The sequence below is a fragment of the Peribacillus sp. B65 genome (genome assembly GCF_058513295.1).
In genome coordinates this window covers 3,067,532-3,182,874 of sequence record NZ_CP195840.1, presented here as the reverse complement: position 1 = coordinate 3,182,874, position 115,343 = coordinate 3,067,532, and the positions used below count along the sequence as shown (strand labels likewise).

Annotated in this window: 110 protein-coding genes, 6 pseudogenes and 2 riboswitches (2 of these 118 running past the window's edge); of the genes and pseudogenes, 85 read left to right on the top strand and 31 right to left on the bottom strand. The window is 38.4% G+C overall.

Going from position 1 to position 115,343, the window contains the following annotated elements; translation table 11 throughout:
• The 5 genes from ACSR9O_RS15555 to ACSR9O_RS15535 all read left to right on the top strand — a co-directional run.
• Nucleotides 1–1,559: the 3' portion of a xylulokinase gene (locus tag ACSR9O_RS15555; protein ID WP_260357836.1), read on the top strand. It extends 52 nt beyond the left edge of the window; only the last 1,559 of its 1,611 coding nucleotides appear in the window; its start codon lies beyond the left edge, outside the window; it ends in the stop codon at nt 1,557–1,559.
• A gap of 22 nt (nt 1,560–1,581) precedes the next feature.
• Nucleotides 1,582–2,277 carry an L-ribulose-5-phosphate 4-epimerase gene (locus tag ACSR9O_RS15550; protein ID WP_101225142.1) on the top strand — a complete coding sequence of 232 codons (696 nt, stop codon included), beginning with the start codon at nt 1,582–1,584 and terminating at the stop codon, nt 2,275–2,277.
• A gap of 52 nt (nt 2,278–2,329) precedes the next feature.
• On the top strand, nt 2,330–3,754 hold the full coding sequence (gene araA / locus ACSR9O_RS15545) for an L-arabinose isomerase (RefSeq protein ID WP_230175784.1): 1,425 nt from the start codon (nt 2,330–2,332) through the stop codon (nt 3,752–3,754).
• Between the two features lie 306 nt (nt 3,755–4,060).
• Nucleotides 4,061–5,455: a sugar porter family MFS transporter gene (locus tag ACSR9O_RS15540; RefSeq protein ID WP_101225140.1), complete on the top strand. Its 1,395-nt coding sequence runs from the start codon at nt 4,061–4,063 to the stop codon at nt 5,453–5,455.
• A gap of 281 nt (nt 5,456–5,736) precedes the next feature.
• Entirely contained in the window at nt 5,737–6,780 is a 1,044-nt protein-coding gene (locus tag ACSR9O_RS15535; RefSeq protein ID WP_491724660.1) for an aldose epimerase family protein, read from the top strand.
• 460 nt (nt 6,781–7,240) lie between these two features.
• Here the strand turns inward: ACSR9O_RS15535 and ACSR9O_RS15530 are convergent, their stop codons facing one another.
• Both ACSR9O_RS15530 and ACSR9O_RS15525 read right to left on the bottom strand, forming a co-directional pair.
• The gene (locus tag ACSR9O_RS15530) at nt 7,241–7,879 is read right to left on the bottom strand and encodes an HD domain-containing protein (protein WP_491724659.1); all 639 of its coding nucleotides are present in this window, start codon (nt 7,877–7,879) and stop codon (nt 7,241–7,243) included.
• A gap of 116 nt (nt 7,880–7,995) precedes the next feature.
• The gene (locus ACSR9O_RS15525) at nt 7,996–8,919 is read right to left on the bottom strand and encodes a LysR family transcriptional regulator (RefSeq protein ID WP_491725474.1); all 924 of its coding nucleotides are present in this window, start codon (nt 8,917–8,919) and stop codon (nt 7,996–7,998) included.
• Between the two features lie 390 nt (nt 8,920–9,309).
• Here ACSR9O_RS15525 and ACSR9O_RS15520 point away from each other — a divergent pair, with 390 nt between their 5' ends.
• Entirely contained in the window at nt 9,310–9,921 is a 612-nt protein-coding gene (locus ACSR9O_RS15520; RefSeq protein WP_491724658.1) for an FMN-binding negative transcriptional regulator, read from the top strand.
• Between the two features lie 162 nt (nt 9,922–10,083).
• Here the strand turns inward: ACSR9O_RS15520 and ACSR9O_RS15515 are convergent.
• Both ACSR9O_RS15515 and pdxR read right to left on the bottom strand, forming a co-directional pair.
• Nucleotides 10,084–10,285 (bottom strand): annotated as a pseudogene (locus tag ACSR9O_RS15515) (DMT family transporter).
• Nucleotides 10,286–10,329: 44 nt separating this feature from the next.
• Nucleotides 10,330–11,715: a MocR-like pyridoxine biosynthesis transcription factor PdxR gene (gene pdxR / locus ACSR9O_RS15510; protein WP_491724657.1), complete on the bottom strand. Its 1,386-nt coding sequence runs from the start codon at nt 11,713–11,715 to the stop codon at nt 10,330–10,332.
• Between the two features lie 118 nt (nt 11,716–11,833).
• On the opposite strand from pdxR, the gene ACSR9O_RS15505 reads away from it, so the two are divergent.
• From ACSR9O_RS15505 to ACSR9O_RS15480, 6 genes and pseudogenes are all read left to right on the top strand, one after another.
• Nucleotides 11,834–12,466, top strand: a complete 633-nt coding sequence (locus ACSR9O_RS15505; RefSeq protein WP_232783009.1) for an FMN-binding negative transcriptional regulator — start codon at nt 11,834–11,836, stop codon at nt 12,464–12,466.
• Between the two features lie 266 nt (nt 12,467–12,732).
• On the top strand, nt 12,733–13,371 hold the full coding sequence (locus ACSR9O_RS15500) for a LysE family translocator (protein WP_260357828.1): 639 nt from the start codon (nt 12,733–12,735) through the stop codon (nt 13,369–13,371).
• 87 nt (nt 13,372–13,458) lie between these two features.
• Nucleotides 13,459–13,828: pseudogene (locus tag ACSR9O_RS15495) on the top strand (B3/B4 domain-containing protein); the annotation flags it as partial.
• A gap of 657 nt (nt 13,829–14,485) precedes the next feature.
• Complete coding sequence (locus ACSR9O_RS15490) at nt 14,486–14,854, top strand: MerR family transcriptional regulator (protein ID WP_260357827.1); 369 nt, start codon at nt 14,486–14,488, stop codon at nt 14,852–14,854.
• 227 nt (nt 14,855–15,081) lie between these two features.
• Nucleotides 15,082–16,215: an NADH-dependent flavin oxidoreductase gene (locus ACSR9O_RS15485; protein WP_491724656.1), complete on the top strand. Its 1,134-nt coding sequence runs from the start codon at nt 15,082–15,084 to the stop codon at nt 16,213–16,215.
• Nucleotides 16,216–16,348: 133 nt separating this feature from the next.
• Nucleotides 16,349–16,567 (top strand): annotated as a pseudogene (locus ACSR9O_RS15480) (flotillin domain-containing protein); the annotation flags it as partial.
• A gap of 428 nt (nt 16,568–16,995) precedes the next feature.
• Here ACSR9O_RS15480 and ACSR9O_RS15475 read toward each other — a convergent pair.
• Together ACSR9O_RS15475 and ACSR9O_RS15470 are read right to left on the bottom strand one after the other, a co-directional pair.
• Complete coding sequence (locus ACSR9O_RS15475; protein WP_491724655.1) at nt 16,996–17,268, bottom strand: hypothetical protein; 273 nt, start codon at nt 17,266–17,268, stop codon at nt 16,996–16,998.
• Between the two features lie 198 nt (nt 17,269–17,466).
• Complete coding sequence (locus ACSR9O_RS15470; protein WP_101225131.1) at nt 17,467–19,086, bottom strand: ABC-F family ATP-binding cassette domain-containing protein; 1,620 nt, start codon at nt 19,084–19,086, stop codon at nt 17,467–17,469.
• A gap of 343 nt (nt 19,087–19,429) precedes the next feature.
• Between ACSR9O_RS15470 and ACSR9O_RS15465 the strand changes: the two genes are divergently transcribed.
• Nucleotides 19,430–19,831, top strand: a complete 402-nt coding sequence (locus tag ACSR9O_RS15465; protein ID WP_101225130.1) for an RDD family protein — start codon at nt 19,430–19,432, stop codon at nt 19,829–19,831.
• 184 nt (nt 19,832–20,015) lie between these two features.
• Here ACSR9O_RS15465 and ACSR9O_RS15460 read toward each other — a convergent pair whose 3' ends face one another.
• Complete coding sequence (locus tag ACSR9O_RS15460) at nt 20,016–20,255, bottom strand: hypothetical protein (protein WP_101225129.1); 240 nt, start codon at nt 20,253–20,255, stop codon at nt 20,016–20,018.
• 297 nt (nt 20,256–20,552) lie between these two features.
• Here ACSR9O_RS15460 and ACSR9O_RS15455 point away from each other — a divergent pair, with 297 nt between their 5' ends.
• Nucleotides 20,553–22,835 carry a HelD family protein gene (locus ACSR9O_RS15455; protein ID WP_491724654.1) on the top strand — a complete coding sequence of 761 codons (2,283 nt, stop codon included), beginning with the start codon at nt 20,553–20,555 and terminating at the stop codon, nt 22,833–22,835.
• Nucleotides 22,836–22,875: 40 nt separating this feature from the next.
• Here the strand turns inward: ACSR9O_RS15455 and ACSR9O_RS15450 are convergent, their stop codons facing one another.
• Nucleotides 22,876–23,397 (bottom strand): GNAT family N-acetyltransferase, encoded by a 522-nt coding sequence (locus tag ACSR9O_RS15450; RefSeq protein ID WP_260357823.1) that lies wholly within the window; start codon nt 23,395–23,397, stop codon nt 22,876–22,878.
• A gap of 141 nt (nt 23,398–23,538) precedes the next feature.
• Between ACSR9O_RS15450 and ACSR9O_RS15445 the strand changes: the two genes are divergently transcribed.
• A complete protein-coding gene (locus ACSR9O_RS15445) occupies nt 23,539–23,730 on the top strand; it encodes a hypothetical protein (protein ID WP_034307314.1) in 192 nt (63 codons plus the stop codon).
• 77 nt (nt 23,731–23,807) lie between these two features.
• Nucleotides 23,808–24,224 carry a hypothetical protein gene (locus ACSR9O_RS15440; RefSeq protein WP_452445152.1) on the top strand — a complete coding sequence of 139 codons (417 nt, stop codon included), beginning with the start codon at nt 23,808–23,810 and terminating at the stop codon, nt 24,222–24,224.
• A 356-nt stretch (nt 24,225–24,580) separates the two neighbouring features.
• On the opposite strand, the gene ACSR9O_RS15435 is transcribed toward ACSR9O_RS15440, so the two are convergent.
• Nucleotides 24,581–25,771 (bottom strand): alanyl-tRNA editing protein, encoded by a 1,191-nt coding sequence (locus ACSR9O_RS15435; protein ID WP_491724653.1) that lies wholly within the window; start codon nt 25,769–25,771, stop codon nt 24,581–24,583.
• Nucleotides 25,772–25,918: 147 nt separating this feature from the next.
• On the opposite strand from ACSR9O_RS15435, the gene ACSR9O_RS15430 reads away from it, so the two are divergent.
• From ACSR9O_RS15430 to ACSR9O_RS15410, 5 genes are all read left to right on the top strand, one after another.
• The gene (locus ACSR9O_RS15430) at nt 25,919–26,122 is read left to right on the top strand and encodes a response regulator (RefSeq protein WP_101225124.1); all 204 of its coding nucleotides are present in this window, start codon (nt 25,919–25,921) and stop codon (nt 26,120–26,122) included.
• Nucleotides 26,119–26,367, top strand: coding sequence for a PleD family two-component system response regulator (locus ACSR9O_RS15425; RefSeq protein WP_230175797.1), 249 nt, complete (start codon nt 26,119–26,121; stop codon nt 26,365–26,367). Before ACSR9O_RS15430 ends, ACSR9O_RS15425 begins: the two co-directional genes overlap by 4 nt.
• Nucleotides 26,368–26,379: 12 nt before the next feature.
• Complete coding sequence (locus ACSR9O_RS15420) at nt 26,380–26,478, top strand: diguanylate cyclase domain-containing protein (protein ID WP_363320527.1); 99 nt, start codon at nt 26,380–26,382, stop codon at nt 26,476–26,478.
• A gap of 27 nt (nt 26,479–26,505) precedes the next feature.
• The gene (locus tag ACSR9O_RS15415; RefSeq protein ID WP_491724652.1) at nt 26,506–26,730 is read left to right on the top strand and encodes a hypothetical protein; all 225 of its coding nucleotides are present in this window, start codon (nt 26,506–26,508) and stop codon (nt 26,728–26,730) included.
• A gap of 121 nt (nt 26,731–26,851) precedes the next feature.
• A complete protein-coding gene (locus tag ACSR9O_RS15410) occupies nt 26,852–27,724 on the top strand; it encodes a CvfB family protein (protein WP_230175800.1) in 873 nt (290 codons plus the stop codon).
• Between the two features lie 45 nt (nt 27,725–27,769).
• On the opposite strand, the gene cotJC is transcribed toward ACSR9O_RS15410, so the two are convergent.
• The 3 genes from cotJC to ACSR9O_RS15395 are packed head-to-tail and all read right to left on the bottom strand — an operon-like array spanning nt 27,770 to nt 28,852.
• Nucleotides 27,770–28,339, bottom strand: a complete 570-nt coding sequence (gene cotJC, locus ACSR9O_RS15405; RefSeq protein ID WP_101225121.1) for a spore coat protein CotJC — start codon at nt 28,337–28,339, stop codon at nt 27,770–27,772.
• A gap of 12 nt (nt 28,340–28,351) precedes the next feature.
• Nucleotides 28,352–28,618 carry a spore coat protein CotJB gene (locus tag ACSR9O_RS15400; protein ID WP_063234474.1) on the bottom strand — a complete coding sequence of 89 codons (267 nt, stop codon included), beginning with the start codon at nt 28,616–28,618 and terminating at the stop codon, nt 28,352–28,354.
• Nucleotides 28,619–28,852: a spore coat associated protein CotJA gene (locus ACSR9O_RS15395; protein ID WP_063234475.1), complete on the bottom strand. Its 234-nt coding sequence runs from the start codon at nt 28,850–28,852 to the stop codon at nt 28,619–28,621.
• Nucleotides 28,853–29,109: 257 nt separating this feature from the next.
• On the opposite strand from ACSR9O_RS15395, the gene ACSR9O_RS15390 reads away from it, so the two are divergent.
• From ACSR9O_RS15390 to ACSR9O_RS15375, 4 genes are all read left to right on the top strand, one after another.
• Nucleotides 29,110–29,943: a LysM peptidoglycan-binding and 3D domain-containing protein gene (locus ACSR9O_RS15390; protein WP_230175801.1), complete on the top strand. Its 834-nt coding sequence runs from the start codon at nt 29,110–29,112 to the stop codon at nt 29,941–29,943.
• A 156-nt stretch (nt 29,944–30,099) separates the two neighbouring features.
• Nucleotides 30,100–32,226 (top strand): DNA helicase RecQ, encoded by a 2,127-nt coding sequence (gene recQ, locus ACSR9O_RS15385; protein WP_491725473.1) that lies wholly within the window; start codon nt 30,100–30,102, stop codon nt 32,224–32,226.
• Nucleotides 32,227–32,352: 126 nt separating this feature from the next.
• On the top strand, nt 32,353–32,559 hold the full coding sequence (locus tag ACSR9O_RS15380; protein ID WP_061463486.1) for a cold-inducible protein YdjO-related protein: 207 nt from the start codon (nt 32,353–32,355) through the stop codon (nt 32,557–32,559).
• An 843-nt stretch (nt 32,560–33,402) separates the two neighbouring features.
• Nucleotides 33,403–33,597, top strand: coding sequence for a cold-shock protein (locus ACSR9O_RS15375; RefSeq protein WP_491724651.1), 195 nt, complete (start codon nt 33,403–33,405; stop codon nt 33,595–33,597).
• A gap of 85 nt (nt 33,598–33,682) precedes the next feature.
• Here ACSR9O_RS15375 and ACSR9O_RS15370 read toward each other — a convergent pair whose 3' ends face one another.
• On the bottom strand, nt 33,683–34,555 hold the full coding sequence (locus tag ACSR9O_RS15370) for a YitT family protein (RefSeq protein ID WP_397315077.1): 873 nt from the start codon (nt 34,553–34,555) through the stop codon (nt 33,683–33,685).
• A gap of 416 nt (nt 34,556–34,971) precedes the next feature.
• Here ACSR9O_RS15370 and ACSR9O_RS15365 point away from each other — a divergent pair, with 416 nt between their 5' ends.
• The 7 genes from ACSR9O_RS15365 to ACSR9O_RS15335 all read left to right on the top strand — a co-directional run bounded on the left by ACSR9O_RS15365 (nt 34,972) and on the right by ACSR9O_RS15335 (nt 43,416).
• Entirely contained in the window at nt 34,972–37,104 is a 2,133-nt protein-coding gene (locus tag ACSR9O_RS15365; protein WP_491724650.1) for a PAS domain S-box protein, read from the top strand.
• Between the two features lie 68 nt (nt 37,105–37,172).
• Nucleotides 37,173–38,369 (top strand): MFS transporter, encoded by a 1,197-nt coding sequence (locus ACSR9O_RS15360; RefSeq protein WP_434167098.1) that lies wholly within the window; start codon nt 37,173–37,175, stop codon nt 38,367–38,369.
• Between the two features lie 390 nt (nt 38,370–38,759).
• Nucleotides 38,760–39,551, top strand: a complete 792-nt coding sequence (locus ACSR9O_RS15355) for an SGNH/GDSL hydrolase family protein (protein WP_491724649.1) — start codon at nt 38,760–38,762, stop codon at nt 39,549–39,551.
• Entirely contained in the window at nt 39,548–40,462 is a 915-nt protein-coding gene (locus tag ACSR9O_RS15350; protein ID WP_491724648.1) for an ABC transporter ATP-binding protein, read from the top strand. The genes ACSR9O_RS15355 and ACSR9O_RS15350 overlap by 4 nt, the downstream gene beginning before the upstream one ends.
• Nucleotides 40,455–41,435, top strand: coding sequence for an ABC transporter permease (locus tag ACSR9O_RS15345; RefSeq protein WP_402937343.1), 981 nt, complete (start codon nt 40,455–40,457; stop codon nt 41,433–41,435). The genes ACSR9O_RS15350 and ACSR9O_RS15345 overlap by 8 nt, the downstream gene beginning before the upstream one ends.
• Nucleotides 41,436–42,067: 632 nt before the next feature.
• Nucleotides 42,068–42,904 (top strand): MBL fold metallo-hydrolase, encoded by an 837-nt coding sequence (locus ACSR9O_RS15340; RefSeq protein ID WP_491724647.1) that lies wholly within the window; start codon nt 42,068–42,070, stop codon nt 42,902–42,904.
• A gap of 80 nt (nt 42,905–42,984) precedes the next feature.
• Nucleotides 42,985–43,416, top strand: a complete 432-nt coding sequence (locus ACSR9O_RS15335) for a CBS domain-containing protein (RefSeq protein WP_101225112.1) — start codon at nt 42,985–42,987, stop codon at nt 43,414–43,416.
• Between the two features lie 42 nt (nt 43,417–43,458).
• Here ACSR9O_RS15335 and ACSR9O_RS15330 read toward each other — a convergent pair whose 3' ends face one another.
• Together ACSR9O_RS15330 and ACSR9O_RS15325 are read right to left on the bottom strand one after the other, a co-directional pair.
• Entirely contained in the window at nt 43,459–45,432 is a 1,974-nt protein-coding gene (locus ACSR9O_RS15330; RefSeq protein ID WP_491724646.1) for a S9 family peptidase, read from the bottom strand.
• Nucleotides 45,433–45,602: 170 nt separating this feature from the next.
• On the bottom strand, nt 45,603–45,923 hold the full coding sequence (locus ACSR9O_RS15325; protein ID WP_491724645.1) for a DUF2680 domain-containing protein: 321 nt from the start codon (nt 45,921–45,923) through the stop codon (nt 45,603–45,605).
• 238 nt (nt 45,924–46,161) lie between these two features.
• On the opposite strand from ACSR9O_RS15325, the gene ACSR9O_RS15320 reads away from it, so the two are divergent.
• Nucleotides 46,162–46,308: a lmo0937 family membrane protein gene (locus ACSR9O_RS15320; RefSeq protein WP_157831131.1), complete on the top strand. Its 147-nt coding sequence runs from the start codon at nt 46,162–46,164 to the stop codon at nt 46,306–46,308.
• A 91-nt stretch (nt 46,309–46,399) separates the two neighbouring features.
• Here the strand turns inward: ACSR9O_RS15320 and ACSR9O_RS15315 are convergent, their stop codons facing one another.
• Both ACSR9O_RS15315 and catR read right to left on the bottom strand, forming a co-directional pair.
• On the bottom strand, nt 46,400–47,317 hold the full coding sequence (locus ACSR9O_RS15315; protein WP_101225324.1) for an NAD(P)/FAD-dependent oxidoreductase: 918 nt from the start codon (nt 47,315–47,317) through the stop codon (nt 46,400–46,402).
• Nucleotides 47,318–47,457: 140 nt separating this feature from the next.
• Nucleotides 47,458–47,781, bottom strand: coding sequence for a catDE operon transcriptional regulator CatR (gene catR, locus ACSR9O_RS15310; protein ID WP_101225109.1), 324 nt, complete (start codon nt 47,779–47,781; stop codon nt 47,458–47,460).
• A 262-nt stretch (nt 47,782–48,043) separates the two neighbouring features.
• On the opposite strand from catR, the gene ACSR9O_RS15305 reads away from it, so the two are divergent.
• From ACSR9O_RS15305 to ACSR9O_RS15295, 3 genes are all read left to right on the top strand, one after another.
• Nucleotides 48,044–49,123 (top strand): nitric oxide synthase oxygenase, encoded by a 1,080-nt coding sequence (locus ACSR9O_RS15305; RefSeq protein WP_491724644.1) that lies wholly within the window; start codon nt 48,044–48,046, stop codon nt 49,121–49,123.
• A 64-nt stretch (nt 49,124–49,187) separates the two neighbouring features.
• Nucleotides 49,188–49,457, top strand: a complete 270-nt coding sequence (locus tag ACSR9O_RS15300) for a YbyB family protein (protein ID WP_260357810.1) — start codon at nt 49,188–49,190, stop codon at nt 49,455–49,457.
• A 318-nt stretch (nt 49,458–49,775) separates the two neighbouring features.
• On the top strand, nt 49,776–50,714 hold the full coding sequence (locus ACSR9O_RS15295; RefSeq protein WP_101225107.1) for a magnesium transporter CorA family protein: 939 nt from the start codon (nt 49,776–49,778) through the stop codon (nt 50,712–50,714).
• A 246-nt stretch (nt 50,715–50,960) separates the two neighbouring features.
• On the opposite strand, the gene ACSR9O_RS15290 is transcribed toward ACSR9O_RS15295, so the two are convergent.
• Nucleotides 50,961–51,152 carry a hypothetical protein gene (locus tag ACSR9O_RS15290; protein WP_101225106.1) on the bottom strand — a complete coding sequence of 64 codons (192 nt, stop codon included), beginning with the start codon at nt 51,150–51,152 and terminating at the stop codon, nt 50,961–50,963.
• Nucleotides 51,153–51,249: 97 nt separating this feature from the next.
• Here ACSR9O_RS15290 and ACSR9O_RS15285 point away from each other — a divergent pair, with 97 nt between their 5' ends.
• The gene (locus ACSR9O_RS15285) at nt 51,250–51,411 is read left to right on the top strand and encodes a hypothetical protein (RefSeq protein WP_157831130.1); all 162 of its coding nucleotides are present in this window, start codon (nt 51,250–51,252) and stop codon (nt 51,409–51,411) included.
• 89 nt (nt 51,412–51,500) lie between these two features.
• Here ACSR9O_RS15285 and ACSR9O_RS15280 read toward each other — a convergent pair whose 3' ends face one another.
• The gene (locus ACSR9O_RS15280) at nt 51,501–51,635 is read right to left on the bottom strand and encodes a YuzL family protein (protein WP_101225105.1); all 135 of its coding nucleotides are present in this window, start codon (nt 51,633–51,635) and stop codon (nt 51,501–51,503) included.
• A 98-nt stretch (nt 51,636–51,733) separates the two neighbouring features.
• Here ACSR9O_RS15280 and ACSR9O_RS15275 point away from each other — a divergent pair, with 98 nt between their 5' ends.
• On the top strand, nt 51,734–51,985 hold the full coding sequence (locus ACSR9O_RS15275; RefSeq protein ID WP_101225104.1) for a YkuS family protein: 252 nt from the start codon (nt 51,734–51,736) through the stop codon (nt 51,983–51,985).
• A 51-nt stretch (nt 51,986–52,036) separates the two neighbouring features.
• Here the strand turns inward: ACSR9O_RS15275 and ACSR9O_RS15270 are convergent, their stop codons facing one another.
• Nucleotides 52,037–52,486, bottom strand: a complete 450-nt coding sequence (locus tag ACSR9O_RS15270; protein ID WP_101225103.1) for an OsmC family protein — start codon at nt 52,484–52,486, stop codon at nt 52,037–52,039.
• Nucleotides 52,487–52,801: 315 nt separating this feature from the next.
• Here ACSR9O_RS15270 and ACSR9O_RS15265 point away from each other — a divergent pair, with 315 nt between their 5' ends.
• From ACSR9O_RS15265 to ACSR9O_RS15255, 3 genes are read left to right on the top strand one after another with little or no spacing between them, the layout of a single operon-like run.
• Entirely contained in the window at nt 52,802–53,563 is a 762-nt protein-coding gene (locus tag ACSR9O_RS15265) for an SDR family oxidoreductase (protein WP_230176000.1), read from the top strand.
• Between the two features lie 30 nt (nt 53,564–53,593).
• Nucleotides 53,594–54,094 (top strand): hypothetical protein, encoded by a 501-nt coding sequence (locus ACSR9O_RS15260; RefSeq protein ID WP_260357809.1) that lies wholly within the window; start codon nt 53,594–53,596, stop codon nt 54,092–54,094.
• A complete protein-coding gene (locus ACSR9O_RS15255) occupies nt 54,087–55,139 on the top strand; it encodes an alpha/beta fold hydrolase (protein ID WP_491724643.1) in 1,053 nt (350 codons plus the stop codon). The genes ACSR9O_RS15260 and ACSR9O_RS15255 overlap by 8 nt, the downstream gene beginning before the upstream one ends.
• 181 nt (nt 55,140–55,320) lie before the next feature.
• Here ACSR9O_RS15255 and ACSR9O_RS15250 read toward each other — a convergent pair whose 3' ends face one another.
• A complete protein-coding gene (locus ACSR9O_RS15250; protein ID WP_491724642.1) occupies nt 55,321–55,920 on the bottom strand; it encodes a nitroreductase family protein in 600 nt (199 codons plus the stop codon).
• Nucleotides 55,921–56,170: 250 nt separating this feature from the next.
• Here ACSR9O_RS15250 and ACSR9O_RS15245 point away from each other — a divergent pair, with 250 nt between their 5' ends.
• The 7 genes from ACSR9O_RS15245 to ACSR9O_RS15215 all read left to right on the top strand — a co-directional run bounded on the left by ACSR9O_RS15245 (nt 56,171) and on the right by ACSR9O_RS15215 (nt 62,511).
• Entirely contained in the window at nt 56,171–57,148 is a 978-nt protein-coding gene (locus tag ACSR9O_RS15245) for a ring-cleaving dioxygenase (RefSeq protein ID WP_230175817.1), read from the top strand.
• A 24-nt stretch (nt 57,149–57,172) separates the two neighbouring features.
• Nucleotides 57,173–58,120 carry a ring-cleaving dioxygenase gene (locus ACSR9O_RS15240; RefSeq protein ID WP_491724641.1) on the top strand — a complete coding sequence of 316 codons (948 nt, stop codon included), beginning with the start codon at nt 57,173–57,175 and terminating at the stop codon, nt 58,118–58,120.
• Nucleotides 58,120–58,728: an alpha/beta hydrolase gene (locus ACSR9O_RS15235; protein WP_230176001.1), complete on the top strand. Its 609-nt coding sequence runs from the start codon at nt 58,120–58,122 to the stop codon at nt 58,726–58,728. The genes ACSR9O_RS15240 and ACSR9O_RS15235 overlap by 1 nt, the downstream gene beginning before the upstream one ends.
• 17 nt (nt 58,729–58,745) lie before the next feature.
• Entirely contained in the window at nt 58,746–59,354 is a 609-nt protein-coding gene (locus ACSR9O_RS15230; protein WP_260357804.1) for a flavin reductase family protein, read from the top strand.
• A 224-nt stretch (nt 59,355–59,578) separates the two neighbouring features.
• A riboswitch (SAM riboswitch) is annotated at nt 59,579–59,681 on the top strand.
• 83 nt (nt 59,682–59,764) lie between these two features.
• Nucleotides 59,765–61,153, top strand: coding sequence for an S-methylmethionine permease (mmuP, locus tag ACSR9O_RS15225; RefSeq protein WP_101225094.1), 1,389 nt, complete (start codon nt 59,765–59,767; stop codon nt 61,151–61,153).
• The gene (mmuM, locus tag ACSR9O_RS15220) at nt 61,150–62,112 is read left to right on the top strand and encodes a homocysteine S-methyltransferase (RefSeq protein WP_491724640.1); all 963 of its coding nucleotides are present in this window, start codon (nt 61,150–61,152) and stop codon (nt 62,110–62,112) included. The genes mmuP and mmuM overlap by 4 nt, the downstream gene beginning before the upstream one ends.
• A gap of 231 nt (nt 62,113–62,343) precedes the next feature.
• Complete coding sequence (locus ACSR9O_RS15215) at nt 62,344–62,511, top strand: hypothetical protein (RefSeq protein ID WP_162878727.1); 168 nt, start codon at nt 62,344–62,346, stop codon at nt 62,509–62,511.
• A gap of 432 nt (nt 62,512–62,943) precedes the next feature.
• Here ACSR9O_RS15215 and ACSR9O_RS15210 read toward each other — a convergent pair whose 3' ends face one another.
• Complete coding sequence (locus ACSR9O_RS15210; RefSeq protein WP_101225092.1) at nt 62,944–63,318, bottom strand: helix-turn-helix domain-containing protein; 375 nt, start codon at nt 63,316–63,318, stop codon at nt 62,944–62,946.
• Between the two features lie 229 nt (nt 63,319–63,547).
• Between ACSR9O_RS15210 and ACSR9O_RS15205 the strand changes: the two genes are divergently transcribed.
• The 8 genes from ACSR9O_RS15205 to ACSR9O_RS15170 all read left to right on the top strand — a co-directional run bounded on the left by ACSR9O_RS15205 (nt 63,548) and on the right by ACSR9O_RS15170 (nt 72,232).
• On the top strand, nt 63,548–64,537 hold the full coding sequence (locus ACSR9O_RS15205) for an asparaginase (protein ID WP_402940056.1): 990 nt from the start codon (nt 63,548–63,550) through the stop codon (nt 64,535–64,537).
• Between the two features lie 23 nt (nt 64,538–64,560).
• Nucleotides 64,561–65,991 (top strand): aspartate ammonia-lyase, encoded by a 1,431-nt coding sequence (gene aspA, locus ACSR9O_RS15200; protein WP_101225091.1) that lies wholly within the window; start codon nt 64,561–64,563, stop codon nt 65,989–65,991.
• Nucleotides 65,992–66,485: 494 nt separating this feature from the next.
• Nucleotides 66,486–67,013 (top strand): DUF4309 domain-containing protein, encoded by a 528-nt coding sequence (locus tag ACSR9O_RS15195; RefSeq protein ID WP_230176002.1) that lies wholly within the window; start codon nt 66,486–66,488, stop codon nt 67,011–67,013.
• A gap of 154 nt (nt 67,014–67,167) precedes the next feature.
• A complete protein-coding gene (locus ACSR9O_RS15190; protein WP_101225089.1) occupies nt 67,168–67,611 on the top strand; it encodes an SRPBCC family protein in 444 nt (147 codons plus the stop codon).
• A gap of 171 nt (nt 67,612–67,782) precedes the next feature.
• Nucleotides 67,783–68,046, top strand: coding sequence for a metal-sensitive transcriptional regulator (locus ACSR9O_RS15185; RefSeq protein ID WP_054395644.1), 264 nt, complete (start codon nt 67,783–67,785; stop codon nt 68,044–68,046).
• 207 nt (nt 68,047–68,253) lie between these two features.
• Nucleotides 68,254–69,711, top strand: a complete 1,458-nt coding sequence (gene cls / locus ACSR9O_RS15180) for a cardiolipin synthase (protein WP_101225088.1) — start codon at nt 68,254–68,256, stop codon at nt 69,709–69,711.
• A gap of 332 nt (nt 69,712–70,043) precedes the next feature.
• Nucleotides 70,044–70,793, top strand: coding sequence for a (S)-benzoin forming benzil reductase (locus tag ACSR9O_RS15175; protein WP_491724639.1), 750 nt, complete (start codon nt 70,044–70,046; stop codon nt 70,791–70,793).
• Between the two features lie 176 nt (nt 70,794–70,969).
• Entirely contained in the window at nt 70,970–72,232 is a 1,263-nt protein-coding gene (locus ACSR9O_RS15170) for a LysM peptidoglycan-binding domain-containing protein (RefSeq protein WP_230175823.1), read from the top strand.
• 208 nt (nt 72,233–72,440) lie between these two features.
• Here the strand turns inward: ACSR9O_RS15170 and ACSR9O_RS15165 are convergent, their stop codons facing one another.
• On the bottom strand, nt 72,441–73,667 hold the full coding sequence (locus ACSR9O_RS15165) for an MFS transporter (RefSeq protein WP_230175825.1): 1,227 nt from the start codon (nt 73,665–73,667) through the stop codon (nt 72,441–72,443).
• 220 nt (nt 73,668–73,887) lie between these two features.
• Between ACSR9O_RS15165 and ACSR9O_RS15160 the strand changes: the two genes are divergently transcribed.
• The 4 genes from ACSR9O_RS15160 (at nt 73,888) to ACSR9O_RS15145 (ending at nt 78,917) form a co-directional block, all read left to right on the top strand.
• A complete protein-coding gene (locus tag ACSR9O_RS15160; RefSeq protein WP_101225321.1) occupies nt 73,888–75,603 on the top strand; it encodes an ABC transporter ATP-binding protein in 1,716 nt (571 codons plus the stop codon).
• Between the two features lie 393 nt (nt 75,604–75,996).
• On the top strand, nt 75,997–77,088 hold the full coding sequence (wecB, locus tag ACSR9O_RS15155; protein WP_101225083.1) for a non-hydrolyzing UDP-N-acetylglucosamine 2-epimerase: 1,092 nt from the start codon (nt 75,997–75,999) through the stop codon (nt 77,086–77,088).
• Nucleotides 77,081–78,067: a polysaccharide biosynthesis protein gene (locus tag ACSR9O_RS15150; RefSeq protein ID WP_101225082.1), complete on the top strand. Its 987-nt coding sequence runs from the start codon at nt 77,081–77,083 to the stop codon at nt 78,065–78,067. The genes wecB and ACSR9O_RS15150 overlap by 8 nt, the downstream gene beginning before the upstream one ends.
• Before the next feature lies 1 nt (nt 78,068).
• Nucleotides 78,069–78,917, top strand: a complete 849-nt coding sequence (locus ACSR9O_RS15145) for a dTDP-4-dehydrorhamnose reductase family protein (RefSeq protein ID WP_230175829.1) — start codon at nt 78,069–78,071, stop codon at nt 78,915–78,917.
• A gap of 545 nt (nt 78,918–79,462) precedes the next feature.
• On the opposite strand, the gene ACSR9O_RS15140 is transcribed toward ACSR9O_RS15145, so the two are convergent.
• The 3 genes from ACSR9O_RS15140 to ACSR9O_RS15130 all read right to left on the bottom strand — a co-directional run bounded on the left by ACSR9O_RS15140 (nt 79,463) and on the right by ACSR9O_RS15130 (nt 82,417).
• The gene (locus ACSR9O_RS15140) at nt 79,463–80,377 is read right to left on the bottom strand and encodes an NAD-dependent epimerase/dehydratase family protein (RefSeq protein ID WP_491724638.1); all 915 of its coding nucleotides are present in this window, start codon (nt 80,375–80,377) and stop codon (nt 79,463–79,465) included.
• Nucleotides 80,378–80,522: 145 nt separating this feature from the next.
• Nucleotides 80,523–81,743: a glycosyltransferase family 4 protein gene (locus ACSR9O_RS15135; protein WP_491724637.1), complete on the bottom strand. Its 1,221-nt coding sequence runs from the start codon at nt 81,741–81,743 to the stop codon at nt 80,523–80,525.
• 233 nt (nt 81,744–81,976) lie between these two features.
• Nucleotides 81,977–82,417, bottom strand: a complete 441-nt coding sequence (locus ACSR9O_RS15130; protein WP_101225078.1) for a hypothetical protein — start codon at nt 82,415–82,417, stop codon at nt 81,977–81,979.
• A gap of 539 nt (nt 82,418–82,956) precedes the next feature.
• Between ACSR9O_RS15130 and ACSR9O_RS15125 the strand changes: the two genes are divergently transcribed.
• From ACSR9O_RS15125 to ACSR9O_RS15115, 3 genes are read left to right on the top strand one after another with little or no spacing between them, the layout of a single operon-like run.
• Nucleotides 82,957–83,862, top strand: a complete 906-nt coding sequence (locus ACSR9O_RS15125) for an NAD-dependent epimerase/dehydratase family protein (RefSeq protein ID WP_491724636.1) — start codon at nt 82,957–82,959, stop codon at nt 83,860–83,862.
• A 57-nt stretch (nt 83,863–83,919) separates the two neighbouring features.
• Nucleotides 83,920–84,633: a glycosyltransferase family 2 protein gene (locus ACSR9O_RS15120; protein WP_491724635.1), complete on the top strand. Its 714-nt coding sequence runs from the start codon at nt 83,920–83,922 to the stop codon at nt 84,631–84,633.
• Nucleotides 84,634–84,668: 35 nt separating this feature from the next.
• A complete protein-coding gene (locus tag ACSR9O_RS15115; protein WP_434167072.1) occupies nt 84,669–85,394 on the top strand; it encodes a sulfotransferase family 2 domain-containing protein in 726 nt (241 codons plus the stop codon).
• 61 nt (nt 85,395–85,455) lie between these two features.
• On the opposite strand, the gene ACSR9O_RS15110 is transcribed toward ACSR9O_RS15115, so the two are convergent.
• Nucleotides 85,456–86,535, bottom strand: coding sequence for a glycosyltransferase family 4 protein (locus tag ACSR9O_RS15110; protein ID WP_101225074.1), 1,080 nt, complete (start codon nt 86,533–86,535; stop codon nt 85,456–85,458).
• Between the two features lie 300 nt (nt 86,536–86,835).
• On the opposite strand from ACSR9O_RS15110, the gene ACSR9O_RS15105 reads away from it, so the two are divergent.
• The 11 genes and pseudogenes from ACSR9O_RS15105 to sdaAA all read left to right on the top strand — a co-directional run bounded on the left by ACSR9O_RS15105 (nt 86,836) and on the right by sdaAA (nt 99,179).
• A complete protein-coding gene (locus ACSR9O_RS15105) occupies nt 86,836–87,555 on the top strand; it encodes a glycosyltransferase family 2 protein (RefSeq protein ID WP_101225073.1) in 720 nt (239 codons plus the stop codon).
• A gap of 330 nt (nt 87,556–87,885) precedes the next feature.
• Nucleotides 87,886–88,758 (top strand): sulfite exporter TauE/SafE family protein, encoded by an 873-nt coding sequence (locus tag ACSR9O_RS15100; protein ID WP_260357800.1) that lies wholly within the window; start codon nt 87,886–87,888, stop codon nt 88,756–88,758.
• 12 nt (nt 88,759–88,770) lie between these two features.
• Nucleotides 88,771–89,367, top strand: coding sequence for an adenylyl-sulfate kinase (cysC, locus tag ACSR9O_RS15095; protein WP_491724634.1), 597 nt, complete (start codon nt 88,771–88,773; stop codon nt 89,365–89,367).
• A gap of 68 nt (nt 89,368–89,435) precedes the next feature.
• A complete protein-coding gene (sat, locus tag ACSR9O_RS15090; RefSeq protein ID WP_230175846.1) occupies nt 89,436–90,614 on the top strand; it encodes a sulfate adenylyltransferase in 1,179 nt (392 codons plus the stop codon).
• 2 nt (nt 90,615–90,616) lie between these two features.
• A pseudogene (locus tag ACSR9O_RS15085) lies at nt 90,617–90,940 on the top strand (zinc-binding dehydrogenase); the annotation flags it as partial.
• 183 nt (nt 90,941–91,123) lie between these two features.
• Nucleotides 91,124–91,657, top strand: coding sequence for a GNAT family N-acetyltransferase (locus ACSR9O_RS15080; RefSeq protein WP_101225068.1), 534 nt, complete (start codon nt 91,124–91,126; stop codon nt 91,655–91,657).
• 194 nt (nt 91,658–91,851) lie between these two features.
• On the top strand, nt 91,852–92,412 hold the full coding sequence (locus tag ACSR9O_RS15075; protein WP_260357799.1) for an HPP family protein: 561 nt from the start codon (nt 91,852–91,854) through the stop codon (nt 92,410–92,412).
• Between the two features lie 222 nt (nt 92,413–92,634).
• Nucleotides 92,635–94,953, top strand: coding sequence for a helix-turn-helix domain-containing protein (locus ACSR9O_RS15070; RefSeq protein ID WP_491724633.1), 2,319 nt, complete (start codon nt 92,635–92,637; stop codon nt 94,951–94,953).
• 162 nt (nt 94,954–95,115) lie between these two features.
• Nucleotides 95,116–96,351 (top strand): MFS transporter, encoded by a 1,236-nt coding sequence (locus tag ACSR9O_RS15065; RefSeq protein ID WP_491724632.1) that lies wholly within the window; start codon nt 95,116–95,118, stop codon nt 96,349–96,351.
• A gap of 14 nt (nt 96,352–96,365) precedes the next feature.
• A complete protein-coding gene (locus tag ACSR9O_RS15060) occupies nt 96,366–97,547 on the top strand; it encodes an amidohydrolase (RefSeq protein ID WP_491724631.1) in 1,182 nt (393 codons plus the stop codon).
• A gap of 69 nt (nt 97,548–97,616) precedes the next feature.
• On the top strand, nt 97,617–99,179 hold the full coding sequence (sdaAA, locus tag ACSR9O_RS15055; RefSeq protein WP_311735946.1) for an L-serine ammonia-lyase, iron-sulfur-dependent, subunit alpha: 1,563 nt from the start codon (nt 97,617–97,619) through the stop codon (nt 99,177–99,179).
• A 205-nt stretch (nt 99,180–99,384) separates the two neighbouring features.
• Here sdaAA and ACSR9O_RS15050 read toward each other — a convergent pair.
• A pseudogene (locus ACSR9O_RS15050) lies at nt 99,385–99,485 on the bottom strand (DNA alkylation repair protein); the annotation flags it as partial.
• Between the two features lie 45 nt (nt 99,486–99,530).
• Between ACSR9O_RS15050 and ACSR9O_RS15045 the strand changes: the two are divergent.
• A pseudogene (locus ACSR9O_RS15045) lies at nt 99,531–99,808 on the top strand (DNA alkylation repair protein); the annotation flags it as partial.
• A 136-nt stretch (nt 99,809–99,944) separates the two neighbouring features.
• Here the strand turns inward: ACSR9O_RS15045 and ACSR9O_RS15040 are convergent.
• The gene (locus tag ACSR9O_RS15040) at nt 99,945–100,859 is read right to left on the bottom strand and encodes a DMT family transporter (RefSeq protein WP_491725472.1); all 915 of its coding nucleotides are present in this window, start codon (nt 100,857–100,859) and stop codon (nt 99,945–99,947) included.
• A 236-nt stretch (nt 100,860–101,095) separates the two neighbouring features.
• Between ACSR9O_RS15040 and ACSR9O_RS15035 the strand changes: the two genes are divergently transcribed.
• Complete coding sequence (locus ACSR9O_RS15035) at nt 101,096–101,587, top strand: Lrp/AsnC family transcriptional regulator (RefSeq protein WP_230175854.1); 492 nt, start codon at nt 101,096–101,098, stop codon at nt 101,585–101,587.
• A gap of 447 nt (nt 101,588–102,034) precedes the next feature.
• Here the strand turns inward: ACSR9O_RS15035 and dapA are convergent, their stop codons facing one another.
• Entirely contained in the window at nt 102,035–102,931 is an 897-nt protein-coding gene (gene dapA, locus ACSR9O_RS15030) for a 4-hydroxy-tetrahydrodipicolinate synthase (RefSeq protein ID WP_491724630.1), read from the bottom strand.
• A gap of 132 nt (nt 102,932–103,063) precedes the next feature.
• Nucleotides 103,064–103,242, bottom strand: a riboswitch (Lysine riboswitch).
• 701 nt (nt 103,243–103,943) lie between these two features.
• Between dapA and ACSR9O_RS15025 the strand changes: the two genes are divergently transcribed.
• From ACSR9O_RS15025 to ACSR9O_RS15000, 6 genes are all read left to right on the top strand, one after another.
• Nucleotides 103,944–106,202, top strand: a complete 2,259-nt coding sequence (locus ACSR9O_RS15025; protein WP_491724629.1) for a metallophosphoesterase — start codon at nt 103,944–103,946, stop codon at nt 106,200–106,202.
• 270 nt (nt 106,203–106,472) lie between these two features.
• Nucleotides 106,473–106,640, top strand: coding sequence for a hypothetical protein (locus ACSR9O_RS15020; RefSeq protein ID WP_491724628.1), 168 nt, complete (start codon nt 106,473–106,475; stop codon nt 106,638–106,640).
• Between the two features lie 176 nt (nt 106,641–106,816).
• Complete coding sequence (locus tag ACSR9O_RS15015) at nt 106,817–108,265, top strand: sensor histidine kinase (protein ID WP_491724627.1); 1,449 nt, start codon at nt 106,817–106,819, stop codon at nt 108,263–108,265.
• Entirely contained in the window at nt 108,262–108,948 is a 687-nt protein-coding gene (locus ACSR9O_RS15010) for a response regulator transcription factor (RefSeq protein ID WP_101225055.1), read from the top strand. The genes ACSR9O_RS15015 and ACSR9O_RS15010 overlap by 4 nt, the downstream gene beginning before the upstream one ends.
• 270 nt (nt 108,949–109,218) lie before the next feature.
• On the top strand, nt 109,219–109,920 hold the full coding sequence (locus ACSR9O_RS15005; RefSeq protein ID WP_491724626.1) for an ankyrin repeat domain-containing protein: 702 nt from the start codon (nt 109,219–109,221) through the stop codon (nt 109,918–109,920).
• Between the two features lie 75 nt (nt 109,921–109,995).
• Nucleotides 109,996–110,955 carry a DUF4822 domain-containing protein gene (locus ACSR9O_RS15000; protein ID WP_101225053.1) on the top strand — a complete coding sequence of 320 codons (960 nt, stop codon included), beginning with the start codon at nt 109,996–109,998 and terminating at the stop codon, nt 110,953–110,955.
• Nucleotides 110,956–111,026: 71 nt separating this feature from the next.
• Here ACSR9O_RS15000 and ACSR9O_RS14995 read toward each other — a convergent pair whose 3' ends face one another.
• Nucleotides 111,027–112,763: a methyl-accepting chemotaxis protein gene (locus tag ACSR9O_RS14995; RefSeq protein WP_260357788.1), complete on the bottom strand. Its 1,737-nt coding sequence runs from the start codon at nt 112,761–112,763 to the stop codon at nt 111,027–111,029.
• An 858-nt stretch (nt 112,764–113,621) separates the two neighbouring features.
• Between ACSR9O_RS14995 and ACSR9O_RS14990 the strand changes: the two genes are divergently transcribed.
• The 3 genes in view from ACSR9O_RS14990 to ACSR9O_RS14980 are tightly spaced (at most 36 nt apart) and all read left to right on the top strand, a layout consistent with a single transcriptional unit that may run on beyond the window.
• On the top strand, nt 113,622–114,650 hold the full coding sequence (locus ACSR9O_RS14990; RefSeq protein WP_434167059.1) for a TRAP transporter substrate-binding protein: 1,029 nt from the start codon (nt 113,622–113,624) through the stop codon (nt 114,648–114,650).
• 36 nt (nt 114,651–114,686) lie between these two features.
• Complete coding sequence (locus tag ACSR9O_RS14985) at nt 114,687–115,259, top strand: TRAP transporter small permease (RefSeq protein ID WP_397314886.1); 573 nt, start codon at nt 114,687–114,689, stop codon at nt 115,257–115,259.
• Nucleotides 115,256–115,343, top strand: the start of a protein-coding gene (locus ACSR9O_RS14980; protein WP_101225474.1) for a TRAP transporter large permease. The gene runs 1,190 nt beyond the window's last position; only the first 88 of its 1,278 coding nucleotides appear in the window; its start codon is at nt 115,256–115,258; its stop codon lies beyond the right edge, outside the window. Before ACSR9O_RS14985 ends, ACSR9O_RS14980 begins: the two co-directional genes overlap by 4 nt.

Genomic DNA, 115,343 nt, shown 5'->3' with positions numbered 1-115,343 from the left:
CACTTGGAATCGAATTTGGATCCACTCGTATTAAAGCGGTGTTGATTGATAATCATCATGAAACTATCGCATCTGGAAGTTATGAGTGGGAGAACCTATTGGAAGATGGAATTTGGACGTACAACTTAGTGGATATTATCACAGGTCTGCAAACAGCTTATAGTGAAATGAAGCAAGAAGTTGAACGAAATTACGGAATTACCATTCGAAAAATAGGTTCAATTGGATTTTCTGCAATGATGCATGGGTATATGGCTTTTGACAGTACAGGGGAGCTACTTGTTCCGTTTCGAACTTGGCGTAACTCAACAACTGGTGTTGCAGCAAAAGAACTAACTGATCAATTTCAATTTAATATTCCTGAACGATGGAGTATTGCTCACCTTTATCAAGCAATATTAAATGAAGAGAAACATTTGCCTCGCATTGATTGTATTACGACTTTGGCTGGATACATTCACTGGTTATTGACTGGTAATAAAGCAATTGGCATTGGAGATGCTTCAGGCATGTTCCCAATTGATGAATCAACTCAAGATTACAATGAATCAATGGTCAAGCAGTTTAACGATTTAATTGCGACGAAAGGTTATCCTTGGAAGCTAAAAGAGATTCTTCCTAAAGTCTACATTTCAGGCGAGCAGGCGGGTGAATTAACCGAAATTGGAGCGAAAATCCTGGATAGATCAAGAAATTTACAACCAGGCACTCCAATTTGTCCACCGGAAGGCGATGCGGGGACTGGAATGGTTGCTACGAATAGTGTGAGGAAACGTACCGGAAACATCTCAGTAGGAACTTCCGTTTTTGCGATGATTGTACTAGAGAAAGAACTTTCAAAAGTTTATCCAGAAATTGATCTGGTAACTACACCAAACGGAAGTCTCGTTGGAATGGTTCACGCGAATAACTGTTCAAGTGATCTGAATGCTTGGCTGGGATTGTTCAGTGAATTTTCTGAGGCAATGGGACAAAAGGTTGATATAAATAAATTATTTGAAGTAATGTTGAATAAGGCTTTGGAAGCGGATCCAGATGGTGGCGGTTTGCTTAGCTACGGTTATTTCTCTGGTGAAAATATCACAGGATTAGAAAAAGGGCGACCATTATTTGTCCGCTCACCTGAGAGTCAATTCAATTTAGCAAACTTTATGCGGACTCACCTTTTTACTGCTTTCGGTGCTTTGAAAATCGGAATGGGTATTTTGACAAAAGAAGAAAATGTTGCAATTGATCGTATTTTGGCTCACGGTGGTTTATTTAAAACCCCTCTTGTTGGACAAAAAATTGTTGCGGCTGCAATGAATACTCCAGTATCAGTTATGTCAACGGCAGGAGAAGGCGGCGCGTGGGGAATGGCGATTCTTGCATCTTACATGATGAATAAAGATCAAAAAGAAAGTTTAGAAGACTTCCTCGACAAAAAAGTATTCGAAGAGGTTGATGGACAAGAAATTTATCCTGATCAAGTAGATGTTAAAGGATTTGAAGCATTTATTGAAAGATACAGGAAGGGTTTAGTGATTGAGCAGGCCGCTGTAGACAATTTGATGTTATGAGTGGAAAACTGGAGGGATTGACGTGTTAGAACAACTGAAAGAAGAGGTATTTCAAGCAAATTTGGACTTGCCTAAATATGGACTCGTGAAATATACATGGGGAAATGCAAGTGCAATTGATCGTGAAAGCGGTTTATTTGTTATCAAACCTAGTGGTGTTGATTACGAAACGATGAAAGCCAGTGATATGGTCGTTGTTGATTTAGATGGCGATGTTGTTGAAGGAGAGTTGAGGCCTTCATCAGATACAGCGACTCACGCAGTACTTTATAAGTATTACCAAGAAATCGGGGGCATTGTACATACTCATTCAACTTGGGCGACAATCTGGGCTCAAGCAGGCCTTGATGTTCCAGCGATGGGGACCACTCATGCAGACACATTTTACGGATCCGTCCCATGTGCTCGCTACCTAACACAAGAGGAGATTGATCGTGGGTACGAAGTGGAGACTGGGAAGTTAATCATCGAAACATTTGAAGAGCGTGGGTTAGACATTTTAGCCGTTCCTGGTGTCTTACTTCATGGTCATGGTCCGTTTACTTGGGGCAAAGATGCAAAATCCGCCGTAATGAATAGTGTGGTGTTGGATGAAGTTTCGAAAATGAATTTATTTACACGGGATTTAAATCATTTTGCAAAAGAATTACCTCAAAATATTTTGGATAAACACTATTTACGAAAACATGGAAAATATGCTTATTACGGTCAAAAGTAAGATCAACTCTATTAAATTATCAAACCATTAGAATTAAGAAAAGAGGATTATTATGTTAACAACAGAAAAAAAGGAATTTTGGTTCGTCGTAGGATCACAACATCTATATGGGGAAGAAGCGTTAGCAGAGGTCAAGGCGCATGCACAAACGATAACCGACGCATTAAATGAAAGCGGTATTTTACCTTATCCACTTGTATTGCAAGATTTAGCTGTTAGTGCAGAAAGAATCACAAGCATCATGAAAGAAGTCAATTATCGTGACGAAGTTGCCGGTGTCATCACTTGGATGCATACTTTCTCGCCTGCAAAAATGTGGATTCGTGGAACGAAACTATTACAAAAACCATTGCTTCATTTAGCTACACAATTCAATGAAAGCATTCCTTGGGCAACGATTGATATGGACTTTATGAACCTGAACCAATCCGCTCATGGTGACCGTGAATATGGTTTTATCAATGCCCGTTTGAAAAAACAAAATAAAGTTGTTGTAGGTTATTGGGAGCGCCCTGAAGTGCAAAAGCAAATTGCACAATGGATGGACGTAGCGGTTGCTTATAACGAAAGCTTCAACATTAAGGTCGCTCGCTTTGGAGACAACATGCGTAACGTTGGAGTAACTGAAGGGGATAAGGTTGAAGCGCAAATCCAATTTGGGTGGACAGTTGACTATTTTGGAATCGGAGACCTTGTTCAATATGTAAATGCGGTTACTGATGAAGAAATTGATGCTTTATTTTCAGAATACGAAGGCCTTTATGAATTTGATTATGGTACAAACAGTAGGGAAGATTGGGAGAAAAGCGTAAAGGTACAGGTAAGCTATGAAATTGCGATTAAACGTTTCCTTGATGATGGTGGTTACACGGCCTTCACAACGAACTTCGAAGATTTATATGGGATGAAACAACTTCCTGGTCTTGCCGTCCAACGTTTGATGGCACAAGGATATGGCTTTGCGGGTGAAGGAGATTGGAAGACGGCAGCACTTGATCGCTTACTGAAAGTGATGAGCCATAACCAATCAACTGGTTTTATGGAAGATTACACATATGAATTAGCTGCTGGACAAGAATCAATCCTTCAATCACATATGCTTGAAGTCGACCCATCTTTAGCAAGTAACAAACCAAAAATTGTCGTATCTCCATTAGGTATAGGTGATCGTGAAGATCCAGCACGTTTAGTATTCGACGGCAAAGCAGGAGACGGTGTCGTTGTTTCCATGGCTGACTTTGGTACAAACTATAAACTTTTGATTAATGAAGTTTCTGCATTTGAGCCAACTGTTCCAGCACCAAACCTTCCAGTGGCCCGTGTACTTTGGGAAGTGAAGCCAAACTTCCAAGATGGAGTGAAAGCTTGGCTTGAGAATGGTGGCGGTCACCATACAGTTGTTTCATTGAACTTAACAACAGACCAAATCATAACCTATGCAAAACTTGTTGGCTTGGAATACGTAGTTATTAAGTAATGTTTCTTCCCTCCAAGGAGGCTCTGCTTCCTTGGAGGGAAGAAATAGGTACTCCAGAGGTTGTAGTCTGGAAATAGTAACCATTAGTATGATCACTTTTTTTGTAAGCGTGTTCGTAGTTTTCCGGAAAAAGATGAAAGCGTTTTAATAGCACAATAACGACACAGAATTCATCCTAATCAATGATTCTACTAGCATATATTTGTAGCTTGAAAACACTATTATTATTTTCTTTTAAAAGCAATCAATATTTTTAGTGGTGGGATTTTAAAAATATAATTTTAAAACCTTGAGGAGGGAATTTTAATGGTTAATGAAAAGAAAATCTCAAGTGGATTCATTTATTTTTTTGGGGCTTTTGGGGGCATTCTCTTCGGTTATGATATCGGCGTTATGACGGGTGCTTTACCTTTTCTGCAACATGATTGGAACCTTCAAAACAACCCTGGTGCCATTGGCTGGATTACCTCTTCGTTGATGTTTGGAGCTATTTTTGGAGGTGCCCTGGCCGGACAACTTTCCGATCGTTTAGGACGGCGCAAAATGATTTTAATATCTTCTATCATTTTTGCTGTTGGCTCCATTTTGGCAGGAATATCCCCTCATAAAGGGCTCCTTTTTATGATTGTTGCCCGGATTTTATTAGGGTTGGCTGTAGGTGCTGCTTCTGCGTTGGTCCCAGCCTATATGTCGGAAATGGCGCCGGCACGTTTACGTGGACGTCTGTCAGGAATTAATCAAACAATGATTGTCTCTGGTATGTTGCTTTCGTACATTGTCGCTTATTTATTGAAAGACTTACCAGGAACTATGGCATGGCGGTTGATGCTTAGTTTGGCTGCCGTACCTGCTTTGATCTTATTTATTGGAGTGTCAAGGTTACCCGAATCACCACGTTTTTTAATTAAGAACAATAAAATTGATGAAGCTCGTAAGGTGTTGGGCTTTATTCGCTCTAACAAAGAACAAATTGACTCTGAAATAATACAAATTCAAGAAACTGTTAAAGAGGAAGCAAAGGTAAATCAAAAAGCATCTTGGGGTACACTTTTAAGTAATAAATACCGTTATTTAGTAATTGCTGGTGTGGGTGTTGCTGCGTTTCAACAATTTCAAGGTGCAAACGCAATTTTTTATTATATACCTATGATTGTGGAAAAAGCAACAGGGCATGAAGCCAGCTCAGTATTGATGTGGCCAATTATTCAAGGGGTTATTCTCGTACTAGGTTCATTAATATTCCTTATGATTGCTGATAAATTTAATCGCCGTACTTTATTAACAATAGGCGGAACTATTATGGGACTATCCTTTATTTTGCCGGCAATAATGAATATATTAATTCCTAATGCAAATCCGATGATGATGGTTGTTTTTTTAAGTATCTATGTAGCACTTTATTCATTCACGTGGGCTCCGTTAACCTGGGTCATAGTTGGAGAAATTTTCCCGCTGGTAATTCGCGGGCGTGCATCAGGAATAGCTTCATCATTTAACTGGATTGGTTCTTTCTTGGTTGGATTGCTATTTCCAATCATGACCGCTTCGATGTCTCAAGAAGCTGTTTTTGCAATCTTTGGTGCTATTTGTTTACTCGGTGTTTTATTTATCCGGACATGCGTTCCTGAAACTCGAGGTCATACTTTGGAGGAAATTGAAAAAATTGGAGAAAGCAAACAAGCTAAGGGAAAAAGTGCTTAAATTAGACCTATGAGATTTGGAGCAGAATTCAAAGAAGCTATACGCAAATAGGAGAGTTAAGCATGCATTTTAAATCAGGGGGTCATAAGGGAAAATACTTCTGTAATTATGATCTACACACACATCATGAACATGTTGATTCATATGATTCCCTTATCTTAAGGCCGAAGTTGCTACTTCGGCTTTTCACCATTAAAATGTTTGCTGAACTTTTTGTGCAATTCATGGTGTTTTAGCTTTTATTTATATGAAGGAATTTAATAGGGAAGGAGCCGAAAAAAATGAAAACATCACAAAGCTCGTTTGGAAATGAAGTCTTGCTGTTTACAATAGAAAATGAACATGGAGTAAGAATGGAAGTTACAAACTTTGGTGCAAGAATCGTCAATCTGTTCGTCCTAACGGAAACGGGTCGTAATAATATCGTATTGGGATTTGACTCGATTGAGGATTACAAAAAAGAAACATATTATGGAGCAACAATAGGAAGAGTCGCTGGAAGAATAAAAAATGGCCAATTTTCGATTGGTGAATCACGTTACCAAACATCTGTAAATCAATTAGGGAATACATTACACGGTGGCAGCCTTGGATTCGATGGAAAAATCTGGGATTATGAAGTGAAGGAGACGGATGAAAGTGCATCAATCATCTTTTCAACACACTCACCTAATGGCGAGAATGGTTTTCCGGGGAATTTGAAAGTAAGTGTGACTTACACATTAGACAACTTAAATATTTGGTCAGTCAGCTATCAAGCAACTAGTGATAAAGACACAATTTTTAATCCGACCAATCACGTCTATTTTAACTTAACAGGGCATCCCAGCAATCCAATCGATGATCATTTCTTACAAATCTTTTCTGAAGAATTTGCACCAGTAAATGACGATACCACGGTAACTGGGGAAAAGCGAAGCACAATTGGCACGCCTTATGATTTTCGAACCCCAAAGAAATTAAAATCAACCTTTGAAGCAATTGACGCAGAAGTTAAAAAGGTTCAAGGAATCGATCATCCATTTTTCCTAACGTGCTCAGGACTTCATCAAACTGCAGCAAAATTAATTAGTCCTGACCAGAAAATATCAGTCGAGGTATACACAGAAGAGCCTGCGGTTGTCATTTACACTGCAAACTTTGTGGAAGGTGTGCCACTCATGCACGGAGAAAAATTAATTCAACACGGCGGGATAACGTTTGAAACCCAAGCTGCACCAGGAGCAATTGAATTTGAGGATTTTGGAGATATTCTTCTTTTAGCAGGCGAAAATTATACTTCCCAAACAAAATACAAAATTGAGGTCAGGACCCGACTCAGCTGAAGTTTCCAGTTAGTGTGTTAAAGTGTCGGATAGGTGGATTTGGTTTCGATATTTTCACATCGATTCGGCTGCTAGTTAGGGTCGGCATCCGGTGCCTGTCAGAGCGTTCGAGCATAGGTCGTTACATATATAGGGTGGGATTCCCGCCGAATAAGAGTTAACCACTCACTGGAACTGAGTTTTGGAGGAGAGAGGATAACTTATATCTAAGCGTAAACAGTTGGATAGTGGGTCGCAAACTATGGTTAAAGGAAAGCCACCATTTAAACAGCGCATATTAAATACGTAGCACCTCCTGGTACGATACTTGTATCAATAAAAGGAGGTGCTTATCCTATGCCTCTACAAAAATTAACGATTGTCCCCGTTACATTATATGAAGGAATTTAATAACCGTTGAATCTCCTGTTGCTACTAACTTCCTACCACGATTCGCTGTTACGTTGTGCGTTTTTGTACCTTATTCTTTCCATGGTGAATGCAAAATACAATCACAGAAATTTTTATTTTTATATTCAGGTCTAAAATATTCAATAATATCTTCCTTCATATTGCCAAAAGTAGTTTCTGGCTTATGCTTAAAGCCCTCATAAAACGCTGGAATAATGACCTTCTTGAAATTGTTACGTGGGAAGGCTTTTATAATTTCTTCACGCAAGTCGTCAGGGAATTGTTCAAATCCATCTCCCATCACATCTAAACCAACACCTGAAAAGAGTAGTGCCACTTCGGACTCTTTATGTTCTGCAACGCCAGGTGTCGTATGTAACGCAATAGCATCCCATACAAGACGAATCGACTCATCTGGAATTTGATACTGCTGTAAAAAGCTTCTCGCTGCATTTGCACCGTCTACTTCAAATCGTAAATCTGGACTGCTGAATTTTTTTGTTAAGCCTAAATCATGGAATAATGCACTAACATATAGCAACTCTAAATCATAATTATGATTCGTTTTTTTTCCGTTGACTGCACCAAATAAAAATACACGATTTGAATGATTCCACAACAAGTCGTTCCCATGCTCGCGTAAAAGATCTGCTGCTTCTTTAGCCAATCGGGAATCTGGAATTTTAATACCTGCTACTTCTTGAAACATAATTGAAAATCCCCTTTACAATTTGATAGTTCTCATTCTCATGAACTTGTATTCATTGTAAAGAGGAATTTATCATTTATCTATTCATTCATTTCTATGATAATAATAGATAAAAACTATAATATAGAACTTTTCAAAGAAGCTATCTCATCTTTTTCTGTATGAAAACGCAGCCTTTCGATTTCACATAGTAATAACTTAATATACTTACGTGCTGCATAATTGATAAAACGATTCTTTTTCATCACGAGATAAACAGATCTAGTCAAAGTTGGTTTTTCAATACGTTGGAAAAATAAATCCTCTGTATCATAAAATTCATATAATGTCCGCGAAACAAAACTGCGTCCAACCCCATTTCGAACAAGCTTCAAGATAGATTCAATGCTAGACGTTTCGACAATAGGTTCTATCTGCCTGCCAACCTCAAGACTCGTTTTATCAAGTATTTTTCTGCATTGATGGATATTTGGAAATAAAATAAGAGAACTGTCTAAAACATCGGAAAATGAAACCTTCTGCTCTCCATTACTTTGATTACTAATCAGGTAAAATTCTTCATCATACAACTTCGTCGCCATCAACATATCATTCCGATTGAATTCAAAACCAATACCAAAATCAGCTTGATTCTCTAAAATAGCCTTTTCCACTTCATCCGTACTTTGAACAAACACTTTTATGTTCGGATACAATTGGTTAAATTTAATACATAAAGTAGATACCAAATCCGTTATTTCTCCTGGTAACACAGCAATTTTCAATTCCCCGATTTCTACTTTTGTAAGTGCTTTAATTTGAGAAGAAATACTTAGTAGGGAATTTTGAATATTCAATGCTTCTTGTTGTACAATTTCTCCCACCTTAGTAAGTTCAATCTTTTTACCAATACGGTTAAAAAGTGCATAGCCTATATCTTGTTCAAGCATTTTAATTTGATGGCTTAAAGTTGGTTGCGAAATTCCTAATTTTTCAGCTGCTTTTGTAAAATGAAGTTCTTTACTGACCATTAAAAAATATTCTAAATGTCTTAATTCGATACTATTTCAATCCTTTCTAATGAAAATAATTATTGGTTATCTGTATGCTTGCAATATTATAATCTAGTTATTAAGTTACTTTATTTTAAGGGATTATTCCATAATTTGGACTGATTGCTGGATAAAATTAAAAAACACCATTAGCTATCTGTTATTTTGGTTCATAAATAACTCACTATGATGTTGGATAACCTGTCGGGCCCGGTATCTTATACAGGCTATATCCGCGGAGAAGGTCTAAAAGGGTCCTCAGCTATGACATGTACAATTATTAATAATTGTACCTTTTAAGATGTCAGTTTACATAATAAAATATCTCATATAATACTAAGATTTTTAAAAATTGGAGTTAGCCGAAAAACAAAGGCTTAATCAAGGAGGAGGTAAATCATGTATATACCTAAACATTTTCACCTCAAGGATGAAGAAATAATTTATGATTTTATCGAAAAGTACAGCTTTGCGACTTTATTTTCTCAACACAATGGAGAACCGTACGCTACCCATCTTCCACTCATATTAAATAAAGGTGAAAGTGCTTTATATGGTCATTTTGCCCTTCCAAACGAACAATGGAAGGATATGGAATACCAACAAGTTCTTGCGGTTTTCCAAGGTCCTCACTGTTATATATCTCCGTCTTGGTATGAAACAACGATGGCAGTTCCTACTTGGAATTATGTGTCTATCCATTTATATGGAAATATGGAGATTGTCGAAGATCAAAAAGTCATATTCGATTCTCTAAATGATATGGTAAACAAATATGAAAGTCCAGATAGCCTATACAATTTAAACGATGTAGATTCCAGATTTATCGAAGGAATGAGTAAAGGGATTGTAGCATTTAAAATAAAAATCACAAAAATTGAAGCGAAAGCTAAATTAAGTCAAAATCACCCTTTGGAACGTCAAGAATTAATTATTAAGCATCTAGAAAACACTTCTCAACAAGATAATATACAAGTAGCATCTCTTATGAAGAAAAATCTACAAAATTAAAAGATATCCGACTTTGTCTTATTAAATTACTGTGGTAGATTTGTTAAAAAATTAAGCCTAATTTCAGATGGAAATTAGGCTTAAAATTATCCTTCAATTTATCTATTAAGAAACAAGTTTTAGACCTAAAGTAGCACTTAATGTCTTCCTAATAAAAACTAACTATTCGAATATTCGGATTATCCGTATAAAATCATTCCAAATGATGCTCTACCTGACGCACCAATTCCCGTCCATATTCATAAGCTGTCCCCATAGGAAGTGTGTCCATTGCATAGGATAAAAATGTGAAGCTCGCTTCAAATCCAATAACTAATAATGCTAGAAAGGTTCCTATGAAGATTATTTTTGCAACACCAAACATTCAAATAAAATAGCTACAATTCGTTTATTCAAAGAATTATGGAGCTATTCTTTTATCCATGCCTTCTTTAAGAGTTTCACACCCACATCAATTTCATCGTCAGAAAGATTACTGAAACCTAGTTTAACCATTGGTCCGTCGGTGTTATTTTTAATGAAGTAGAGTGACGTAGGATACACCGTAACGCCATGAAAGGAAGCTTGTTGAATTAACCATTCTTCTGAATGCTTCAGATGTACCTTGACTAATACATACAAACCGGATTGTTCACCAATAATTGATATATTTTGAGCGAATTGCTCTTTTAATGCGGATACTAAGTGCTGCATTTTTCTTTTATAAACAAGGCGCATTCGTTTAATATGTCGACTCCATTCTCCCTCTTCCATAAGTTTAGCCATTGTAAGCTGGCTAAGCAGGGAGGTGGTAGCTTCAAAATGAAGAAACTGATTTTTAAAACGATTTAATAATGGCTGTGGCAAGACCATATAACTTAAACGAATTCCTGGAAGAAAGGACTTCGAGAAATTCCCTAAATAAATGACTCTTGCTGAATCAATGGAGGCAAGAGCAGGAAATGGTTTTTGTGTATAGCGAAATTCACTATCATAATCGTCTTCAATAATATATCCACGAATCTTGTTAACCCAATGAATAAGCATTTGCCGTTGTTGAATAGACATGCTTACTCCAATTGGACTTTGATGGGAAGGGGTTACATAGATTAATCGTGATTTCATTTGTTCTAATTGGGAAAGTTCAGCACCTGTTTCATAAACCGGCAAAGTTTCAAGCATAAATCGATGGAATTGAAAAGCTTCCCTAGCACCGTCGTAACCAGGGTCTTCAACTATAATACTCTGGAATTCATCCTTCAATATATGCCCAAGGTATACAAGCATTTGTTGGGTACTGCTTCCGATAATAATTGCATTTGCATTTGTTTTCACTCCGCGTGATTGGAATAAATATGTGGAGATTTGTTCGCGCAGGCATTCTTCCCCAAATGGTTCCCCGTATCGAAAGCTATCCTGTAATGTTAATACTTGGTTAGCAATTCTCCTCCAAATTTTCAGTGGGAAATGTGTTTGATCAACGGCATCTGCCCTGAAATTAACTACCGGAGGTTTCTTGGACTCAGTCTGCTTTTTATTATAAGAGATTAATGGCTCCTGAAATATTAGGGGTTCTAACTCATTTGCAAAATAACCTTTTCTGCCCTCTCCACGAATATACCCTTCAGCAACAAGTTGTTCATATGCCAGTAAAGTTGTATTACGGCTTACATGTAAGGAATCTGCAAGTTGACGAATGGAGGGTAATTGCTCATTCGCCAAAATGTCTCCTTGTTCAATATATGATTTAAATTTCTCGTAGATTTGTTTGTATTTTGGGGAGTTATCATTAAAAGTAAAAATGGTATTATTCATTTGCATTCCCTCTGACATGTATATTTGTTTATTATTGTACCTTTTTACATGTCAATTTGTATAATACTATTTTTTTATCGGATATTCATTTTTAAAAACTCTAATGCAAGTTGAAAGGATGATTAATGTGTACATTCCTAAGCAATATCGTATGAAAAATGAAGAGGCTGTTCAAATTATGAAGTCTAACCCGTTTGCCTTATTGATTACTGTTGATGAACATCGTCCCATGGCTACGCATATTCCTTTGGAAATTCGGGAAGATGGAGGGAAAATCTATGCGACTGGCCACATTGCATACGGAAACATGCAGAAAAAAACTTTAGACAATAATAGTGATGTGTTACTGATTTTTCAAGGGCAGCACGCTTACATTTCATCAAGTTGGTATAAGTGCGAAGAGGTTCCTACATGGGACTATCTAGCTGTACATGCGTATGGATCAGCTCGTGTAATCACTGAAGACGAGCTGATTTCCTCCTTGGATACTATGCTTAATCACTATGAGTCGCATCGAGAAAATGGTCGGACCTGGGAAACGTTTGATCCAGAATTGCTTAAGAGTGAAATGAAAGGAATAGTTGGCTTTGAAATTGAAATCACATCTATTCAAGCTGCAGCCAAAATGAGTCAAAATCGTAATGACACTGATTACAAAGCGATTATTACAGAGCTTGAAAAATCAAATGAACAAGGGGAAATTCAGGTTGCGCAATGGATGCGTGAGCAACGGAAAGGGTTAATTGAATGATTGGCATATTACTAGGGTTTGCTAGTGGCACCCCTAAAAGCAAAAATGGTGTTTATCACTTTTTAAGGGAAAGCAAAGGTAAGTCAAAGCCATTCCTTACAGACAAGAGCTCATTTTAAAACAGTTTGAACAGATTCCTTTTCTAAATGAGCAACAAATTGCCTCCTTGATGAAAGCGAACCTTAAAAAAAGTGTAAACTAGCTTTCACCAATCAAGGAGGAGCCCAATAAAGCGTGTGCAAAAATACAACAAGGAGTTGCTTTTTATGGAGTTTTCAAATATTTGGCTATTTGTAATTACTGCTGCTACATTGTTAATAATACCTGGACCGGCTGTGTTGTATATTATGGCAAGAAGCATTGATCAAGGGAAGAAAGCGGGCATAGTATCAGTTCTGGGTGTATCTCTTGGTGGTTCTGTTCACGTTTTAGCTGGAGCAATAGGAGTTTCGGCAATCCTTATGACATCAGCAACAGCCTTTAATATCGTTAAATACTTAGGTGCTGCATATCTTATCTATCTGGGGTGTAAGACTTTACTTTCTACATCCGATCGAACGACATCAGAAATTCTAAAAGCCCCTCGCAAAAGGTTATTAAAGATATTTTACGAATCAGCGCTCGTAGAAGTAATGAATCCTAAGACAGCACTCTTTTTTTTAGCCTTCTTTCCGCAATTCATATCACCTTCTGCTGGATCAGTCACAATTCAATTTTTGCTTTTAGGAATTATATTTATTATCCTAGCTTTTATTAGTGATGGTCTGTATGCAGTTCTTGCAGCAAGTATTAGAAAGCGGATTCTGGGTAGTGAAGTGAATTCTAAGTTGCAGAATCGGATAACTGGTTATTTATATATAGTTCTAGGGGTATTCTCCGCCTTTGCGAGCCCCTCCAAAACATAAGAGTGGTTGATGAAATGTATCGAGTTGTTTCACAACAAATAGCGATTCTACTAAGAGAATAAGTAAAATGAAATGGAAAGATATTTTATGCCTAGATTTATCATTGAAGATGATTTTTGGTCGTTATTCCCTCATGCAAAAATAGGCACCGTTATTTGCAAGGATATTGATAATTCAATAAAGGACTTTGAATTATACGAGAAGCTTTTCAGAAATTCAAGACAAAGAAAGGGGCAAGGTGTTCCATTGAAGCTTTATTAAAAAGAGTGAAAAATGGCAATCATAGCGGAACAATAAACCTGCTTGTTGACATCAATGATTATGGGCTTCCATGTGGTGGAGAAGATATCTACACTACACTTTTGTAGGCGATATTCGGCTAACGCGGGCAAATTGTAGCGAACCATTTATTCCATTGGGAAATGATGAAAATACTTCACCATATGAAGGAGAAATTGGTTAAACGGTCATTTAATTAACACTCATTTAAAAGTGAAGCACGGATTAGTCGGCAAAGCAAACAACGTGAGGACTTCGTTCCTGTGGGGCAGAATGACCGACATCCAAATCAGAGAAAGGTTGAACGAAGGAATATAGGAGCATCGACTCTGTGAGAAATGGGAGGGTTGATCTTGATGAGACATGTGGATATCCTAAAGTGCAATCATAACATTATTTAAACCAATTTATTTTATAATTGGCTAGTTTTGCATGAACTCCTATGACTTCTAGAGCATTCGTGAGATAGTTTTTAGTTTATTGAGGGAGTTTTATTTGCATAAGGAACCAGATAGCTATAAAAAAGCAAACTTGCCAAAACTGAGCGAGTTTGCTTTTTTATTTGAAAACGAAGTCAAAACATCTGTCATATGGGTTCGTAATTTCGAAAAATCACTTCAAAAATGCACCCTTTATAAGTGACTTTTTTTATTCTACTCATTAAGTCTCCTTTTTTAAAATTTTTCTAAGGAAATAAATCTAAAAGATCTTTAATCTTTATATGTAGAAGAATTACAATTTCTTGACTTAGAGTAAACTCTAAGTATTATCCTTTCTTTATAACACAAGTTAAAAAAGAAGAAATAGACATATCAGTTTTAATGGAGGGGTTATATTGACATATACTATTGGAGAATTTTCTAAAATAGTTGGGCTAAGCGAACATACATTGAGGTTTTATGAAAAAGAAGGGTTAATAAAAGTAAATAGAGACGATAACAATGTCAGAATTTACTCGGATGAAAATAAATTATGGATTGAATCATTGCTCCACCTAAAAAATACAGGGATGTCACTAAAAGACATGAAACGATTTGCCATGTGGGGGCATATGGGGGATAAAACCATGGAAGAAAGATTAGCTCTGCTTAAAAAGCATCGCAAAAAAGTAGTGGAAGAATTGGAGAAAATCCATCAAAGTTTAGAGCATTTGGATAATAAAATACATTTTTATGAAAATGAAGTAGGAGACTGTTTCTCTTAGAAATTAAGCATCTGGTTGGTTTTTCATTTACATCTTTTGGGTAACCCTCGTACAGACAGCTTTCTACATCGTGTTTTTCTCGAAAATAAAAAACACTTGCGTTAGAGTGCTCTCTAGGGAGTAACCTATTCTTACACCATTTAATAAAAGAAGGGTTAATCAACCCTCTACAAAATACGACAAACTAACAATGTTTGATTAATATTATTGGAGAAAGAGGTTAAAGAATGAACGAAAAATATAGAAACGTTTTTAAATCTTTTACATTTAAAAACGGGATTACCCTTAATAATAGAGTGGTTATGGCACCAATGACAACTTGGTCCAGTAATGATGATTACACGGTTTCAGATGAGGAATTAACCTATTACAAAAAAAGAGTAAACGGAGTAGGACTTGTGATTACAGGTTGTACACATGTGACTCGAAACGGAATCGGTTTTACAAATGAATTTGCAGCTTATGACGATAAATTTACGCCGGGCTTACGTAAATTAGCTGAAACCGCGAAAAGTGGCGGAGCTGCTGCTATCCTTCAAATTTTCCATGCAGGTAACAAAGCACTACCGGATTTGACACCAAATGGAGAGGTTGTTAGTTCCAGCGCTTTAGTGACTGAAGCTACTGGATTTGCACCTTCAGTACTACCTAAAGAGCTTTCTCATGTCGAAATAATGGAAGTGATTCATGCATTTGGAGAAACAACTAGAAGAGCAATTGAAGCAGGTTTTGACGGCGTTGAACTTCATGGTGCACATGGTTTTTTAATGCAAAACTTCTTTTCACCTTTCTTCAACAGACGAGAAGATCAATGGGGAGGATCATTGGAAAATCGCATGCGTTTCCCACTGGCAATCGTTCAAGAAGTGAAAAAGGTGATTGAAAAGCATGCAACAAAACCTTTTATTTTAGGATACAGGATATCTCCTGACGAACACCAAGAAGGCGGTTTGAGAATGAAGGATACCTATGTATTGATTGAACGCCTGATTGAAGATGATGTTGATTATGTGCATGCTTCATTGGCTGATGCTCTTTCTTCAAAGCCAGTCGACAGTCAAGATGAAAAGACATATCTTGAGTTGGTTGTTGACCATGTAAACGGACGAGTTCCTGTACTGGCTGCTGGTTCTATGGTAACTCCGGATGATGTTGCTAAAGCATTAGATAAGGGACTTACCCTAGCTGCAATTGGCCACGCGTTAATCATGAATCCAGACTGGCTTGAAAAGGTTCAAAATGGACAAGAGTCTGAGATCCAAACAGTGTTAAAGGCTTCAAAGGTTAATGAGCTTGACCTTCCAGAAAAACTTTGGGGCGTCATTCAAGCTTCAGGCACATGGTTTAAGATTGAGGAATAATCTAGAACAAACGGTTGATTAACTAAAGGGGCAAGGGAGGTTTGCAAGGGAGATGTCTTCAGTTGCAGCATCTCTCGTCAAAAAAGAAGCCTTGGCCCAACTTGACAAAGGCTTACACGTATGGACGGACTTGTTAAAAGGGATAGCAGAGGCAGAAGCCAAGTAGAATATTGCTGAAGCTTTTGAATGGTTTGGGCATGCGGCTGTAATGGACAAGACTTTGAAAATGCTGCCAAAATATGCAAAACAAGTGGCAAGCCCGCTTAGTATTATTGACAAGATCACTATAGTGGATACAGGCAGAAGAGGCGTGAATGGCGAGGCTAATAAAGTGACTGAGTATGCAACGGATTTTAATGGCCCCAATTTTACGAACCAACTGGTTCGCAGGCACAAGTTGATCTAAAGTAATCATTTTAAGTTGATCTCGCTGAATAGAATCATGTTTAGAAAGCATCCTCATTACACAAGTTTTAATAATTCTATTTTAAAACAATAAAGACTTTAGTCAAAAGGTTCTATATAGTAGTTAAACCAATTGATTGGAGCGGGTGTGTGTGACCCCGCAGGCGTAAAGGCGCCGAGGGCGGACCGCCCGTGGAAAGCGAGTTTCTGGAGCGGAAATCAACGTCTAAATTATAACTCATAAAAAACTGTAGGCAAACTCGATTTTCATCGAGTTTGCCTACAGTCCGAGGTAAGAGCTACTTGTATGCTCTTACCTTTTTTGAATGGTTTTCGCTAATAAGAGGCAGGATCAGTTTATCTGGACTTTTATATTTAACAAATATGTTCGTCATCCTCGGTTTTCAAGTAATTCATCATCTTTTGTTTTTGGTGGGAATAATGAAAGCAATTAAAGTAATAGGAAAAGTCATCAAAAAAGAGAGGGTTTTTATCATCGAAGCCATAAGAATTTAAAAAATCCGAGATTACTTTTTCTTGTTCCACTAGATCGAACAATCCGGATATATAAAAATGATAACTGAATTTATCATATAAAAAAAGGTATCCTGTATCATCAAAAATATTTTTCACAGTATGACCATCCAATTCTAACTCACTCCTTCCTTACCAATATACCTTTTTATCGATGAATTTATTCAGTGCTCATCTTTTAGGGAATATTATTATATTTATTGCAGCGTGTTTTTTATACCTTCAATACATTAAAGATATGAAATAAATGCAGGCAGCAAGAATCGGGAACGAAAAAAGCACATCCAATAAGGATGTGCTTTCATAAAGGTATTATTTGTACATTTCAGCCACTTGTTTTTGCAATTCGCCATTTTCAAGGTACTCATCATAACTCATTTGCTTATCGACTGTACCTTTTGGAGTAAGTTCAATGATTCGGTTCGCTATAGTTTGGATGAACTGATGATCATGTGAAGAGAAGATCATAGATCCTTTAAAGCTGATTAAACCGTTGTTTAATGCCGTAATCGACTCTAAGTCCAGATGGTTAGTAGGTTCATCAAGCATCAGGACGTTCGAACCGCTTAACATCATTTTGGAAAGCATACAGCGGACTTTTTCGCCCCCTGAAAGTACACTTGCCTTTTTCGTGACTTCATCGCCAGAGAATAACATTCTACCCAAGAAACCGCGCAGGAAGCTTTCGCTCTGGTCATTAGGAGAATATTGACGGAGCCAATCGACAAGATTTAAATCGACACCTTCAAAGAATTCAGCATTATCCTTAGGGAAGTATGCCTGAGAGGTCGTAACGCCCCATTTGAATGAGCCGCTATCCGGTTCAATTTCACCTGCCAAGATTTTGAACATTGTTGTTTTAGCAATCTCATCTTTACCGACAAATGCAATTTTGTCGCCTTTATTCATCGTGAAGCTGACATTATCCAATATTTTTACGCCATCGACCGTTTTCGAGATTCCATCTACACGAAGCAGGTCGTTCCCGATTTCACGTTCAGGAGTAAAGCCGACATATGGATAGCGGCGTGAAGAAGGCTCGATGTCATCCAAGCTGATTTTGTCCAATAATTTCTTACGGGATGTCGCTTGGCTCGATTTGGATGCATTGGCACTGAAACGCGCGATGAAATTTTGAAGCTCTTTGATTTTTTCTTCTTTTTTCTTATTGGCATCTTGAGTCAGTTTAAGGGCAAGCTGGCTTGATTCATACCAGAAGTCATAGTTACCGATATAAACTTTGATTTTACCGAAATCAAGATCCGCGATATGTGTACAAACTTTGTTAAGGAAGTAACGGTCATGGGAAACTACGATAACAGTGTTTTCAAAGTTGATTAGGAATTCTTCCAGCCATTTGATCGCTTTTAAGTCCAAGTGGTTGGTAGGCTCATCCAATAAAAGAACATCCGGTTTACCGAATAATGCCTGGGCAAGCAATACTTTAACTTTGTCGCCACCGTTTAATTCAGCCATTTTCTTTGTATGCAGGTCTTCCGTGATGCCAAGGCCTTTTAAGAGGATTGAAGCTTCAGGTTCAGCTTCCCAGCCGTTTAATTCGGCAAATTCTCCTTCAAGTTCGGCCGCTTTCATTCCGTCCTCGTCGGTGAAGTTTTCCTTCATATAGATAGCATCTTTTTCTTGCATGACTTCATATAATCTTTCATGTCCCATAATGACAACTTTAAGGACTTCTTCCTCTTCATAAGCGAAGTGATCTTGCTTTAGAACGGCAAGGCGTTCGCCAGGACCCATATGGACATCGCCGGATTGCGCTTCAATTTCACCTGAAAGGATTTTTAAGAAAGTGGATTTACCCGCACCATTCGCACCAATCAGGCCATAGCAGTTACCAGGAGTGAATTTTATATTAACATCTTCAAACAGTTTACGATCGCCATAACGTAAACCAACATTATTTACTGTAATCATTTATTTACATTCCTCCAAAATACTTTTGTTTCAACGTGTCCAACACTTTGTTTCATTAGTTATACGCTGATTCATACAAACAGCAGTTTACGATCTTGTATGTTTTAAACTGTGCATCATTTAAATTGTATCTTATTTCTTAGGAAAATTAAAGGCAGATTAGCAAAAACAAACGTTTATAAGCAAAAATTACACAGAGATTTAATTTTGCTTATAAAATGTCACCAATTATGTAAGTTTTATTTTTTTGTTAAAGAATTAGGTGGGTACAAAGACTTATTACGCACCATCCTTATTATTGGTAATATAGGTAACTGTAACTAACACAACAGGAGGATTTTAAATGAGCGATTCAGTAGGTTTTTGGAAACGTCTTTTTGCAGGATTTTTGGATGGCATAATAGTGTCTTTTCCATTAGCGATTATTTTCGGGTTGATTACCGGTGATTGGGAAAATGAAAACTTTTCAACGTTTTTCAACTTTCTTTACATGCTGATTGTCCCGATATTATGGTATGGCTATACAGTGGGTAAAAGGATTATGGGAATACGCATAGTACGGGTGGACGGAAGGAAATTAGGCATAGGCACAATGCTATTGAGGTATTTAGTTGCTGCTTTGGTTTATGCCATTACATTTGGGATAGGGTTTATTGTCAGTGCGTTCATGGTTGGCATAAGGAAAGATCATAGAGCGATACATGATTTCATAGCAGGTACGTACGTGACATCTATTAAACCATGATTAATTGTTAAGCAGTTTAATAGCTGCTTTTTTTTTATGAAAATCTACAATTCCGAATAAGAAATGATTTTTCGGCGGGGAAATTACAAATTAAGATATAAATATTACATTGGAAACCACGTTAGAATATCTATTCCATTAATACAGTGGCAGTTAGGAACCAAAAAGCACTTAACCTCTATGGTCAAGTGCTTTTGTTATTCAGAACCTCTTTATTTTGATTAATGATGATTTTATTTCTTAAGATCATTTCCTTATTATTAAGTCCAACATTGAGTTCTTTGGTATTATTCACTTTTTCCAGCAATGATACTACAGATATTTCCAATAATTCAGAAACAGGCATATTTGTTTTGGATGATAAAATTTCAAGTTCATGGATTAATTTAGGGGATAGCATTGGTTGTTTTTCATTTATTTCCATGACAGTACCCACTTTCTTAAGAAAATTATGTAATTGTAATTTAAGTATATAATGTGAGTTTCCGATAAAACATTAAGTTAGCATTATTTATGTTAAGAATTGATGACAATAGCAGCAGTTCATAAGTCAACGTATTATTTCTAAATCAACGTAATATATAGTGTATTCTTCGAATTATATGAAATATAAGGGAAGGGGTAAATTTTAACTATATAATTCTATGTCTCCAGATTTGTCAACCATTGGCTTTTCTGATAGTATAAATGTCCATTTCGTATTAGCATCGGCATTTTAAGTTTGATAAATACACAAGGAAGGGGAATGATTTTATTGGGAAATCACCCTGATTTTGAAAAGGAACGACAGCGGCTGGATTTTACGAAACGTTATATCGATGTAGTCATCAAAACATCAGAAACAAGCAAAGATCAATTTCAGAGGAATATGCAAGAAGCTTTTGGCGATGCCGATTGGTCTGAATCAGCCTTATATTCACAGCTGCTGACGACGGCCAACTTTTTTGAGATGTCCAAAACCGAACTTGAAAGTTTACGCAAAGCAAGTAAAAAACCCTACTTTGCTAGAGTGGATTTTGAAAGAAATGACGGTGATAGAGGCGAAGTCCTTTATTTCGGAAAAGCATCGCTTTATCAGAGGGAAAGCCAGGAACAGATTATTGTCGATTGGCGTTCACCGATTGCAAACCTGTATTATGAGGGACGGATTGGTGAAATAGAATATGAAGCGGAAGGGGAGACATTCAGCGGGAACATTACTTTAAAAAGACAGCTAATGATAGAAGAAGGTATCCTGGAGGAGATTAGGGACATTGATTTGACAACAACCGATGAATTGTTGCAGGAATCCCTTTCCAAAAGTTCCAGCAATCGATTGACAGATATCATTACCACGATCCAGGAAGAACAAAATAAAATCATTCGGGCAGATTTGAATAAACCTATCATTGTTCAAGGCGCAGCGGGCAGTGGTAAAACCACAATTGCTTTACATAGGATCTCCTATTTCATTTATCACTATAAAGACTTGTTCGATCCGCGTCAATTGATGATTCTTGCTCCGAGCCGGGTTTTCATTGATTACATATCTGAAGCTTTACCTGAATTGGGAGTCGAAAAGGTAAAACAATTTACATTTTCGGAATATGTTCAGGCAGCGATAGGAAAGCAAGTGAAGCTTATCGCGGATGATAAATTAACTCGATTGCTGGAAAATGATGATGAAGAAATTAATTCAGCCGTCTGGATATCAGGTCTGAAGGGTTCCCCTGCCTTTAAATATATATTGGACGAATATGTAAAGGATATTTTCAGGGGCTTTCATCCAGATGCTGATTTTTATTGTGATAAATATCGCCTCTATTCCGCTAAGAAGTTCATTAGATTATTGGAAGAGGATTATTGGTATTTACCGTTATACAGCAGGCTGGACAAACTGAAGGCCATACTACAAAATGAAGTGAAATTGAAAAAGAAAACAATCCTTGAACGTGTAGTTGATTTTTATGATGCCAAAATTGAGAAAGCTCTTTATAAGAATATCGATCCAGTCATTCGCAAGGACTTTGTTACAAAATGCCTCGATAAGAAAGAGGAAAGGATGGGGCAGGTCCAAAAGGCGATCCGTACTTCGGTAAAAGGGTATTTTAAGCAATTCAAAAGTAAAGATCTCCTGGATTACTATCAGGAATTATACCAAGATCCCGAGCGTCTCGCCTCGTACAGTAACGGTAAACTTACTGTTGAAGATGCCAGTGTTTTATGTGAGTATAATCATAAATTATTCTCTGCTAAAAGTTATGAGATGGAGGACTTAGGAGCATTATTATATCTTCATGAGCGGCTTTTTGGTGTCGATAAAGAAAACAAAGCAAAAAATGTCGTCATTGATGAGGCACAGGATTATAGCTTCATGCAGTTACAGGCATTAAAGACGGCAGTGGATACCGATATGTTCACACTAGTAGGAGATCTCGCGCAAGGCATCCATTCATATCGCGGACTTCAAACGTGGGACGAGGTTCACAGTCATATTTTCCCTCGGGCGACTTATACTGAATTACAAAAAAGCTACAGAACAACTGTTGAAATAATGAAAAGAGCTAATGGAATACTTCAGATGTTAACATACGATTTCCCGGAAGTTGAACCTGTAGTTCGTCATGGCAAGGAACCAGAATTCATTTCAATTGAAAAGGAAGGTTGGGAAGAAGAGCTGATCGATCTTATCGCAAGCCTTAAAGGAGAAGGTTTTAAAACGTTTGCCGTTATTGCCAAAACGATGAAAGATTGCAAACTGGCAAACGAGAAACTAAGTGGATTTCATCAAGGCTTTCATTTAATAGATGAAGCGGGAAACATCCCAAAAGATAAAACGTTGATTGTTCCATCCTATCAAGCCAAAGGTCTCGAATTCGATGTCGTATTTGCAATATCCCTCGAAGAAATGTATTGCCATGGAAATGAACTTGATATCAAATTGCTGTACGTAACAATGACAAGGCCATTGCACCGGCTTTATTTTTTAGGTAATGAGAAAAAAGCCTTCCTTATCGAGACATGAGAGGGGGAGGGTGGAGAGTAACCACCCTCCTCGGGAATGCTTACAAATGCAAAAGGATATCATGAATATCTTCCCACCCGAAACCGACTTCGATAAGCTCGATGCCTGCCATTTTAACGGTTTTTTCAGCTATCACTTGACCGCCAAGTGCTCTGTAAAAACCGCATGAAGGATTATCCTTTAATGCCCATATTATTAAATTCTGATGTTCCATTTTCATAAGCTCATGTATGACCGCTTTTATCATTTTTCGGCCGAGTCCCTGTCGTTGATATTCTTGTAAAAAATAAATGGCATATACTTCACCTTGAATATGCGGATCATTCGTTTGTTCAGGGCCGCCAGCAGCGAAACCGACGATTTCCCCATTGGCGTTTTCCGCTACAAAGGTGGCATTATGCAGCATCTTTAAATTTCTAATCCAGTTTTTCTTTTTGGCTTCCAGATTCATGGAAGACAAATATTGATCTGGGAGGATTCCTTTATAAGTCGTTTTCCAGCTGTTTATATGTACATTTGCTATTCCACGTACATCTTGTTCCATGGCTTTCCTTATCTTCATAAAAACACCTTCTGAATATCGTATTTTCCCCTAGAATATCATGGAAAAAGCGAATAAGCATTTTATTTATGTTTATAAATGCATGAGAAAGGATATGAAATAAAAGAGTGATTCAACCAGACGAAGGGAAGGATGAGAAAGATGAAATTGAAAGTTGGCTTTTATTTTCCGGGCGGCAAAGAACTAGAGCATGAGGTAGAAGGCGATGACTCAACTCAAATGATTTCAAACATTCAAAAGCACCGTTATTATAATCTAGTTAAAGGCGATTGCCATTATGTAGTAGATACGGAAAAAGCAGCTTATTTTTCTGTAACGGAAATATTGGATTGAGATCAACCGCATTGGACTTTTGTTCCATTGCGGTTTATTCTTTTTGTTGTAAGGAAACAGGAAAAGGAGTATCGACAATGAAAATCAATTTTACCAAGAAACAGTATGAAACATTATTCAAAATGGTTCAGTACGGATATTGGGTTGCTTCCGATATTGAAGATAATAAAGAAGAATTTAGTGAGATGGAACAGTATATTAATTCCTTTGCCAAAGATTTCGGCGTGGAAGGAGTACAGTTTGTGAAGGAATATGAAATTTATGATTTGACTCGGGAATTGGAGGATCAACTTCAAACAGTCATAAATGAGTATGAAGAAGGAGTGTTCAGGGATAAGCTTGCCTATCATTTGGCTAGAAAAGAGTTTGCCGAGGAGTCGGAAAACCATGAATATAATCAGGAGGAAGCGTTTATCCGTATCATGGAGCTCGAGGAAAAATACCATCTACATATTGAAGAACGCGGGTTAGGGAAATTGAAAATGGAAGAATAAAAAGAGAGGACTTTATTTGTCCTCTCTTCAGACTGTAGCCAAATTGGATAATTATTATGATTGCCTACATTTTTTTGAGGGAGTGTCAGAATATGAACGTTGATTTCCACTCCAGGCACTCGCTTTCCGCGGGCGGTCCGGGAGCCTCCTCGGCGCTCTTGGCGCCTGTGGGGTCTCCCTTGGTCGCGCTTTTCCCACAGGAGTCTCGTACCTTCCGTTCTAATCAACTTTGTTTAATAATTCAGATGGAAGCCCTTTTGTCTACAAGAGAGAGGAATTAATTTGTCCTCTCTATTCTCAATCCGAGAAGTCATGATTTCCATGTTCACCACGTATGCCATCATTACGGAACGGTTTTATTCACCAGGATTATGGCCTAAATTTTTAACTGTGTATTGGAAAAATGCGATTAAGTCATTTTGTGATGTAAAACCTGCTTGTGCAGTCTGTTCGTTCCCTCCGCCTTTCCCATTATACGAACTGAGTTCAGCTTTAAAATATTGTCCGCAATGAAAGGGGATGTCCCCACTGTGTGAAAGGATGACCTTTTGCTCCTTACGTGATGCTAATAATACGGTAACCTTTTCCTTTTTTACAATCGTACTTGCAAGGTAAAGCAGTTCTTTCATTGAGCTATCTTCGAAAATATGAGAGATGAATCCCCCTCCATTTTCTGCAAGCAGGGAGTCAGCAAGAAAATTTGCATTTTCAAGTTTTAAGTTTTCGTTTGCCGATAGCAGCTGCTTATAGTCATTTTCCAATTTTTCCACCCTATTCAGTATCTCTGTACGTCCGGTATTGAACTTATTCGATAATGCTGAAAGAATTCCTAGGCTTTCGGAATAATCGTTCAATGCCCTGTTGCCGCACTTAAAATAGAGACGGGTATGTTCTTTCTGCTTCTCAGCTTTGAAAATTTTTATTAAGCCAATCTCACCAGTACGCCCTACATGGGTTCCGCCGCAAGGGTTATATTCAATCCCTTCTATCTCAACTATACGGATATTCTCTGAAACTTTAGGCATTTTGACGACAGGAAGTGTCTGTAATTGCTCGTTTGTCACGTAATAGATAAGTATTTCGCGATTCTCGATAATATATTGATTAACTAGCTTTTCAGCAGCAGCCGTATGTACTTCAGTCCATTGAAATCCTGTCATTATATCGATCGTTATATATTCCTTCCCAAGGTGAAAGCTGACTGTATTAGAGTCGAACAGTTCCCTGCAGACGGCAGAGAGTAAATGCTGGCCGCTATGCTGTTGCATATGATCAAAGCGGCGGGACCAATCAAGTTCACAGTGAACGATCTCTGAATCTGGCCGTCTCTCCACCTTATGAAGAATCTTTCCATCATTGTCTTTTATAACGTCAAGAACGGTGATTCCTTCTATTTTACCAGTATCTGCAGGCTGACCGCCCCCTTCGGGATAAAAAGCGGTTTCTTCAAGAGTGATATAGTAAAAGCCATTTTCTTCAATGGTCTCCCGAATTTTGGTATCCCATTGGGAAGTCTTGGTGGACGTGTAATACAATTTTTTTGTCATGTATGATTTCATTTTCCTTTCAGTTGATCCTTAAATTATATCACCGAAATACCAGAGTTTGAAATCGCGGGTTTAGAAGATTAGTTAAAGTAAATAAGTAAACTTTATGACAAATCCTAAATAAATTGTGCAAGATGGCAATTATCCATGTTGATTTTATTGAAAGATTTATTGGAGGATAAGGGGTGGATGGTCATAATGAATGCCGACCCCGTCAAAGCGTCAAATCAATATTCTGAAATGCAGCCGGATTGCCTTATTCTTGATATTCAGTTGCCTGCAAAGGATGGTTTTCAAATCTTCAGGAGATTCATCTTAATAACGAAAAATATGTCATACCGAAGATCATGAACAGTATTCAGAACGATAAACATAAACGGATAAAAGCATTCAGGATGGGTGCGGATGATTTTATTGGTAAGCCGATTGATATCGATGAGTTTATTGTAAAGATAGTAAGGCATATACAGCGGAAGAAAATCTTTGATCAATCGGTCCTTATTGATGAGTTGACACAGGTATATAATAGAAGATTTCTTGAAGATACACTGAAGCGGTCAGGGCGTCATTTTACGATAAGCATCATTGATCTTTAACACTTTAAAAGGGTGAATGATCAATACGGACACTCGGTGGGGGATCTTGTACTGGTTGAGTTTGCACAATTCATTAAAAGCAATATCAGCAGTTCGGACTTAATCAGCTAAAAAGGAGAGCTGGACGGCTGGACGAACTTGAGGGAATTAAAAGGTTCCGCTGATTTGAATGAGATTCCCGTTTTTGTATCGACCGCACTTGACGAAAGGGAGAAGGGAATTTCATTGGGAGCAAAGGATTATTTAGTTAAACCGTATAAACCGAGCCAATTATCCAAAGTGATCATGTATACTTTATTAAGTAACGGTAAACAAGGGCATATTCTGGTTCCGCAGGCATTCCATGAAGAAAGCAAGTGTTAAAAAATAAAAAACCGTAATAGGTATACAGAACAACAAAAAAATGATAAATTCAAATATGTTGGAAATATAAATAATTGGGTACAATTGTAGGTAAAGGTAAGTTACAGGAGGATTTTTATACATGCAAAAAATTCAGGCCGGTATGGCTGTAGAGTTAGAAGTGGAACGTAAGGCTGATTTCGGATGGTTTTTAACAGATGGTTCAGAAGATGTCTTACTTCATCATAATGAAATGAATGAAGGAACGGAACTTGAGATTGGCGATGAAGTAACTGTGTTCATCTACCATGACAAACAAGCAAGGCTAACAGCGACAATGAAGATACCCGAAATCCAGATTGATCAGTATGGCTGGGCGGAAGTTGTCAATGTGAAAAGGAAACTGGGTGTTTTTGTTGACATCGGTCTTTCCAAAGATATTCTTGTATCACTGGACGACCTTCCGAATATTGATCGTTTATGGCCCGAGGTTGGTGATCGTCTATATGTATCCCTGAAGACAGATCGTAATGACCGCCTGTTTGGTAAACTTGCAACGGAAGATGTAATTCAGGAGATTGCAGTGCCAGCTCCTTTAAAAGGAGTACGAAACACCAGTATTAAGGGAAATGTCTATCGTTTGCTTATGGTTGGGTCTTTCTTTATTTCAGAAGAAGGATACCGCTGTTTCATTCACGAAAGTGAACGCAATGAAGAGCCCCGTCTTGGTGAATTAGTTGAAGGGCGCGTCATTGATAGTAAAGAAGATGGAACGCTTAACGTTTCTTTAATCCCCTTTAAACAAGATTTAATGGGGGAAGATGCTGATGTCATTTTCACTTATTTAATGAATCGCGGCGGTGCAATGCCTTATGGCGACAAAACGCCACCTGATGATATCAAGTTTCACTTCGGTTTGAGCAAGGGAGCGTTCAAGCGTGCTCTCGGTAAACTGATGAAAGAAGAAAAGATTTATCAGGAAGATGGTTGGACATATTCTTCAGATCGTAAATGAAAAAGGCAGCGGATTTTCTCCGCTGCTTTTTTTATGTGAATTTCATTAAAAAAACTTCTTTTTACCTTTTTCTTCTTTTAAAATCTCCACAGCTTCTCTGAACCTCATCGAATGGATAATTTCCCTCTCACGCAAAAACCTGAGTGAATCATTGATATCAGGATCATCCGAGATATCGATCAACCACTGATAGGTTGCTCTTGCCTTCTCTTCAGCGGCGATGTCTTCATATAAATCTGCAATGGGGTCGCCTTTGGCTTGGATATAAGTGGCAGTAAATGGATTTCCTGCTGCGTCATGATAAAAAAGGGCACTATCATGATTGGCATAATGGTCACCTAGGCCAGCTGCAGCCATCTGCTGAGGGGTGGCGTCTTTTGTAAGCTTATAAATCATCGTGGCGATCATTTCGAGATGGGCAAATTCTTCCGTTCCGATATCCGTAAGCAGGCCAATCACTTTATCAGGAATTGTATATCGTTGATTTAAGTATCGGAGTGCTGCAGCCAACTCGCCATCAGCACCCCCGTATTGTTCTATTAAATATTTTGCCAATTGAGGATTACAGTCTCTTACTTTAACTGGATATTGCAGCTTCTTTTCATAAACCCACATAGATATCTCTCCTTATACCTGCCATGGCCAAGGGCCTTGGCCCCATTCCCATTTATTTTCACCGCCTGGACTGTTTCCAAAACCCAATAATGGACCATATTTAGGCTCAAAAACTGATTTCAATTGTTTGGAGTATTCATGAAATTGATTGAATTGCTGTAATGCTTGCTGATCGTTAGGATGTGTATCCAAATAAAGAGTCAACTCGACAAGTACGAAATCGGCAGCCTGTATTTGTTCAAGCAACTGATAATATTCATCATCCAGTTTCTTATTCATTTATGTCTCCCTTTCACGATATGGATTATCATAAAAATCATAAAAGAATTTCCAAAGTGTACCGTATTTCAAAGCTTCCTCCGGTGTGAACTGTTCCAAATTCGGCGGTTGGAAATTAATATACAAATTAGGAGGTGTCCTGTAGTACTTTCTCCCAATAGGCGGGCACGGATCGAATTTACTATGGAAAGGTTTATATGACTTAACTAAGGTAAAAGTCTTTTCGCGAGTCAAAAAAATACCTCCTTTGTAAAGATATAGCCTTTAAATTTTTATGCCTGGGTAATGCATAATATGACTTCCCTGGTCTGGAAAGGAAATTATCTGGAAAATGATGTTTTTTCAGAATATTATAAAATCTTGTTATGGTCCCGTTATCTTACTGTGATGTTTGTCATCTATTCTTTATCTGTTTGTTCTTTGTATAGAAAAAAACTATGTTAAGATTTAACTCGTAGCTTATAAAGCAGCTCACAAGGAGGTAACAACATATGAAAAAATCAATCTTATCGTTAGCGGCAGCCGCTGCAATATCCGGTGCATTTACAATTCCGGTACAAGCAGAGGATGTCAAAGTGAAAGATGGAGACACATTATGGGGGATATCTCAAACATATAAAGTATCAATAGAAGATATTAAGTCTTGGAACAATTTGTCTTCTGACGCTATTTATGCCGGAGAAACCATACATATTTCTCAAGAAAAGCATTATAAAGTAAAGTCAGGGGACACATTATCGGGAATTGCACACAAATATGATGTAGCGGTAAATGATATTAAATCTTGGAACGGTTTAAATTCAGATACAATCCATCCTGATCAAGAGCTGGTCATTAAACCAGCAGCTAACAAAGTCGAAGCTGCAAGTGTAGAGCCTGCACAGAAATCAGAGCAAGCTCCACAAGCAGAGCAAGCTGCACCAGCAGAACAATCCAAGCCAGCAGAACAAACGAAGCCGGTTGAACAATCTGAACCAGTTGAACAATCGGAACCAGCAGACACAAACAATGAATCCCAAGATCAAGCAGAAGCTGGAAAAGAGATTACTGTTAGTGCAACAGCCTATACGGCTGATTGTCAAGGCTGCAGCGGAACAACAGCCACAGGAGTGGACTTGAAAGCTAATCCTGATGCAAAGGTAATTGCCGTGGACCCTTCAGTCATTCCACTAGGATCAAAGGTTTATGTTGAAGGTTATGGCTACGCAACGGCAGCCGATACAGGCAGTGCCATCAAAGGGAATAGAGTGGACATATTTGTTCCAAACCAACAGGATGCCGTGAATTGGGGCGTTAAAAACGTTAAAGTGCAAATCCTGAATTAATTTAACCATGCAAAACATGTTTATATATTTAAAAAGCAGACACAGGCATAATGTGTCTGCTTTTTTTGTCCTTTAGGTTGTCGGGAAAAGCAGGTACAATGGAAGAAGTAGATCCTTATAAATCCTTAGAAGGTAAATAGGAGGAATAGTGAATTGATGGAAAAAGCACGTGAATATTTACAAGAATACTTTGGTTATGAGTCATTCCGAAAAGGTCAGGAACAGATTATCGAACAGGTATTGGGAGGAATAAACACGGCGGGAATCATGCCTACCGGCGGAGGTAAATCAATATGTTACCAAATTCCAGCCCTTCTGTTACCAGGTGTAACACTCGTTATATCCCCACTAATTTCCTTGATGAAGGATCAAGTAGATGCCCTCGAACAAACTGGGATTGATGCCACGTTTCTTAATAGCTCCATTTCTGGGTTGGAATCATCCAATAGAATGAACGATATTAAACACGGAAGATATAAGTTGGTTTATTTGGCGCCGGAACGATTGGAAAATCCTGCATTTCAACAGGATTTATTTAATGTGGATATTTCATTGGTAGCCATCGATGAGGCCCACTGTATATCTCAATGGGGTCATGACTTCAGACCAAGCTATTTAAAAATCAAAACCTTATTGAAAAACATGCCATCAGCTCCGACAGTACTGGCATTAACCGCAACAGCCACACCGCATGTGACGGAAGATATATGTCAGTCGCTCGGAATAACAGAGCAGCATACAATATCAACGGGATTTTCCAGAGATAACCTGTTCTTTTCCGTAGTGAAAGAAGAAAATCGCGGCCGGTTTTTAATGCGCTATTTAGAGAAAAACAAAAATGAATCGGGTATCATCTATGCAGCCACTAGGAAAGAAGTCGATTCCTTGTATGCGAAGCTTATAAAAGCGGGATTCAAAACAGGTCGATACCATGCTGGAATGAATGAAAAAGACCGTTCGGAACAGCAAGATCAATTCATTCGTGATGACATACCCTTGATGGTAGCGACATCTGCCTTTGGTATGGGTATCGATAAATCGAATGTTAGATACGTCATCCATTACCAGACTCCAAAGAACATGGAGAGTTATTACCAGGAAGCGGGCCGTGCAGGGAGGGATGGTTTGGATAGTGAATGTATCCTTTTATATTCCCCTCAAGATATGCAGATACAGCGTTTCTTGATTGATCAATCAAATCCCTCGCAGGAGTGGCAAGCCCAGGAATTGAAGAAATTGAACAGAATGAAGGATTATTGTTTTACCGAAGGGTGTTTGCAAGCCTTCATTCTGCGATACTTTGGAGAAGAAAACCCTGAAGATTGCGGTCATTGCGAAAATTGTACAGATAAACGTGACTCTGTTGAAGTAACTATACAGGCACAGATGGTCCTTTCATGCATGTTGAGAATGGGTGAGCGATTCGGTAAAACGATGATTTCCCAAGTTCTTACGGGATCACGCAATAAGAAAATTGAAGAGTTCGGATTCCAGAAGCTCTCAACCTATGGAATCATCAATGATCAATCAGCGAAGGATGTAGGTGATTTCATTGATTTCCTGACAGCAAAACAGTATATCGAAATGACGGGCGGACAGTTTCCGGTTCTTAAAGTTACCAATGCTGGCAGGGAAGTGCTTTTGGGACAGAAAAAAGTACTGCGTAAGGAAATAAAAAAAGTAAGCAGCATCAGTGCTGATCATGGGCTGTTTGAAGAGTTGAGGCAGTTAAGAAAAGAATTGGCAAGTACGGAAAATGTACCTCCATTCATTATTTTTTCCGATGCATCCCTGAAAGATATGGCCGTCAAACTGCCGAGGACGGAAGAGGAATTCCTGGAAGTGAAAGGGGTGGGGGTGCAGAAATTCGAACGCTTCGGAGCTGCGTTTTTACAAGTGATTTCCGAGTATGTACAGGCACATCCTGAATTAGAAACGAATACTATGGTTACAAAGGAAACGGTAAAGAGAGCAACTAAACCATCTCACTTAGAAAGCTATCGCTTATATCAGGAAGGTAAATCAATCAAGGAAATAGGGACATTGAGAGGATTGTCTGCCATTTCAATTGAAAATCATTTATTAAAGTGTGCAGAAGAACACTTGGATATCAATTGGGATGAGATTTTCTTGGAGAAAGATTTTGATCTTGTTTTGGAAACTGCGAAACAATTGGATTCTGACAAATTGAAACCATTAAAAGAAGCCCTGCCTGAGCATATTTCCTACTTTATGATTAAGGCGATCTTGGTTAAAGCAGGACTGGAAAACGAAAGGTGTTAAGGTTTTTTGGATAATTTTTTCATTGAATAAATAAGAATATGGTTTAATGCGTATACTAGGAATGATAAAAAGGTGAAATTTCGCGCCTTTAATCAGATTCTTTATATAAAAAAGAGGAGGTTGCTCATGTATTTTGGTAAAAAGAATTCAGAGGAACCAGAAATCGTTATGGAAGATACGATAGTATATGCGTGCGGATCAGCAGATTGTAATGGTTGGATGAGAAAAGATTTTGCCTCGGAAAACTATGATTGCCCAATGTGTGGAAGTCAATTAGTTGAGGAAGTCAGGGAACTTCCTAAAATTGAAAATGAATATAATGCGTTTAAATAAAAGAGGTGAATCTTAGCCTCTTTATTTTTTATTTTAAAAATGAAGTAGGGCGGAGTGGTTTTATTCTGGATTAATGCTTTACATATAAAAAAATGTGTGGTATCATTAAATTTCAGTGTTATGAAAAGAAAGCACTGGAGGGTAATTTAAAGTAACATTTTTATTAATAAAATAATTTTTCATCATTTTCATGATGAAGTAGAATCAAGTTAAACATATCTAGAAAAAAGAAATACATGTAATCACCAAGTATTTTCCTCGATCCATTTCTGTTCTTCATTAACTTACTTCTATGTACCATTTGTCTTTTGGAATTTAATCTACCCAATTGGAATTACGGACGGTTTTAATTAATAAACATGTACTTACAAGCTTTTATCTGATTCTCGCAGGCACGGTCTAGGAACCGTATGGATGGGAGAGAGGCAGGGCTTTCATTGTTTTAGGTTTTGGCATTAAAAATTACTCTCATGCTCGATGTTCCATCGAACGAGCAGGAAGAACCATATGAAATGGATTCTTAAACAGCGCAGTCTCGATTATCTTGAAGGGTAAGTCAGGGACTGTGTTTCATTTTGGGGACTACTTTCTTTTTTAGAATCTTTCCTCAAATATATAAAGCATATATATGTTATAATGGATATGAGATATGAAAAATTCATGTCGTAATCTCAAGTTCTTACCATTCAAAAAGTTTGGTTGAAAGAACAATGATCATACTTAGATTTGCGAATGGGTATTTACTCACAATTTAGATTAAACGCCATCTATTCTTCTTTTATCTTTATGGCTTGTGATCTGTTATGCAGGACGGAGTCAATTCAATTCTAAGGAGTGAGATATATGTATAGAAGAAATAATACGGAAGAAATCATTCCTGAAGAAACAAAGGTGTGGGAATGTACATCAGAAGATTGCAAAGGTTGGATTCGCGATAACTTTACAAGTAATGATGAACACGCTTGTCCGTTATGTAGCAGCGAGATGAAACCCGGCACCAGAATGCTTCAAGCAATCAACAATCCAAGAAACTATTAAGGTCATAAAAAAAGCTGAAGGGGATTCTCCCTTCAGCTTTTTTTATCTTTTTGCCAATTGGATCAAGCAAAAAGCAGGTGAATGATTAGTGGATATCTTTTTTCTTGAATCGACCGCCTCGAACTTCCGCGATATCCCCAACGGCAAGAAATGCAGATGGATCGAAACTTTTGACTATCTCTTTAAGTTTAGCTTCCTCAAGCCTGTTTATTACACAAAAGATGACTTTTTTATCATCACCAGAATATGCACCTTCACCAGCTAAAAAGGTTACGCCCCGTCCAAGGCGATTCATTATGGCATCACCGATATCATTAAATTCATCACTGATAATCCAAACAAATTTGGATTCGTCCAAACCTGCGATGACGATATCCATCGTTTTATATGCCACGAAGTAAGCAATGATCGAATACATGGCACGATCCCACGAGAATACGAAGCCCGCACTGCCAAGGATGAATAAATTAAAAAACATGACGATCTCCCCAACGGAAAAAGGGAGCTTCTTGCTAGCGAGTATGGCAAGTATTTCTGTACCATCCAATGAGCCGCCATATCGAATGACCATTCCAACACCAATGCCAAGAATCATTCCGCCGAAAGCGGACGCTAGGAGGATATCTTGAGTGAAAGCTGGTACATGATGAAGCAATGTAGTGGTAATGGAAAGGACTAAAATTCCATAAAGGGTAGATAATGCGAAGGTTTTGCCGATTTGTTTATAACCGATAAAAAAGAAAGGAAGATTCAAAATGAATAGAAAGATTCCGAGCTTCCATCCAGTAATGTAAGATAACATAATCGATATTCCCGTTATGCCCCCGTCGATTACGTTATTCGGCACTAAAAAAATCTCGAGGCCGACAGCCATCAAAACTGCACCAATTGTAATTAGTAGACCTCTTTGTAAAACTTGTCTCAGTGTTAATTTTTTATGCTGGGTCTTCTTATGCATAATTTCTGTTGTACTTGCACCTGCCAGGTCTGACATAATCATGCCCCCCACTCCTTCTCTCTATATAGGTTCTATTTAATTATAAACCTATAGGTATAATTAAATAAAGAAATTAACATTCTTGATTAATATATTCTCGAATAATTATTTTTGTTATTGATAATGTCCTGCAATGATGAAACAGGGTTGAAAATGCTTGTCAATACCATGTAATCCTATTCTACTCCTTACAAAACAATAGTATTTCTAATTTTTATGATTTTATGATGGAATCCAGCATTTTCTTGAAATATAAGGAGCGCCGAAATAGTCAGTGTGTAAATATATAGGAGTAAGGAAATAAAAAACCTTTGAGGTACTATGGATTTCCATTACAATATAGGAGAATAGAACGTTTGAGGTGGTCAAGTAAAAAAATGGAACAATCAATTGTGGCATCAAATCCTGTCCTCTTTATGATTGCAGTACTTTTGATAATAATGGCGTGCTATACGGCGTTGGATTTACTGACAACATTACTGACGATAGAGAAATATAAACGCCTGGTGTATATTGGGAGCAGCTGCTCTATGGGAGTGGCTATTTGGACGCTTAATTTTGTGGTCATATTCACCCTTGATAATTCAGGAATGGCAGCATACAACATTGCTACAATAATTTTTTCGTTAGCATTGGCGATAGCTCTCGCAGGAGTTGGGTTATTGGCCATATCGTATAAGACACAAGTGTTGCAAATCGTTTTTTGCGGCTTCATGTTTACGATGGCCATTTTATCCAATTATATAATGGGAACATCTTCTTTAAACCATTCTTTGCACTTTAGTCCATTGTCGGTCTTCAGTACGCTTTTAAGTATCTTTAGTTTATTTGTAGCAGCACTTGCAATATTATTTTATTTTAATAAATTAAGTCAATCCTCGCTAAAGCCAATCAGTACTCTCTTGATGAGCGGGGCAATCATTGAAGGCTATTACCTTTTTTTAAGAGTGTTACCGATGAACACGAAAAATGAAACGGGTGAATTTGTTCCACTCACCCCATTTATGCTTTATCTTACATGCTTCGTTTCATTATTCATCCTTGCCAGCTTGATCGCTTCAAGTACGATAGTTGGCCGGCGGTTGGCAAAAAGCGACAATACTGTGAGCGATATCCGTTCTGCCTTAGATCAATCGGCGATAGTCGCCATCACGGATGCAAAAGGAATCATTACATATGTTAACGAAAAATTCCTGGAAATATCACAATATGAAAAACATGAACTAGTAGGGAAAAATCATTCCATCATCAATTCTGGTTATCATACAAAAGAATTTTTCGCTGACCTATGGCTAACGATCAGCCAAGGGAAAACATGGCATGGTGAAATATGCAACCGGGCTAAAGACGGTAATGTTTATTGGGTGGATACAACTATCGTTCCCTTTATGAAAAAAGGTGAGCCATATCAATATATTTCGATCCGTTCAGATATTTCCAGTCGTAAAAAAACAGAAAATGCACTAAAGGGGTCAATCAAGGAACTGGAGGATATGCAATATGCAATCAACCAATCCTTGATTGTGGCGATTACCGATGTTAAAGGAGTCATTATCGAAGTGAATGATAAGTTCTCCGAGGTTTCCGGTTATGGGAGAGATGAACTGCTAGGCCATACACATAAGATAGTTAATTCTGGATACCATTCAAAGGAATTCTTTGAACATATGTGGAAAACCGTCCATGAACGGAAAGTTTGGCATGGTGAAATTAGAAACAAGGCGAAAGACGGCAGTTTTTATTGGGTCGATACAACAATTGTTCCATTTTTCAGCGAAGAAGGAAAGCCATTTCAGTTTCTGGCACTTAGATATGATATAACTGAGCGTAAACAATCGGAAGAGATGCTCCATCGGCAGGATAAATTAGCCGCTGTCGGTCAGCTTGCTGCTGGAGTGGCACATGAAATACGAAATCCGCTGACCTCCATGAAAGGGTATACGGAATTTTTGCAATTAGATGAAACGGACGAAAATAAACTGGAATATCTGGAAATAATCATGGACGAAATCAATCGTGTGAATGAGATAGTTGAAGAGTTCTTGCAATTGGCCAAACCACAGGCCTTGATATTGGAATCGAAGAATCTTGTGCCGATCATTCAAAACGTCGTATCTTTGACGGATTTTGAAGCCAGGAAGAAGAACATCACGCTAATTTCGGATTTCAATGAAGAAGAGATCCTCGTTCGTTGTGATGAGAATCGATTAAAACAAGTCATTTTGAACTTCATTAAAAATGGTATGGAGGCTATGCCTGACGGTGGGTTCATAAAAGTCATGACTGAACTTAAAGAGGATAAAGTGCATATATCCATTACCGACACAGGAATTGGGATGCCGCCAGAGCAGCTTAAGAGACTGGGAGAACCATTCTTCACAACGAAAAAAACTGGTAATGGGTTAGGTCTCATGATCAGCTTTAAAATCATAGAAAGCCATTTGGGAAATGTCTTTGTCGAGAGTGAGGTCAATAAAGGTACAGTCTTTAATATCGTGCTCCCTATTTAATATCCATAATAGGAAGCAATGATTGAAATCAACAACTTTAAGAAGCTGTCTGCGTGGGGGAACTGGATTTGGATAAACAAAAGCATGTCAATATTATTAGCTTGAAGGTATTTTACTTATTTTCTTTTTTTGCAGTGGGAAGTTTAACACCGCTATTAAGCGTTTATTTGGCCAATGAGGCTGGTTTGTCCGGTATTGAAATAGGTACGATCATGTCTGTTGGACCGATAGTGATGATCGTTTTTCAACCTTTTTGGGGAATTGTCTGTGATTGGAGCGGGAGACCAGCAAAAATACTGGCAATTACATCGTTGCTTGCTGGTGTATTCGGTTTAGGCTACCTACTGTTCGAGCACTATTTACTTATCGTATCCGTCGCAATCGCTTTGGCTATCTTTCAAAGTGCGATAATACCGGTTTCAGATAGCATCACCCTTCAATATACAACAAAAATCAAATCGAATTATGGGAAAATCCGTTTATTCGGTTCACTTGGTTACGGTGTGGCCGTTTTTGTAATGGGAAGGCTATCTGAATCCTTCATGGGTCCTTCAGTGATATTTTATGCCTTTTTCTTCGGTCTTTTGATTGCGGCTAGTCTAGCTCTTCGTTTGCCTGAAGAGCCACCTGGTGAAAAGGTGAAGCTTTTCGGTGGAATGAAAGAATTGATCACCATGAAACGGTTTCTTATCTTTCTTGCCATAACGTTCCTGCTATTTGGTCCTAATCTCGCAAATAATGTATACTATGGTTTGTTTGTAGAGGCAAGGGGAGGTACATATACAGGAATTGGCATTGCTTTCCTTTTAGCTGTATTATCGGAAATCCCCTTTATGAGAATCGCAGGTACCTGGATTCATAAAATAGGCCTGCTGCCAATTACCTTATTGGCTGGAACGGCCTCATTGGTCCGCTGGGTTTTGTACTTCACCGAACCAAGCTTGGCTACCGTATATGTGACTTCGATCATTCAAGGGTTTTCACTTGGCTTATTCATTCCTGCAGCTTTACAATATATCAGGGAAGTTGTCCCTGCACGAATAACAGTAACTGCAATAACGCTTTATTCCGCCATTGGCAATGGATTGGGTAACTGGTTCAGTACCTTCAGCGGCGGGATAATATTGGAGAAATCCGGAATATATGCTGTCTATTTATTTTATGGTTTACTCACGCTGATCGGGATGCTGCTTACAATATGGCTCATGAGGTTAGATATAAAATTAAAAGTATTGGGAAAACCCATAGGTAAAATAGAAAAATGATGGAAAATATATCGAGGGACCTCTTACCTTTCATGGTGAAGAGGTCTTTTTTACTTGTCTCTCAACAAGTTTGAGAGAATGCCTGCTAAATGATCAAGCAGAAAACGCGAATGGGATTCATCCAATCCCTCAGACTGTATACAAACTTGATTAAAAGTTTTTTAAGGATTTTTAACCGTTGATAGGAACCTAGGGCACTCGCTCCAATCAACTTTCTTATAAAATTTAGATAGAATCCCTTTTGTAACCCCTTTCAGCCTTTTTTTACTGGTAATTTTAAAAAGGAAAGGCTTTTATTAATTGGAATTTTTAACCAGAACAATCAGTTTTTTGTTTTTGGAAATAATATGATTTAATGGAAGGTAGAGAATGAATGGAAGGATGAGTGTTTTGAGCAAACCAAAAGTGTTGGCTGCTACCATCGTATCAGCTCTTATCGGCCTGTTTTTTTTATTTTGCCTTGGATGGGCGATTACTGACCATTACGGAAAAGGAACTTCCGATAAAGAAGTAATGGAAGAAACCCCCATTAAAAATGATCTTCCTGATGATTTTACGGTAGTGGCATTAGGCGATTCATTGACACGCGGCACAGGTGATGAAACAGGGAAAGGCTACGTTGGACTTGTTGTTGAAGATTTGAAGAGCGAGTACAATAGAAAACCAATCATTCATAACCTCGGAATTAATGGACAAGTGTCTAAAGAATTGGTGCAGCAAGTGAAACAACCGGAAGTGAAGCGCCAAATCCAGGCAGCTGATGTTATTTTAGTTACAATCGGGGGTAACGATTTATTTCAAAAAGGCCAGACCCTGCTTGAATATGATCGTGAAGCTATATCTTTATCACAAAAGAATTTCTTGGGAAATTTAGATGAAATTTTTAAAGATATCAATAAAGTCAATGATACAGCTACCATTTTATTGCTTGGGCTATATAATCCGTTTATAGATTTGGATGAAGACTTTGATACGAACCGCATTGTTCGTGACTGGAATAATGAAACGGCAGAAGTTGTGGCTCTTTATAAAAATGCAATTTTCGTTCCAACATTTGATTTATTTCAATTGTCGGTAAATGATTATTTGTATTCGGATAAATTTCACCCTAATAAGAAGGGGTACCGTTTAATTGCTGATAGAGTTGCTCCTTTAATAAAATGGGAGGATGTGAAACGATGAAACAGGTGACATTGTCTGTCAGGGACTTGAGAAAAAGGATTGGCAAAAGGGAAATTATTAAAGGAATAGATTTTGAGCTGAATGAAGGTGAGGTTTTCGGCTTTTTAGGACCGAACGGAGCAGGCAAGACGACGACGATCCGCATGTTGGTCGGTTTGATTAAGCCATCCTCAGGTTCCATCCATATATGCGGATATGATGTCCGTCAGGAATTTACGAAGGCTATGAAGCAAATGGGCTGCATCGTTGAAAATCCAGAGTTGTATCCTTTTTTGAGCGGATGGGATAATTTGCTCCACTTTGCAAGAATGTTACCTGAAGTTGATGAAACAAGAATGATCGAGGTTGTTGAACTCGTCGGTCTGCAAGCGAGAATTCACGATAAAGTGAAGACTTATTCGTTAGGTATGAGGCAGCGCTTAGGAATCGCGCAGGCAATGCTGAACAGCCCTAAGCTCTTGATTTTGGATGAACCGACCAACGGTCTAGACCCTGCCGGAATCCGTGAAATGCGGCAATTCATCAGAAAGTTGGCTGAAGAAGAAGGTATGAGCGTTCTGGTTTCTTCACACTTATTAGGTGAAATACAGCAACTTTGTGACCGGGTTGCAATTATTAAAGGGGGGGAAATTATTAAAACGGATACGGTGAAAAGCTTATTATCCACGCAGGAGCGGATATTTTGGCGGGTGGAACCTATACAAAAGGGAGCGGAAATTCTTAGCAACTTCACCGAAATTACCATAGATCAAAAATATATCATTACAGCCTATGATGAACTCAGAACACCCGAATGGAATGCTGCACTTAACCAAGCAGGGGTGAGGGTGCATGAAATGAATCGAAAGCTCCCGGGATTGGAAGAATTGTTTTTGCAAGTTACCGGTGTCGGAGGTGCAGGCATTGAATAACTTGATTCAAAATGAAATGATGAAGTTGTTGGCAAAGAAACGGTTAATCATAATCGGTATCATCGTGGGAATTTTAGTGCTGATGTTTACATATGCCCAATACAAACAAGTGGAAGAGCAGCGGAAGAAGTTGGGAACTGATGATTGGCGTTCAGCTCTTCAGCAGCAAATCATTGATACTCAAAATCGTTTGGGCTCGAATAGGATGCTCGATGAGTGGCGTGAACAGCTGCAAGTTAGTCTGAAGCAGCAGCAATATTATCTAGATCATGATATCAATCCCTCAGAACCAGGCGCAGCCACCTTTACACGCATGTTTTTGGAAAATGCAATCGATTTGTTCATTCCGCTGTTGATCATGATTGTGGCTAGTGATATGGTTTCCTCCGAAAGCAGTCAAGGGACAATCAAGCTTTTGTTGACCAGGCCAGTGGAGCGCTGGAAAATCTTATTGAGCAAATATGTAACATTATTATTATCAGTTTCGATTATCGTCGCGATGACAGCCTTATTATCTTACCTTTTATCAGGTATCGTTTTCGGATATCAAGGATGGGGGGCTCCTGTAATAACCGGATTCGAATTGAATGGGGCTGACGTGGATGTCAGTCAAGTAAGGTTAGTGGAACAATGGAAATTCCTATTGATGGATTTGGGACTTGTCTGGCTGGTGGCGGTTGTTGTAGGAACCCTTTCTTTCATGCTTTCGGTTTTAGTGAGAAGCACCCCTGCAGGCATGGGCATCATGCTGGCTGCATTAATTTCCGGGGCTATATTGAACAATATGGTTTCATCATGGGAATCAGCGAAATACTTTTTTATGGTGAATTTGAAATTGACCGCTTACATCAGCGGTACGGCTCCACCGATTGAAGGGATGACTTTATTATCCTCCGTCATTACTCTGCTCGTTTGGTGGGCGCTTGCTTTAATCGTATCTTTTACAGTATTTACCCGGCGGGATGTATACTGAGAAACAGCCTAACAAATTATAGGCTGTTTCAGTTTGTTGACATAGATGGTTCGGGAGTTTCGCACCCCGAACATGATTATAAAAGAAGACTCGGTTTAACTGGCTAGCCGAGACCCCTATAAATGCTTGGAACACAGTCGGCGGAAAGGGAGCGGATTTAAAGCGGGGATCGCAAAATAACAGCTCCAGAGTCCGAATAATGAAGTGAAGGTCGAAAAAATTCGTGGACGGTCGAATAAAGTGCGGTGAAGGTCGAATAACTTGCGTGGACGGTCGAATAAAGTGCAGGGAAGGTCGAATAACTTGCGTGGACGGTCGAATAAAGTGCGGTGAAGGTTGAATAACTTGCGTGGACGGTCGAATAAAGTGCGGTGAAGGTTGAATAACTGAGTGAACGGTTGAAAAAAAGTGCGGTAAATGCCGAAAAACTGCATGATCGGTCGAAAAAAGGTGCCGTAACTGACGAAAAAAGTCCGGCTGGAATCAACTGTAATTTTTTTAAAGAACTGTAGGCAAACTCGCTTTCGAATCTTTCTTATTGTCTGTAACAGCCTATATAAATTATAGGTTGTTTTTTATTTTCTCGTACAGGGTATCCTTTAAAAAACATGTTCAAATTAGGAGGATTATAAATGGATGATAATCATTTGAATAAAAAATTCATGCCAATGACTTCAGTTTCCAGTGGAGATGTACAGATTATAAATGATGAAATATATTGTCTGTCCGTCCAAATCGTTAATGTAATTTTTATAGGGTCATCCAAAGATGATAAATGGGTATTGATAGATGCAGGGATGCCGCGTTCAGCAGAGGTAATAAAGAAAACTGCTGAAGAAATATACGGACCGCAAAATCCACCTGCCGCGATTATTTTGACACATGGGCATTTCGATCATGTTGGTGCATTGATGGAGTTAATGGAGTATTGGAATGCTCCTGTCTATGCCCACATTAAAGAAATGCCTTATTTAACGGGACAGGAAAATTACCCCGAACCTGATCCTACTGTTGAAGGGGGAATGGTCGCTAAAATTTCATGGGTATTTCCGAATGAGGGAATCAACCTTGATGAAAAAGTTCAGCCATTGCCTGATGATCATAGTGTTCCCGGGCTTCACGATTGGAAATGGGTTCACACCCCTGGCCATTCGAAAGGACATATATCACTTTTCCGTGAAAGTGACCGAAGTTTGATTGCAGGAGATGCTTTTGTGAATGTCAGGCAAGATTCCCTATACAAGGTTATCACTCAGGAGAAAGAAATAGCAGGCCCGCCGCGGTATTTGACAACCGATTGGGAGGCTGCCAAGGAATCGGTAAGGTTATTGGAAAGTCTGAAGCCGACTGTTGCCATAACGGGACATGGTTATCCTGTAGAAGGGAAAGAACTTGAAATGGGTTTAGCGAAGCTTGCAAAGGAATTCGATTCATTAGCTAAACCGGATCACGGGAAATATGTGGAATGAAGCGTGAACGAGTTCCATGAATAATTTCTCTTCAGAAGTCAAAAATAAACAAGCAACTTATGAAAAATGGAGGGATTTCCGTGACTAATTTAAGAGATATCATGACAACAGACGTGGACTGTTGCACTGCGGAAGATAATATATATGAAGCAGCAGTCAAAATGAAGAATGATGATGTTGGTGTCATTCCTGTATTGGAGAATAACCATTTAATTGGTGTTATAACAGACAGGGATATTGTCATTCGCTGTGTTGCCGAGAAAAAGCCGAATTCGACTAGAATTACCGATGTCATTACCACCAATCTTGTAACAGGCACGCCTGATATGTCAGTGGAGGAAGCTGAGGAGTTAATGGCTACCGAACAAATCAGAAGGCTCCCAATCATTGAGAATGACAAGCTGGTCGGAGTCGTGGCATTAGGTGATCTCGCTGTACACCAACAAACAAATTCAATGGCGGGAAATGCTTTAAGTTCAATTTCCGAAGACAGAGACCAAATTCAACACTAAAAACAAAAACTCTGTTAGCTTTTGCTAACAGAGTTTTTATTTTTAAAGATATTTATTGAACCATCCTTTGATTTCCTCAACATGTTGCAAGCGCATTTTTGGAGATCCGCTTCGGGATACTTCATGAGTTTCATCTGGGAAAGAAACAAGTACCGCTTCTTTATTTTGACGTTTTAAGGCGACAAAAAATTGCTCGCTCTGTTCAATGGGACAGCGGAAGTCCTTATCACCGTGAAGTAAAAGTAAAGGGGTATTCACATTGGAGACATATTTTAATGGCGAGTGCTGCCATAATTTTTCAGCAGAGTTAACGATATCGCCGCCAACTTCCCACTCTGTAAAATAATAGCCAATGTCACTGACGCCATAAAAACTTAGCCAGTTACTTATGCAACGCTGAGTCACAGCGGCCTTGAAGCGGTTGGTATGTCCGATGATCCAATTTGTCATGAACCCTCCATAACTTCCTCCGGATACCCCTAAATTTTCATGGTCTATAAAATCATACGTAGCTAAAACGTGATCAACTCCAGCCATTAAGTCTTTATAATCCATGCCTCCATAATCTCCCCGGCAGGCATTTACGAAGTCTTGGCCATATCCTATACTCCCGCGCGGGTTAGTGAACAATACAGTATACCCTTCATTAGCCAAGGTCTGGAATTCATGAACATAGGTATTGGCATACATCATATGCGGTCCGCCGTGGATTTCTAAAATGAGCGGATATTTTTGATTTCCATCAAAATCGGTCGGTCTCATGATCCAGCCGTGGATGGTAAGTCCATCAACGGATTGGAATGTTATTGGTTCAGCCGTGGACAAATGTTTATCCTTCAAAAAATCCTCATTAACAAAACTGATTTGTTCCTTATCACCATTGGTAAGGTTATAGGCAAAGAGATCGCCGGGATGAACAGGTGTGCTGATGGCCACGACGGCACGGTGGCTTTCGGGATCTATAGTCAGGCCGTATATATGCTGCGGGTCAAGGATTGATGGATACATGGCTCCTTCAATCGAACCATAATATACCCCGGTATTTCCATAATCACTTATTAAAAAGTAAAAACCTTGGCTATCGTTTGTCCACAATATACCTGGGTCGACGGCTCCGATTTGGAAATCCCCAATTGCGGAATCGCCTATTTGGACGTCCCATCCATCGGTCAAACATTGAGTCGTTTGATCGAAAATGGAATATAACCAGATATTTGAAAAGGTGGCACCGGCAAATTCTTTATTATGGCCAATGAAAGATAGATGCTCGCCATTTGGAGACCATTTCGGATCTCTAAAGAAACCTGTACTATCCGTTATCTTCTCTAAAGATTTCGTTTCAAGGTCCATGATGAAAATATCGGAAAAAAGTTCATCATCACTTCTTTCTGCATCCCCGCTTATGAATGCAATATGCTGTCCGTCTGGGGACCATGCATTCGGTTGATGATCCACATTGTTTTCCGTTAGCAGTGTGGATTCTCCCTTAAAAATGTCCACTATAACCAGCTGCTGATATAACTGATCAAAATAGCCTCTTCCATCCCATTTATACTTAATCCGGTCATACCTATTAACTTTTTTGGTCAAATCATTTTCCTTATCCGTATTAAGGTTTTCGTCTTCCTTTAACCCGGTAGAAAGCAGTAACTTGGTGGAACAAGGAGACCAAATAGGTTTTGATGCGCCGTTAACGAAATGGGTCAACTGGCGAGCTTCCCCACCAATGCTCCTAATAATGTGGACTTGTTTTTTCCCTGATCTGTCTGAAATAAAGGCGATATGCTTTCCGTCTGGGGACCAGGCTGGTGATGTATCACGATTATCCCCAAACGTCCATTGCTTTGTTTCATTCGTAATCAGGCTGAACATAAACAGATTGGAAATGTATTTTTCCGTTTTTTCATCGATTCTGGTTTGGACATAAACCGCCATACTGCCATCCGGTGATAGCTTTGGATCGGTCACTGATTTCAAGTGAAATAAGTCTCTTGCTGTTATACCTATTTTGTTCATCCTTTTCACCCTTTCATTTCTCATAGTTATGTATTTCGCTAAAGAGAAATATAAATCCTTTAGTAAATGGTAAACGCGTAAGGTTTATTTATCAAGGACGAAAGAAATGAAAAAAATCCGGCCTTTTCGTCAGGTCGGATCATCAGGATATATAGGCGAAAAACTTACAATTACTTATGCATGTGTCGTGTATGTGGGCGGTGCGGCGGTATTTGGAAATTATGTTCTTCCATCAGTTTATAATGTTGTTCAAAATGTGAAACCATTTTATCGGCCTCTTCTTTTGATAGCGCGCCATACTCAACATATTTTTGGATCAATATCTTTTTGTCAGCGAGTATCTGCTTTTGGATCTTGGCGATTTCAGATTTTTGAGCATCAGTGAATTGTACACGTTCCGTTTTTGCTTTATTTTCCTCTGCAGCTGGGTGATTCAGGTTGACTAAGAATAGGGAACAGGCTGTTAAACAGATGACTAAAAACTTTTTCATGAATGAACGACTCCTTCTTTTGTTTTTTTGCCTTATGAAGAATTGAAGAGCATTTAAAACCTGAAAGTCTCTTCCTTGTAAATGTTTTTCTTTATGGAAGATTCCTTATTCTTTTATTATCATTTACAGCATTTACAGTTTTATGTAAAAAAATAGGTAAGGGTTTGTTAAAGAAAGATATGGGTAATTTAAATGTAAGCACAAAATTTTGATGTAACTTCGAAGAAAGGGGGGGATTATGATCTGGACGATTATTGGTGTAATAATATTATTATGGGTTCTTGGTCTGGTTTTTAAAGTGGCTGCAGGCTTTATACATATCTTGCTTATCATCGCGGTCATTCTCATTTTGGTTAAAGTTTTTAAGGGAAGGAATCGAGTGTAATATGTATCAAAGGCTAACGTGGAAAAGTTTAAAACAACAATTTGAAAGGCGGCCTGATGAACAGGCCGCCTTTTAATTTTCCGTTATGCTGTCAATCGTAAGGAAGTGGCTGGCCTAACAGCCTCTTATGAATCCATATCGCTGCTTGGGTGCCATCCCCCATTGAAATGGTGACTTGTTCTGAATGGGCAACGAGGTCACCGCCTGCCCAGACTCCTTTAATATTCGTTTCTTTAGTCCGGGGATGAATCAAGACATGTTTGTTTTCATTGACTTGCACACCTAATTGTAGGGCTAGGTCATTATTTAGTTTGTTCCCTTTAAACGCCGTGAATGCTTTTTCAGCCTCGATTATTTTACCGGAGACCAATTCTATGCCCGTTAGCTGCTGTTTGTCGTCGACATGAACCTCACAAACTTCTTCTTCGATTACGGGAATCTGATTTTCCTTCAATTTTTCCTTATAATCATCATCAATTTTTGATTTCAAATGATTTACGTAAATGATATCCTTTGACCAATATAAAAGTGTAAGGGCCATGCCCGCACCAGTATTTCCGCCTCCAAGAACAACGGTTTGCTTATCCATGATCTCATACCCATCACAGTCAGGGCATATATATGTGGATGTCCCAAGAGTTGGATAGATGTTTTTGATTGGAGGAATGTTATCGGTAATGCCAGTACCGAGAAAAATCATTTTTGCTTGATATTGCCTGTCATTCTTTGTTTGGATAAAAAACTTGTCCTGTTTTTTTTCTAGAGCTGTCACTGTATCATCCAAGAATTCGACACCGAATTTTTCAGCGTGCTGTCTGCCAAGCGTTCTTAATTGTTTACCGCTTACCCCATCCGGCCATCCAAGAATGTTATGGTAAGCCTTGGCAATGGAGGAGCGGCCTTGAGAAGAATCAATGACGATAATATTATGTTTATATCTTCCGAGCTGTATAGCAGCCTGAATACCGGCTATACCTCCACCAATAATAATGCAATCTGCTTGTTTCATGAATTCACCGCCCATAATTTTGGAATAAACCTAGTGTTATTCTATCTGTAAAAAATATACCACTAGTCGCTGGCGCCTAAACAAAAAAGGAGGAAGTCCGCCAGCTGGCGGACCTTCCTCCTTTTCAGTTAATGCCTGTATCATTGTTCCTGTATTGGTTCGAGCCATTCTTGTGCCCAATTTTGAATTTCGTTCATTACCGGTGCAAGAGCCTTGCCTTTTTCAGTTAAAGAATATTCAATCCTGACCGGTGTCTCTGGATATACATCCCTTTTAACAATACCTTCAATTTCCAAGTCCTTTAAACGTTCGGAAAGAATCCTGCCGCTTATCGGGAATGCAGATTCAATATTACAAAACCGTTGAGGGCCATTAAGTAATTGATTGACAATCAATCCAGTCCAGCGTTTACTCAAGATTTGCATTCCTTTTTCAAATCGTGGACAAAGTGTCGTATTATTCATCTTATCACCTCATTATTAATATATTATAATGCATTTACCTCATATGTAACAACTTTACCGATAATTATTTAGTTACTAGAGATGTTAAAGTATAAGAAAATTATGAGCTTACTTTAAGTATCATGAAAAGAAATTCGCCTCATAATTGCCACATTTTAAAAAAATGCGCTTTTAAAAAATGTGTTCTTTAGGGATACCGAGAAAAATATGTTATTTTAATATTGAAGTCAAAGTTTTACAAATGGAAGGGTTCGTGGGAAAGATGAGTGATTTACTGCAAGAGGCCGTATCCTTTATCAGGACAAGTTATCCGGAAATATCGAAAACGGAAGAGGACATGGATGGCAGGATTGAACAAATCAAAAAGGAAATAGATGAAACAGGCAGATATGAACATACATATGAAGAATTGGTTTATGGTGCTAAATTAGCTTGGCGTAATAGCAATCGTTGCATAGGGCGCTTTTTTTGGGAGTCGCTGAGGGTGATTGATAAAAGGATGATTCAAAGCGAAGAAGAAATTGTATCGGCACTCTTTGAGCATATCGAATATGCAACGAATAATGGGAGCATCAGACCTGTGATTACAATTTTCAAACAAAAAGATCATGATCGAAAAGTGGATATTTGGAATCATCAGCTTATTAGATATGCAGGATATGAGACGGAGCATGGCGTAATCGGCGATTCAAGTTCAATAGCATTCACCAAGCAATGTATGGCAATGGGATGGGAAGGGAAATTCGGACGTTTCGATATTTTACCCCTTGTAGTCCAATTGGACGGAAAAACCCCTAGTTTACATGTCATACCTGAAAGCCTCGTTAAAGAAGTTCAAATCACCCACCCTGAACTGACATGGTTCAAAGATCTTCAAATCAAATGGTATGCAGTTCCAATCATATCTGGAATGAGGCTGGAAATTGGCGGTATTACGTATTCAGCTGCACCATTTAATGGGTGGTACATGGGAACGGAAATCGGTGCCAGGAACCTTGCTGATGAAGAACGCTACAATATGCTACCGGTAATCGGGGAGAGGATGGGCTTGGATATTAAACGTGATTCAAGTTTATGGAAAGATCGAGCCCTTATCGAACTGAATGAAGCAGTCCTTTATTCGTATAAAAAACACGGAGTCAGCATTGTTGATCACCATACAGCAGCTAAACAATTCAAGAAATTCGAAGAAAAAGAAACCACTTGTAACCGGAAAGTTACGGGGGACTGGACCTGGTTAATTCCGCCTGTTTCTCCAGCCACAACCCACGTTTTTCATCAGCCATATAATAATGAAATAATGAAACCTAATTTCTTTTATCAAATTCCTCCATATAAATAAAGGTTTACATTTATTGGCGTTGGGTATATATATAGCAAGCCAATAAATAAGGGGGAAGGTAATGATGGCATTAGGAAGAAACGTGGTATTACTAGGAGTCGGAGTTGCCGGAGTCTCATTTTTATCGAATAAAACGAACAGAGGAAAAGTGAAGGACATATGGTCCAATGCAAAAACAAAAACATTAGGCTTTTGGAATAGGACGGCTTCAGAGCTAGATCCTGTAATTGAAAAGGCAGGTCACCCTGATCCATATGATCATGACGATAATAAAATGGTGGATGAAGGCGCCATGTATGGTGTTCACTATTATAATAATGCTAAGCATGGATAAAGTTATCAGACGCTTGGGGAAACCTAAGCGTTTTTTTGTGGTAGTTTTTATTATATTTTCCAACCTTTAAAAACTGATAATTGCGAATTTAAAACAGGGAACCAAGGTATTAAATTCGTTATTGTGCTTTAAAAGAATAAGGATTAAGATTAAAGAATCGAAAGGAAGTGGATACGAGTGAGCAGCAGTTCTTATGATCCTGAACCCAGAAAGCAAGAGGAAGCCAATATGATGCTAGAAGTCGAGACTGTTATTCTCCCTGAGTATCTGCTCGAAGAAGGTAAATAAGGCTTTCTCTATAGAAGAGGAGGTCAAGAAATGATTGAAATCTACAAGACGGATGAAAACCGACACCTAAACAAGATCGAGGAAATGACAAAAGGTTCCTGGGTGAACATTGTCGCGCCCACAGAATCTGAAATAGATTATATATGCACGACTTTGAAGTTACCGATCAATTTCATGAAAGATCCGTTGGATGATGAGGAAAGGCCTCGAATTGAAAAAGAGGATGATAATGTTTTAATTATTGTCGACTTCCCATATTTGACAAGGGACGAAGCCGACTTACCGATTTTTGAAACAATACCTATAGGAATGATTTTTACCAAAGACTGTTTCATTACGGTATCTTTGAAAGAAACACCGATATTGGCGAATTTCAAAAACAATAAGATAAAAGGCTTTTTCACCAATAAGAAAACAAGGTTTGCCTTACAATTACTATTTGAGATTTCATCCTATTATTTACGTTACCTGAAACAGATTAACAAGATGACTAATGAAGCGGAACGTGAATTGCATCAGTCCATGAAAAATAAAGAATTATACACTTTCCTGGCTTTGGAAAAAAGCTTGGTTTATTTTACGACATCATTAAAATCCAATCGGGTAGTACTTGATAAGATCCTCCGTTTTAATTATTTGAAAATGTATGAAGAAGATAAAGAATTGCTTGAGGATGTAATTATCGAAAATGCTCAGGCAATTGAAATGGCAGAAGTGTATCTATCCATTCTTAGCGGTATGATGGATGCATTCGCTTCAATCATTTCCAATAATGTCAATAATGCGATGAAGTTTCTAACCTCCGTGACCATTATTTTGACGCTTCCGACGATGGTGGCAAGTTTTTACGGAATGAATGTGGAACTGCCGTTTGAACATAATCGGTTTGCATTCATATTTACATTATTAATTGCCATAACATTGGCGGGGACGACGGCATTCATTTTTTGGAAGAAAAAATATTTTTAAAATTAACCAGCTTATTAAGCCGGTTTTAGACTGTAGACAAATTCGATGTAAATCGAGATTGTCTACAGTTTTTATTAGGGTTTGTGCAATTTGAGCATGATTTCCACTCCAGGCACTCGCTTTTCCCGCAAGAGTCTCGTACACCCGCTCCAATCAACTTTGTTCTAACTTTTATATAGAACCCTTACGGCCCTTACCTACGAACCATTTAGTTCGTAAAATTGAGGCTGCCAAGCCGGTTTTATCTTATTCCTCAAAAAAATCAGCAAATCCTTCACTGTTAATTCGATCGGAATAAGGGTTCTCATCTTTTACATTCTTTGCGTCCAAATTTGTTTTAATCACTAAACGGGGACTCTGTGATGCTTCTCTGATGATACGGTCGTTCAACTCTTTAAAATCCGGTACATTCTTATTGCCGGGTCTGTTTGGTTCCAATTAAACCACCTCCATTTGTATCTTGGCAATAAAGGATGGGGTGTATTCATGAATATTATTAGGATTGGGAAGGATAAGGACTGAGGAGGAGATCATTATGACCAAATGGAACGAGCAAGCAGCTCGCAATAATAATTTAAGGGCAAGTGATTTAAACCCGGCTGGAGCCGATAAAGCAAAAATGGATCCAAAAACAATTGATGGTGATCGATTGAATGATCTAAAGATTCAACGGGAAATCATAAAGCAAAATATATAAGGGAAGCCCGATTGTCATGGAATTCCGTCTTCATGATACGCAAAAAAAACGCTTGGTTTATCCGCCAAGCGTTTTCCACTGCATTCTTATCAAGAACGCTTTTGCTTTTTAAGTGAAGAGGGTTGAGTGAAGGACCCGGTTTCTTTCGTAGTGGTGCCTTGCCCCTCTACCTGAGAAGACCCTAAACGGGTTTGAGAAGCATCTTTTTTGTTTTTTCCATTCATGTTTATCACCTCGATATTACTTTCCCTTTTTCCTTTGCATCCTATACATATATTTAAGGTGAAAAGGACAGGTTAGAAGGTAGAGGAGGTGTGTGTTGATGTCAAAAATCGGTGTTGAAGAATCATTAACGAATATTCAGGAAGCACTTCGTGAAAAAGGTTTTGATGTTGTGGAGATTAAACAAGAAGCTGACGCAAATAACGTGGATTGTTGTGTGGTAACAGGTTTGGAAAGTAATGTAATGGGTATAAGCGATACTTCATTTAAAGCGTCTATCATTGAGGCAAATGGTTTAACTGCTGATGAAGTGTGCCGCGAGGTTGAAAATAAAATGAACGCCATTCAATAGTTCAAAAAGTGCCTAAACCGATATAGGGTTAGGCACTTTTTTTGTTCAAGGCTACTGTGCTATGGAAATTGCCGCATTCAATTCCACCGCTACATTCCCTTTGATCGCCCTGGAAATCATACATGAAGCTTCAGCTTTTTCAGCAAGTTTCCTCGCTTTTTCAACCACTTTTTCTGAAGTGCCCGGTACTAATATAAGTTTAGGGCGATGAATGATTTTCTTGTAGGTGAATACTCCATTCGTAACATCCACTAACGCTTCGGATTGCATGGTCAAGCTCACCTTTTCTATATGGGCTCGCTCTAACATGGCAGCATAGGTAATGATATAGCAGGTCGATGCCGCCCCAAGCAGCATTTCATCGGGATTAGTGCCGATACCTGGTCCCTCCATTTCAGTAGGAATACTTATCTGTGTTAGTAGATTCCCTGAATGAATTGTGCCGATATCATTTCTGCCGCCTGGCCACTCTGCAGTTAAATGAAAGTGATGTATCGTCATTTTTTTAACCTCCTTACCATTTCTATAGTGTAAACGATTTAAACAGGTTAAGTATTCGATTTTGCTCACTCGGGGGATTAATCATAACAGCAGTGGGTCGAATTAAGTTTTTCAGTATGCCAATTCAAAGCCGACTGTAGCGGTCGAAAGGATAGGTATTATTGATATAAAGGATACTGTTGATGAAACAAAAGGCAGAGGCATCAGGCTATTTTAAGCACAATATTGGATAGGCTTTTCTATAATGATATAGACGGTTTTATATAAATAATACTTCATTAAGGAAGGGCTGAAAAGTTGACTACATTGAGTAATATGTTCGATTTGACTAATAAAACGGCTATCATTACCGGCGGCGGCAGAGGACTGGGCAAACAGATCGCCATGGCGTTGGGGGAGGCTGGCGCAAATATTGTCATTGCTTCACGAAATCTCCCTGTCTGTAAGGAGGTATGTGAAGACTTGCAACTGATGGGTGTTAATGCCGTTGCCTTTGAATGTGATATCACCGATGAGAGTGCCATCGACCATGTCGTCCAGGAAACGGTTGCCCAATTTGGCACGATTGATATTCTTGTAAATAATAGCGGTACGTCCTGGTCAGGTCCTCTTTTGGATCTTCCTAAGGATAAGTGGGAAAAAGTATTGAATGTCAATGTTACAGGTACTTTCCTGTTTTCACAGGCTGTTGCGAAGGTCATGAAGCAGCAAAATTTCGGAAAAATCATAAATATTGCATCTGTTTCGGGTCTTGGCGGGACGTTTCCCGAGTTATTGGATACGATAGCTTATAACACCAGTAAGGGTGCCATCATTACAATGACGAAGGATTTAGGAGTTAAACTTGCTAGATACGGCATCCAAGTCAATGCAATTGCACCTGGATTTTTCCCGACTAAAATCACAAAGAAAATTCTTGAAAAATCCAACTATGACATATTAGGTAAAACTCCGGCTGGCAGGTTTGGCGATGAAGATGATTTAAAGGGCGCTGCCGTATTTTTAGCCTCACAGGCTTCTGACTATATGGTTGGTCATATTTTGATCATTGACGGTGGAATATCGGCATTAGTGTAAACGGAGGAGAAAGGAAGGAAGAAATATATGGTGGGAAAATCAAATTTTTATAAAGGGCTTAAATTACTAGGCGCACAAAAAGAGGAACAGCTTAATGGGAAAATTAAGGATTTGCTAAATAATCGTGAGTTAATAGAAGCAGTAAGCGACAATGCCCAAATGCAGGTACCAAGAATAAATAGTCTTCAGGAAGCCTCAGAAAGAATGTCCATCATCATGAATTATCCAACAAAAAAAGATGTGGCGAGTTTAGCGAAATTAGTCATCCAACTCGAAGAAAAAATTGATGGGTTGGAAGAATTGGTCTCTATGCTTGTTGAGAATAGGGGCGGGAATGTCGGGGGTAATTCTTCAATTCGCAATAAAGGCAATGCCAATTCATCCCGCAGCATCAAAAAGAAATCAAGATTGGCATCCAATGAAATGGAAGGGAGTAAAAAAAGGTTATCTGATTTTATAAATAACTCCTTATTGTTAAGCTCACAGCTGCCTGAGTTCAATTCAGTTGGTCAGGAGAATTCAAATGGCTAAGCGGAAAGTGCCCAAAAATCAATCTGAACCCAAAACTAAATTGCAACATTTATTGGATATTCCCAATCAGCCAATGCCTGAAATGGGACTGACTCCGAAAATAGCGGTGTGGAAAAAAAACAAATCAACGCTTTGGTTTTATCCCTCAGCACAAAAAAAATATGATGTACCGGTTTTTCTTATATATTCACTAATCAATACTCCTTTGATTCTTGATTTATCTCCGGGGAATAGTTTAATAGAATCTTTTGTAAATGAAGGTTTTGATGTGTATTTGCTTGATTTTGGAAGCCCGGGCTTTGAAGATGGTGACATATCGATCGAAGATTATATCGTCGATTATATTCAAAAAGGAGTGCAGCGTGCATTACGTCACTCTGGAGCATCAGAAATTACAGTCATGGGGTTTTGCCTCGGAGGTACAATAGCCGCAATATATGCTGCCATTGCAGACGAGCCCATCAAGAATTTGATACTTTCCGTGACCCCGGTGGATTTCAGTGCCTCGGAATTTTTTGATCAATGGCAGGAAGCGTTAAAAGAAGGAACAGCGGATTTTGACGAGACAATAGATATTTATCAAACGATTCCAGCCAGTGCTGTTAAATATGGAATTCGTTTAATTACATCACCTATCTATATATCACCGTATTTATCGTTATTGAATCAAGCGGATGATGAGGAATACGTTAAGAATTGGCGCCGCTTCAATGCGTGGGTAAATGGGCATGTGCCTCTATCCGGCGCAGTTGCCAAACAAATAACCAAAGACCTCTTGATAAAAAATCGCTTGGTTAATGGTGGTTTTAAGGTAAGGGGGAAAAAAGCGAAGCTATCGAAAATTAATGCTAGTGTTTTGGTCATTGCAAGTAAGTATGATCGATTGGTCCCACAGGAAATGATTTATCCGGTAATGGAGCATTTAACATGTAAGGATAAGACATATAGCCTACTGAAAAGTGGACATGCTGCTAAACAATATTCCGGTGGACTTCCATATTATTTGAAGGAATGGCTACCTGGGCGTTCTTCACCAATTCAATAGGTTAGTGGGGGGAAGTGAAATGTACATGTTTAACGCCAGTGAGGAAATCAAAATCATGCCGGTTGTAGAATATATAGGCTTTGCGGCATTTATATTTTCAAGATTTTTTGCAACATTTCCGGATTACTAAAGTGAAATAAAGAAAGGGCTGGTTTGGTATTTAGAGCCAGCCCCTATTGTCTCATTCATAATATTTCACTCGTTCTTCTAGTGGTGAGAAGTCTTTATCGCCAGGCTCTGCAGTGGGTTTTCCAAAGGGCATCTGAGCGATGAGTTTCCAATCGCGTGATATATCCCATGTCTTTCTCACTTCGTCATCGATTAAAGGATTATAATGCTGAAGGCTTGCACCAAACCCCTCAATTTCCAAGGAAGTCCATACGACAAATTGTAAAATGGCAGACGATTGGTTCGACCAAATCGGAAAGTTTTCGGCATACGTTTTGAATTGTTCTTGAAGCCTTGTTATAATGGCCTGGTCTTCAAAGAATAAAACCGTACCATAAGCATTTATAAATGACTTCATTTTTTCTTCCGTTTTTTTGAAATCTTTGTCACCGACAGCTTTTCTTAATGTGTTTTTCGTGATATCCCATAATTGGTCGTGGCTTTGACCAGTTAAAACAATCACTCTTGCACTTTGGGAATTGAAAGCGGAAGGGGAATATTGAACGGCATGATCGATAACTTCTTTAATCCTTTTATTAGGGACAACATGTTCCTTGCTAAGGGAATAATAAGAGCGTCTATCTTCAATTGCGCTAAAAAAGTCTTTAGCCATACATCATACCTCCATTCATTATACCGACTTATTTTGACCTGATTTTATTATTTTATGAAAAGTGAATACGGGTGAAATTATTTGTCTGAAAATGGTTGACAAATTTATCGTTATCATTTATCTTTAAATCAAAATATTTGTATTAAAAGTATTATATGTTTAGTTAAATATCTCGATTTCGAGATATTGTTTACGGATTAATTCCTCTCCTTAAGGGGAGATTTATAAAGAAAAGATAGGAGTGGTACGGATGGAATTAAAAGGATTACATCATGTTTCGGCGATTACAGCTAAAGCGGGAAATAACTTTGATTTCTACACAAAAGTCTTAGGGATGCGATTAATCAAAAAAACGGTGAATCAAGATGATGTTCGTGTGTATCACTTATTTTATGGAGATCAAATTGGTTCTCCGGGTACGGAATTGACGTTTTTTGAAATTCCCAATGCTGCCCGCACTCATGAGGGAAACAATAGCATTTCTGAAATTTCTTTAAGGGTGAGAGATGATGAAGCTCTAGGATATTGGAAAAAACGGTTTGTGGAATTCAATGTTGAGCATGATGAAATATCGAACCGTTTTGAAAGGAAGGTGCTTTCTTTTAAAGATCCTGAAGGGCAGAGGCTACTTCTGGTTTCCGATCAGGATAATAACGGTGTTCAAGGGGGATCACCATGGGATGGAAGCCCGGTACCGCAAGAGTTTTCCATCCTTGGATTAGGACCGGTAAAACTTACTGTACCTAATATTGAACTAACAGAAAGTGTTCTCTCCGAGGTATTGGGGTTCAGGAAAACAGGCACATACCCATCTGCAATTAGGGGGCAAAATCCAATTGTCGTTTATGAGACAGGTGAGGGAGGAACAGGAGCGGAACTTCATATTGAAGAAAGGAATGACATTCCTCGGGAAAGGTTGGGGAGGGGTGGAGTACACCATGTTGCCTTTCGGGTGGATAATGAAGAAGAACTTAGAAAATGGATAGAAAAAATTAGTGAATCAAAATTCGTGAACTCTGGATATGTGGACCGCTTTTATTTTCGTTCACTTTATTTTAGGGAGCCGAATGGAATATTATTTGAACTAGCTACTGATGGACCTGGATTTGCAGTTGATGAAGCAGAGCAGCACCTAGGTGAGAACCTTGCCCTGCCGCCATTTTTAGAATCAAAAAGAAAAGATATTGAATCGAATTTAAAACCACTGAATACAAAATCAACTAATTAATCAAGGGGAAAGGAAGGAATCGGCATGCAAAAGCAAAATGCAGGAATACATCATATAACCGCAATTGTAGGCAATCCTCAAGAGAATGTGGATTTTTATGCTGGAGTGCTGGGAATGCGTATGGTGAAGAAAACCGTTAATTTTGATGATCCAGGCACCTATCACTTATATTTCGGAGATGAATCAGGTTCACCGGGCACTATCATCACTTTCTTTCCTTGGCCTGGGGCATACCGAGGGACAATTGGCTCCGGACAAGTGGGGATAACAACATATGCCATTCCGGAAGGTTCATTGGGCTTCTGGGAAACGCGCTTGGGTAAATTTAATATTGACTTTGAAAAGATCTCACGCTTCGGCGAGGATTATCTGGGATTTCAGGACCCACATGGATTGCAACTTGAACTGGTTGAGCGTAAAGAAGGTAAAAATAGCGAGTGGTCATTCGGCGGTGTACCAGCTGATAAGGCAATCAAGGGATTCGGCGGTGCTGTATTATTGACGTCTAAACCGATCAAAACGATGGAACTTTTAGAGGAAGTGATGGGTTTGCAAAAGATGGGGGAAGAGGGCGATTTCATTCGCTTCAAATCCACATCGGATATCGGAAATTTGATAGATGTTAAAAAAACGGTTTTGCCAAATGGGAAAATCGGAGTGGGAACTGTTCATCATCTTGCATGGCGTGCAAGCGATAATGAAGATCATAAAGAATGGAGGGAACATATCGCAAACCATGGCTATGGCGTGACACCCTTTAAAGACCGCCAATACTTCGATGCCATTTATTTCAGGGAAGATGGAGGCATACTCTTTGAAGTTGCCACAGATCCACCTGGCTTTGCTCATGATGAAACGAAGGAAACGATGGGTAGTAAATTAATGCTGCCGCCATGGCTTGAAGAAAAAAGGAAAATTATGGAGAAAACGTTACTGCCGGCAGTGCCGAGGGTACTAGAGGAGGATAAATGATGAAGCATATTTTTCAAAAAGGAAGTAATCCAGATGCACCGTTGCTTTTGCTTTTACATGGCACTGGAGGAACGGAAACGGATCTTTTGCCATTATCGGAGATGGTTTCACCGGGATCATCCGTACTCAGTGTACGGGGAAATGTACTTGAAAACGGAATGCCCCGTTATTTCCGCCGGCTGGCTGAAGGAGTTTTTGATGAAGAAGATTTGATTTTCCGTACGAAGGAGCTTTATGACTTCTTGGAATCAGCGTCCGGACAATATGACTTCGATCGTGACAGAGTGGTGGCATTAGGTTATTCTAATGGTGCAAACATAGCAGCAAGTTTGATGTTCCATTTCGAAGGGGCATTAAAAGGAGCGATTCTTCATCATCCAATGGTGCCTAGACGCGGGATTGCTTTGCCGTCCCTATCGGATATACCTGTATTCATTGCTGCAGGTAAAAACGATCCGATTTGCCCCGCAGCAGAAACTGATGAACTTAATCGGATTTTACTGCAAGCGGGTGCTGCGGTGGACGTTCACTGGGAAAATTACGGTCATCAGTTAACACGTTCAGAGGTTGATGCAGCAAGTTCATGGTTTCAAAAGAACTTTTTATAAGAATGAGAGGGATGAAGATGATTTCAGTAAATCCTGAAAGTCTTACAGAACGGGAAAATTATAAGTTTTTGACTGGAAGCATCATACCGAGACCAATAGCCCTGGTCACGACACAATCCGAAACCGGTACAATCAATATAGCGCCGTTCAGTTTTTTTAACATAGTCAGTTCCAATCCTCCGATGATTTCCATTTCTGTTCAACGGAAAGAAGGAGTTTTGAAGGACACGGCCCGAAATGCAATTCAAACAGGTGAATTCGTTGTTCATATCACTGATGAAGACAATGTTGCTGATGCAAATCGAACGGCCAAGGAACTCCCGTCTGACGAAAGTGAATTGGGTCTTACCAATTTCACTCAGGCTGTTAGTGATAAGGTGTCGGTACCAGGATTGCAAGAAGCGAAGGTACGCTTTGAATGCACATTGGAGCATGCGATACCTTTGGCAGGTTCCAAGAATAAACCTGGTTGTGATTTATTGATAGGGAAAATAGTCTGCTATCATATAGAGCAGGAGATTTACCATAATGGCCGAATTGACCAGAATGGGCTAAAACCTGTAGCAAGATTAGCGGGTCATACTTATACAAAACTAGGAGAATTATTTGAAATTGAAAGACCTTAAGGAATATAAGAAAAATGGCGTCATCTTTTAAGGTGTCGTCATTTTTTAAAAATTATTCCCGGTTAGCATTATTTACAATTCTATAATGTAAGCGACTGTTCCAAAAACAAGTTCATATCTATGCCAAAGGTGCGTTGATCGTTTGGATTTTAAAGGAAGTCTTTACAAACCGAAACAAAACTTGACAATTTTTTCATAGATTGATAAAGTTATAAAAAAATAATTTCTTATCCAGAGAGGTGGAGGGACTGGCCCTATGAAACCTCAGCAACAGGTCTGCAATGACACTGTGCTAATTCCAGGGGGTGAAACCTTGATAGATAAGACCGTATGTGTTTATTTGTCAGTAACGCACTCTTTTTTAGAGTGCGTTTTCGTTTTTTCTGGATGCAAGATAAAGGAGAGTAAGAATGGAGAACAAAAGGAAGCATGATTTTCAAAGGAAAATGCAGGCACGGCATATAATAATGCTATCGCTTGGCGGGGTGATTGGAACAGGTTTATTCTTAAGTTCGGGTTATACGATTCAACAGGCAGGCCCGTTTGGCACCATCCTTTCCTATCTGATTGGGGCATTAGTGGTTTATCTAGTCATGCTATGTCTAGGGGAACTGGCAGTACATATGCCCGAGACAGGTGCGTTTCATAGCTACTCAGCTAAATACATAGGTCCTGGGACAGGGTATACAGTAGCCTGGTTGTATTGGCTAACTTGGACAGTTGCACTTGGTTCGGAATTCACGGCTGCAGGATTGTTGATGCAGAGATGGTTTCCATCAATCAATGTCTGGATATGGAGTGCACTATTTGCCATATTGGTTTTGGCATTAAATGCGTGGACCGTTAAATTTTTCGCTGAATCCGAATTCTGGTTTGCGTCTATAAAGGTATTTGCCATTGTGATTTTCATTATTTTGGGAGCAGCGGCAATGCTAGGTTTCATTCCAATAATTCATTCACAATCCGCTCCGTTATTCTCCAATTTTACAAGTGAAGGTTTATTTCCGAATGGTGCTTTTGCCATTATAATGACGATGCTTGCGGTGAATTTCGCATTCTCTGGAACTGAATTAATTGGAATTGCAGCTGGAGAAACTGTGAATCCAGAAAAAACGATACCAAAGGCAATCCGTATGACATTATGGAGATTGATTATCTTTTTTGTAGGAACCATCGTTGTATTATCCGCATTATTGCCTATTTCGGATGCAAGCGTATTAGAAAGCCCCTTTGTGGCAGTTCTTGAACGGATTGGTGTGCCATATGCAGCGGATATTATGAACTTTGTTATATTAACTGCCATTTTGTCTGCTGCAAACTCAGGACTGTATGCGGCATCCAGAATGCTTTGGTCACTTGCAGATAAGGAAACTATATCACCAATATTTGCAAAATTGACAAAACGGGGAGTTCCGATAAATGCAGTCCTTTTCAGTATGTTGGGCGGCTGCTTAGCCCTGTTTTCGAGTATTATTGCACCGGATACTGTTTACATAGTGCTTGTATCCATTTCTGGACTAGCCGTTGTTGTAGTTTGGATGAGTATTAGCATGTCGCAATTTCTATTTCGCAGACGATATATAAACGAAGGAAATTCAGTAAATGACTTAGCTTATCGAACGCCATTATATCCACTCGTACCAATCGTTTCTTTTATGCTATGCCTAGCTTCTTGCATAGGAATTGCATTTGATCCTACACAACGAATTGCACTATATTGTGGCATTCCATTTATTTTGATTTGCTATGGAAGTTATTATCTGACACAAAACCATAAAGAAAAGAGGAGTAAATCATGAACATTAAAACTAACCCAATTGACGCTATTTTACGAGATCATTCAGTCATGATTTTAGACGGAGCTTTAGCTACAGAGCTAGAGAGGCATGGATGTGATTTGGACGACCCGCTCTGGTCTGCACGTGTATTACTTGAAAATCCAGAAGTGATTTATCAAGTGCATTCTGACTATTTTCGTGCTGGAGCGGATTGTGCGATTACGGCTAGCTACCAAGCCACTGTTGAAGGTTTCGCACTCCGCGGAATACAAGAAAAAGAGGCTTTGGAGCTAATCAGGAAAACGGTTTTACTCGCAAGAAAAGCAAGAGATGATTTTTGGAAGGAAGAAAATCAAACGCTTAGGCCTAAGCCATTGGTTGCTGCATCTGTTGGGCCTTATGGGGCTTATCTTGCAGATGGTTCAGAATATGTAGGAAACTATGGTGTTTCGGATGAAACTTTAATTGCATTCCATAGCTCACGAATATCAGCGTTGATTGAAGCTGGAGCTGACCTTTTAGCATTTGAAACGATTCCTTCCCTGCAAGAAGCAAAAGTATTATATTCATTATTGAAGGATTATCCAGAAGTGTATGCTTGGCTATCCTTTTCATTGAAAAATGAAAAAGCGATAAGTGACGGTACTTCACTCGAGGAGTGTACAAGATTGTTTGGGGACAGTGAGCAAATTGCAGCAATCGGCATCAACTGTGCGCCAGTTTCATGTATCACGGAAGCCATCAAGGTGCTGCGTGCAAACACGGATAAACCAATCATTGTTTATCCGAATTCAGGTGAAACATATAATCCGGAAACTAAAACATGGCATGGTCAAGAATCATGTAACAGGCTCGACCTGAAATCTGAAGAATGGCAACATGCAGGTGCGCGTTTAATTGGAGGATGCTGTAGAACGGCACCACATCATATTGAAGACATTTCAAGAAAGTGGCGACCTTACGTGGTGGTATCCTCCTAGCCCTTGTACTGTTTTAAAGTATGTATGATATAGACCCTAACTAAAGGAACAGGAAGCGTCATAATCAGGCGGTTCCTGTTCTTTTTGAATTCATTATTCAAATTCGAGTTATCATATCTCTTAGGCTGAAAAAGAAACCGCTTCAAAAACAGGAATGGGAGAAATTAAATCATAATATTTGTGTGCTTGGGAAAACTAAACAAACAATGAATAGAAAGGAGAGAAATGAGTATGAGCCGTGGTAAAAATTTTAATCACAAAGAAAAAGGCCATCCGGGAAATTTACCTAATAATAGAATTAGCGAAGAGAAGGAACACAGCCGGCAGTATGAACAAATCGAGGATATTGTCACACATGAAGCTTTTAAAAATCGGGAAAAAGAAGACGAGATGCCTTAATATATTTCATGTATATACGGGGGGAAAACCATGAGCTTTTGCTATGGTTTTTTCTTTCATTACTAATAAATCAGGAGGGGAACAGATATCTATCATACCTTGTTGGAAAAGGAAGTAAGCTAAATAATAAGCCGACTTTCTTCTATATAAATAATAAAACTCAAATTTCTCAGCTTGGCGCATCACGCATCATTAGCATTAGTCATAAGTCACTAAGAAGGAAGTATAACCTGCATTGTCATCCAGAAAAAATTAAGGGTAACGTCTAAAAAGGGCGAACTTAATTAATCGGAACCGGCTTACCCTAACTGGTTAAAACCCTGGAATTTTTACAGTTTTAGATATAAATCATGACAGGTACATCGTGAATATTATAAGTACCTGATGAAGTACGGTTCGTTCCCCATATACAAGTCTTAAGCCCAATTTCTGCTATGTTTCATTTTGTTTATCGCGATTTATTTCCACTTCTCGTTTAGCTCTAATAAAAGCGATAAATTGAATCGTCTCCTCTTCAGAAAGAGAGATTCCATCAACGGCTAGCTCCATATTTGGTAAATCCGTTAATTCCATGACTTGAGGTGACTCTGTGGTAATATCTTTAGCAGGATGATCTACCCGACCTAGAATGTAATCAGTGGATGTATCATATAGGCCTGCCAATAAATTAATCGTTTCTAATGAAGGGCGGCGGTGGCCCGATTCATAACCTGCATAGGTACTCTTGGCGATTCCAAGTCTGTCAGCGGTATATTGTAAAGACCATCTTTTGGCCTTCCTTAATGAAGTCAATCTATTTAAAATCATTCTTATTACTCTCCTTTTATATAAATCCATTATAACATCAAATTGAAATAAGTGTACGCGTAATGAATAATTTTAGCTTGATTTCACTATGAAACATGACTATAATAACATGTGGTGTACGCGTAACATGTACATTTGCAGCGAAACATCCTTTTCTGAAATGATAAGAATGATTGTGAAACAGGGAGGCTATATAGGGGGTAGTATATTGGAGAAGTTGAAGTCAAAAATCAAGAAGTTGATGTTGATTACTACAGGTGGTACAATTGCATCGTTAGAAGGAAAAAATGGACTTGTTCCAGAGATGAAAGCTGACGACATTTTAGGTCACCTACCGGGATTGGATTTACTATGCAAGATTGATAGTAAGCCTTTGATGAATATTGATAGTACAAATATGCAGCCGGAAGATTGGACAGAAATGGCACAATCCATCCATGAGCACTACCATGATTACGATGGCTTTGTGATTACCCATGGAACAGATACAATGGCTTACACTTCAGCTGCGCTCTCATATATGTTACAAGATTTAGGGAAACCAATCGTCATTACAGGTTCTCAGATCCCAATTGCCTTTAAAAAGACAGATGCCAAAAGAAATATCTCTGATGCAATTCGGTTTGCTTGTGAAGATATTGGAGGAGTATATGTTGTTTTTGATGGTAGAGTCATCCAGGGTACGAGAGCCATTAAATTGAGAACGAAAAGCTATGATTCATTTGAAAGTATTAACTATCCTTATATTGCTACCATATTCAAAGATAAAATTGAGTATCTAAAGCCAGTTCATTCACCAAAGAATAAGGAAGCTAAGTTAGATGCTTCCCTATGTACTGATGTTGCTTTGGTTAAGCTGCATCCCGGTATTAAGCCTGAATTCTTTGATTTCCTGAAAAATCAATGTCGGGGAATCGTAATTGAAAGTTATGGAAGCGGTGGTATTCCCTTTCAAGGAAGAAATATTTTAGAAAAATTGAATGAGTTAGTACAATGCGGAATATCCGTAGTCATTACTACCCAATGTTTAGAAGAAGGGGAAGATATGGATATTTACGAAGTTGGACGAAAAGTGAACAAGAATGTCATCATTCGTTCCAGAAATATGAATACAGAAGCCATCATTCCGAAGTTGATGTGGATTTTAGCCAAGACACGGGATCCTAAAAAAGTGAAGGAAATGATGGAAACACCGATTGCAGAGGACATCACATTCTAGAACAAACAAAGGGGCAAGAGGAAATGTTGATAGAAGAGAGAACATACCGAATCGAGAAAGACTTTCTAGGGGAAAAGGAAATTCCGGCAGATGTTTATTATGGAATACAAACTCTACGCGCTGTAGAGAATTTTCCGATTACCGGTTACAAAGTCAATGAAGAAATGATTCGTGCACTAGCGATGATTAAAAAAGCAGCCGCTTTAGCAAATATGGATACCAAAAGGTTATATGATGGTATTGGAAGCGCTATCGTCAAAGCTTCTGAAGAAGTGATTGATGGAAAGTGGCATGAATATTTCATCGTTGACCCAATTCAAGGCGGCGCAGGGACATCGATGAATATGAACATTAATGAAATCGTTGCCAACCGTGCGTTAGAACTTATGGGACACAATAAAGGTGATTATGCACATGTTAGTCCAAATAGCCATGTTAACATGTCGCAATCAACCAATGACGTATTCCCTACTGCCATTCATTTATCAACACTACGACTTTTAGAGCAATTGTTGCAAACAATGACCAAGATGAGTACGGTCTTAAAGAATAAAGCAAAACAATTTGATCATGTTATCAAAATGGGACGCACACATCTTCAGGACGCAGTGCCAATTCGCCTTGGTCAAGAATTTGAGGCTTACAGTCGTGTGTTGGATCGCGATATAAAACGAATCAGTCAATCACGTCAACATTTATATGAAGTGAATATGGGAGCAACAGCAGTGGGAACGGGATTGAACGCAGATCCGCGTTACATTGAAAATGTTGTTACATATTTAGCTGAGATCAGTAACTTGCCGCTTGTAGGAGCAGAACATTTAGTAGATGCAACTCAAAATACGGATGCTTATACTGAAGTGTCAGCTTCATTGAAAGTATGTATGATGAATATGTCTAAAATTGCTAATGATTTACGTTTGATGGCTTCAGGACCAAGAGCGGGATTAGGGGAAATCACACTTCCAGCTCGTCAACCAGGTTCATCCATCATGCCAGGAAAAGTAAATCCAGTAATGCCAGAATTGATTAACCAAGTCGCTTTCCAAGTGATCGGGAACGATAATACGATTTGCTTAGCATCAGAAGCAGGACAACTCGAGTTGAATGTAATGGAGCCAGTGCTTGTATTCAACTTATTGCAGTCAATCAGCATTATGAACAATGCTTTCAATGTCTTTACAGATTATTGTTTAGAAGGCATTGAAGCAAATGAGCAACATTTAAAAGATTATGTCGAACAAAGTGTTGGAGTGATTACAGCAGTCAATCCGCACCTTGGATACGAAGTGGTTTCACGTATTGCGCGGGAAGCGATATTAAAAGGCAAATCAGTTCGCGAACTTTGTTTACAATATGATGTACTGACAGAGGAAGAATTGGATCTGATTCTAAATCCTTATGAGATGACAAAGCCCGGCATAGCGGGAGCTTCTCTTTTTGATCGGCAATAACCAGTATATTAGTAGAATGCATTAATCTATCTTATTTTTGATGTAATGACTATGCCTTTAGGACCGTTGGTTTTAAGGCATAGTCATTAATTACATACATATGAAATGTTACCTAACAGTTTGTCAACTCTGCTTGCGAGTATTGAAAACTGAATATTCGGTTATTTTTTTTGATCGTCGATCTAAATCTTGTAGGTGTTTAACTATTCATAAAAAATCCATCTCCCTTAGAATACCTATGGAAGATGGGGAAGTTTTAAATCAGGAGAATTTATTTTAAAAAATGTGGCTCACTTGAAATGGCTTAATCGGTTTTAATATTTCATTTAAAGATTTTTTTTGAACGAAGGGCATGTGTCCAAAGTTCCGATGAATATTAATCGTAAGTGTAAAACCAAATGAAATGACATACGTAACTTTTCATTTTTTTCAAGATATTTAATATAATGTAATCAGTCATTTCCAGGTGAAAAAGGAGGGTAACTTTGAAACAAGTGAATCGTTTTATCCGAAGCGTTACATTTCTAATGCTCGCATTTCTCATGTTTAGTGGGCAGGCTGCATTTGCTTCATCAGATTCAATTTCATCGCAATCCACGCCAGACCTTTTGATTAGGCAGATCATGGGTTTAGCCTACGAATCCCAACAATCCATTAGCAGTGGACCATTTTCTGTAGGTGATTCGTTGAAGAAAGTGGAAAAAGCCTGGGGGGCACCGGAAGATTTAAGTACCGTTGCAGCCAATTATTGGAGCCGTAATGTTCGATTCCTCTATGACGGTTCAACAGGTAGAAAGACGATTACAGCCATTGATGATTTTGATCCGAAATTGCAAACCATCCATTTATCCATGCTGAAGGAATTGATTGGTGAACCTGTAAGTGAAGTGGAGCAAGAAGGGATGTACTATGTCACTTATACCGATTCCGCAAATTATAAAGTGGTCTTCGTGTTTGAAAGCGCCTGGATTAACCCAGATCCAAGCTTGAATATGTATACGGTTGAATTCGCGTCAGATTAATAAGTAAAAAAAGGATCGTCCCTTTATTGCAGAGGGGCGATTCTTTGCTACCACCGGGAGAATTTTGTTTAAGAATCTAAACTTACCGTTCTATTCAATATTGTTCAGCCATACATTAAAAAGATGTAAGTAGAATGATTAAGGGGGATTTGCTTTGTCAGAAGGTGTGCATAGTATCATTTTACCTGTTTCAATAAAAACAGTATGGGGATTTGTAAGTAGCATTGACCGTTGGGCACCTCTTGTCCCAGGATATATCAATCATGAGATGATAAGTGAGGAGACACTTATTTGGGAGTTTAAAAGCGATTTGGGATTAATGAAGAAGAAAATTAAACTTGAAGTGAATATATTGGAATGGATTGAACCTGATAAGGTAACATTTAATCTTAAGGGATTAAATGAAAAATTTGAGGGGCACGGTTATTTTTTAGCGGAACAGTGCGGAATTGGACAGACTAAAATGACAGGCTGCCTTGCGATTACGGCAAAAGGGGCCAAAGCCCCCATCGTCAATGCTTTGTTAAAAACCTACGTTCCCCAAATGACGATCGAGTTTTCTGAGGCAGTTGCACAAAGTCTCCTTGTACAAAAATAGAAATTACATATTGCAGCTGTCATTATTGGATATTGGCACTTGACAATTATACCTTAGTGATATGTATTATAAATTGTAATATTCTTTATAAAGCCTTTGATCAATTGAATGGTTTTTATAATGGATGTTTGGATACGATTCATAAGTAATAGGCGGGGCAGGAGGCATCACATGGAGTATGATAAGCAGGTTAAAAATAGAGTGAAGCGAATTGAAGGACAGCTTCGTGGGATATTGAAGATGATGGAGGAAAACAAAGATTGCAGAGATGTAGTAACGCAGTTATCTGCCACTAGATCGGCAATCGATAGGACAATTGGGGTAATAGTAAGTTCCAATCTTGTAGAATGCGTCCGGGAGGCTAATGAATCCGGAGAAAAGAATCCCGAAGAGCTAGTTAAAGAAGCAGTGAATTTATTAGTGAAAAGCCGGTAGTGTAATTTTTAGGACGATGATGATAAGACAACCTGACCAATCTGAGAAATTTAAGTGTCCGGGGTGGATGTATTTTTTAAAATGGGCCTCTACAAGAAGAGGTCCATTTTTGTGAATTCTCTGTTTTCATTTCTGATAAGCAAATCCTTTGATATAAAGAATTTGCATGGTATCCTTAAAGGGATAAAAATTGAGTGAGGGTATGCTATGGAATTTACGCATGTTACATCGGTTTTGCTCGGCCTCGTCATCATTCTAAATATTTTATTTGCCACGATTGTCATATTTTTTGAAAGAAGGGAAGCGAGCACGACCTGGGCTTGGTTATTGGTGTTATATTTTCTGCCTGTAGTCGGTTTTATTTTATATCTCCTTTTTGGAACAAGTTTAAGGCACGCCCACTTATTCCAATGGGAGGACAAGAAGAAGATCGGGATTGAAGAAATCCTTGATAAACAGATGGAAGAGCTTTCAACGGATCATTTCCCATTTCGAAATGCTTCTTCAAGTAATTATCGTGATTTGATTTATATGCATCTCCGGAATAATGATGCCGTGCTTACTGAAGATAATCAAGTCGATATTTTTACGGAAGGGAAAAATAAGTTTGACCAGCTTTTTAAAGATATTGAAGCGGCCGAAAACCATATACATATACAATATTACATCATTCAAAGGGACGGCTTGGGTAAACGATTCATTGAAGCATTGACTAAAAAAGCGAATGAAGGCGTCAAAGTTCGGCTGCTTTATGACGAGCTGGGTTCCAGAGGGATGACTAAACGTTTCTTCAAGGAATTTAGGCAGGCTGGAGGACGAGTGGAGGCATTCTTTCCATCCAAATTAAAATTTATAAATTTACGCCTGAATTTCCGTAACCATCGAAAGCTCGTCATCATAGATGGGAAAATTGGGTATGTTGGAGGCTTTAATGTTGGAGATGAGTATTTAGGGCTTAATCCGAAATTTGGTTTTTGGCGTGATACACACCTTCGAATAAAGGGGTCGGCTGTCAAAGCCATTCAAACCCGTTTCATCTTGGATTGGAATCAGGCATCAAAGCACCATGATATAACGTATCAACCTCATTATTTCCCTATTGTAAAGCCTCAAGGAAATATAGATTTGCAAATAGTGACAAGTGGGCCGGATTCTGAATGGGAACAAATTAAAAATGGCTATATTAAATTAATTTCTTCAGCAAAAAAATCGATTCTCATTCAAACACCCTACTTCATACCGGATGCAAGTTTATTGGATGCACTCAGGATTGCCAGCTTATCAGGATTAGATGTGAAAATCATGATTCCGAATAAACCTGATCACCTTTTCGTTTATTGGGCAACAACTTTCAATGCAGGGCAGTTATTAAGAGCGGGAGCTAAGATATACATCTATGATAACGGCTTTATTCATGCGAAGATGATCGTGGTGGACGAAGAGGTCTCCTCGGTGGGGACAGCTAACATTGATGTCCGTAGTTTTAAATTGAACTTTGAAGTCAATGCCTTCATTTATGATGAAGGAATGGCAGAAACACTGACAAGGATTTTTTATAAGGATGTCGAAGTTTGCAGGCAGCTTACAATTGAAGAGTTTGAAAAGCGTTCCAAGTGGATTCGTTTTAAAGAGTCCATTGCAAGGCTAGTATCACCGATATTATAATTTTTAAACTAAACGGACCATTAGTCTGCTCAGACTGTAGACAAATTCGAAGAAAAGCGAGTTTGCCTGCAGTTTTTTTCTTTATGAAATGTTCCAGTTGTTCAGAAATCCGCTCCCTTTCAGCCGACTGTCAGCTATGCATCATCAAAGCAAGCGCCTGTGGCGTCTCGGCTAGCCATTGTTTAGGAGGAATGTAATTTCTTCAATCCATTCATAAAACCAGAAAAAACATTAAGAATCACAAGTCTTGCCTTAATGTCATGGTTCGGGATGAGCCCCTTCCGAACTCTATTTTGGTACAATAGTTTATATCCATAAAAGGGGGAAAAGTCATGAAAACGTTTATAATCACAGGAGCTTCAAAAGGTTTAGGTGCTGCCATCGCCAAAGGATGTTTGCAAACGAGTGATCATTGCATTTTAGTTTCCCGTACAGCCAATCCTGAAATGCAGCGGCTGGCTGACCGATCAGGGAAGAAACTTACATTTATTTCGATGGACTTGAAAGAAACTGAAAAGTTACCTTCCTTAGTCAATGAGATTCTTGCTGCTGTCGATGATACAAGTGACATTTACTTCATTAATAATGCAGGCGTTATTGAACCGATAAAGCCGGTAGGAGAGCTTGGTATGGTAAATTTGGAAACAAGCATGCGGGTGAATTTCATGGCACCCATCGTATTGTCTGATGAATTCATTAAACAGACAAAGGACTGGAACAGAAAGAAGGTAATGGTGAACATATCATCAGGTGCAGCAAAAAATCCTTATCATGGCTGGGCAGCCTATTGCAGTACTAAGGCGGGGCTAGAAATGTTTACACGGGTTGCAGGGGTGGAGCAGGATAAAGCGTCTTTCCCTACGTCCCTCATATCTTTTTCACCTGGAGTAATGGATACGGCGATGCAAGGGACAATCCGGTCAGCAGACGAACGGGACTTTTCCGATCGAGACAAATTTCATGAATATAAAGAGAAGGGCATGTTAAGAAGCCCCGAATTTGTGGCAGATATACTTTTGCAGCTTCTTGAATCGGAAGATTTGGAGAATGGGAAGTTCTACGATATTAAGAATTTTCTTTAATGAATGGAAGCATGTGAAACGAAAATAGCGTGGGGTTGTCCGTTTGGACAGCCTCTTTTTTAAGTGATCCTTTATTATATAAAAAAGCAGGATATCTTCAAGGAAATATGATAATTCGTTCTATCCAATTACCTGAATAACATAAACTTTTTTGGAGGGAGTTTGGAGGGTTATGAATGACGATCATTATTGTGAAAAAAGGTGACAGCCTTTGGGAAATTGCCAGAAAAAATAAAATTGAACCATCGAGGTTAATTGAAGTCAACGGTTTGGAATCAACAGCTTTGGTTCCTGGCCTGGCATTGTATATACCTGAGGAAAAAGCGGTGGGCCGAAGGTATCTAATTAAAAGTCAGGATACCCTTACTAGAATCGGCAGTCGTTTTGGAACGAGTGCAGCGGCAATCATGGAAGCCAATCCAGGAATCGCTGCAAACTCGCTTAAAGTCGGCACGGTAATTTTGATTCCGTCCCCTTACAAAAATCAATTGATTACGCTGGGTTTTGCCTTTCCGAATTCAGGTGGAATAGTATTTGAAACACTTGAGGAGAATGGTGATAAATTATCCTATTTAGCCATTGTAGCTTATTCGTTTACAAGGGAAGGAAATGCATACGTTGATGGTGATGATCTCCCGCTTATCGCGAAATGCGAGCAAACCGGGGTGACACCCCTATTGATGATCCGGAACTTTCAAGATGGTGATTTTGATGCTGATTTGGCGGGTGATGTCCTTGCTAGTACAGTATACAGAGCGAATTTAATCAATAGTATGCTGAAATTCGTTAGGGAGAAAGGGTATGGGGGTGTCAGTATGGACATCGAATTCATACCACCTGCTCGGCGTTCCGATTATGTGCTTTTTTTAAAAGAATTAAAGGAGGGATTGAACGAACTGATCCTTCATGTGAACGTACACGCAAAAACAGCGGATAATCCTGATAATCGAATTGTAGGCGGCCATGATTATCGGGGGATCGGAGAGGTAGCCGATCTTGTTGCCGTGATGACCATTGACTATGGGTATCCTACTGGCCCGCCTGAGCCAATTTCCCCACTTTGGTGGATGGGCGAGGTTCTTCGTTATGCTTTGACGAATATTCCTGAATATAAATTGCAGTCGGCATTTCCTATGTATGGATACGATTGGGTAGTACCAAGCCACGAGACGAAAGCTTTATCAGCTCAAAATGCCCAAAATCTTGCTATTGCAACTGGCGCTGAAATAACTTTTGACACGTCTGCGGCATCACCTAATTATGCTTATCAAAGAGAAAATTCGAATCATGTGGTTTGGTTTGAAGATATTCGATCGATAAGCGCGAAATATGAAATGATTGATGCATATGAACTGATAGGTGCAACTTATTGGCAGATTGGTTTGGAATTCCCTCAGAATTGGGCGTTTATAGAAAAGAATATTTTGATTATTAAATAGATGAATGGGTGCAGGCGGTGAATAGAAGTGTTATATTTTTCCCTTGTTTGGTTGTGCAACTTTTATCAGGCAAAGCCAAACACATCTAGAAGAATTAAAGGGAGCCAATATCGTTCGAATGGCTATGAACCAATAAAAAGGAGCCAGGGAAAACCAAGGCTCCTTTACTTTAACGGTTAACCGAATGGAATGCATCATCCAGGAATATTTATGACTGATTTGGTATCGAATGCTCGTGTTTTTTTCCCTGTAAGTCTTTCTTTTTAAAAATTGCATAAAGAAAGGCAAGGAATATCAGGGTGGAAGAAAATTGGAACGTTGTTTTTACACTGTATGTTTCCGTTATATAGCCTAATAGTAAGACAGAGCCGGCAAAAGTAAGATTGATGACTGCTCCCCAAACTGCATGAATTTTTGCAAGAGTCTTTTCCGAAGCATGGTCTTGGAATAGCTTGGTGTAGATCACTTCCCGGATTTGTTCCGGGAGACCGTACAGGCATGCCAGCAGTAAAGCCAAAGGAGGAATACTGGTAGTTCCAAAAAGCAGGGTTAGCATTGAACTGAGAAATATCCCCAAAGTGATGAAGAATCCTATATATTTTTCTAGTAATTTGGCAAAACGGATGACGATCAATCCACTGAATATCATGCCGACAAAGTAGCTTGTGTTAATATATCCCCACCACTCCTCACCTAGTTCCAGGTTCTGTTCAACATATACATATATAACGGCAGCCATCCACACGCTTGAAGCCAAAGTAGTTATAAAATCAATGGAAATGAGTGTACGGATAGTTGGGATTTGTCGAATCGAAACCCATCCGGATTTAATCGAACCCCAGTTTGACGGAACAACAGAGTCCGTCGTTCGTTCTGAGACTTCTATTTTCATTGTATAGATCGTTGAAACAGCAAAAAGCATTACCGTAAGCCAAATGATGAAACTGCTGTTGGTACTTATCAATAAGACGGAACCTAGTGGCCATCCTGCTACAAAGATGGTCTGGGTGATCATGTTCAAGAAACCATTCGCTTTCATCCGTTCTTCCTTCGGAACTAATTGAGGAACCAAAGCTGCGCTGACCGGGGCAGCGACTCCATCCAATAATGAAATGGAGGCTATGAAGCAAATGACGGCAACAGCAAAACCATGATTGAAATTTGTTATATAGATTCCTAGGCCAACGAGTAAGATGGACTTCCACCATTGAGATTGTACAAGGATCCTTTTTAAAGGAAACCTGTCGATGACAAGGGGGGAGAGTAAACTGCTGATAAATCGAAAAATCGTTGTAGTGAACGGAAGCAAGCTCAAATAAAAGGCAGATCCCGTCAAAGTATATAATAATGAAATCAACCCGACTACATAAAATATATCACCTAGATTTGCAAACGACTGACCGATCCAAAGGTATCGAAAAGATGAGTTTTTCATATATACCATCCTTTTGCGAAAATAAAGTTCATGGATATTTAGAATGGTTATAATTTTTACACTGGATTCACTCCTTAATTTACTAGATTGCATGAGCCGGGTTGGCCTGTTTTATATAGATGATTTTACCATAATATGAACAAGGGGGTTCTCAAATGCTTGCTGAATATTGAATATGGAATTATACTCCTTAATATATGTAAAAAAGGAGAAAAATTTGATGATTCGACGTTTTGCTTCATATTACCTGCCGCATAAGCGGTTATTCATTATTGACTTCTTCAGTGCAGTGGTCGTTGCTGTACTAGAACTTGCATTTCCGCTAGCTGTTCAGTGGTTCATAGATACACTGCTGCCTGGCGACGACTGGTCTGCAATTGTTTCGGTAAGTGCCGGTTTGTTCCTCCTTTATATCATTAGTACCTTCTTACAGTTCATCGTAGGGTATTGGGGGCACAAATTGGGTATCAATATCGAGACTGATATGCGTGAAGAATTATTTGAGCATGTGCAGAAACAATCTTTTCGTTTTTTTGATAACACGAAAACCGGCCATATCATGAGTCGCATAACCAATGACCTTTTCGATATTGGGGAACTTGCTCACCATGGTCCCGAAGATTTATTCATTGCCTTCATGACTTTTATAGGCGCATTTTGGATTATGTTGACAATCAATGTGAAACTTGCACTCGTATCGGTTTGTATTTTACCGTTCCTCGTTTTATTAATTGTCATAAGTAATTTAAAGATGAATAAAGCCTGGAAGAAAATGTATACAGAAGTTGCGGATGTAAATGCCCGTGTAGAAGATAGCGTCTCAGGAGTGAGGGTTGTACAATCCTTTACTAATGAAACATATGAAATGAAAAGATTTGCTACTAATAATCGCCGATTCCGTAAAGCGAAACTTCTTGGATATAAGGTTATGTCCTTTAGCTTATCGGGCATATACATGATGACGAGGTTTATGACCCTTGCCGTGTTGGTGCTTGGTGCTTGGCTAACATTTCATGGGCAGCTCTCTTATGGTGAACTGGTTGCATTCGTCTTATATGTTAACGTATTGTTTAAGCCGATCGACAAAATCAGTGCGTTGATGGAACTCTATCCAAAAGGGATGGCCGGCTTTAAGCGTTTTACGGAACTTCTGGATGTAGCGCCAGATGTCGTCGATAAAAAGGATGCAATAGAGGTAACCACCCTTTTAGGCGATATTTCCTTTAAAGACGTTTCTTTTAACTATGAAGACAAAAAGCCAGTTTTAAAAGGTATTGATCTTACAATTAAGGCTGGTGAGACCATTGCTTTTGTCGGGCCTTCGGGAGCTGGGAAAACGACCATATGTTCATTGATCCCAAGATTTTATGATGTTAAGGCCGGTTCAATATCCATTGATGGAATTGATATTCGTGAGATGACGAAAAAATCATTGCGCTCACAAATTGGCATAGTCCAGCAAGACGTGTTTCTTTTCACAGGAACAGTAAAAGAGAACATTGCGTACGGAATGCTTGGAGCATCGGATGAACAAATTCAAGATGCTGCAAGGAAAGCCCATTTGGAGACTTTCATTGAAGGACTTCCAGAAGGCTATGAAACTCAAATAGGTGAACGTGGCTTGAAATTATCTGGAGGACAAAAACAACGAATTGCAATAGCGAGGATGTTTTTGAAGAATCCGCCAATATTAATTCTCGATGAGGCAACCTCTGCACTCGATACTGAGACGGAAAGAATAATTCAGCAGGCTCTTACAGAACTAGCTGAAAACAGAACTACGTTAATTATCGCACACCGATTGGCAACCATTCGAAATGCTGACAAGATCGTGGTTGTTACGGAAGAAGGAATTGCTGAAGAGGGCGGTCACGATGACTTACTTGAGCAGGGGGGCATTTTTGCCAATCTGCATCAATTACAATTCCAAAAATGATAAAAATGCTATATGTCCCCATAAGGACATATAGCATTTTTAATAGATTGGAGTGGAATTCAATTCAGAATGATTTCCCATAATTCCATAGGGTAACAAACAAGGTTTTTGAAAAATGGATGAAACATTTACCTCATAAGGATGATAATGCTTAGTGTACTAAGGCAGATGTTCTAACAAAAAAGACTTGGAGTCGTTCCATGTCTTTTTTTATTTAAAAAAAGTCTTTAAACGGGTCTTGGCCGGAGTTGGAAGTGCTGTCTATAAACGCGGTTATTTGTTTTATATAGACCGAAATCTAATAGGTTAGCCTATAACAATAGGATTGGCAGTGCATACAATAAAGGGTAGAAGGAGAGGCCATATACCAGAAAAGAGTAAGGAGTGCAAATCGTGAAAGTAATGACCATCTTAGGGACTCGACCTGAAATCATCAGATTAAGTCTCATTATAAAGAAATTGGATCAGTATGCCGATTCACATATACTAGTACACACCGGACAAAATTTCACTACATCCTTAAGCGAAATATTCTTCCAACAGTTACAGGTAAGGAAACCCGATTACGTCTTGCTGAATCAACAGAAAACACTCGGCGAACAGTTATCGGCGATCTTTAAGAATTTAGAGACAATCCTATTAAAAGAAAAGCCAGACAAAGTATTAGTGTTGGGGGATACGAACTCCGGGCTCAGCTCCATCTTAGCAGAAAGACTGGGAATACCCGTCATTCATATGGAAGCAGGAAACCGTTGCTTTGACCTGGAAGTGCCTGAGGAGAAAAATCGAAAGATCATTGATGCTGTATCAAGCTTGAATTTACCTTACACTCCTCAAAGTAAAGAGAATCTTCTGAAAGAAGGTATCCCCAGCAAAAGGATATATTTATCGGGAAACCCTATTTACGAAGTTTTGAATCATTACAACAATGAGATCGAGCAAAGTGGAATTTTGGACAAAATGAATTTGAAAAAGGAGGATTATTTCCTCGTAACTGCCCATCGAGCCGAAAATGTTGATTATGAAGACCGTTTGATGGAAATTATGAAAGGCATTAATTTGGTTGCCGAAACCTATCAAAAAAGAATCATATGCAGCTTACATCCCCGGACAAAATCCCGCATTGAACTCAGTCCCAATTTAGATGTACATCCACTAATTGAATTCCATGAGCCATTTGGTTTCTTCGACTTCGTTAAGCTTGAAAAAAGCGCTTTTTGTGTGCTGACCGATAGCGGAACCGTCCAAGAGGAATGTTGCTTGTTCCATGTTCCTGCGGTTACGATACGAAAAACTACGGAAAGACCTGAAACAATTGAGTCAGGCAGCAATATGTTATCGGGAATTAATGCTGAACAAATCGTCAATTGTGTGAAGATTATGGTTAACCAGCAAAAAGACTGGACCTTTCCAGAAGGCTACGACCATAAAAACGTTTCAGATAAAGTGCTTAAAATAATACTGGGAGGCCATGAAATTGATTAAGAATCGAACAATTTTGGTAACGGGCGGTACAGGCTCATGGGGATATGAATTGGTAAGGCAACTTCTGGATTTTGAACCGCGTGAAATACGAATTTTCTCAAGAAATGAATCCAATCAATTCACAATGAAACAAGAGTTTGATAATAATCCGAAATTGCATTTTATTATCGGAGACATAAAAGAGAAGGAAGCTTTATTGGAAGCCTGCCAAGGTGTTGATTATATTTTCCACTTGGCTGCATTAAAGCATGTTCCTGTTTGTGAAGATCAGCCCATTGAAGCATTAAAGACGAATGTAATCGGAACACAGAATGTAATAGAGGCAGCTATAAGCTGTAATGTGCATTCTGTTGTGAATATATCTACCGACAAGGCTTCGAATCCATCCAATTTTTATGGTCTATCAAAAGCAATGGCGGAAAGACTGATCATACACGCTAATACATTAAACACGAAAACTAGATTCGTATGTATCCGCGGAGGAAATGTCATGGGTACGAATGGAAGCGTCATTCATGTATTCAAAAAGCAAATCAAGGAAAAGGGGAAAATCGGGATAACGGACTTGAATATGACAAGGTTCTTTCTAACCATTCAAGAAGCGATAAAATTGGTATTCAAGGCTACTTTTGAAAGTGTCGGCGGAGAAATATTCGTGATGAAAATGCCTTCCTGTAAAATTATTGACTTAGCTGAAGTGTTGATAGAAGCATCCGGGAAAACAAATGTAGGTGTAGATGTCCTGGGCATCCGTCCTGGTGAAAAACTCCATGAGATCCTGCTTTCAGAATATGAAAGCACAACGGCGATTGCCTATGACGATGAGTATTATGTCATATTGCCGGCCATTCACATAGATGGGATAAAAGAACATTATTCTAAATACCAGCCGGTTAGTTTAGAAGACTATAACTCTGGCACAGGACTTATGGATAAAGCCCAGATCGAGGAAATGTTAAAGAACGGGGGCTTTATTTAACATGAAGGTATTAGTCCTTGGTGGACAAGGGATGGCAGGCCATGTAATAAAGGAGTATTTCACACAGGACCCGAAGTATCAGGTGTCCTATACGTCAAGGGATCCGAATGATAATAAGGGACTATATCTGGATGTAACCGATGTAACGAGTCTAGAGGAAATCATGGATAAAGTTAAACCTGACATTACGATTAATTGTATCGGCATTTTAAATGAGCATGCTAGTGATAATACGAAACTCGCTTTTCAGGTTAATAGTGTTTTTCCCCATCAGCTTGTTAAATTGACTGAACGCAATAATGGAAAATTGATTCATATCAGTACAGATTGTGTATTTTCAGGGTCAAAAGGTGATTATACTGAGAATGATGTACCCGACAGCTCCACAATTTATGGCCAATCAAAACATTTGGGTGAAATCATTAGTGAAAAACATTTGACTATACGAACCTCCATAATCGGCCCGGAGCTAAAAGAAAATGGAATTGGTTTATTTCTTTGGTTCATGAAGCAAAAGGGAGAAATAAAAGGATACGAAAAAGTGCTATGGAATGGTGTAACGACTCTCGAGCTGGCTAAGGCACTGGACACGATGATCCAAAAGAACATTACTGGGTTATATCATCTTGGCTCAGATGAAAAGATCTCAAAAGCGGCCTTATTGACATTGATACAGCAAATCTTCAAGAAAACCGATGTGGAAATCATTCCTGATTCATTTATTAATTTAGATCGAACCATTAAAAATACAAGAAATGATTTTCAATACAAACTGCCTACTTACGAAGAAATGCTGGTGGAATTAAGAGATTGGATGAGGAAAAAGGAAGAAAACAAGTCGATTGGTTGAATGGTTTAATCCATCCGTGACCAAAAAACTAGATTTCGTTCAGGCTGAAAATGGTCATGTTATGTAAAGATCTCTTCGTGTAGGAAACCTCGCATCGCTTTGATGAAAAAGTTAACTATCCGAGGGGTCTTTTTCTTTAAAACAAAAATGTAAAGTTGATATTATATAAACCCGAGGGGAATATAAGTGGCGAAAGTCGTTGAGCTATTGAGTGTAAAGGTGAAATCTTTATGAAAGCGCTGCCATTTTATTAAGAGTTAATAAATAGAGTAATGCTTTAGAAATTGTTCAACTTATGAATACTATACGAAGGATTTTAAAAAAACATCGTTCTCGATGGAATCCTTTTTATAAACGATCCAAAAAATGACCACTGATATTCTCCCGAAAATTTAGGTTTTCGGGAGAAATGATAGATTGAAAACGTAACCATTTTTTAGTGCGTCTTTAATTTTGAATGTAGCAGCGGTATGAGGTGTAAAGGTACCGATCCATACACGATGTGGTAGTGGTCTTAAAGGGGAGAATGGGGGATATCATTGTAACTACTTCTTAGTCGAGAAGGAATAGGTTTCGGATAACCCTTTGAAAATATCAGTCTTTGGATCCCAATTCAGCGATTGCCGTGCTTTCTTGTTATCAAGGCAGCTGTGTTTGATATCTCCTGTTCTTGCGGCTGAATGGAGTGTACTCACTTTTGAACCATGAATTTGAGCTAGCATTTCCAATAGTTGATTTACTGATGTTTTCTGTGCAGTGCTGACCTGGATCGTTTCTTGATTACCACGATTCACCGAAGCGATGTTAGCATGCACTATATCTTTCACATATATAAAATCACGAGTTTGTTCACCATCACCGTGAATGCTTAAAGGCATCCCTTTTTTGAGTTTTTCCAAAAAGACTGCGACGACTCCGCCTTCGCCTTTTGCTGTTTGTCTCGGCCCATAAACGTTTCCATAACGAAGAATCGTATAGGGGAGCCCATATAACTGATGAAACAGGCGGATATATGATTCGGCAGTCAGTTTTGATAATCCATAATAAGAAATGGGGCCTGTCGGGTCGTCTTCGGAAATCAGTTCTTTCTGTAAATTGCCATAAACTCCTGAGGTGGAGGAAAAGATCAGTTTACTTACAGAAGATTCATGACAAGCCCGAAGAATATTAATTGTTCCATTAATGTTCACATCAGCATCATATTGGGGTTCAAGTATGGAACGGCTCACATCAGCTTGTGCAGCCAAATGGAAAACGACATCCGGCTTTTCACTCGCGATGATTTGGACAGCTGCCTCACTGCATATATCTTCAGTATGGATGATGGCATTTGGATGTACATATTCTTTGTGTCCGGATATCATGTTATCCAATACATGTACCTCGGCACCATTTAAGATAAGTTCTTCAACGAGATGGGAACCGATGAACCCAGCCCCTCCTGTCACGATAGCCTTCATGCATCATACTCCTCTTATATGTTTTTAGTATTGTATGTAATACGTTCAAAAATGTCTTAAACAGGTACCTAGCATTGCCAAAAAAGAAAGGAAAAAGGAAAAAAAGTGCTGACGCAATAAGTGGTTAGCACCTTTCTTGTAGACATCATTTATTTCTCTTTTTGCAAAGTGCGTTTTCATATACACCTAGCACCTTTTGGACGGCTTTATCGGGTGACCAATGTTCCAGCCCCCATTTTTGGGCATTTAAACCAAGGGTTTTCATATAGGACTCATTCTCCAATAAATAATTGATATGCATGGTTAACATCTGTTCATCCCCCGCAGGTGATAATACACCTGTAATTCCATGTTCGATGATTTCTGGTACTCCTCCTACATCACTGGCAATGACAGCTTTTCCGGTGATTTGTGCTTCAATTACAGACAACGGCTGATTTTCCATCAATGTTGGAAGAACGAAGATATCCGAAAGAGATAACAAAAAAGGAACATCTTCCCGCCTTCCCATAAAAATCACATCACTTTCCAATCCCTCCGCTTTGCTTTTGTTTTTCAACTCCAATTCTTTGGGACCATCCCCAACAATCCAGCAAACCCAATCACCTCTAGTCTTTTTTAATTCCTTGAGTGCGCTTATCAAATGATGTACACCTTTAAACTCATTCAGGCGACCAGTATAGATAATTACTTTCTTATCAGTTGGGCGTTGGATCTCGGTTTTTTCGTTCGTTCGCTTCAAGAAGGATTCGATATCATATCCATAGTGAAAAACGCTAAGTTGCTCTTTCGGCACTTGAAATTCATCCGTTAAAATATTTCTCATCCATTCATTGGCTACGATCGTATAGTCAGCCGAGGTCGCACCTTCATATTCGAGTCGGTTAAAATAATCACATCCTTGTTTTGCGTAGCTTTTCTTTAGCGTATTGGAGCTGTAGTACGCGCTCCTTAGCTCGTGAGCGACACAACCATGAAGGGTAGCGACCAGAGCAGTTTTTTCGGTTCGTATCCGGTTAATGCAGACGGTCGAAAATATATCTTGTGTATGAATGACATCATATTTTTCCAACCCTAAATTATTAGCTGCAAACTGAAAAAAATCACACTTTGAGGCATAATAAGCAATCACTGGATCACTATGGAGGGATGAATCTTGTTGTTCCATTAATACTTCTGGAGGCAGTGAATCCATATCTATTCTACGATTTTCGTTAATGATATGAACATATTCATGGTTTTCACCATAGCTTAGGAAATCGACCTCATGACCAAGAGTTTCAAGCTTTTCCTTTAATTGCTGCATATAGTTCCATACACCGCCAACATGTGGTGTTACCCAAAAAGTGGCAAGTAATATTTTCACGGTAATCTCCCCTTATCATGCTTTTGATACTCCATTTTAAGTTATCTCTTTATAACTATTCGGGGAAAAAATGATGCTATAGACGAATCACATGGGTTTATGTAGCTTATTTAAGGGGTTCCCATATTTTTGAATATCATTTCATAAAAAAACGAGTACTTGTCCAATCAAGAAGCACTCGCCACCATTATAAACACGGTAAATCTAATATTCTTCATTGCCCTTAGAAGTATTTAGTTGGAAAATGCAGCTGCGAAAAAGCTTTCTGGGCCAGTACGAGTCGGTGCGATGACAATTCCTCCAGGTATACTTATGAACGATTGATATACTAAAAAGTTATTAGGGGATGGTGGATTGAAGTCCGCTCCTGCTAGGGTGATGATCGTTTCGGAGGCAACACCTAAACCTGCAACGGGTAATGTTAGTTGTGCTGAATAAACCAGTACGCGTCCTACGCCTGTCCCTCTATAAATTTCAATGTTGACGGGAGTTAATATGGCAGCTAGAGAGCTAAGAGTTGCGGTGAAAGTGAATTCGACCCTGATATTCGGACCTGCACCAGTAGTGTTTAGGCCCAATGAGCCGAAGAGTGCAGGTGTAGTGGTGACCGGTATCGAGATGGAGTCACGATAACTGGCATTCTGTGAAGTTTGTGCATCTAAAAATTTTCCCAAATTATAACACCTCTTTTATTGGAATACTCTAACATATTAATTTGAGAAGGTTTTTGTATAGACAAGTTATTCATAATATGAATATTTTCAACTAAAAATATGTTTGGCATTTTCCTGTCGCAGCATATTGACCCATTATGTACAACCCTCCTGAAAAATCCACTTCCAAAATATCCTTATATATGGAAACGAATATTCCCACAATTTTCAGCTCAAAAAAAGTCCAGCTTTTAAGATATTGTTCATCCTTAAGTGAAAGCCCTTTTGACGGTAGATGTGAGAACAGCCCATAGCAATAGAGGGGTTTAAACATAGTGTAATAAGAGACTGTGTTTATGATTACTATGGATTTGTATATAGCTGCTAATGGTGATTTATAGAACAATAACGTTTTGATGTGTTACGAGCGATTGTTCATGCTGACCCAGTGTGTCAGGAAAATACCAGTATATCCGGAATCCTTTTATCAATGAATATTTGGATAACCTTGAGTCGATTAAAGCGGTTATTAATATCAATAATGATTGGATGAAAAATCAATGAATCAACAAGGAAAATTAATGATCACAGGGGCTAGTGGGTTTACAGGCAGGCATGCATGCGCACACTTCCTGAAATCAGGATTTGATATTACGGCGGTTTCAAGAAAAAAGGTGAATTTCGAAGGTAGGATACATGCAGAATGCTGTGACCTGACAAATGAAACCGATGTAAAGAACCTCATCAAAAGGACCAAACCTCAGTACCTTCTTCATTTAGCCGGACAAAACCACGTTGGGGAGTCATGGTCGGAACCTGTATCGACTCTGGAGGCAAATACCATGTCCACTGCATATTTAATTGATGCAATTCGCAAAGAAAGTCCAACCTGTAAAATGGTGATAGTTGGCTCAGCTCTTCAAATTGATCCTGGTTCGATCTCTTCCATTCCACATCCTTATAGTTTAAGTAAAACACTTCAAGTACTTATAGCACAATCATGGGCGGTTTTATATGACATGGACATCATCATTGCAAAACCAGCCAATCTAATTGGACCTGGATTTTCAAATGGGGTATGTTCCATATTTGCGAAAAAAATTGCAGATATGGAAAGGAAGGGAATGGAAATGGTCCTTGAAGTCGATAATCCGAATGACCAACGTGATTTTCTGGATGTAAGAGATGCAGTGAGAGCATATGATTTTCTTTTGAGAAAGGGGCAGTCTGGAGAAACGTATGATGTTGCTTCAGGTAATAATCGTTCTTTAGAAGAAATCATAGAAGGCTTTAGGTCGGTAACGACAGGTGATATCAAGGTCAATTCAAAACGAAATGATTTAATCGAAAATAAAGCGGCAATCGATCCTATTAAGCTAGTGAATTTAGGATGGAAGCCTAATATCCCACTTGAATCATCTTTAATGGACATCCTTGCCTTTCATCGTGAATTAAAGGAAAAGTGATAAATCAATTGTAGGCAGTCGAAAAAATACGCTATAAATTCTTCAGGAGGGTAGGCAATGGAGCCGAAAGTATCAATCATTATTCCATTTTATAATTGTCCCTATATAGATCACGCCATTCAAAGTGCGCTTGATCAAACATATAAGAATGTAGAGGTCATTGTCGTCGACGACGGATCGACAATTTATACTGAAAAAATCGAGCCGTTCTTGGAACAAATCCGTTATTTAAGAAAAGAGAACGGGGGAACTGCTACTGCATTGAATCATGGGATACATGCTGCTACGGGAGAATATATCGCATGGTTAAGCTCGGATGATTATTTTCTTCCTGAAAAGGTGTCACTGCAAATTTCGTTTATGCTCGAACATAATGCAAAGGTGAGTTTTACGAATTTTGATAGTATAAACAAAAATGATGAAGTCATTCTATCTTGGACCGGCGAACGCTTTTCAGATATTGAAAACGGAGTGTACCATGCTTTTTTACTTCGTAATGCCGTGAATGGCTGTACTGTCGTTTTGAAGAAAGATGTATTCGAGGCGATTGGTTACTTCAATCCATATCATCGTTATACCCATGATTATGAAATGTGGCTTCGTTTATTGGTAAATGGTTATAAAATGTATTATTTGGATGAAGTCTTAACGAAGTTCAGAATACATGAAGAATCGGGTACAAGCAGATTCCAACCTGAGATGTTAAAAGATATTCTTACGATTGAAACCCATTACCGGCCCATTCTCAAAAAAAATTTAAAGAACTTATAGTGCACGATTTTTATAACTAGAATGGAGGAATCATTATGTCTGAAGGTCTTCTCGATATATTTATGCATATCCCCAAAACTGGTGGAACGACTTTAAATGAAATATTTAAAAAACAATACAAGCTTAACGAAATATTTGATCATGACTCTTTTGAAATGAAGATGATGAAAATGGATGAATTAACGGAAGCGGAAAAGAGGAATATCAAAGCGATTACAGGTCATTATTTCTATGGGATACATCAGGAGTTTTCACGGCCATTCAATTATTTTACGATGTTACGTGACCCGGTAGACCGTGTCATTTCTTCCTATTATTTTTTGAAGGATTATCCTGGCTATGAAATGGTTAAAGACATGACCTTGGAGGAGTTTGTAGTCAAAGGGCCTGAAGCACCCAATTTACAAACATTGATGGTATGCGGCAGCCAGGAGATCCCTGACATTGAAAAAGCCAAGGAAAACCTAAAGTCATTTTCTGTGGTGGGAGTCACTGAGTTGTTCAATGAAACACTTTTTTGCCTGAAAAAGGAATATGCCTGGGGGGATATCCATTATACAAGAAAAAATATTACTAAAAATCGCTTGGCCAAAAAAGAAGTGCCATCGGACTTAATAAACTTGATTAGAAAATATAACGCATTGGATTTGGAATTATATGATTTTGCCAAAAAACTTCTTTACGAAAAACTTCAATCACTTACAGTAGACGAGCAAAAGCAATTGGAAAATTTCAAAATGGAACAAAGCGCCTCAAACTAGTTCCTAATATGATAGTCAATTAAGAAACCGCCGGAATGAAAAAAATTCCGGCGGTTTCTTTTCACTTGGAATCTATTCCTAAGGACTCCAGCATATTGATGAAGTTTTGTGCATACAAATCAGGACTAAAATGAGTTTTGACGTGCTCAAGGGCATTTGACCGGATGCTTTCCCTTAGTGTCTGGTTATTCATTAATTCCTTTGCCTCTCTGACTGCATTATCGATATTTCCTAAAGAGTAAAACTTTCCCGTTCGATTATGAATGATTGAGCTCCTGACCCCATCTGAATCCGTCGTCAGCACAGGGCATCTGCAACTCATCGCTTCAAGGAGTGCGTAAGGGGCACCTTCAACTTTTGAAGTGGAGCATAAAAAGCCTCCGGAATCCCCAATTTCAGAGAAAAAATCAGCCATTTGGGAATTTGGGACATTTGAATGCAAAGTAAGCTTTGAGCTTAAATTTAACCGTTTTATTAATTTATTGAATTTATCTCTTTCGTTAGGGTCACTTAAGGTGGGATCTTCGAACATAAGTAATTGTATTTTCGGATTATGATTGTTAATTAGTTGATAACCGATCTTCAGGAATTCACTCCAATTTTTATTATCTTCGATCCTTCCTATCCAAGCCACTTTTCTATAGCCATCTAAAGGTGTTGGTTTGTAGCAGAATTGACTTGTATCAAAGCAATTATTAAAACTGAACTTTGGGAACGTTGGGTAAAGTTCATCTAATAATTGCATGATATGAGGAGTCTTTGGGTTAAGGAATCCATCTGCATGGGCATTGACATCTGGGATTGCATTTGAAAGAGCCGATCTTGCCACATGTTTTGGACCGTAACCCTGGATTTCGATAATCATTTTTCCTTTATACCCCATGGACCTGAATCTCGGTAAAGTTTTGAAATCTGAAACGACCACGATAGCGGAATAATCTCCCTCTTCCAATATTTTTTGAATTTCAGCATCATCGTTCGTAATAAAAGTTGGGGCACTGTGGTCATTCAAGAAATTCCTTCTGTTATCATAATATAGATAATGAGCATCGATACCGTATTCTTTTAGTGCGGCAAATCGTTGCCGATTTAATGTTTCCACTCCACCACTTGGAACATAAAAAACAAACAATATATTCATTATTCCCCTCCTTAAAATAATGGAGCAACAGGTCTCATATTTAGGTTGGACTTTACCTTTCAAAACAAAAGTTATCACAAATCATCCATTTTGAACGGATGTGACAAAGAGCCATGTAATATACGTATGATTCACAAATTGGATTTATAGCCGTTTTAATTTGGGATGACTCGATTGGGAATGGTTCATATCTTAATTAGTGTGAAATAAATATTAATATGAAAAATGGTTTTTCTTTATAAAACGGATAGCCCTGATGCTCACGAAATACATGGTAATCAATTGAAAGGCGGTTCATAAATGTCTAAAGTATCGATTGTTGTTCCATTCTATAATTGTCCATATATCGATAAAGCTTTGGAGAGCTTGTTCAACCAAACCTACAAAAATATTGAGATTATCGTAGTCAATGATGGCTCTACATTATATTCAGAAAGAATCGATCCGTTTCTAGATAAAATAACATATATCAAAAAGGAAAATGGGGGAACGGCCAGTGCATTGAATACCGGCATCAAAAATGCAACAGGCGATTATGTATGCTGGCTTAGTTCAGATGATATCTTTTACCCTGAGAAGACAGAGATCCAGTTGGAAGCAATGGTAAGGGAAGATGCACGATTTAGTTATACTAGTTATTACTGCATTGATGATAATGGCGATATCATTACTCCGATTATAGGGATATACCCACCTAATCAGCTTGAACTTATTAAAGCAATGATCAGAGGAAATATTATTAATGGCTGCTCGGTCATGATTCACAAGAAGGTATTTGAGCTCATCGGAATATTTGATGAGTCGCTTCTATACACACACGATTATGATTTATGGTTGCGGATCTTGCAAAATTTCAAGTTTCTCTTTGTGCCTCAACCGTTATTACTATATAGGATTCATACAGAAATGGGCTCTAAAAAGCATGAAGGCTGCATCAAAAGGGAAAATAGACTGGTGGTTAATCGACATCATGCCAAAATGAAAAAATTATTGGTAAATGAACTTAGGAAACAACAATAGGTGAGCAAGATGTAAAGGAGGTCCCTGTTTTTATAAACAGGGACCTCCTTTAGTTGTTGAAAGGGCTTGACTTTCATCACGGGTCCTCGAGGGTGGCCAAATGAAATTACCTAATTCTTATATGAGTCTATAACATACATAAAGCTCTTTGCATATCTTATAGAAATCATTCATTTTCCTTAATAATAGGGGACTGTCACGAATTAAAGCTTTTGTCAGGAAGGGCTTCATTGCGTTAATCGACAGTGGACGAGCGTAAGTGCATTGGTTGATACAGTACAAGGGACAACAGGTACGATATAAAAAAGGAATGCTTTGTAGGAGGAGAAAATGAGAAAACTCATTATATTTGCGTTTATCGGATTTCTGGCTCAGCTGATCGATGGTTCATTAGGCATGGCATATGGGGTTACATCCACATCGATGTTGCTGACATTCGGAATCGCACCGGCAGTGGCCTCTGCATCCGTTCATCTATCAGAAGTCGTGACGACCGCCGCATCAGGCATTTCACATATGAAGTTCGGGAATGTCGACCGCCAGGCACTTTACAAATTAATCATACCTGGATCTATCGGGGCATTTGCAGGAGCGTGCTTTTTAAGTAACTTACCTGGTGATCTGATAAAGCCATACATTTCGATATTTCTGCTGATTCTTGGTGTGTATGTCCTTTTCCGCTTTTTAAAAACGTCTAAGACAAAAAGTGAAAAGAAATCAATTAATCTTTCAAGAAAAAAATCGATCACATTGGGATTGATAGCGGGCTTCGCAGATGCAACGGGTGGGGGCGGTTGGGGTCCTATCACAACTCCAGTCCTATTATCCCAAGACGGTGTTCCTGCCAGAAAAGTGGTCGGTACAGTTGACACTAGTGAGTTTGCAATTGCTGTTTCCGCAACCTTAGGGTTTCTCATTGCATTAGGTTGGCAGGAAGTGAACTGGTTTTGGGTAACCTCCCTGATGGTAGGGGGGATTATTGCTGCTCCGATTGCTGCATGGATCGTTACGAAATTGCCATCTTATTTATTGGGAGTCCTTGTCGGGGGTTTTATCATTTTGACGAATGCTCGAACGCTGCTTGCCACATGGTCTCTTCAGGATCATTGGGTCCCCTTCATATATATGCTGATATTGATCGGATGGGCAGGTTCTTTGGTATTTGTCATCCGGAACAACAAAAAGGGGCTCCATAAAAATTAAAGGGGAGATAGTGTGAGTAAACAAGAGAATATCCATCAACATTCTTTTTCCATTACGAAAGAGCTAAGGCAAGCTCAGCACGGACATAAAAGCTATATTCTTTGGTTTACTGGTTTATCAGGGTCAGGTAAGTCCACCATTGCCAACATGGTCGAGGGAAGACTGCATGCGATGGGAATTTCGACATATATTTTAGATGGAGACAATCTACGGAATGGATTAAATGAAGACCTTGGTTTCAGCTCTGGTGACCGTAAAGAGAATATAAGGCGAATCGGAGAAGTCTCCAAACTATTTGTGGATAGCGGAATAGTAGTGTTGGCCACTTTCATTTCGCCTTATGCGAGTGACAGGGAGGAAGTAAGAAAAAAAGTACAACAGGATGAGTTTATTGAGATTTATGTAAAGTGTCCCATCGAAGCCTGCGAAAAACGGGATCCCAAAGGATTGTACAAGAAAGCTAGAAGTGGGGAAATCACCTCATTCACAGGCGTTTCGGCTCCATATGAAGAACCGGAAAATCCGGAGGTACTAATTGAAACCAGTCAATACACCATTGAAGAATGTGTGCAGCAGGTCATGAATTATTTAAAGGACAATAGTCTTTAACATCGACTTGGCCGAATTAGTAAAAGAGAATATGAAACAAACCAAATCAAATGATTGAGGGGTTATAAATGAAGGTTCAAAGAACCAGTATCGATCCACATGGCGGGAAACTGATTCAACGTGAAATATCAAGAAATGACCGTGTGGAATACTTGGAAAAGTGTAAATCCTTATCGTCCCTGACCATCTCGAAATGGAATGTTTCCGATCTGGAAATGATTTCAAACGGAGCGTTCAGCCCGCTTATAGGATTCATGGGAAAAGAAGATTACCGAAGTGTCATTAAAGATATGCATCTGGCAAATGGCTTGCCATGGACGATACCGATCACTCTTCCTGTCACGAAGGAAGAGGCAAACCGGCTGAACATCGGCGATGAGGTCGCTTTATACAGTGATGACGGAGAACTTGCTGGTATCATACAGGTGGAAGAAACGTTTGAATACGATAAACTGGAGGAAGCAAAACTCGTATACAAAACAGACGATCCCAATCACCCTGGGGTTAAAAAGCTGTTTGGACAAGGGGATATCTATGTTGCGGGACCAATTTATTTAATAAATAGGTCATCGCATGAGCCATTCGGGGAATTTCATATGAGCCCTTCCGAAACGAGAAAGATGTTCACGGATTTAGGTTGGAATACTGTTGTCGGTTTTCAAACGAGAAACCCAGTACACCGTGCACATGAATACTTGCAAAAAACTGCATTGGAAACCGTTGATGGACTATTATTGCATCCTCTTGTCGGTGAAACGAAAAAAGATGATATACCTGCGGATGTTCGGATGGAAAGCTATCAAGCCTTACTAAAAGGCTACTATCCAATGGATAGGGTTTTACTTGCCATATACCCAGCAGCAATGCGCTATGCTGGGCCCAGGGAAGCAGTATTTCATGCAATTGTCCGAAAGAATTATGGATGCACGCATTTCATTGTCGGCCGAGATCATGCGGGTGTAGGCAACTATTATGGGACATATGATGCCCAAGAAATTTTTAGCCAGTTTGATCCGCTGAAAATTGGCATTAAACCTCTATTCTTTGAACATAGCTTTTACTGCAAAAAATGTTTGAATATGGCTTCCCTGAAAACATGTCCCCACAAAGATGAAGATAGGTTTATATTAAGTGGCACCAAAGTCAGGGAAATGCTCCGGAACGGCCTTGTCCCGCCACTTGAGTTTACACGTCCTGAAGTGGCTGAAGTTCTTATTAGAGGCATGAAGATAAATGAAGGCGAGTAAGCTATTGTAAACGCGGTGAGACCTATGCTTGTATAAAATCGCTGAAGAAGGACGGAACTTATCTAAATGTTGCCAAGCCGTTACCCGGTGTACGAATGCTATGGACTAAATTGACAACAGGCAAGAAGCTGATATTGAGTCAAAATTCACCTGAAACTCCCGAAGCTCTAAACTTCCTCAAAAAACTTGTTGAAGCGGGGAAGTTAGTAGTGGTCATTGACAGATATTATGAGTTTGAAGAAATAGTTCAAGCCCATAAATATGTAGAGAAAGGACACAAGAAGGGAAATATCGCCATGAAACTGGAACATGGTGGCAAATCCTAATAAATGAAACAGGTAAGTTTTTATAAAGCTAAGGGATGCGTTAATCATAAGGTTAGCCGGTGTATACCTGGCTGACCTTTTTTAAAAATGGAAGTCTGATAAATGTCAGGGTAGTACGTACGGTGTTAACGAGGTGTGCCTCTGGAACGATATAGATCTAGTTTTAGCAAAGGGAGTGGAAAAATGTTTCCAATATTAGAGACAAAACGATTGGTCTTGAGAGAATTGGCTGAAGGGGATGCACTGGATTTATTAAAATGTTTTTCCAATCCAGATGTATTACGATATTATGGGCAACCTCCATTAACAAATATAGATCAGGTGAAGCAAATCCTTACGAATTTTTCAAAGAATTTTGTTGAAAAACGTGGTATTAAATGGGGAATTGAATTGAAAGGAACGGATGGCATTATTGGAACGATTGGATTTCAAGAATGGTTCCATGAACATAAGAGAGCAGAACTGAGCTATGCACTTTTCCCAAATTATTGGGGCAAAGGTTATGCAACAGAAGCTGTCAGTAAAGTGATTTCCTATGGTTTTAAAGAGCTTGACTTAACGCGTATTGGAGCAATTGTTTTTATTGAAAATAAAGCATCCAATAAGTTGCTGACAAATTTAGGCTTCAAAAAAGAAGGGATATTGAGAGATTATATGTACCAAAATGATGTTTCTTTTGATACTAATCTATACTCTTTATTATCGGTAAAGCCTTAATGAATTAACAAAGTACTAGGAACACTCGCGCAATGCTTACAGATATAAGGGAAGTTGTTATCTGTTTTATGGAAAACAAAAAATGAAAATTAAGATATATATTTTAAAGTTCATTGTTTTCCTGTAAGATAACAATATATAAAAACCCTGTCGACTTGTCGACTTACTTAGAAAACGCGAGGAAAACATAAATTATGGAATTAGAAAAAAGTCTTGAAAAAAGTTGGAGCAATCAACAAAACATAGGTTTAACAGCATACTTAAAGAAAATGAAGGGCGAAGCTAGGGAAAAAGACAGAATAGATTATATGGATTCCTTTGTTTCAGCTATAGGTGGACTCATTGCTATTATCATTATTAGTTTTATAGCTTTCCATTTAGGATACCCTATGGCATTAGCTCCTCTTGGGGCGAGCTGTGTTATTGTTTTTGGTGCGCATAAAAGTCTCTTGTCTCAACCACGTAATGTTATTGGAGGACATATTATCTCTACTACATCAGCTCTTATCATTTGGAGCTTCTTTGGTAAAAGCCTGCTCATTATCGGTCTAACATTGGCTATTGTATTGATTATAATGACTTGCACAAAGACTGTTCATCCCCCCGCAGCGGCAAGTGCCCTTGTTTCTATTAATTCTCAAGCTGGTTGGGGATTCCTGATTTCAATTGTAATAGGTACCTTATTATTAGTATTTATATCGATGATCTATAATAACTTATTTCAAACAAGACAATATCCAAAGCACTGGTTTTGAAAAATTAATATATTAACCAAACGGGTGCTTCATTTGTGACTGTATTATAGCTCCTCACTTATTTGATAACTGCTTTACTTCAATAAGCGGGGAGCTGCGCTTTTTCTTACTAATAGAATTAAAAACCTTACTTACCATCACATTACATAAAATAACGTATGATAATGATTTGCTAAAGCTTGATGGGGAGTGGTAAAATCCCATTAAAAAAGGTGAATGTTCATGTCTGAACCTACATTAGGAGATTCTTATCAAATCAGTTTGCAAAATATTCGCCATCACTCACAGCATATCCATTTAGGAATAGAATTTCTTTTCGTAATTCGGGGAGAAGTTGAAGTTATCGTCAATCAAGATTCCTGGCATTTGGCGGAAAATGATCTCCTGCTAATTAATGCTAATGATGTTCATACCGTTAAGGGGCACGAAGATAATGTAGTATTATTGCTGCAAATTCCCCTAAATTCCATCGAGCAGCTTTATCAGGATATTCATGTGTGTTATTTCGACTGCCATTCATCCAAAGAGGATAATGGGCTATATCTTCTGTTTGATCAGATCCGTCAACTCTTGGCTGAAATTTTGATCGCATATTACCAAGAGCAGGATGGAAGTGAACTTGAAATCAACAGCCTGATTTACAAGTTAGTTACACTCCTTATCCGAAATTTCAAAACCACACATCTCGGGCAGAATCGATTTATCGAAATGAAGGATGAAAGAATTAGGGAAATCCTTACTTTTATTGAAAAAAATTATCGTAAACAAGTGTCTTTAGAAGAGATTGCCAAACGGCAATATTTATCTTTATACTATTTGTCCCGTTATTTCAAGCAGGCTGTCGGTGTCAGCTTTTCACAATATATAAAACAAATCCGCTTGAAATCAGCTGTTCATGAGCTGTTATATACCGATCATACCATTATGAAAGTCTCGTTAAATAATGGTTTTCCAAATGTGAAAGCTTTTAACAAGGCTTTTAAGGAAATGTACAATCAAACACCTGCAGAATATCGTGGTCTTCATAAAAAAGAACCTTTCCAGGAAGTAAATAATATAAGCGAACAATATACTCTGGTGAATTCGCCGCACTTTTTAATTGAATTGAGCAAGTATATTTCGCAAAAAGACCAAAATGTTACGGTGAAAGAATCGGGGGTTTCTGCGGTACATATTAATCTTCCGCAAGAGCCTATTCTTGTCCGGGATAAAGCCCAGCGATTACTGGTGATTGGACAGCTGGAATATGCATTAAATGAAGAAGTCCAAGCAGAATTAAAGCTTGTTCAGGAGCAGCTTCATTTTGAATATGCCTATTTCACGAACCTATTATCTCCCGCTTTTACGACAATGGACCCGTTTTTGCAAATAGGAGGGCCTTATTATAAGATTGATGCGTTATTTAACGAATTTCAAAGGCTGGGTTTAATTCCATTCATTAGCGTTGAGATTGAAAAGGAAGTCGTAAGCAGCCCCGATTATATAAGGATGTTAGATGATTTTTTACAGCACGCCGTCAGTTATTTTGGAGATGACTTTGTCGGGAAGTGGCAATTTGAATTGGTGTTCACCGAGTGGGATCAAAAAGCCCGGACTTTTTATCAAGAATACCTTCAAACTGTTAAAAAGAGGGCTTCCACCGCAAAAGTTGGAATCCATGTACCATTTTCCTTAGAAAAAGGATTATCAGTCCCTGTTACTGAATTTTTAAAGCAAATGGATCAAATTGACCTGGTGTGCTTCAGCTGCAATCCAAATGAACAATTGGACTTTACCGATATGGATAACAGTTCCTTCAAGGGAGTAAAAGATTATATAAAAAAGTCGTGTATTGAATTAAAAGCAAACCTTTCTTCAGCTGGCTTGGCTGGCACACCAATTTACTTGACAAACTGGAATACACTTTACGGTAATACAGTAAATTTAAGTGGAACTTTTTTTCGATCAGCTCTCATTTTTAAAGACATGCTTGATGTTATAAAAGAGATTTCCGGTTTGGGATTTTGGATTGATACCCATTCATTAGAAAATAGTAATATGAATAATGATAATATTGCAATGAATGGAATTGCCCTCCTTTATTATTATCAAATAAAACGTCCGGCGTTTTTTAACATGCATTTAATCGCAAAAATTGGGCAAGAAATTTTAGCCGAAGGTGAGGACTTTATACTGACGAAGGGGAAACAAGGGTACCAATTAGCTATATATAACAATTCCTATGTAAATCCCACTTATTCTGTCGAAAGCTTCTTTTTGAGCTCCTTAACAAAGGAAAAGAAAATCATGATTTCAGGGCTGCCTTCTGGCACTTATCAAATTCGCAAATACATTCTCGATAGAAATAACGGTGCATTTTACTTTAATTGGCTCAATCTCAATCAGCAGTATATCTATGATCAAGAGATCATTACGTATCTCAAGCAGCGAGCCTATCCAGATTTGCAAATCTATGAGGAAAACATTGCCTCGGAGCTCTTATTACAATCCACTTTGACGTTAAATGCCATTCATCTCTTTGAAATTAGGCCATTAGGTTAAAACTTAATGGTCTTTTTTTGTTGTTTGGATAAGCCAAGTTATGAAAAAGGGCAAATGATGGAGTGTGTTTTCGGCAATGATTGGAATGTTTTAAAAAGTTAAAAAAATTATAATGAAGATAAGAAAGCGATTACATAAATATTAATTCGGAGGTAGCCTTTTATGTCTGTTTCTCAAGGAACGATTAAGAAGCAAAGCGATGCAAAACTTTCGGTATCAAAGGAAAAGAATACCGGTGGAGTTTTGTTGACTACAGCTTTAATGGCTGGTTATTCCATGATTTACATGGACAAAAACATGATTTCGACTGCAATTATCCCAATTGCAGAACAATTCCATCTAACAACAAGTCAAACCGGTTTGATAATGAGTTTATTTTTCTTGGGTTATTCGTTAATGCAGATACCTGGGGGATGGCTCGCAGATAGGATTGGATATAAAAAGGTACTGATGCTTTCGCTTTCGCTCATTACGATATTTTCATTTGCATTTGGCCTTGCTGGAAGCTTATTGATGTTTATTTTGATTCGTTTCTTGGCTGGTATTGGCCATGCAGGCTATCCTCCAAGCTGTTCAAAAGGAATCGCCGAAAATTTCCCGAAATCAAGACGAACTTTTATTCAATCGCTCATTTTGTCAACGAGTGGAATTGGCGGAATTTTTGCGTTTGTAATCGGGGCACGGCTGATTGACTTAAATTGGCACTATGCCTACTATGCACTGGGGACATTTTTTGCCATTGCGTTACTTATGGTTGCTATATTGGTACCTAATAGCCAACCAACTGCCAAAACGAAGATTGAAAAGAAACAAGTTAGTTTTAAGTCAGTGATTTCTAATCGAAATGTAATTATTTTATTCGTTGCCATGCTTCTGGCGAATGTGGCTTTTTACGGAAATATGTCATGGCTGCCAACTTTCCTAAAGACAAAATTTTCACTATCCATTAGTACGGTAGGGATAATTCTGGCAGTGAACGCTATTGGAGGAACATTAGCCTCCATATTTGCAGGTGTATTGTTGACAAAATATTTCGCTGGCAAGGAAAAGTTACTGTTAATGGTATGTTCAGTCCTTTCATCCTTGTTGTTTCTTGGTTTAGTATTCTCAAATTCCTTGGCCCTTTCCATTGCTTTCTTATATGTGCTCACATTTTTACTAACCACGATTTTTGTGGGAATTTTCTCTTGGCCGCACAAAATTTTGCCTGAGAAAGTAATTGGGTCATCTATTGGGATCGTCAATACGGGTGGAACGCTTGGGGGCTTTATTGCACCAATGGCATTCGGTGCTTTAATTTCCATGGCTGGTGGATCGTTTTCTATCGTTTTTATCACCTTGGCAATAGCCGTAGTAATATGCGGTCTAGTTTTACTTACCGTTAAAACAGAAAAATAATAGGAGGGAAAATGATGTTAGATCAACTAATGCAAAAACTTGAAGAGAAAAAAGAAAGAATGATTGAAATACGCAGATATCTCCATCAACATCCTGAATTATCTTTTAAAGAAGAAAAAACGGCCCAATATATTGCTGATTTTTATAAAGATAAAAATGTAATAATACGGACAAATGTTGGCGGATATGGAGTGGTAGTTAAAATCGAAGGCGGACTGGCAGGTAAAACGGTTGCCCTGCGTGCTGATTTTGATGGACTGCCCATTATGGAAGAGGCAGATGTACCTTTTAAATCGGTTAATCCAGGTGTTATGCATGCATGTGGTCATGATGGACACACTGCCTATTTAATGATATTAGCCGAAGCATTAATCGAAATGAAAGACCAATTAAGAGGAAACGTCGTTATCTTGCATCAGCCTGCGGAAGAAACGCCTCCTGGTGGAGCGATTGCCATGATTGAAGATGGATGTTTGGAAGGTGTGGAAAGTATTTTCGGTATTCACCTAATGTCCCCGTCGGTGACCGGGGAAGTCTACTATCGTTCTGGAGAAATGCAGGCCGGACGCTCATATTTCAAAGTGAAAATCCAAGGAAAAGGCGGACATGGTTCGATGCCGCATACAAGCAATGACAGTATTGTCGCAGCAAGCCATTTTGTTGTAGCAGCCCAGACGATTGTCAGTCGCCGAATCAATCCTTTTGATATGGCGACGGTAACGATTGGCTCGTTTGATGGAAAGGGGTCATTTAATGTCATAAAGGACAGCGTGGAACTTGAAGGAGACGTTAGAACCATGTCCAGTGAAGTTCGTGCTAAAGTGGAAACGGAATTCAAGCGAATCCTAGCGGGGCTTGCTCAAGAATTTGACATTACCTATGACTTAATATATTCGCATGATTACCCTGTTTTGGTGAATGATAATGCCATGACTGAACTGGTTGTAAATGGGATTAAAAAGGCTGGAATTCCTGAAATCAAAGCATTAATGGAAACACCGCCAATGTCCGGTTCAGAGGATTTTGCTTACTATTTGCAAAGAATTCCTGGCAGTATGTTTTATGTTGGAGCAAAGCCGGAGAATGGACCAGTTTATCCTCACCATCATCCTAAATTTGTCATTAATGAGGACAGCCTTATCATCGCGGCAAAAGCAATGGCAGCAGTGGTTGCGGAATATTTTGGACAGAAGTAAAAAAAGGGAAAAAGGGGACGGTTCTTATGCCTGCGGCGTGGGAACCTTCTTCTTTATAGGAGTGATCACATGACATTTACTAATTTAAAAGAGTTAATTGAACAAGCAGAGCAGGAAAACTCAACTATTTCGGAATTGATGATCAAAACAGAGGTACAACAGAAAGGCTGTTCGAGGGAAACGATTATCGAAAAAATGTCAGAACAATTTACTGTAATGGAGGAGGCTGTCCGCAGAGGTACAATGAGTCCAGTCATGTCGCGTACTGGTTTGACTGGTGGGGATGGAAACCGTCTTTATCAGTATGCCCAAAACGGTAATTCATTTGTCAATCCTAAAACATTGAATGCTGCAGCAAATGCGCTCGCGGTATCAGAAGTAAATGCTGCAATGGGGCGGATTGTGGCAACGCCAACAGCTGGTTCAGCGGGAATCTTGCCAGCTGTCCTTGTTCACGCACTTGACAGCGGGAAATTTACCCGAGAGCAGCTTGTACAGACAATATTCACTGCCTCTGCTCTCGGCTTAGTTGTTGCCAATAAAGCTTCGATATCAGGGGCAGCCGGCGGGTGCCAAGCTGAAATAGGATCAGCAACCGCAATGGCAGCCGGCACCCTGGTAGAGCTTGCCGGTGGAACACCAATGCAGGTTGGAAATGCCGTCGGAATTGCTTTAAAAAATTCACTGGGTTTGGTTTGTGACCCGGTTGCTGGGCTGGTGGAAATCCCGTGCATCATCCGCAACGGTTTACATGCAATTACCGCCCAAGCTGCTGCGGATATGGCTTTAGCCGGGATAGCCTCGGTCATCCCGCCGGATGAAGTCATCCATGTGATGCATGAAGTCGGACAGCAAATGCCCGAATCGTTGAGAGAAACCGGGATAGGCGGTCTTGCCGGAACTCCGACCGGGCAAAAATTAAAGAAGCAGATTTTAAATGAAAAAACTAGTGGCTGTGGGCCGGCAAAATACCAAAGTGCGTATGAAATCATCGGTCCCGTAATGGTTGGCCCTTCGAGTTCCCATACAGCAGGGGCTGTCCGGATCGGGAATATTGCCCGCCAGCTACTAAATGAAAATCCAGTATATGCAAAGTTCTCGCTGATGGGCTCTTTCGCAGAAACCTATCAAGGCCATGGAACAGACCTAGCTCTTTTAGCCGGTGTGCTCGGGTTCTCTACCATGGATGACGGCATTCCAAATTCAAAGGAAATTGCTGAGGAAAATGGTTTACAATATGAATTCACGAAACGGGTGCTTGGAAGCTACCATCCAAATACGGTTCTCGTAGAATTGACAGGGTTCACACGTACTGTAAAGGTTTTGGCCAGCTCTTTAGGCGGTGGTAAAGTGGAGGTTCAGGAATTCGATGAGTATCCATTTAAATTTTCAGGTGAAAGGCCAACACTTGTTATTCGTCATTCTGACCAAAAAGGGGTTATTGCTGAATTATCGGAAATTCTATATCAAAAAGGGTTCAATATAGCCCGTATGGCCAATGAACGTTCCAAAATCAATGGTGCTGCAATAACAATTTGTGAAATCGACAATACAATCGAAGACACTCTCTTATCTTTATTAAAAAGAGAGATTCCGACTATTGACGAAATTGTATTGGTTCAAACTAAGTAGTTACCTATAAAATCATCAATTAAGCTCGTAATCGTATTTTCGCTGATGCAAGAAAGCATGATATGCGAATGAAATTCGTAAAAGGCATTCGGAATGAATTCGTTCCGAATGCCGTTTGTCTATAATGTGATGCCAATCTTAAGGGCAAAATTTAATAGGGGAAATTCCAAAAAGACGGAAGTGCAAAATAATAATTCCATATATAAGCAACTACTAAATCTGACAGCATATTAAAATATGAAACCAACGATCATAATCCGACTCAGTCATGGCTTTTAGGGCAACAATAATGCCTGCATAGGACATAGCATCGTAAGTCCTCGTGCAATAAAGCTCTTCAGCTAGACGGTGCTTTCAGGGAATCAACTAGACGTTGAATTTTCAGAAAGAAAGATTTCCAATATGCTTGACCTTGTGAAAAATACAATTCACGATTCGCCAGAACGAAATCAGCTATGAATAATTTTCTATACACCGTGGGGATTTCATATTTGCCGCACCATGAAAAGGCAGTCGAGACCGCAAAGGCTGACAAGAAAAAAAGCAGCTCTCTAAAAGCTTACGAAAGTATTCAAAAAGAAGTCGAAACAGGAAGGATTGGTTTTAAACGCAAGTATGTAAGATGTTAAAATTAGCACTTTTTTATTATTCCTTATCCGTAAAGTTTTTGAACAAATGAGCCTGTATCCACCTTGGATCAGGCTTTCTTGTATATATAGAAAAGTAATCACGAGAGATTTTATGTTTTTAGACTTTGAAAAAATATCATGCTTGAATCTGCGATTGTCTAGAATTCTTTTTGAAAATCACCTTCGCTTTAAAATGTGAGAACAAATAACAGCCTATAATCACAATACCACTACCAATTCCTTGTATCCACGTCATTTTTTCACCTAATAATAGAAAAGCTAAAATTGCAGTAAAAATAGGATTAAAATTCAAGAAAATACCTGATGTAGTTGTACCTAATTTTTGTACACCAATATTCCAAAGTACCATACATGCTACAGTTGAGATAACGCCTGTATATAAAATAGATTGTATGAAGGAAGTATTTATATTAGAAACTGTAAAATTGGAAAAATTAAACGGTAGAAGAACTATAAGTCCAAATATACCAGAATATAATGTAGACATCATGGGTGTTGTCGTTACCATTGCCCATTTGCTACAAACGGAATATATTCCCCAAACGCATACAGCAGCCATCATATATAAATCACCTGTATTAAATCGTAATGAAAGGAAAAGATCAATATTTCCTTTTGAAAGTACAAGTATTACGCCAATAAGCGAAAAAAACACAGAAAACATTTGTAGAATATTAATTCTTTCTTTTAAAAAGAAAAATGAAAAAATAGCAATTGAAATCATGTTTAATGTTGATATTAATCCAACATTAGTCGCTGATGTTTTCTCTAATGCTACAAATTGCAATAGGTTAAATAGAACCACACCTGTAATTCCCATCAAAAATAAAGGAAGGATTGCACTTCGAGGAGGAAATATCTTTTTTTCTTTCCACCATACAATTGGCAAAAGACAACTAACAGCAATGATCCACCTTAAACTCGTCAATGTCATCGGAGAAGCATGTTCGACAAGCGACTTTCCAACGACAAAGTTTCCACCCCATAACAAACTTGTTAAAAGTAATAACGAAAAATAATAATATTGCATTTCATTCTGCTCCTTTACATCTTTCACTGTTTAAGTAAAAGGATCGAAGCCATTGTGCACAATGGCATTTATTTATTAATAATTTTAACATTTTAGATCGTTATTAATATATTATTTTGTATAATAGAAGAAACTTAGAATAATATTAATAAATATTGCCGATAAACAGAATAAAATTTTGTTTTGCTATTGAAGTGATACTATTTTTGGAACATTTGTAAAAGGAGTGACTATAAGTGGAATCTATCGTAAGCAAGGTTCTAGATAATGTTGATATTCAAATTTTAGATTTACTGCAAAAGGATGCACAGTTAAGTAATACTGAGCTTGCAAAGCGTGTCAAGTTATCTCCCCCAGCTATACATTCAAGGATAAAACGTTTGGAAAATGAAGGGTTTATTAATGGACAAGTAGCAATTTTAAACCAGGAGAAGCTAGGTTTTGATTTATTATGTTTCATTTTTATTAGTACAAATATACATCAAGCTGAAGAACTGGAAGTTTTGGAAAAGGCATTAGCTTCTATGTCAGAAGTATTAGAGTGTCATTGTTTAACAGGTGAGTATGATTATCTTCTAAAAGTGGCTAATAAAGATCGGAAGGAATTAGAAATATTTATTAGAAAGTTAAATAAACTAGGCATAACAAAAATTCAAACTAGCCTAGCTCTTAGAGAAATTAAATATTCAACTGTTTTACCTATATGGGAAGAAAAGTCCCGTTCGTAAAAGTACACTTTTACGAACGTGTTTTATAGAACAAGAGAGAGAGAGAAAAGGTAGAAGAAGAAATAAAAAAATGAAGTCCTTTATAGATTGGATCCCAAGGAACGAGTCATTTAAGATTATTCTTATCACTTCAAGAGAATTGGGCAGGTACACTATGTCTTTCAATAATTACATCTCAACATCACTAGAAATACAAGCTTATGATCGATCCCGATAAAATCATTGCGTTAGAAATTTGAAATTTATAATTCCAACTGTATGCCATATATTTTTTCTTGAAAATGGAGTGCTCAACCAGTTTAAGCACTGAGCCGTGGATCGATTAAAAAGCAGTGCACTCTTTATGAGTTGCACTGCTTTTTAAAATTTTATCCCGTTTATTATGGTCTTTAATTAGAAAAACGGTATTAAAGTATGCTGAATGAATCATTATCTTTATTTATTTATTTATTTATTTAACAAAACAGCTTCTTCGTTTCTAGGTTGTAGAGCCATTTGTAGTGCTCTTTTTTCTTCATCGTTTAAAGGGACCAATGGTAACCGGACACCTCCAACATTTAACCCCCGCATATTTAATGCTGATTTTACTGGTGCGGGGCTTGGTGCAGCAAATAATGCTTTCATGATTGGAAGAAGGTTACGATGTGTAGCGGCAGCACCATGGACATCACCATTTTTAAAGCTATTTATCATTTCTTGCATTTCATTACCAATTATGTGTGAAGAAACCGAAACAATTCCTGTTCCACCGATGGCTAAAACCGGTAATGTTAACCCATCATCGCCGCTGTACAATGTAAAATCACCAGTTGTTTTGCTTATGATTTGTGCCATGGCATCTAAGTCACCACTTGCCTCTTTTACTGCCACAATATTGTTGATTCTTGAGATGTTAACAATCGTCTCTACTGACATGTTTACAACACTTCGTCCTGGAATATTATAGAGCATTACCGGTAAAGATGTTGATTGGGCAATAGCCTTAAAGTGCTGAAATAATCCTTCTTGAGACGGCTTGTTATAGTATGGGGTAACGAGCATTATTCCGTCGACTCCTGCTGCCTCAGCTTGCCTTGTTAAGTTGATGGAAGCTTTCGTGTTATTTGAGCCAGTTCCAGCTATGACAGGAACTCTTCCATCAACAACTTCAACAACAATTTTGAATAAATCCAGTTTCTCTTCTGTTGTTAATGTAGGGGACTCTCCAGTTGTACCAGCTATTACTAATCCATCAGAGCCATTAGCAATTAAATAGTTTACTAAAGTTCTCGTAGCATTAAAATCAACCTCATCATTATGATTGAACGGGGTAACCATTGCGGTTAAAACTTGGCCAAAATTCATAACTTCACACCCTTTTGTATGATTTTTTGAAAATATTCAGAGGTGGTGGGCCATTCAGGAGTAAACGCAAAAAAGCAACAACGAGGATTCGCTGCTGCAGTAGAAACAATATTTATCAAAAAATGTTTCCGCGCATAAGATAGCCCTCCATATAGTTTCCTATATGACAGTCCTGTATTTATTCAATAGCAGAACCAGCTTCAAGAACATGAGATTCTTTCCGCTTCGGCAAATTCCCCTTTCCACAATAGTCATAGGATCTCATTCTCCTCAAAATGTGTACTAATGGTTTTTGCTCCTCTATCCTCACTTCAAAAGTATGAAGTAAGAAAATATTTAATTGACTGTAATATAACAAGGAATCCTTTCTAATGCAAGGCAATTTAGAAATATTTTTTTAGAATACATGAATAATCAATGAAAATGGATACGGTATAGGGCTGGATTCATCTTTTTTAGATTATGTAATCTCAACATTAATAGTTTTATATATATATTCTGTTTCATAGGTGATTGGGCTTTTAGAAGCACAACCTGTCGAATAAGGGTTTGTATTATCGTAGGACAATGCTAATGCTTTATTCATCGGTGCAATCGCAAAAAACAGTCCAAAGACAAGAGTTATTACCATCACAATATTTAATAATTTTTTATAATAACCTCTCTCCTTTCCTTCTTCTAGACTTTACCATATGAAAATTGGTATTTCTATGCACTGTGGAATCATTTACCATTTTACGGGTAACTACGTAGTTGAGGGATAGGATTCCATTCCCATTAAGAAATGGAAAATCAATACCAAAAACGAGACAAAAGTGAATGGAACGAATACTGGCCTTAGTCCTTTTTTGATTTATTAATATATAAATTACATTGGTCTTATATTTTATTAATAATGTAAAGTTACTATTTTAATTGGTAAACACCTTAAAAATTTATAAACAAGGAGGATAGTTGTTGATCTGTTTAAAAAATACATAATTAGCTAAACGATAAATAGGAGGTATTGATTTTGAAAGGGAAAAATAAATTTGCAGCAATGCTGACAGTTGTAACGGTAGGATTAACAACTTCTTTATCAAGTGTACAAGCATTCTCGGAATCTTCAAATTCAGATAATAAACGTAAACCTGAGCTCGTTTTTCCAGTAATCAGTGATGTGCATATTGATGATGGATCAACAGCTGATATGAACAAGTTCAGAACAGCCATGGATCAATTAAATAAAGCTGCGCCTAGACAGGATGCTTTTGTTGTCGTTGGGGATTTAACGGACTATGGATACGCTTCTGAATATGATAAGTTCTTCTCCATTTATAATGAGAAGAAACAAGGTGGTGTCCAATCCATGTTTACAATGGGGAACCATGATTATTGGAATGGACTTTCCGTTGAAAAGGCACAAGATCGTTTTCTCGAGAAAACAGGAATGGATTCTCTTTACTATCATAAAAAAGTAAATGGATATGATTTTATTACGTTAAGTCCGGAAAATGGTAATACGCATGGTTTATATTCCGTTAATCAAATTAACTGGCTAGGTGAAAAGTTAGCTGCAGCAGAAAAAGAGAATCCGGACCAACCAATCTTTGTTTTTCTTCATCAACACATTAAAGACACTGTGTATGGAAGTGACTTGTGGGGAACTCAGGAAAATAAAGAACTTTTATATGATACTTTAAAGAAACATCCACAGGTTATTACATTTTCAGGCCATTCTCATTATCCACTCGAAGACCCGAGAACGATTCATCAAAAAGACTTTACGTCAGTTGGCACGTCTTCTGTAAGTTATTTGGAATTGGAGCCAGGTAAACTTCAAGGGTTCCATCCAGAAGGATATCGGGATATTAGTCAAGGAATGATTGTAGAAGTTTATAATAATGAAGTTGTCATTAAAAAACGTGACTTTCATAAAGACGATTGGACAGGAAAACCATGGGTAATAAAAAATCCTTCTAAAAAAAATAAATTTAAATATACAGACGATCGAGATCAGTTACCACCGGTTTTTGCAGTTAAAGATAAGGCTTCGATTGTAGAAGAAAAATCTACACTAAGAAGTTTAAATGTAACATTTCCACAGGCAAAAGATAACGCACTCGTACATTCATATCACATTACAGCCAAAAACAAGGAAACAGGGGAGATGGACGCAGATTTCACCGCATTTTCTGAATTCTATTATGATCCTGTGCCAAAGAATTTAGAGTTCCCTGTTGCTGGACTTAAGCCAGGTACTGATTATGAAATTAAGGTACAAGCACTAGATTCATTTAACAATAGCAGTAAAAAGGTGTTACTGGCTGATGGTCAGACAAAAGCCCTGGAAATGGTCTCGGTACAAGCTTCTCCTTCTTTAGTAACAGAAGGTGAATCGACTGCACTCCAAGTGAAGGTGAAAAATTATGGAAGTAAAAGTATGAACGGGAAAATTAAAGTTGATGCACCTGAAGGTTGGAGTGTAGAGCACAATGAACTTGAGTATGTGCTATCAGGAACAGAAGAAAAAATGTTGACAATAAAAGCTACACCTAGCAAGGAGATATCGGGTTCATCACAATTCAAGATTACTGCTTACGAGGAAGGCCAAATAATTGGCTCCAAGAATATAAATGTATTCGTCAACATGATGCTTGGAGAAAGTTTTGACCAATTAGAGTCTGCATTAAAGCCAGCAGTGAATGAAAACATTCCAAGTTCCATTCTCGGTTGGAGCCATACAGCTCCTAATGGCTGGTCGGTTACGAATAGCTCGAATATGCCAGCTGGTACAGAAGAGTGGCAAGGTTGGAGCTTCACAACAAAGGACTTTTGGACAAAAGCAGAAGACCAGGAGCGTAACAAATTTGAACTTGGTCAAGGTGTTATAGCAGTAGCGGATCCTGATGAATGGGATGATAACGGTTCACCAGCAGCAAAAGGCTTTTTTGATAGTACATTAACTTCACCTACTGTAAAAGTTGATGATGCCAAAGAGCTATACTTAGGATTTGCATCCCACTATAAACAAGAAGGAACGCAAACTGCTGAAGTGACTGCTGTCTTTGATAATGGGGAAAAACAACAAGTTCTCGTTTATGACAATAAAGCTGCTTGGGATAATAAAAATGGACATGTTTTGAATAAGTATGAAGTTAAATCGATTAATGTTCCTGAAGATGCTGCCTCTATGAAATTACAATGGAGAATGCATAATGCTAAAAATAATTGGTTTTGGTCGATTGACGATATTAGATTGGATGACCAAATGATCGTTTCACCAAAGTAAAGAGAAGAACAGATGAACTTTTCTTGAAATTTGTAAAATGCGGACTTTCCTTAAGGGGAAGTTCGCTTTTTCTCTATGTCTCACAAACTCTGGACAAATAAAAAATATTTTAACAAAAAACAAGCTAGCCGGAACCCCGCTGGAAGCTTGATAAACAGTCGGCGGAAAGTGAGCGGATTTCTGAAATCAAGCTGGAACGTTTTTAAATAAAGAAACTGCAGGCAAAACTAAATAAGGACTTGGTTATACTGCATGATTTTTTTGTTTTATATGAACTGCAAACCCAATGGATTGAAGGAATATGCGATACTCCTGCCGAAAAACTGGCTAGCCGAGACCCCACAGACGCTTTCGTCGAGGAAGCTTGGCAGACAGTCGGCGGAAAGTGAGCGGATTCTGAAATCAAGCTGGAACGTTTTTCAAATAAAAAAACTGTAAACCGACAATAGAATAGGATTTTTTCCATGTATTTTAGAAAATTTTAAGATTTGTGTGATATGTTTTTTTTAGTACTAAAAAAAGTTATCGTGGGAAACATCTTTTTATGCAAGAACAGCAGATAAACAACTTTTCTATAAATGAGTAAACGAAAGATCGAAGCGGGGTGAAAATATTTGTCAATAAAAATGAGATTTCTGTTGTCCTACGTTGGCGTAATCCTTATTTCCATCACTTTGTTTTTAACAGCTGGATTTTTACTTATTTTTGCGATAACAGGTGATGTAAAAGCGATAGAACATTTATACAAAAAATCTTATCTCCAAAAACCTTTGACTGCAGTAGAGGAGAGTGTGTTTCTCGATTTAAAGCTTTTGGCAAAAAATAATCCTGAGCAGCTGCTAAATGAAGAACAGCTGAAGAAGATTGAACATGGAGATATTAAGATTGTCGTTAGAAAAGGTAAAAACATTGATTATGCGTCCCAAACACTAGATAAGCCAGGCTTGATACAATCACTTCCCAAGTTCGAAGAAACGAATATCAATACGCGGGACACAATCAAAATGAAAGACTTTTTTTTCACCTATGTGAAGTTTGATTTTTATTTTTCTGATAAAAGTGAAGGAAGTATTTTTGTATTGAGAAAGGCAAGTTCATATGCCGAGCTGACTCGAGAGCTCTTTCCCATTTTATTCGCTCTATTGTTATTACTGTTTGTAATGATTATTGGACTATTAAATTATTTAGTTTCACGTAGCATCATCAAACCGATCTCAATTCTTAAAGAAGGCGCAGAGCGGATAAAATCAGGAGATTTAAACTTTGAAATCAAGGCGACTTCGAATGATGAAATCGGGCAATTGAATAGAGCTTTTGAGGAAATGAGAAAAAAGTTAAAAGAGTCCGTAAACATTCAGCTTCAGTATGAGGAAAATCGCAAAGAGCTTCTCTCTAATATTTCCCATGACTTGAAAACACCGATCACTTCGATTATGGGGTATGTTGAGGGGATTAAAGACGGAGTAGCAAACACCCCACAGAAAATGGACAAGTATTTATCGACTGTATACCTAAAAGCAAGAGATATGGATTCATTGATAGATGAATTATTTTTATTTTCCAAGTTGGATTTGAAAAAAGAACCATTCACTTTTGAAACGGTCAGGTTAGATAAGTATTTAAAAGACTACGTAGAAGAATTTCAACTGGATTTACTTCAACTAGGGATCCAGATTGAACTTCATCAGGTGAATAAACCGATATACGTGACAGCGGATAGAGAGAAACTGAAACGCGTATTGGCCAACCTGATCAGCAATTGTGTAAAGTATATGAATAAAGATGAAAAACACATTTCCATTTCTCTGCATGAAGGACTATATGATGTTGTTGTACAAGTAACGGATAATGGCTATGGAATAGAATCTTCTGCTTTGCCTTATATATTTAACCGCTTTTATCGTGCTGAGGAATCTAGAAATTCCCGGACGGGTGGAAGTGGTTTAGGACTTGCGATTGCAAAAAAAATTATCGGCGAGCATGGTGGAGATATTTGGGCTACTAGCGAGATAGGAAAAGGTACAAGTGTCTTTTTTTCCATAAAGAAAGGTGAGGAAATGTGAAAAAGATATTACTTATTGAAGACGAAGTCAGTATTGCTGAATTGCAAAGGGACTATTTGGAAATTAATGATTTTAGTGTCGATATTCAACATACTGGTGATGCAGGTCTCCAACAGGCCCTTCAAGGAAATTATCATTTAATCATTTTGGATATCATGCTTCCAGGGTTGAATGGATTTGAGATATGCAAACAAATACGTGCTGTCAAGAATATCCCGATTTTGCTTGTATCCGCCAAAAAGGAAGATATCGATAAAATTAGGGGGCTTGGTCTAGGGGCAGATGATTATATTACAAAACCATTTAGTCCAAGTGAACTAGTTGCAAGAGTGAAAGCGCATATAGCGCGGTATGAACGTTTATCAGGAAGTCACCCCAAATCTAATTCAATCTATGTTCATGGGATTTCAATAGATAAGTCAGCGCGCAGAGTTCACATAAACGGAGAAGTGGTGCCGTTTACAACAAAGGAATTCGATACTTTGGTGTTTTTTGTCATGCATCCGAATCAAGTATTAAGCAAAGAGCAGCTTTATGAAAATATTTGGGGATTGGAATCGGCTGCGGATGTTTCGACTGTAACCGTCCATATCAGGAAACTACGTGAAAAAATTGAAAGAAATCCTGCACATCCTAAATTTTTGGAAACCGTTTGGGGAGCAGGGTATCGCTTTAATGTTTAAATAGCATGTTAAGGACCCGTCACGAAGTGGCGGTTTTTTTTATAAACATTAAGAAATTTTATTAATAAGTTAATCATTTTTTAAGAAATTGTTTAGAGGGAGTTTAAGGTTAAGCATTAACATAATGAAGACGGAATAAGTAAGCAACTAAAAATAAAAGGGAGAAAAAAACATCTTGAAACCTAAAGAACATGTCAATTTGCTACATAAGAATGACGGGAAATCCATTTGCGGCTGTGAAGTACAAACAGGGAAAGGATGGTGTGTTTCATGTGGAGACGGCTAACGATTGTCATCGGAAGCCTTTTCATCCTTCAAGGCTGTGTCTTGGATAATGAAGTAGAGCTAAATAAACAAGAAAAGGAGACAGGAAAGGGAATGAATGTACAATTGATTCAAGCCGTAGAACGTAAAGAAACGGAAAGAATAAGAAGCTTGATTGAGCAAGGTGCAGAAATAAATGCACAGGACTCGGAAGGGCGAACCGCCACTATGATTGCGACTTATAACAATGATGTAGAGACGGCAAAAATCCTTATTGAAGCGGGTGCAGACGTCAACATTCAGGATGACATGAAAAATAGCCCCTTCTTGTATGCCGGTGCTGAAGGTTATGTAGATATACTTAAACTTGCGATTGAAGCGGGTGCAGACCCCTCTATAACCAACCGTTATGGTGGAACGGCTTTAATCCCTGCTTCGGAACATGGTTATGTTGAGGTTATTAAAGAACTTCTTACTAAAACTGATATTGATGTGAATCATGTGAATGATCTCGGTTGGACCGCTTTGCTAGAAGCAATCATTTTGAATGATGGTGATGGAAAACAGCAGCAAACAGTTCAATTGCTAATAGATCATGGGGCAGATGTCAACATCCCCGATAATAACAGTATGACACCTTTACAACATGCCCGCGAGAAAGGGTTTAAGGAAATCGAACAAATTTTACTTAATGCAGGAGCAAAATAACCAGATCGCTATACTTTCAATTTGTAATATCAATTACACTACAAAAAAACCACAATATGATGAGGAGACGAAAAAATGAATAAAAAAGCAATAATTTCATCAGCTATACTACTTGGGATAACATTGGCAATAACAGGATGTAACACAAACGCACAAGAAAATAAAAGCGCTCAGAAGCAGGAACAAACTGCAAAACAGAGTAAACAAGAAAAAAAGTTAACCGCAGGAGAGGAAATGACTAAAATTCTTACTAGCACGAATTGGCAAGGAACAAAAGTTTATGATAAAAATAATAATGACTTAACAAAGGAGAATGCAAGCTTCATTGGTCTAGCTAAATATGATGATGAAGCATCGAGATATGAATTTTTTGATAAAAATACTAAAAAAAGTCGAGGTGATAAAGGAACTTTCTTTATCACGAATGGGAAGATTAGAGTGTTAATTTCAGAATCAATGGGTTACCAAGCCGTTGTTGAAATAACTGAACTGAATAAGGATATGTTTACTTATAAAAGAATGGGCAAAGATGCAAAAGGTAACGAAGTAGAAGTGTTTGTCGATCATATTCCCTATACTGAAACAGAACTTTCCTTTACTGATCCAGACAAAAATTTGGAAACTTATACAGGAGATGTAGTTACAGACGTTGATGGAGACAAAGTTTTATCAAGCACCACATGGAAAGGTACAGTGGCATTGGATGAAAAGGGAAATGATGTATCAAGCTATAACTCGAATTATTTAGGTCTGGCAAAATATGATGATAAAACAAATAAGTATGAATTTTTTGATGCTAAAACCGGTGAAAGCCGTGGTGATTACGGCTATTACGATGTTGTTCATGGAAATAAGATTAGAGCCCATGTTTCACAAGGGGAAAATAAGTATGGTGCAGTTCTTGAACTTACGGAGCTTAATGAAAATAAATTCACTTATAAACGAATCGGTAAAGATAAAGAGGGCAAAGATATAACGATAACAGTTGAACATATACCTTATGAAGGTGATTTGAAGCTAAAATCAACTAAGTAAATAAAAAAGGGATTTTGCATTAATAGCAAAATCCCTTTCTTGATATAGTAATAGAATGTAGTTCAATTTTTTTACGCGTTAAACTGTTCAACAGATGTTTCTAGGTCATTAGCGAGCCTTACCATCGAAGAGGTGGAGAAGGAGATGTCCTCCATGGATTTCGCTTGTTGATCGGTTGATTGGGCAACTTGCTTTGAAGCCACTGCCGTTTCCCTTGTTAACCCTGCAAAATCTTCTATCGAAGCATTGATTTCTTGAGAACTTGCTGCCATTTGCTCTGTAATGGCGGATATTTCTTGAATCTGATCACTAACATGCTCAAAGGATTTTATGGTCTGTTTAAATGTTTCTCTTGTATTCAGGACAAATTTTGTCCCTTCCTCTACCTCTTTAGTACCGGTTTCCATCATTTTCACTGATTCATTTATGATGGATTTAAAATGAAGTAGGGACTCTTGTATATTGATTGCAGATTCCTTGGTGCCTACTGCCAATTTCCGTACTTCGTTCGATACCACCGCAAAACCTTTACCCTGTTCACCGGCTCTAGCAGCTTCAATGGCCGCATTTAATGACAGCAGGTTGGTTTGCTCGGCAATTCCCGTAATTAAATGTACAATATTCACAATTTCATTTGCTTGTTCGTCCAATTTCTTTATTTCTGAACTTGTTTGCAGCATAACATCTTTTACTTGCAGAATTTGATTTGAGAGTTCATTTATATCTTTATTTCCGATGGACATTCTAGCTGAAACATGATTTGTCTGTTCGCTGACTTCAGAAGAAGCTTCGGCAATTTTTTGTATCCCTATGGTCATTTCCTCGATGACCCTTGATGATTCTTCACTTCTGTGCAATTGTACTTCCGCAGCCCCTGCAACTTGCTGAATGCCTTTAACGATATGTTGTGTGGAAGTATCCATTTCTTTGATTTTGTGTTCGATATCACTTGATGATTCCAATATCTGGTATGATGAGTTTTTCATGGAGTTGACAATAATGGTTGTATTGGTGATCATTTCTTCAAAGGATTTCACTAAAACCTTTATTTCGTCGTTTCCTTTAACCCTTGTGTTGCTAATCAGTTTATTGGCTAATAATAAATTTCCATTTGAGATTTCCTTTGCAGCCATGCTGACCTTGAGAAGGGGGCTTAACTTTCTAGTCAAGAACCATATTAATGCACCTACAACGATTGCCATTAAGATTACATTGATTATTATCATCAGGGGAAGGATGCCACCCAGTACCTTGCCGGTCGTAGCATCGACTTTACTGGCATCAATATCCACCCCTAGTATTCCAATGACCTCGTCCCCTTTCTTTATGGGAACAAAAACGGATAAATAGTCACCATATTCAGGATCATGAACGATGGAAGTGGTAGAAACCTTTCCCTTCATGACGCTTTCTACATCCTGATATGAAGTTACGGTTGTGGGGGTTGAAATGGGAGATGCTTTTTTATCTTCCTTACCCATTCCATCTATAAGAATATGGACTTTTTCGCTACTTTCGTCAATCCCCAATGTATAGACATATAATGCTCCAGTTTTTTGTTTATAATCGTCTAACTGTTCGCGTATCTCCCAATATGTAGAGGTTTCGGATTGATTACTTAAAAAATCGGCATAATATGTTGGATTTATTCCTTGAGCGATGTTGCTTGCGATGTCTAAGCTGCTCATAGCGATTGTTTTCTCAACCGTATCATTTGTACTTTTATACATCAATAGTAAACTTCCAATTAATGTAATGACCATGCCTGTTAAAAGAACAAAACCTATTTTCGTACTGAGTTTATTCATCTTTGTTTATTCCTTCCCCTTGTTATATATTAACCATGTTTTATATATCGGTAATAATTGAATATATTTAATGAGCCTTTAAAAGCTTCGGGTAGAGTTTTTTCCCTTTAGTCTTTAACCTGTTGGAAAGAGGTTCATAATGAAATGATCTCAATATAAATAATGGATTGTAACTTTTCAAAAGAGAAAAAAGTATAAATCTTTATAAAAGGAAAATAACTTCTGTATGAAAGACACGGGTTAAAATATACAAACGGTTACCACTTTGATGAAGCGCAAGGTCAAACAAGAAAAAATTCTTAAAGACATTTTTTTCAGAAGGAAAAACAAGATTCCAAACTTAAAAGCTCAATTAAAAGGAGAGGAATGTATTTTAAGGGAAACCTTATAGTTATGTTCAATTCTCTATTCTATAAATATTTTAGTATAGAAAAAATTCATCTTTCCCATTCTGATTCTATAAATCTTGACTGAAAAGGATATGATTAATAAATGTTGATTCTCTAAATATTAATTAGTGAAAAATAGAGGATTTGTTAAATTGTTATAAAATTCAAAAAATGGTTTGACATTAGTAAAATTGGAAGCTTATAATCAACGTAAGATTTCAAATTTTAAAACCGAGTTTTATAATGTAGAACAAATTAACATTCTTGTTATTAAAAGTAATTGTTTAAAATGTCATGAATCAACTTGAAACGCAACTAGAAGTGAAGTGTTTTCCTTACTCCGAATAAAACAAAAACGGAGTTTTATAATATAAAACAATTTAACTTTGGCTTATACAAGGGTGAGGAGAAGTTCTTAAAATGAATCATAAATGATAACGCTTACAAAAAACTTTTGGGAGGGTTTTTATTGAAAAAAAGAATGCCTTTTGTATTCTCCACAAGCTTAACTCTTGCGGCAGCTTTACTTTTATCAGGATGTGGTGGAGGTGAGGGAGAAAAAGCCAGTGGATCTGGCGTTGAAAAGAAAACGATAAAAGTGGCGAATTATTTTGCTGAAAATCACCCTCAAAACATTGCCTTGAGAGAAAAATTTGAAAAAATAGTAGAAAAAGAGAGTAATGGTGAACTAGAGGTCCGGATTTATGCGAACAGTACTTTAGGTGCAGAAAAAGAATTTTATGACGGCGTCAGAAACGGAACGATCGAAATGGGTGTTCCAGGACTAATTATGCAGTCGGACATTCCGAAAATGGGTGTTCCGGAATGGCCCTTCCTATTTCGGGATTACGATCATGTAAAGAAGGTATTGAATGGACCTATCGGAGAAGAATTGACAGAAGAGCTTGATCCAAAGCATGGAGTGACACCGCTCGCATGGAGTGCAAATGGATTTAGGATGTTTTCGAGTAATCGTCCAATTAAGAGTATGAAAGATTTTGATGGACTTCGACTCAGAATGCCGAACATTCCGAATTACATAAAACTAGGTGAATCATTGGGGGCAAATGTTAGTCCATTACCAATTTCAGAAGTTTTTACCGCACTTGAACAAAAGGTAGTGGATGCTCAAGATAATCCCATTGCCACGTTGAGATCCTCGGGGTGGAATGAAGTTCAAAGTGATGTACTAGAATCCAAGCATATGTTCAGCCCCAATATTTACATTATCAATAGCAAATTCTATAAAGGGCTGACGAAGGAGCAACAAACCATCATTCAAAAAGCAGCAAAAGAGTCGGCAGCATATGAGTTTGATTTGATGGAAAAAAGTTATGAAGATGACAAAGCATACCTTAAGGATAATGGAATCAAATTCACTAAGCCTGACGAAGATTTTGCACAAAAAATGTTAAAAGCATCTCAACCTGTTTATGATGAAGTTTTTGAGGAAAATGACTGGGCGGAAGAGCTTGTAGGAAAAATAAAAGCAGAATGAAGCAGGCGCTTTAGATAGGAAGGGGGAGATGTATAGGTGAATAAAATTTCCAAAACCCTAGAAAATTCGTTGAACATTATTATGGCAGCAGCTTTAGCAATTATGGTCGTACTCGTGTTTGGTAATGTAGTACTTCGTTATTTCTTTAATTCAGGGATTACTTGGTCAGAAGAAATGTCAAGGTATCTCTTTATTTGGTTGACGTTCCTCGGCGCCATCGGAGCTTTCAAAAACAAAGAACACTTAGGTGTCGACATGGTCATCAAACGGCTCCCGAATAAGATGAAAAAAGTGGTTCTTGTTATTAGTGATTTGATGATGTTATTCGTTCTTCTCCTGATCCTGGATGGCAGCTGGAAAATGACATTGATAAACATAGATAGTACTGCACCAGCCACAGGCATGCCACTGGCATTTGTATATGGGACAGGTATTCTTGTGAGTGTTTCAATGGGCAGCATGATCATTTTCAATTTGTATCGGATTTTCTTCAATAAAATTAAAGACGAAGAATTGGTGATGATAAGTGAGTCAGAAGAGCTAATTTCTCTCCATACTGATGAATTTGCTTCAGATATTAGGATTGTCAAGGAGGAGAAACAGGGATGATAGGTGTATTTGTCGGATCTTTACTGGGAGCCATGGGACTTGGAATACCTATTGCCTTTGCCTTACTTGTGAGTAGTGTAGTGT

Excerpts from the sequence above, each read along its gene's own strand:
- ACSR9O_RS15270 (WP_101225103.1), bottom strand. The coding sequence starts at position 52,486 with ATGACGATACATCACTTTCATTTAACTGCAGAGTGGCCAGGCGGCAGA.
- sat (WP_230175846.1), top strand. The coding sequence starts at position 89,436 with ATGAAGGTTCAAAGAACCAGTATCGATCCACATGGCGGGAAACTGATT.
- araA (WP_230175784.1), top strand. The coding sequence starts at position 2,330 with ATGTTAACAACAGAAAAAAAGGAATTTTGGTTCGTCGTAGGATCACAA.
- ACSR9O_RS15070 (WP_491724633.1), top strand. The coding sequence starts at position 92,635 with ATGTCTGAACCTACATTAGGAGATTCTTATCAAATCAGTTTGCAAAAT.
- ACSR9O_RS15235 (WP_230176001.1), top strand. The coding sequence starts at position 58,120 with ATGAAGCATATTTTTCAAAAAGGAAGTAATCCAGATGCACCGTTGCTT.
- ACSR9O_RS15330 (WP_491724646.1), bottom strand. The coding sequence starts at position 45,432 with ATGAACAAAATAGGTATAACAGCAAGAGACTTATTTCACTTGAAATCA.
- ACSR9O_RS15485 (WP_491724656.1), top strand. The coding sequence starts at position 15,082 with ATGAACGAAAAATATAGAAACGTTTTTAAATCTTTTACATTTAAAAAC.
- ACSR9O_RS15520 (WP_491724658.1), top strand. The coding sequence starts at position 9,310 with ATGTATATACCTAAACATTTTCACCTCAAGGATGAAGAAATAATTTAT.
- ACSR9O_RS15110 (WP_101225074.1), bottom strand. The coding sequence starts at position 86,535 with ATGAATATATTGTTTGTTTTTTATGTTCCAAGTGGTGGAGTGGAAACA.
- ACSR9O_RS15350 (WP_491724648.1), top strand. The coding sequence starts at position 39,548 with ATGAAACAGGTGACATTGTCTGTCAGGGACTTGAGAAAAAGGATTGGC.
- ACSR9O_RS15365 (WP_491724650.1), top strand. The coding sequence starts at position 34,972 with ATGGAACAATCAATTGTGGCATCAAATCCTGTCCTCTTTATGATTGCA.
- mmuP (WP_101225094.1), top strand. The coding sequence starts at position 59,765 with ATGGAGAACAAAAGGAAGCATGATTTTCAAAGGAAAATGCAGGCACGG.
- ACSR9O_RS15245 (WP_230175817.1), top strand. The coding sequence starts at position 56,171 with ATGGAATTAAAAGGATTACATCATGTTTCGGCGATTACAGCTAAAGCG.
- ACSR9O_RS15115 (WP_434167072.1), top strand. The coding sequence starts at position 84,669 with ATGTCTGAAGGTCTTCTCGATATATTTATGCATATCCCCAAAACTGGT.
- ACSR9O_RS15425 (WP_230175797.1), top strand. The coding sequence starts at position 26,119 with ATGAACAGTATTCAGAACGATAAACATAAACGGATAAAAGCATTCAGG.
- cls (WP_101225088.1), top strand. The coding sequence starts at position 68,254 with ATGGAATTTACGCATGTTACATCGGTTTTGCTCGGCCTCGTCATCATT.
- ACSR9O_RS14995 (WP_260357788.1), bottom strand. The coding sequence starts at position 112,763 with ATGAATAAACTCAGTACGAAAATAGGTTTTGTTCTTTTAACAGGCATG.
- ACSR9O_RS15240 (WP_491724641.1), top strand. The coding sequence starts at position 57,173 with ATGCAAAAGCAAAATGCAGGAATACATCATATAACCGCAATTGTAGGC.
- ACSR9O_RS15265 (WP_230176000.1), top strand. The coding sequence starts at position 52,802 with ATGTTCGATTTGACTAATAAAACGGCTATCATTACCGGCGGCGGCAGA.
- ACSR9O_RS15375 (WP_491724651.1), top strand. The coding sequence starts at position 33,403 with ATGTATAGAAGAAATAATACGGAAGAAATCATTCCTGAAGAAACAAAG.
- ACSR9O_RS15215 (WP_162878727.1), top strand. The coding sequence starts at position 62,344 with ATGAGCCGTGGTAAAAATTTTAATCACAAAGAAAAAGGCCATCCGGGA.
- ACSR9O_RS15505 (WP_232783009.1), top strand. The coding sequence starts at position 11,834 with ATGATTAATGTGTACATTCCTAAGCAATATCGTATGAAAAATGAAGAG.
- ACSR9O_RS15380 (WP_061463486.1), top strand. The coding sequence starts at position 32,353 with ATGTATTTTGGTAAAAAGAATTCAGAGGAACCAGAAATCGTTATGGAA.
- dapA (WP_491724630.1), bottom strand. The coding sequence starts at position 102,931 with ATGAATTTTGGCCAAGTTTTAACCGCAATGGTTACCCCGTTCAATCAT.
- ACSR9O_RS15370 (WP_397315077.1), bottom strand. The coding sequence starts at position 34,555 with ATGCATAAGAAGACCCAGCATAAAAAATTAACACTGAGACAAGTTTTA.
- mmuM (WP_491724640.1), top strand. The coding sequence starts at position 61,150 with ATGAACATTAAAACTAACCCAATTGACGCTATTTTACGAGATCATTCA.
- ACSR9O_RS15065 (WP_491724632.1), top strand. The coding sequence starts at position 95,116 with ATGTCTGTTTCTCAAGGAACGATTAAGAAGCAAAGCGATGCAAAACTT.
- ACSR9O_RS15315 (WP_101225324.1), bottom strand. The coding sequence starts at position 47,317 with ATGAAACAAGCAGATTGCATTATTATTGGTGGAGGTATAGCCGGTATT.
- ACSR9O_RS15530 (WP_491724659.1), bottom strand. The coding sequence starts at position 7,879 with ATGTTTCAAGAAGTAGCAGGTATTAAAATTCCAGATTCCCGATTGGCT.
- ACSR9O_RS15535 (WP_491724660.1), top strand. The coding sequence starts at position 5,737 with ATGAAAACATCACAAAGCTCGTTTGGAAATGAAGTCTTGCTGTTTACA.
- ACSR9O_RS15020 (WP_491724628.1), top strand. The coding sequence starts at position 106,473 with ATGAACTGCAAACCCAATGGATTGAAGGAATATGCGATACTCCTGCCG.
- ACSR9O_RS15210 (WP_101225092.1), bottom strand. The coding sequence starts at position 63,318 with ATGATTTTAAATAGATTGACTTCATTAAGGAAGGCCAAAAGATGGTCT.
- ACSR9O_RS15305 (WP_491724644.1), top strand. The coding sequence starts at position 48,044 with ATGAGTGATTTACTGCAAGAGGCCGTATCCTTTATCAGGACAAGTTAT.
- ACSR9O_RS15140 (WP_491724638.1), bottom strand. The coding sequence starts at position 80,377 with ATGAAGGCTATCGTGACAGGAGGGGCTGGGTTCATCGGTTCCCATCTC.
- ACSR9O_RS15230 (WP_260357804.1), top strand. The coding sequence starts at position 58,746 with ATGATTTCAGTAAATCCTGAAAGTCTTACAGAACGGGAAAATTATAAG.
- ACSR9O_RS15000 (WP_101225053.1), top strand. The coding sequence starts at position 109,996 with ATGAATAAAAAAGCAATAATTTCATCAGCTATACTACTTGGGATAACA.
- ACSR9O_RS15285 (WP_157831130.1), top strand. The coding sequence starts at position 51,250 with ATGACCAAATGGAACGAGCAAGCAGCTCGCAATAATAATTTAAGGGCA.
- ACSR9O_RS15340 (WP_491724647.1), top strand. The coding sequence starts at position 42,068 with ATGGATGATAATCATTTGAATAAAAAATTCATGCCAATGACTTCAGTT.
- ACSR9O_RS15460 (WP_101225129.1), bottom strand. The coding sequence starts at position 20,255 with ATGGAAATAAATGAAAAACAACCAATGCTATCCCCTAAATTAATCCAT.
- ACSR9O_RS15250 (WP_491724642.1), bottom strand. The coding sequence starts at position 55,920 with ATGGCTAAAGACTTTTTTAGCGCAATTGAAGATAGACGCTCTTATTAT.
- ACSR9O_RS15170 (WP_230175823.1), top strand. The coding sequence starts at position 70,970 with ATGACGATCATTATTGTGAAAAAAGGTGACAGCCTTTGGGAAATTGCC.
- ACSR9O_RS15430 (WP_101225124.1), top strand. The coding sequence starts at position 25,919 with ATGTTGATTTTATTGAAAGATTTATTGGAGGATAAGGGGTGGATGGTC.
- ACSR9O_RS15120 (WP_491724635.1), top strand. The coding sequence starts at position 83,920 with ATGGAGCCGAAAGTATCAATCATTATTCCATTTTATAATTGTCCCTAT.
- cotJC (WP_101225121.1), bottom strand. The coding sequence starts at position 28,339 with ATGTGGGTTTATGAAAAGAAGCTGCAATATCCAGTTAAAGTAAGAGAC.
- ACSR9O_RS15275 (WP_101225104.1), top strand. The coding sequence starts at position 51,734 with ATGTCAAAAATCGGTGTTGAAGAATCATTAACGAATATTCAGGAAGCA.
- ACSR9O_RS15400 (WP_063234474.1), bottom strand. The coding sequence starts at position 28,618 with ATGAATAAGAAACTGGATGATGAATATTATCAGTTGCTTGAACAAATA.
- ACSR9O_RS15040 (WP_491725472.1), bottom strand. The coding sequence starts at position 100,859 with ATGCAATATTATTATTTTTCGTTATTACTTTTAACAAGTTTGTTATGG.
- ACSR9O_RS15105 (WP_101225073.1), top strand. The coding sequence starts at position 86,836 with ATGTCTAAAGTATCGATTGTTGTTCCATTCTATAATTGTCCATATATC.
- ACSR9O_RS15300 (WP_260357810.1), top strand. The coding sequence starts at position 49,188 with ATGGCATTAGGAAGAAACGTGGTATTACTAGGAGTCGGAGTTGCCGGA.
- ACSR9O_RS15005 (WP_491724626.1), top strand. The coding sequence starts at position 109,219 with ATGTGGAGACGGCTAACGATTGTCATCGGAAGCCTTTTCATCCTTCAA.
- ACSR9O_RS15325 (WP_491724645.1), bottom strand. The coding sequence starts at position 45,923 with ATGAAAAAGTTTTTAGTCATCTGTTTAACAGCCTGTTCCCTATTCTTA.
- ACSR9O_RS15445 (WP_034307314.1), top strand. The coding sequence starts at position 23,539 with ATGAAATTGAAAGTTGGCTTTTATTTTCCGGGCGGCAAAGAACTAGAG.
- ACSR9O_RS15080 (WP_101225068.1), top strand. The coding sequence starts at position 91,124 with ATGTTTCCAATATTAGAGACAAAACGATTGGTCTTGAGAGAATTGGCT.
- ACSR9O_RS15165 (WP_230175825.1), bottom strand. The coding sequence starts at position 73,667 with ATGAAAAACTCATCTTTTCGATACCTTTGGATCGGTCAGTCGTTTGCA.
- pdxR (WP_491724657.1), bottom strand. The coding sequence starts at position 11,715 with ATGAATAATACCATTTTTACTTTTAATGATAACTCCCCAAAATACAAA.
- ACSR9O_RS15185 (WP_054395644.1), top strand. The coding sequence starts at position 67,783 with ATGGAGTATGATAAGCAGGTTAAAAATAGAGTGAAGCGAATTGAAGGA.
- ACSR9O_RS15100 (WP_260357800.1), top strand. The coding sequence starts at position 87,886 with ATGAGAAAACTCATTATATTTGCGTTTATCGGATTTCTGGCTCAGCTG.
- ACSR9O_RS15175 (WP_491724639.1), top strand. The coding sequence starts at position 70,044 with ATGAAAACGTTTATAATCACAGGAGCTTCAAAAGGTTTAGGTGCTGCC.
- ACSR9O_RS15295 (WP_101225107.1), top strand. The coding sequence starts at position 49,776 with ATGATTGAAATCTACAAGACGGATGAAAACCGACACCTAAACAAGATC.
- ACSR9O_RS15435 (WP_491724653.1), bottom strand. The coding sequence starts at position 25,771 with ATGACAAAAAAATTGTATTACACGTCCACCAAGACTTCCCAATGGGAT.
- sdaAA (WP_311735946.1), top strand. The coding sequence starts at position 97,617 with ATGACATTTACTAATTTAAAAGAGTTAATTGAACAAGCAGAGCAGGAA.
- ACSR9O_RS15075 (WP_260357799.1), top strand. The coding sequence starts at position 91,852 with ATGGAATTAGAAAAAAGTCTTGAAAAAAGTTGGAGCAATCAACAAAAC.
- ACSR9O_RS15465 (WP_101225130.1), top strand. The coding sequence starts at position 19,430 with ATGAGCGATTCAGTAGGTTTTTGGAAACGTCTTTTTGCAGGATTTTTG.
- ACSR9O_RS15280 (WP_101225105.1), bottom strand. The coding sequence starts at position 51,635 with ATGAATGGAAAAAACAAAAAAGATGCTTCTCAAACCCGTTTAGGGTCT.
- ACSR9O_RS15145 (WP_230175829.1), top strand. The coding sequence starts at position 78,069 with ATGAAGGTATTAGTCCTTGGTGGACAAGGGATGGCAGGCCATGTAATA.
- ACSR9O_RS15540 (WP_101225140.1), top strand. The coding sequence starts at position 4,061 with ATGGTTAATGAAAAGAAAATCTCAAGTGGATTCATTTATTTTTTTGGG.
- ACSR9O_RS15320 (WP_157831131.1), top strand. The coding sequence starts at position 46,162 with ATGATCTGGACGATTATTGGTGTAATAATATTATTATGGGTTCTTGGT.
- ACSR9O_RS15470 (WP_101225131.1), bottom strand. The coding sequence starts at position 19,086 with ATGATTACAGTAAATAATGTTGGTTTACGTTATGGCGATCGTAAACTG.
- ACSR9O_RS15125 (WP_491724636.1), top strand. The coding sequence starts at position 82,957 with ATGAATCAACAAGGAAAATTAATGATCACAGGGGCTAGTGGGTTTACA.
- ACSR9O_RS15440 (WP_452445152.1), top strand. The coding sequence starts at position 23,808 with ATGAAAATCAATTTTACCAAGAAACAGTATGAAACATTATTCAAAATG.
- ACSR9O_RS15500 (WP_260357828.1), top strand. The coding sequence starts at position 12,733 with ATGGAGTTTTCAAATATTTGGCTATTTGTAATTACTGCTGCTACATTG.
- recQ (WP_491725473.1), top strand. The coding sequence starts at position 30,100 with ATGGAAAAAGCACGTGAATATTTACAAGAATACTTTGGTTATGAGTCA.
- ACSR9O_RS15410 (WP_230175800.1), top strand. The coding sequence starts at position 26,852 with ATGCAAAAAATTCAGGCCGGTATGGCTGTAGAGTTAGAAGTGGAACGT.
- catR (WP_101225109.1), bottom strand. The coding sequence starts at position 47,781 with ATGAATAATACGACACTTTGTCCACGATTTGAAAAAGGAATGCAAATC.
- ACSR9O_RS15450 (WP_260357823.1), bottom strand. The coding sequence starts at position 23,397 with ATGAAGATAAGGAAAGCCATGGAACAAGATGTACGTGGAATAGCAAAT.
- ACSR9O_RS15060 (WP_491724631.1), top strand. The coding sequence starts at position 96,366 with ATGTTAGATCAACTAATGCAAAAACTTGAAGAGAAAAAAGAAAGAATG.
- ACSR9O_RS15390 (WP_230175801.1), top strand. The coding sequence starts at position 29,110 with ATGAAAAAATCAATCTTATCGTTAGCGGCAGCCGCTGCAATATCCGGT.
- ACSR9O_RS15255 (WP_491724643.1), top strand. The coding sequence starts at position 54,087 with ATGGCTAAGCGGAAAGTGCCCAAAAATCAATCTGAACCCAAAACTAAA.
- ACSR9O_RS15160 (WP_101225321.1), top strand. The coding sequence starts at position 73,888 with ATGATTCGACGTTTTGCTTCATATTACCTGCCGCATAAGCGGTTATTC.
- aspA (WP_101225091.1), top strand. The coding sequence starts at position 64,561 with ATGTTGATAGAAGAGAGAACATACCGAATCGAGAAAGACTTTCTAGGG.